Origin of the sequence: Olleya sp. 1-3 (assembly GCF_002836085.1) — a bacterium.
Lineage (GTDB): Bacteria > Bacteroidota > Bacteroidia > Flavobacteriales > Flavobacteriaceae > Olleya > Olleya namhaensis.
Window position 1 is genome coordinate 57672 of sequence record NZ_PJBW01000058.1, and the last position, 115343, is coordinate 173014.

At 32.8% G+C, this 115343-nt stretch carries 108 protein-coding genes, 1 tRNA gene and 1 pseudogene (2 of these 110 cut by a window edge); 60 read left to right on the top strand and 50 right to left on the bottom strand.

Annotated elements, in window-relative coordinates:
- The 3 genes in view from CXF54_RS13295 to CXF54_RS13305 are tightly spaced (at most 57 nt apart) and all read left to right on the top strand, a layout consistent with a single transcriptional unit that may run on beyond the window.
- Nucleotides 1-767: the 3' portion of a TIGR01777 family oxidoreductase gene (locus CXF54_RS13295; RefSeq protein ID WP_101203891.1), read on the top strand. Its footprint begins 133 nt before the window's first position; only the last 767 of its 900 coding nucleotides appear in the window; the start codon falls outside the window, past its left edge; it ends in the stop codon at nt 765-767.
- Nucleotides 768-824: 57 nt separating this feature from the next.
- Nucleotides 825-1379 carry a sigma-70 family RNA polymerase sigma factor gene (locus tag CXF54_RS13300; RefSeq protein WP_090837472.1) on the top strand — a complete coding sequence of 185 codons (555 nt, stop codon included), beginning with the start codon at nt 825-827 and terminating at the stop codon, nt 1377-1379.
- 2 nt (nt 1380-1381) lie between these two features.
- Nucleotides 1382-1639, top strand: a complete 258-nt coding sequence (locus tag CXF54_RS13305) for a glycine dehydrogenase (RefSeq protein ID WP_232782620.1) — start codon at nt 1382-1384, stop codon at nt 1637-1639.
- Here CXF54_RS13305 and CXF54_RS13310 read toward each other — a convergent pair.
- Nucleotides 1619-2446 (bottom strand): hypothetical protein, encoded by an 828-nt coding sequence (locus CXF54_RS13310; protein WP_101203892.1) that lies wholly within the window; start codon nt 2444-2446, stop codon nt 1619-1621. The two genes, CXF54_RS13305 and CXF54_RS13310, sit on opposite strands and share 21 nt — an antisense overlap.
- Before the next feature lie 162 nt (nt 2447-2608).
- Between CXF54_RS13310 and gcvP the strand changes: the two genes are divergently transcribed.
- From gcvP to CXF54_RS13330, 4 genes are all read left to right on the top strand, one after another.
- Nucleotides 2609-5461, top strand: a complete 2853-nt coding sequence (gene gcvP / locus CXF54_RS13315) for an aminomethyl-transferring glycine dehydrogenase (protein WP_101203893.1) — start codon at nt 2609-2611, stop codon at nt 5459-5461.
- Between the two features lie 95 nt (nt 5462-5556).
- Nucleotides 5557-6615, top strand: a complete 1059-nt coding sequence (locus CXF54_RS13320; protein WP_101203894.1) for a 3-oxoacyl-ACP synthase III family protein — start codon at nt 5557-5559, stop codon at nt 6613-6615.
- A 36-nt stretch (nt 6616-6651) separates the two neighbouring features.
- Nucleotides 6652-7173 (top strand): methyltransferase, encoded by a 522-nt coding sequence (locus CXF54_RS13325; RefSeq protein ID WP_101203895.1) that lies wholly within the window; start codon nt 6652-6654, stop codon nt 7171-7173.
- 34 nt (nt 7174-7207) lie between these two features.
- Nucleotides 7208-8056: a glycosyltransferase gene (locus CXF54_RS13330; RefSeq protein WP_101203896.1), complete on the top strand. Its 849-nt coding sequence runs from the start codon at nt 7208-7210 to the stop codon at nt 8054-8056.
- Between the two features lie 114 nt (nt 8057-8170).
- Here the strand turns inward: CXF54_RS13330 and CXF54_RS13335 are convergent, their stop codons facing one another.
- The 3 genes from CXF54_RS13335 to CXF54_RS13345 form a co-directional block, all read right to left on the bottom strand.
- The gene (locus CXF54_RS13335) at nt 8171-8977 is read right to left on the bottom strand and encodes a DNA/RNA non-specific endonuclease (RefSeq protein ID WP_101203897.1); all 807 of its coding nucleotides are present in this window, start codon (nt 8975-8977) and stop codon (nt 8171-8173) included.
- Nucleotides 8978-9098: 121 nt separating this feature from the next.
- A complete protein-coding gene (locus CXF54_RS13340) occupies nt 9099-9905 on the bottom strand; it encodes a tetratricopeptide repeat protein (protein WP_101203898.1) in 807 nt (268 codons plus the stop codon).
- A complete protein-coding gene (locus CXF54_RS13345) occupies nt 9902-10465 on the bottom strand; it encodes an RNA polymerase sigma factor (protein WP_101203899.1) in 564 nt (187 codons plus the stop codon). The genes CXF54_RS13340 and CXF54_RS13345 overlap by 4 nt, the downstream gene beginning before the upstream one ends.
- Before the next feature lie 151 nt (nt 10466-10616).
- Between CXF54_RS13345 and CXF54_RS13350 the strand changes: the two genes are divergently transcribed.
- The 4 genes from CXF54_RS13350 to CXF54_RS13365 all read left to right on the top strand — a co-directional run bounded on the left by CXF54_RS13350 (nt 10617) and on the right by CXF54_RS13365 (nt 15805).
- Nucleotides 10617-11246: a hypothetical protein gene (locus CXF54_RS13350; RefSeq protein ID WP_101203900.1), complete on the top strand. Its 630-nt coding sequence runs from the start codon at nt 10617-10619 to the stop codon at nt 11244-11246.
- Between the two features lie 58 nt (nt 11247-11304).
- Complete coding sequence (locus CXF54_RS13355) at nt 11305-13776, top strand: CHAT domain-containing protein (protein ID WP_101203901.1); 2472 nt, start codon at nt 11305-11307, stop codon at nt 13774-13776.
- Nucleotides 13777-14063: 287 nt separating this feature from the next.
- A complete protein-coding gene (locus CXF54_RS13360) occupies nt 14064-15050 on the top strand; it encodes a hypothetical protein (RefSeq protein ID WP_101203902.1) in 987 nt (328 codons plus the stop codon).
- A 569-nt stretch (nt 15051-15619) separates the two neighbouring features.
- Nucleotides 15620-15805, top strand: a complete 186-nt coding sequence (locus CXF54_RS13365; RefSeq protein WP_090837495.1) for a hypothetical protein — start codon at nt 15620-15622, stop codon at nt 15803-15805.
- A gap of 266 nt (nt 15806-16071) precedes the next feature.
- Here CXF54_RS13365 and CXF54_RS13370 read toward each other — a convergent pair whose 3' ends face one another.
- Nucleotides 16072-18708: a valine--tRNA ligase gene (locus CXF54_RS13370; protein WP_101203903.1), complete on the bottom strand. Its 2637-nt coding sequence runs from the start codon at nt 18706-18708 to the stop codon at nt 16072-16074.
- Between the two features lie 185 nt (nt 18709-18893).
- Between CXF54_RS13370 and CXF54_RS13375 the strand changes: the two genes are divergently transcribed.
- The 5 genes from CXF54_RS13375 to CXF54_RS13395 all read left to right on the top strand — a co-directional run bounded on the left by CXF54_RS13375 (nt 18894) and on the right by CXF54_RS13395 (nt 23103).
- Nucleotides 18894-19319: a DUF1573 domain-containing protein gene (locus CXF54_RS13375; RefSeq protein WP_090837498.1), complete on the top strand. Its 426-nt coding sequence runs from the start codon at nt 18894-18896 to the stop codon at nt 19317-19319.
- A 187-nt stretch (nt 19320-19506) separates the two neighbouring features.
- Nucleotides 19507-20697 carry a pyridoxal phosphate-dependent aminotransferase gene (locus tag CXF54_RS13380; protein WP_101203904.1) on the top strand — a complete coding sequence of 397 codons (1191 nt, stop codon included), beginning with the start codon at nt 19507-19509 and terminating at the stop codon, nt 20695-20697.
- The gene (gene murB / locus CXF54_RS13385) at nt 20697-21710 is read left to right on the top strand and encodes a UDP-N-acetylmuramate dehydrogenase (protein WP_101203905.1); all 1014 of its coding nucleotides are present in this window, start codon (nt 20697-20699) and stop codon (nt 21708-21710) included. The genes CXF54_RS13380 and murB overlap by 1 nt, the downstream gene beginning before the upstream one ends.
- A 57-nt stretch (nt 21711-21767) precedes the next feature.
- Nucleotides 21768-22298, top strand: coding sequence for an RNA polymerase sigma factor (locus CXF54_RS13390; protein ID WP_090837505.1), 531 nt, complete (start codon nt 21768-21770; stop codon nt 22296-22298).
- Between the two features lie 10 nt (nt 22299-22308).
- Nucleotides 22309-23103 carry an anti-sigma factor domain-containing protein gene (locus tag CXF54_RS13395; RefSeq protein ID WP_101203906.1) on the top strand — a complete coding sequence of 265 codons (795 nt, stop codon included), beginning with the start codon at nt 22309-22311 and terminating at the stop codon, nt 23101-23103.
- A gap of 69 nt (nt 23104-23172) precedes the next feature.
- Here the strand turns inward: CXF54_RS13395 and aqpZ are convergent, their stop codons facing one another.
- Nucleotides 23173-23862, bottom strand: coding sequence for an aquaporin Z (gene aqpZ, locus CXF54_RS13400; RefSeq protein WP_101203907.1), 690 nt, complete (start codon nt 23860-23862; stop codon nt 23173-23175).
- Nucleotides 23863-24061: 199 nt separating this feature from the next.
- On the opposite strand from aqpZ, the gene CXF54_RS13405 reads away from it, so the two are divergent.
- The 6 genes from CXF54_RS13405 (at nt 24062) to CXF54_RS13430 (ending at nt 30152) form a co-directional block, all read left to right on the top strand.
- Nucleotides 24062-24265 carry a membrane or secreted protein gene (locus CXF54_RS13405; protein WP_090837510.1) on the top strand — a complete coding sequence of 68 codons (204 nt, stop codon included), beginning with the start codon at nt 24062-24064 and terminating at the stop codon, nt 24263-24265.
- Nucleotides 24266-24268: 3 nt separating this feature from the next.
- A complete protein-coding gene (locus CXF54_RS13410; protein WP_198551079.1) occupies nt 24269-25381 on the top strand; it encodes a glycosyltransferase in 1113 nt (370 codons plus the stop codon).
- Nucleotides 25372-25920: an RNA polymerase sigma factor gene (locus CXF54_RS13415; RefSeq protein WP_090837512.1), complete on the top strand. Its 549-nt coding sequence runs from the start codon at nt 25372-25374 to the stop codon at nt 25918-25920. Before CXF54_RS13410 ends, CXF54_RS13415 begins: the two co-directional genes overlap by 10 nt.
- An 82-nt stretch (nt 25921-26002) precedes the next feature.
- A complete protein-coding gene (lipA, locus tag CXF54_RS13420; protein ID WP_090837513.1) occupies nt 26003-26881 on the top strand; it encodes a lipoyl synthase in 879 nt (292 codons plus the stop codon).
- Nucleotide 26882: 1 nt separating this feature from the next.
- On the top strand, nt 26883-27881 hold the full coding sequence (gap, locus tag CXF54_RS13425) for a type I glyceraldehyde-3-phosphate dehydrogenase (protein ID WP_101203908.1): 999 nt from the start codon (nt 26883-26885) through the stop codon (nt 27879-27881).
- Nucleotides 27882-27926: 45 nt separating this feature from the next.
- Nucleotides 27927-30152, top strand: coding sequence for an ATP-binding protein (locus CXF54_RS13430; protein WP_101203909.1), 2226 nt, complete (start codon nt 27927-27929; stop codon nt 30150-30152).
- A 12-nt stretch (nt 30153-30164) separates the two neighbouring features.
- Here the strand turns inward: CXF54_RS13430 and lpxK are convergent, their stop codons facing one another.
- Nucleotides 30165-31175, bottom strand: a complete 1011-nt coding sequence (gene lpxK / locus CXF54_RS13435) for a tetraacyldisaccharide 4'-kinase (protein WP_101203910.1) — start codon at nt 31173-31175, stop codon at nt 30165-30167.
- Between the two features lie 124 nt (nt 31176-31299).
- Here lpxK and CXF54_RS13440 point away from each other — a divergent pair, with 124 nt between their 5' ends.
- The 4 genes from CXF54_RS13440 to CXF54_RS13455 all read left to right on the top strand — a co-directional run bounded on the left by CXF54_RS13440 (nt 31300) and on the right by CXF54_RS13455 (nt 35688).
- Entirely contained in the window at nt 31300-32394 is a 1095-nt protein-coding gene (locus CXF54_RS13440) for a Nif3-like dinuclear metal center hexameric protein (RefSeq protein WP_101203911.1), read from the top strand.
- A gap of 3 nt (nt 32395-32397) precedes the next feature.
- On the top strand, nt 32398-33180 hold the full coding sequence (locus CXF54_RS13445) for a zinc ribbon domain-containing protein (protein ID WP_090837522.1): 783 nt from the start codon (nt 32398-32400) through the stop codon (nt 33178-33180).
- Between the two features lie 142 nt (nt 33181-33322).
- A complete protein-coding gene (gene msrA / locus CXF54_RS13450; protein WP_090837524.1) occupies nt 33323-33979 on the top strand; it encodes a peptide-methionine (S)-S-oxide reductase MsrA in 657 nt (218 codons plus the stop codon).
- Between the two features lie 125 nt (nt 33980-34104).
- Nucleotides 34105-35688: a T9SS type A sorting domain-containing protein gene (locus tag CXF54_RS13455; RefSeq protein WP_101203912.1), complete on the top strand. Its 1584-nt coding sequence runs from the start codon at nt 34105-34107 to the stop codon at nt 35686-35688.
- Here CXF54_RS13455 and CXF54_RS13460 read toward each other — a convergent pair.
- Nucleotides 35685-36479 carry a class I SAM-dependent methyltransferase gene (locus tag CXF54_RS13460; protein ID WP_101203913.1) on the bottom strand — a complete coding sequence of 265 codons (795 nt, stop codon included), beginning with the start codon at nt 36477-36479 and terminating at the stop codon, nt 35685-35687. The two genes, CXF54_RS13455 and CXF54_RS13460, sit on opposite strands and share 4 nt — an antisense overlap.
- Nucleotides 36480-36557: 78 nt before the next feature.
- On the opposite strand from CXF54_RS13460, the gene CXF54_RS13465 reads away from it, so the two are divergent.
- The 13 genes from CXF54_RS13465 to CXF54_RS13525 all read left to right on the top strand — a co-directional run bounded on the left by CXF54_RS13465 (nt 36558) and on the right by CXF54_RS13525 (nt 49052).
- The gene (locus CXF54_RS13465) at nt 36558-37226 is read left to right on the top strand and encodes a hypothetical protein (protein ID WP_090837529.1); all 669 of its coding nucleotides are present in this window, start codon (nt 36558-36560) and stop codon (nt 37224-37226) included.
- A gap of 174 nt (nt 37227-37400) precedes the next feature.
- A complete protein-coding gene (gene kynU / locus CXF54_RS13470) occupies nt 37401-38669 on the top strand; it encodes a kynureninase (RefSeq protein WP_101203914.1) in 1269 nt (422 codons plus the stop codon).
- 385 nt (nt 38670-39054) lie between these two features.
- Nucleotides 39055-40452 (top strand): FAD-dependent oxidoreductase, encoded by a 1398-nt coding sequence (locus CXF54_RS13475; RefSeq protein ID WP_101203915.1) that lies wholly within the window; start codon nt 39055-39057, stop codon nt 40450-40452.
- 444 nt (nt 40453-40896) lie between these two features.
- Nucleotides 40897-41304, top strand: coding sequence for a RidA family protein (locus tag CXF54_RS13480; protein ID WP_090837535.1), 408 nt, complete (start codon nt 40897-40899; stop codon nt 41302-41304).
- Entirely contained in the window at nt 41305-42741 is a 1437-nt protein-coding gene (locus CXF54_RS13485) for an aldehyde dehydrogenase (RefSeq protein WP_101203916.1), read from the top strand.
- Between the two features lie 90 nt (nt 42742-42831).
- Nucleotides 42832-43755 (top strand): hypothetical protein, encoded by a 924-nt coding sequence (locus tag CXF54_RS13490; RefSeq protein ID WP_101203917.1) that lies wholly within the window; start codon nt 42832-42834, stop codon nt 43753-43755.
- Nucleotides 43756-43759: 4 nt separating this feature from the next.
- Nucleotides 43760-44542, top strand: a complete 783-nt coding sequence (locus CXF54_RS13495; RefSeq protein WP_101203918.1) for an SDR family oxidoreductase — start codon at nt 43760-43762, stop codon at nt 44540-44542.
- A 281-nt stretch (nt 44543-44823) separates the two neighbouring features.
- Nucleotides 44824-45360, top strand: a complete 537-nt coding sequence (locus tag CXF54_RS13500; protein ID WP_101203919.1) for a 3-hydroxyanthranilate 3,4-dioxygenase — start codon at nt 44824-44826, stop codon at nt 45358-45360.
- A 330-nt stretch (nt 45361-45690) separates the two neighbouring features.
- Nucleotides 45691-46776, top strand: a complete 1086-nt coding sequence (locus CXF54_RS13505; RefSeq protein WP_099570469.1) for an amidohydrolase family protein — start codon at nt 45691-45693, stop codon at nt 46774-46776.
- Nucleotides 46776-47417: an O-methyltransferase gene (locus CXF54_RS13510; protein ID WP_101203920.1), complete on the top strand. Its 642-nt coding sequence runs from the start codon at nt 46776-46778 to the stop codon at nt 47415-47417. Before CXF54_RS13505 ends, CXF54_RS13510 begins: the two co-directional genes overlap by 1 nt.
- An 8-nt stretch (nt 47418-47425) precedes the next feature.
- Nucleotides 47426-48205 (top strand): HipA family kinase, encoded by a 780-nt coding sequence (locus CXF54_RS13515; protein WP_101203921.1) that lies wholly within the window; start codon nt 47426-47428, stop codon nt 48203-48205.
- Nucleotides 48195-48602 carry a DUF3037 domain-containing protein gene (locus tag CXF54_RS13520; protein ID WP_090837549.1) on the top strand — a complete coding sequence of 136 codons (408 nt, stop codon included), beginning with the start codon at nt 48195-48197 and terminating at the stop codon, nt 48600-48602. The genes CXF54_RS13515 and CXF54_RS13520 overlap by 11 nt, the downstream gene beginning before the upstream one ends.
- A 15-nt stretch (nt 48603-48617) precedes the next feature.
- Nucleotides 48618-49052: a hypothetical protein gene (locus CXF54_RS13525; RefSeq protein WP_101203922.1), complete on the top strand. Its 435-nt coding sequence runs from the start codon at nt 48618-48620 to the stop codon at nt 49050-49052.
- A 30-nt stretch (nt 49053-49082) separates the two neighbouring features.
- Here the strand turns inward: CXF54_RS13525 and CXF54_RS13530 are convergent, their stop codons facing one another.
- Nucleotides 49083-50123, bottom strand: a complete 1041-nt coding sequence (locus CXF54_RS13530) for a flavin-containing monooxygenase (RefSeq protein ID WP_101203923.1) — start codon at nt 50121-50123, stop codon at nt 49083-49085.
- A gap of 216 nt (nt 50124-50339) precedes the next feature.
- Between CXF54_RS13530 and CXF54_RS13535 the strand changes: the two genes are divergently transcribed.
- Complete coding sequence (locus tag CXF54_RS13535; RefSeq protein ID WP_101203924.1) at nt 50340-50870, top strand: DUF421 domain-containing protein; 531 nt, start codon at nt 50340-50342, stop codon at nt 50868-50870.
- Nucleotides 50871-50934: 64 nt separating this feature from the next.
- Here CXF54_RS13535 and CXF54_RS13540 read toward each other — a convergent pair whose 3' ends face one another.
- Both CXF54_RS13540 and CXF54_RS13545 read right to left on the bottom strand, forming a co-directional pair.
- On the bottom strand, nt 50935-52449 hold the full coding sequence (locus CXF54_RS13540) for a S8 family peptidase (RefSeq protein WP_101203925.1): 1515 nt from the start codon (nt 52447-52449) through the stop codon (nt 50935-50937).
- Between the two features lie 297 nt (nt 52450-52746).
- Complete coding sequence (locus CXF54_RS13545; protein ID WP_090837559.1) at nt 52747-53034, bottom strand: twin-arginine translocase TatA/TatE family subunit; 288 nt, start codon at nt 53032-53034, stop codon at nt 52747-52749.
- A 106-nt stretch (nt 53035-53140) separates the two neighbouring features.
- Here CXF54_RS13545 and CXF54_RS13550 point away from each other — a divergent pair, with 106 nt between their 5' ends.
- Complete coding sequence (locus CXF54_RS13550) at nt 53141-54901, top strand: aromatic amino acid hydroxylase (RefSeq protein WP_101203926.1); 1761 nt, start codon at nt 53141-53143, stop codon at nt 54899-54901.
- 1 nt (nt 54902) lies between these two features.
- On the opposite strand, the gene CXF54_RS13555 is transcribed toward CXF54_RS13550, so the two are convergent.
- Nucleotides 54903-55655, bottom strand: a complete 753-nt coding sequence (locus CXF54_RS13555) for an enoyl-CoA hydratase/isomerase family protein (protein WP_101203927.1) — start codon at nt 55653-55655, stop codon at nt 54903-54905.
- 88 nt (nt 55656-55743) lie between these two features.
- Between CXF54_RS13555 and CXF54_RS13560 the strand changes: the two genes are divergently transcribed.
- Nucleotides 55744-56049 carry a rhodanese-like domain-containing protein gene (locus tag CXF54_RS13560; RefSeq protein WP_090837565.1) on the top strand — a complete coding sequence of 102 codons (306 nt, stop codon included), beginning with the start codon at nt 55744-55746 and terminating at the stop codon, nt 56047-56049.
- Here CXF54_RS13560 and CXF54_RS13565 read toward each other — a convergent pair.
- The 4 genes from CXF54_RS13565 to alaS form a co-directional block, all read right to left on the bottom strand.
- Nucleotides 56044-56655, bottom strand: coding sequence for a DUF4230 domain-containing protein (locus CXF54_RS13565; protein WP_101203928.1), 612 nt, complete (start codon nt 56653-56655; stop codon nt 56044-56046). The genes CXF54_RS13560 and CXF54_RS13565 overlap by 6 nt on opposite strands.
- Before the next feature lie 249 nt (nt 56656-56904).
- A complete protein-coding gene (locus CXF54_RS13570) occupies nt 56905-57852 on the bottom strand; it encodes a GSCFA domain-containing protein (protein ID WP_101203929.1) in 948 nt (315 codons plus the stop codon).
- Between the two features lie 4 nt (nt 57853-57856).
- Complete coding sequence (locus CXF54_RS13575) at nt 57857-58210, bottom strand: peptidoglycan-binding domain-containing protein (protein ID WP_157823470.1); 354 nt, start codon at nt 58208-58210, stop codon at nt 57857-57859.
- A 12-nt stretch (nt 58211-58222) separates the two neighbouring features.
- Nucleotides 58223-60838: an alanine--tRNA ligase gene (gene alaS / locus CXF54_RS13580; RefSeq protein WP_101203931.1), complete on the bottom strand. Its 2616-nt coding sequence runs from the start codon at nt 60836-60838 to the stop codon at nt 58223-58225.
- A gap of 133 nt (nt 60839-60971) precedes the next feature.
- Between alaS and CXF54_RS13585 the strand changes: the two genes are divergently transcribed.
- The 5 genes from CXF54_RS13585 to CXF54_RS13605 are packed head-to-tail and all read left to right on the top strand — an operon-like array spanning nt 60972 to nt 64219.
- A complete protein-coding gene (locus CXF54_RS13585; protein ID WP_090837575.1) occupies nt 60972-61943 on the top strand; it encodes a M23 family metallopeptidase in 972 nt (323 codons plus the stop codon).
- Nucleotides 61943-62272 (top strand): MerR family transcriptional regulator, encoded by a 330-nt coding sequence (locus CXF54_RS13590; protein ID WP_101203932.1) that lies wholly within the window; start codon nt 61943-61945, stop codon nt 62270-62272. Before CXF54_RS13585 ends, CXF54_RS13590 begins: the two co-directional genes overlap by 1 nt.
- Nucleotides 62262-62906, top strand: a complete 645-nt coding sequence (locus tag CXF54_RS13595; RefSeq protein ID WP_410503943.1) for a LemA family protein — start codon at nt 62262-62264, stop codon at nt 62904-62906. The genes CXF54_RS13590 and CXF54_RS13595 overlap by 11 nt, the downstream gene beginning before the upstream one ends.
- A gap of 3 nt (nt 62907-62909) precedes the next feature.
- Entirely contained in the window at nt 62910-63350 is a 441-nt protein-coding gene (locus CXF54_RS13600) for a TPM domain-containing protein (RefSeq protein WP_101203933.1), read from the top strand.
- Nucleotides 63347-64219 carry a TPM domain-containing protein gene (locus tag CXF54_RS13605; RefSeq protein ID WP_101203934.1) on the top strand — a complete coding sequence of 291 codons (873 nt, stop codon included), beginning with the start codon at nt 63347-63349 and terminating at the stop codon, nt 64217-64219. The genes CXF54_RS13600 and CXF54_RS13605 overlap by 4 nt, the downstream gene beginning before the upstream one ends.
- Before the next feature lie 251 nt (nt 64220-64470).
- Here the strand turns inward: CXF54_RS13605 and CXF54_RS13610 are convergent, their stop codons facing one another.
- The 5 genes from CXF54_RS13610 to der all read right to left on the bottom strand — a co-directional run bounded on the left by CXF54_RS13610 (nt 64471) and on the right by der (nt 78703).
- Nucleotides 64471-65046 (bottom strand): OmpA family protein, encoded by a 576-nt coding sequence (locus CXF54_RS13610; protein WP_101203935.1) that lies wholly within the window; start codon nt 65044-65046, stop codon nt 64471-64473.
- Between the two features lie 42 nt (nt 65047-65088).
- The gene (locus CXF54_RS13615; RefSeq protein ID WP_101203936.1) at nt 65089-66012 is read right to left on the bottom strand and encodes a type IX secretion system membrane protein PorP/SprF; all 924 of its coding nucleotides are present in this window, start codon (nt 66010-66012) and stop codon (nt 65089-65091) included.
- Between the two features lie 4 nt (nt 66013-66016).
- Nucleotides 66017-74239 (bottom strand): gliding motility-associated C-terminal domain-containing protein, encoded by an 8223-nt coding sequence (locus tag CXF54_RS13620; protein ID WP_157823471.1) that lies wholly within the window; start codon nt 74237-74239, stop codon nt 66017-66019.
- Between the two features lie 258 nt (nt 74240-74497).
- Nucleotides 74498-77248 carry an outer membrane beta-barrel protein gene (locus tag CXF54_RS13625; protein WP_317044448.1) on the bottom strand — a complete coding sequence of 917 codons (2751 nt, stop codon included), beginning with the start codon at nt 77246-77248 and terminating at the stop codon, nt 74498-74500.
- 144 nt (nt 77249-77392) lie between these two features.
- Complete coding sequence (gene der, locus CXF54_RS13630; protein ID WP_101203939.1) at nt 77393-78703, bottom strand: ribosome biogenesis GTPase Der; 1311 nt, start codon at nt 78701-78703, stop codon at nt 77393-77395.
- Between the two features lie 97 nt (nt 78704-78800).
- Between der and CXF54_RS13635 the strand changes: the two genes are divergently transcribed.
- On the top strand, nt 78801-79298 hold the full coding sequence (locus CXF54_RS13635; RefSeq protein WP_101203940.1) for a GTP-binding protein: 498 nt from the start codon (nt 78801-78803) through the stop codon (nt 79296-79298).
- Between the two features lie 51 nt (nt 79299-79349).
- On the opposite strand, the gene era is transcribed toward CXF54_RS13635, so the two are convergent.
- Together era and CXF54_RS13645 are read right to left on the bottom strand one after the other, a co-directional pair.
- The gene (gene era, locus CXF54_RS13640; protein WP_101017179.1) at nt 79350-80231 is read right to left on the bottom strand and encodes a GTPase Era; all 882 of its coding nucleotides are present in this window, start codon (nt 80229-80231) and stop codon (nt 79350-79352) included.
- A 27-nt stretch (nt 80232-80258) separates the two neighbouring features.
- On the bottom strand, nt 80259-80717 hold the full coding sequence (locus tag CXF54_RS13645; protein ID WP_090837593.1) for an RNA methyltransferase: 459 nt from the start codon (nt 80715-80717) through the stop codon (nt 80259-80261).
- 145 nt (nt 80718-80862) lie between these two features.
- Here CXF54_RS13645 and CXF54_RS13650 point away from each other — a divergent pair, with 145 nt between their 5' ends.
- Nucleotides 80863-81666, top strand: a complete 804-nt coding sequence (locus CXF54_RS13650; RefSeq protein WP_101203941.1) for a DUF6503 family protein — start codon at nt 80863-80865, stop codon at nt 81664-81666.
- A gap of 2 nt (nt 81667-81668) precedes the next feature.
- On the top strand, nt 81669-82244 hold the full coding sequence (locus CXF54_RS13655; RefSeq protein WP_101203942.1) for a DUF2911 domain-containing protein: 576 nt from the start codon (nt 81669-81671) through the stop codon (nt 82242-82244).
- A 127-nt stretch (nt 82245-82371) separates the two neighbouring features.
- Here the strand turns inward: CXF54_RS13655 and CXF54_RS13660 are convergent, their stop codons facing one another.
- Complete coding sequence (locus tag CXF54_RS13660) at nt 82372-82746, bottom strand: hypothetical protein (RefSeq protein ID WP_090837600.1); 375 nt, start codon at nt 82744-82746, stop codon at nt 82372-82374.
- A gap of 57 nt (nt 82747-82803) precedes the next feature.
- A complete protein-coding gene (locus CXF54_RS13665) occupies nt 82804-83436 on the bottom strand; it encodes a YceI family protein (protein ID WP_101203943.1) in 633 nt (210 codons plus the stop codon).
- 184 nt (nt 83437-83620) lie between these two features.
- On the opposite strand from CXF54_RS13665, the gene CXF54_RS13670 reads away from it, so the two are divergent.
- From CXF54_RS13670 to CXF54_RS13690, 5 genes are all read left to right on the top strand, one after another.
- Nucleotides 83621-84220, top strand: coding sequence for a DUF6134 family protein (locus CXF54_RS13670; RefSeq protein WP_101203944.1), 600 nt, complete (start codon nt 83621-83623; stop codon nt 84218-84220).
- Between the two features lie 3 nt (nt 84221-84223).
- The gene (gene cls, locus CXF54_RS13675) at nt 84224-85660 is read left to right on the top strand and encodes a cardiolipin synthase (protein WP_101203945.1); all 1437 of its coding nucleotides are present in this window, start codon (nt 84224-84226) and stop codon (nt 85658-85660) included.
- Nucleotides 85661-85731: 71 nt separating this feature from the next.
- Nucleotides 85732-86499, top strand: coding sequence for a patatin-like phospholipase family protein (locus CXF54_RS13680; RefSeq protein WP_101203946.1), 768 nt, complete (start codon nt 85732-85734; stop codon nt 86497-86499).
- Nucleotides 86500-86577: 78 nt separating this feature from the next.
- A complete protein-coding gene (locus CXF54_RS13685) occupies nt 86578-89352 on the top strand; it encodes a PAS domain S-box protein (protein ID WP_101203947.1) in 2775 nt (924 codons plus the stop codon).
- Nucleotides 89345-90415 (top strand): response regulator, encoded by a 1071-nt coding sequence (locus CXF54_RS13690; protein ID WP_101203948.1) that lies wholly within the window; start codon nt 89345-89347, stop codon nt 90413-90415. The genes CXF54_RS13685 and CXF54_RS13690 overlap by 8 nt, the downstream gene beginning before the upstream one ends.
- A gap of 54 nt (nt 90416-90469) precedes the next feature.
- On the opposite strand, the gene CXF54_RS15940 is transcribed toward CXF54_RS13690, so the two are convergent.
- Genes CXF54_RS15940 through CXF54_RS13705 form a run of 3 tightly spaced genes read right to left on the bottom strand, consistent with a single transcriptional unit; the run spans nt 90470 to nt 91360 of the window.
- Nucleotides 90470-90685, bottom strand: a complete 216-nt coding sequence (locus tag CXF54_RS15940; protein WP_090837611.1) for a DUF6327 family protein — start codon at nt 90683-90685, stop codon at nt 90470-90472.
- The gene (locus CXF54_RS13700; RefSeq protein ID WP_101203949.1) at nt 90672-91031 is read right to left on the bottom strand and encodes a hypothetical protein; all 360 of its coding nucleotides are present in this window, start codon (nt 91029-91031) and stop codon (nt 90672-90674) included. Before CXF54_RS13700 ends, CXF54_RS15940 begins: the two co-directional genes overlap by 14 nt.
- 5 nt (nt 91032-91036) lie before the next feature.
- Nucleotides 91037-91360, bottom strand: a complete 324-nt coding sequence (locus CXF54_RS13705; protein ID WP_090837615.1) for a YtxH domain-containing protein — start codon at nt 91358-91360, stop codon at nt 91037-91039.
- A gap of 167 nt (nt 91361-91527) precedes the next feature.
- Here CXF54_RS13705 and CXF54_RS13710 point away from each other — a divergent pair, with 167 nt between their 5' ends.
- From CXF54_RS13710 to CXF54_RS13725, 4 genes are all read left to right on the top strand, one after another.
- Complete coding sequence (locus tag CXF54_RS13710) at nt 91528-92013, top strand: hypothetical protein (protein WP_101203950.1); 486 nt, start codon at nt 91528-91530, stop codon at nt 92011-92013.
- Nucleotides 92014-92126: 113 nt separating this feature from the next.
- Nucleotides 92127-92912 carry an RNA polymerase sigma factor gene (locus CXF54_RS13715; RefSeq protein ID WP_101203951.1) on the top strand — a complete coding sequence of 262 codons (786 nt, stop codon included), beginning with the start codon at nt 92127-92129 and terminating at the stop codon, nt 92910-92912.
- A 16-nt stretch (nt 92913-92928) separates the two neighbouring features.
- Complete coding sequence (locus CXF54_RS13720; RefSeq protein ID WP_101203952.1) at nt 92929-93336, top strand: hypothetical protein; 408 nt, start codon at nt 92929-92931, stop codon at nt 93334-93336.
- A gap of 92 nt (nt 93337-93428) precedes the next feature.
- Nucleotides 93429-93788 carry a hypothetical protein gene (locus CXF54_RS13725; RefSeq protein WP_101203953.1) on the top strand — a complete coding sequence of 120 codons (360 nt, stop codon included), beginning with the start codon at nt 93429-93431 and terminating at the stop codon, nt 93786-93788.
- A 329-nt stretch (nt 93789-94117) separates the two neighbouring features.
- Here CXF54_RS13725 and CXF54_RS13730 read toward each other — a convergent pair whose 3' ends face one another.
- The 16 genes from CXF54_RS13730 to CXF54_RS13805 all read right to left on the bottom strand — a co-directional run bounded on the left by CXF54_RS13730 (nt 94118) and on the right by CXF54_RS13805 (nt 106809).
- Nucleotides 94118-95014: a 3-hydroxyacyl-CoA dehydrogenase gene (locus CXF54_RS13730; protein WP_101203954.1), complete on the bottom strand. Its 897-nt coding sequence runs from the start codon at nt 95012-95014 to the stop codon at nt 94118-94120.
- Nucleotides 95015-95035: 21 nt separating this feature from the next.
- Entirely contained in the window at nt 95036-95704 is a 669-nt protein-coding gene (locus tag CXF54_RS13735) for a BON domain-containing protein (protein ID WP_101203955.1), read from the bottom strand.
- A gap of 173 nt (nt 95705-95877) precedes the next feature.
- Entirely contained in the window at nt 95878-96531 is a 654-nt protein-coding gene (locus CXF54_RS13740) for a BON domain-containing protein (protein WP_090837628.1), read from the bottom strand.
- 213 nt (nt 96532-96744) lie between these two features.
- Nucleotides 96745-97221, bottom strand: a complete 477-nt coding sequence (locus CXF54_RS13745; RefSeq protein WP_101017137.1) for a Dps family protein — start codon at nt 97219-97221, stop codon at nt 96745-96747.
- Nucleotides 97222-97288: 67 nt separating this feature from the next.
- A complete protein-coding gene (locus CXF54_RS13750; protein WP_101203956.1) occupies nt 97289-97927 on the bottom strand; it encodes a DUF2238 domain-containing protein in 639 nt (212 codons plus the stop codon).
- 59 nt (nt 97928-97986) lie between these two features.
- Nucleotides 97987-99579 carry an oleate hydratase gene (locus CXF54_RS13755; RefSeq protein ID WP_101203957.1) on the bottom strand — a complete coding sequence of 531 codons (1593 nt, stop codon included), beginning with the start codon at nt 99577-99579 and terminating at the stop codon, nt 97987-97989.
- Between the two features lie 135 nt (nt 99580-99714).
- Nucleotides 99715-100278 carry an HdeD family acid-resistance protein gene (locus tag CXF54_RS13760; protein WP_101203958.1) on the bottom strand — a complete coding sequence of 188 codons (564 nt, stop codon included), beginning with the start codon at nt 100276-100278 and terminating at the stop codon, nt 99715-99717.
- A gap of 20 nt (nt 100279-100298) precedes the next feature.
- On the bottom strand, nt 100299-100799 hold the full coding sequence (locus tag CXF54_RS13765; protein WP_101203959.1) for a hypothetical protein: 501 nt from the start codon (nt 100797-100799) through the stop codon (nt 100299-100301).
- A 41-nt stretch (nt 100800-100840) separates the two neighbouring features.
- A complete protein-coding gene (locus CXF54_RS13770; protein ID WP_101203960.1) occupies nt 100841-101659 on the bottom strand; it encodes a DUF1269 domain-containing protein in 819 nt (272 codons plus the stop codon).
- Nucleotides 101660-101688: 29 nt separating this feature from the next.
- Nucleotides 101689-103290 (bottom strand): oleate hydratase, encoded by a 1602-nt coding sequence (locus tag CXF54_RS13775; protein ID WP_101203961.1) that lies wholly within the window; start codon nt 103288-103290, stop codon nt 101689-101691.
- Nucleotides 103291-103446: 156 nt separating this feature from the next.
- Nucleotides 103447-103713, bottom strand: a complete 267-nt coding sequence (locus CXF54_RS13780) for a DUF5661 family protein (protein ID WP_101203962.1) — start codon at nt 103711-103713, stop codon at nt 103447-103449.
- A 248-nt stretch (nt 103714-103961) separates the two neighbouring features.
- Nucleotides 103962-105236, bottom strand: a complete 1275-nt coding sequence (locus CXF54_RS13785) for an MgtC/SapB family protein (protein WP_101203963.1) — start codon at nt 105234-105236, stop codon at nt 103962-103964.
- Between the two features lie 6 nt (nt 105237-105242).
- Nucleotides 105243-105629, bottom strand: coding sequence for a hypothetical protein (locus CXF54_RS13790; protein WP_101203964.1), 387 nt, complete (start codon nt 105627-105629; stop codon nt 105243-105245).
- A gap of 87 nt (nt 105630-105716) precedes the next feature.
- On the bottom strand, nt 105717-106082 hold the full coding sequence (locus tag CXF54_RS13795) for an arsenate reductase family protein (RefSeq protein ID WP_101203965.1): 366 nt from the start codon (nt 106080-106082) through the stop codon (nt 105717-105719).
- Between the two features lie 17 nt (nt 106083-106099).
- Nucleotides 106100-106318, bottom strand: coding sequence for a hypothetical protein (locus CXF54_RS13800; RefSeq protein WP_090837650.1), 219 nt, complete (start codon nt 106316-106318; stop codon nt 106100-106102).
- A 32-nt stretch (nt 106319-106350) separates the two neighbouring features.
- A complete protein-coding gene (locus tag CXF54_RS13805) occupies nt 106351-106809 on the bottom strand; it encodes a hypothetical protein (RefSeq protein ID WP_101203966.1) in 459 nt (152 codons plus the stop codon).
- Between the two features lie 208 nt (nt 106810-107017).
- Here CXF54_RS13805 and CXF54_RS13810 point away from each other — a divergent pair.
- Nucleotides 107018-108601 (top strand): annotated as a pseudogene (locus tag CXF54_RS13810) (oleate hydratase); the annotation flags it as partial.
- Between the two features lie 214 nt (nt 108602-108815).
- On the opposite strand, the gene CXF54_RS13815 reads toward CXF54_RS13810, so the two are convergent.
- From CXF54_RS13815 to CXF54_RS13840, 6 genes are all read right to left on the bottom strand, one after another.
- A tRNA-Met gene (locus CXF54_RS13815) sits at nt 108816-108888 on the bottom strand.
- A gap of 120 nt (nt 108889-109008) precedes the next feature.
- On the bottom strand, nt 109009-109191 hold the full coding sequence (locus tag CXF54_RS13820; protein ID WP_101203968.1) for a CPXCG motif-containing cysteine-rich protein: 183 nt from the start codon (nt 109189-109191) through the stop codon (nt 109009-109011).
- A 71-nt stretch (nt 109192-109262) separates the two neighbouring features.
- Nucleotides 109263-110090, bottom strand: a complete 828-nt coding sequence (locus CXF54_RS13825; RefSeq protein ID WP_157823472.1) for a Two component regulator three Y domain protein — start codon at nt 110088-110090, stop codon at nt 109263-109265.
- A 186-nt stretch (nt 110091-110276) separates the two neighbouring features.
- Nucleotides 110277-111593 (bottom strand): TolC family protein, encoded by a 1317-nt coding sequence (locus CXF54_RS13830; protein ID WP_101203970.1) that lies wholly within the window; start codon nt 111591-111593, stop codon nt 110277-110279.
- Nucleotides 111583-114780 (bottom strand): efflux RND transporter permease subunit, encoded by a 3198-nt coding sequence (locus tag CXF54_RS13835; protein WP_101203971.1) that lies wholly within the window; start codon nt 114778-114780, stop codon nt 111583-111585. Before CXF54_RS13835 ends, CXF54_RS13830 begins: the two co-directional genes overlap by 11 nt.
- Nucleotides 114780-115343, bottom strand: partial view of an efflux RND transporter periplasmic adaptor subunit gene (locus CXF54_RS13840; protein ID WP_090837661.1) — the 3' portion only. Its footprint extends 573 nt past the window's final position; 564 of the gene's 1137 nt are visible here — the last part of the coding sequence; its start codon lies beyond the right edge, outside the window — the gene reads right to left on this strand; its stop codon occupies nt 114780-114782. Before CXF54_RS13840 ends, CXF54_RS13835 begins: the two co-directional genes overlap by 1 nt.

The following is a 115343-nucleotide window of genomic DNA, read 5'->3' on the forward strand; positions in this document are numbered from 1 at the left end:
GATCAGAACTGGGTGATTGGACTAAACATTTAGAAAATGCAGACGCATTAATAAATCTATCAGGAAAATCTGTGGACTGTAGATATACAGATAAAAACAAAAAAACAATTTACAATTCCAGAATTGACACCACCAATTTACTTGGCTTAGCTGTCAACCTGTGTGACAATCCACCTAAGTATTGGTTTAACTCTTCCACTGCAACAATATATAAAGAATCTTTAGACACTCCAAATACCGAGAAAAACGGAATAATAGGCGATGATTTTTCTATGAACATCGCTAAATCCTGGGAACAAACTTTTAACGCAATAACAACCCCAAAAACAAAAAAAGTAATCTTACGCACCTCTATTGTATTGGGTAAAAATGGTGGTGCAATAATCCCTTTAAAACAATTAACACGTTTTGGACTAGGCGGTAAACAAGCCTCAGGACAACAAAAAGTAAGCTGGATACATGAAGATGATTTTACTAGTGCCATTCAGTTTTTAATGGAACAAAAATTAGAAGGTGTATTTAATCTTTGTGTACCTCAACCCACAGATAATAAAACACTAATGCAAAGTTTAAGACATGTATTAAAAGTTCCGTTTGGAATATCTCATCCTTTATGGCTTTTAAAACTTGGAGCATTCTTTATAGGCACAGAAACAGAATTGGTTACAAAAAGCAGAAATGTCTTACCTGAAAAATTACTACAACATGGGTTTATTTTTAAGTTTGAAAACATAAAAACAGCATTAGAAAACGTATTAAAAAAATAAAACTTAAGGTTTATTCTAATTTTACTATTTTTAGCCTGAAAAAGAAAAATTATTTATATGCCTAATCACAAAATAGATCCCAATAAATGGATTGATTTATACAGCGATTACCTGTTTAATTACACCATTACGCGTGTAAATGATAGAGCTATCGCGCAAGATTTAGTCTCTGAAACATTTTTAGCTGGTCTAAAAAGTATGAAAAATTTTAAAGGAGAAGCTAGCGAACGTACATGGTTAGTTTCAATTTTAAAAAGAAAAGTCATTGACCATTATCGTAAAATCAATTCTAACAAAGGAAAAGCAGAAGTTAGAATGTCCTATAATAGTGACAGCGAAACCGAAGGCGATTGGCTAGAGGAACGCGTTGCTGATCCTTACGATAAAACAGCAGAAGACAACATTGAAAATACCGAACTAGCCGATGCAATTGATAATTGTTTATCAAAATTGCCAAAAAAGCAAGCTCAGATATTTGAAATGAAAACAATTTTAAATTACGAAACGGAAACTATTTGTAATGAATTAGAAATTACTGCGTCTAATCTATGGGTTATAATACACAGAGCCCGAGTATCTATGGCAAGTTGCCTACAAAATAATTGGTTTTAAAAATGATGAATAAATTTATGATTTCTTGCGAGGAATCCGGTCACATCTGTGACAAAGCACAATACGATGAAGCGTCATTCATTGAAAAAATAAAATTTAAATTTCATAGTTTAATGTGTGCTGTATGCAGGCAACACTCAAAAACAAACGATAAACTTACTGCACTAGTTAATAAAGTAAAAGCAAATAATTTATCTTCTAGAGAAAAAGACACCATAAAGTCGTCTTTTGAAAAAGAGTTAAATAAGCATCAACACTAGCCAAAAGACAGGCAAGGCTTCCAACCAAAAGGACGTATAATATTTTGTCCTGTTTTGGTTAGCAAATAGTATAAATATACCTAACACTAAACAGACTATTAATTGTGTTATTAAATAGTCTGTTTGAATGGTATCTTTAAAAAATTCTGATAAATAAAATATAAGTAACAAAACAAGACCTAGTAGTTTTGTGCGCTTCACTCCTATTTTCTGAGGTATTGTCGCCAATTTTAGACTGTCATAACGTAAGTCTATAATTTCAAAAGGCAACATTAAAGCAATTACAAATATAAAAACTTGTAAAACGGACACAATCACGTCCTCACTAAAGCCCACTTCATTATTTACTAGTGGCAAAATAACGGTTACCCCACTCCACACCAAAGCAATAATATATACTTTTAACCCACTAATATCTCTCAGGTTTTGTTGGGCATCTAAATACCATTTTTTTGGTAAAAAAGGAATGGCGTATAAAAAAGTAACACCTCCAAATATAGCAATCAAAACCAACGACTCTTCCACTAATTGTAATGCATAATAGCACATTAAAATAAAGCAACCCAAAGAAAACACTTGTGTGACGCGCAACCAACTAGCCAAGCTTCTATGATGCCACTTGGCGATCCCAAAATATTTTACAAAATTATAACCCGTTATTGTGGCATAAAAATTAAACCACAACACACTGCTATCATAATTTATATCAAACTTTTTTAGAGTTACCCAACTTAGTGCATACACTGCTAAGGCAACATGCACGCTGCTATTAATGTAAAAATCTAAAAGTTGTTTTAACACCTTCATTAGGCAAAAATAATTAATCTGTTAATAAAGCAGCCTAATAGTTGAAAACTTTCAATTTTTAACAAAACTTTCTATTAGTTTTTGTTAATTTTGCAATCATTAAAAAAGCAACTAAAATTTATTGTCAGTCCTCCAAAATAGGACATTAACAACACAACACAAATGAATACAAACGCTTTCGCATTACGTCACATTGGTCCTAGAGAAAATGATCAAAAACTAATGCTTCAAACAGTTAATGCAGATTCTATAGAACAACTAATTTCTGAAACCGTTCCTGCACCAATTCGTCTTAAAAAAGAATTACAATTAGACGAAGCAATGACAGAATATGAATACTCAAATCATATTAACACCCTGTCAAAACTTAACAAAACTTATAAAACCTACATTGGATTAGGGTACCATCCTACAATCCTTCCGGCTGTTATACAACGTAACGTTTTAGAAAACCCGGGTTGGTACACAGCTTACACACCTTATCAAGCAGAAATTGCGCAAGGGCGTTTAGAAGCATTGCTTAACTTCCAAACCATGATTACTGATTTAACAGGAATGGAATTAGCAAACGCCTCTTTATTAGACGAGAGTACTGCTGCTGCAGAAGCTATGAGTTTGTTATTCTCGGTTAGAGCACGTGACCAGAAAAAAGCAGGGATTTGCAAGTTTTTTGTAAGTGATGCTATTTTACCGCAAACACTTTCATTATTGCAAACCAGAGCAACTCCAATTGGAATTGAGCTAGTTATTGGTACAGAAGCAACATTTGATTTTTCGTCAGACTTTTTCGGAGCTATTTTACAATACCCAGGAAAAGATGGTCAAATTACAGATATCAAAACTTTTATAGAAAAGGCAAATGCTAATAACATAAAAGTAGCAGTAGCTGCAGACATTTTAAGTTTAGTAAAATTAGAAGCGCCAGGTAAATTTGGTGCAGATGTGGTAGTTGGTACTACACAACGCTTTGGTATCCCAATGGGTTACGGAGGTCCACACGCCGCTTATTTTGCTACTAAAGAAGCTTACAAACGTGATATACCTGGTCGTATTATTGGTGTTACAAAAGACGCTAATGGCAACAGAGCTTTACGTATGGCTTTACAAACTAGAGAGCAGCACATTAAACGTGACAAAGCAACCTCTAACATCTGTACTGCACAAGTACTATTAGCAGTTATGGCTGGTATGTACGCCGTGTATCATGGACCAAAAGGTTTGACGTTTATAGCTAATAAAGTACATAATGCAGCCTCTACTTTAGCTAATGCATTGACTAAAATGGGAATCGAGCAAGTAAACACTGCCTTTTTTGACACCATCCAGCTTAAAGCTAATGCGTCTGTAGTAAAAACAATTGCAGAACAACGTGAGGTTAATTTTTATTACCCTAATGATACTACAGTAACGGTTTCTCTAAACGAAACGACTTCTGTAAAAGATTTAAACGAGATTATTTCAATTTTCGCTGAAGCGGAAACAAAGCCGGCAGTAACAATAGATGGTTTTACTGACGCAAACAATATTCAAGATTCAATCCAACGCCAAACGTCATTTTTAACTTTAGACGTTTTTAATACGCACCATTCTGAAACAGAATTAATGCGTTACGTAAAAGGATTAGAGCGTAAAGATTTAGCATTAAATCACTCTATGATTGCACTTGGATCTTGTACAATGAAGCTTAATGCAGCCTCAGAAATGCTACCTTTAAGTAATCCAAACTGGGGAAGTATTCACCCATTTGTGCCAATAGATCAAGCCGAAGGTTACCAACAAATGTTAAAAGCATTAGAAGACCAACTAACGGAAATCACAGGTTTTGCGGGGACCTCTTTACAACCAAACTCTGGTGCTCAAGGTGAGTATGCTGGATTAATGGTTATTAGAGCGTATCACGAATCTAGAGAGGATCATCACAGAAACATCTGTTTAATACCAAGTTCTGCTCACGGAACCAATCCTGCAAGTGCAGTAATGGCCGGGATGAAAGTGGTTGTTACTAAAGCAGATGAAAACGGTAATATCGATATTGACGATTTACGTGAAAAAGCAGAATTACATAAAGATAATTTAGCTGCCTTAATGGTAACCTACCCGTCAACACATGGTGTTTACGAGTCAGGAATTAAAAATATAACACAAATAATACACGATAATGGTGGTCAAGTCTACATGGACGGTGCCAACATGAATGCGCAAGTAGGCTTAACTAATCCAGGTAATATTGGTGCAGATGTTTGCCACTTAAACTTACACAAAACGTTTGCTATACCTCACGGTGGTGGTGGACCTGGTGTTGGACCAATATGTGTTGCTAAACAACTAGTGCCATTTTTACCAAGTAACCCAGTAATCAAAACGGGAGGAGATCAAGCCATTACTGCTATTTCTGCTGCACCTTTTGGATCAGCTTTAGTCTGTCTAATATCTTATGGTTACATTAAAATGTTAGCTACAGAAGGTTTAAAAAAATCAACTGAAATTGCCATTTTAAATGCAAATTACATCAAGCACAGGTTACAAGGTGCTTATGAAACGTTGTATTCTGGAGAGCAAGGTCGTGCAGCCCACGAAATGATTATCGACTGTCGTCCGTTTAAAGAAAATGGTATCGAAGTTGTAGATATTGCAAAACGACTAATGGATTATGGTTTTCATGCACCAACAGTGTCTTTTCCGGTTGCAGGAACGATGATGATTGAGCCAACGGAAAGCGAAAGCAAAGCAGAAATGGATCGTTTTTGTGATGCTATGATTTCTATTAGAAAAGAAATTGATGCTGCATCAAAGGATGACGATAATAATCCGTTAAAAAATGCGCCACACACATTAGCGATGTTAACAAGTGACGAATGGTTACTACCTTACTCTAGAGAAAAGGCTGCATACCCATTGGACTACGTGATAGACAACAAGTTCTGGCCTTCTGTACGTCGTGTTGACGATGCTTACGGAGACCGTAACTTATTTTGTACTTGTGCACCTATTGAAGCATATGTAGAGGCAAATTAAGCGTTGAACATCGTAAAAAAATAATCATTTAAAATTGCCTTTAATATTTACTGCTTATCTTTGTAGTTAAATAATTAAAGGCAATTTCTTTTTATATGAATATTAAGATTACAGGCACAGGAAGCTTCATCCCGAGTACGATAGAAAAAAATGAAGATTTTTACAATCACGAATTTTTAAATGCAGATGGTTCTAAAATAAATAGCCCAAATGAAGTTATCGTAGAAAAATTTAAAGCGATAACAGGTATTGAGGAAAGGCGCTATGCTAAACCTGAATTATCAAACTCTGACATTGCTTTTTTTGCAGCCGAAAAGGCTATTGCAAACGCAAAAATCGATAAAGAAACTTTAGATTATATTATCGTAGCACATAATTATGGTGATGTAAAAATAGACTCGGAACAAAGTGATACTGTCCCTAGTTTAGCCTCTCGTGTAAAACACCTTTTAAAAATTAAAAACCCTAAATGCGTTGGATACGATTTGCTTTTTGGTTGTCCAGGCTGGATAGAGGGCGTTATACAAGCTAATGCTTTTATTAAAGCAGGCATCGCTAAACGCTGTTTGGTTATTGGTAGCGAAACCTTATCTAGAGTGATAGATGCACATGACCGTGACTCTATGATTTATAGTGATGGTGCTGGTGCTGTTATAGTTGAAGAGACTACTGAAGAAGGTGGTATTTTAGCTCACGAATCTGCAACTTTTGCTTATGACGAAGCACATTATATTTTCTTCGGAGAAACTAACAAGCCTGAGTCTGATAGTAAACGTCGTTACATTAAAATGTATGGTCGTAAGATTTACGAATTTGCTTTAACAAACGTACCATTAGCTTTAAAATCATGTTTAGAGAAAAGTGGTTACGCTATAACAGATGTTAAAAAGATTTTGATTCATCAAGCTAACGAAAAAATGGATGAAGCTATTGTAAAACGTTTTTACAAATTGCATAACATGAAAATGCCTGAAGGAATTATGCCTATGAGTATTAACACTCTTGGTAATTCTAGTGTTGCGACAGTACCTACTTTGTACGATTTGATTTTGAACGGTCAATTAGAAAACCAAGAAATTAACAAAGGAGATGTTATCCTTTTTGCTAGTGTTGGTGCAGGTATGAATATTAATGCTATAGTTTATAAACAATAAAAAGTCTGAATCTATTTCTGACTAAAATCTATTTTTGTGTACGAACAAACCTTTCCGCATAAACGCTTTAAACTAACCTATCAATTTTTAGAAAAGCATATTTCTAAATCTGAAACAGTGTTAGATTTAGGTGTAGAAAACCCGTTTACCAAAATTTTAAAGGACCACGCATTTGTAGTAGAAAATACGACAGGGGAAGATCTAGATTTTGACACATCAGCAATTAAAAACTCAGACGCAACAGTAGTCACTGCTTTTGAGATATTTGAACATCTATTAAATCCTTTTACTGTTTTACAAAGTATAAAAGCAGACAAATTAGTAATAAGTGTACCTCTTAGATTATGGTTTTCTTCTGCTTACAGAAGTAAAACAGATAAATGGGATAGACATTATCACGAGTTTGAAGATTGGCAATTAGATTGGTTATTAGAAAAAACGGGATGGAAAATTATAGACAGACAAAAATGGACCAATCCAACAAAAAAATTAGGAATTAGACCAATTTTAAGATGGTTTACCCCTAGATATTATATTATTTATGCTGAACGCGCTTAAATACATCTAACTTTAAATTCTAATATTTTCTATTTTGAATTTCAGCATTATCATTCCAGCACACAACGAAGAATCTTCTATTGGATTAACACTACAGTCTTTAGCAGACCAAACGTTACTTCCTAAACAAATTGTGGTGGTTAATGATAACTCTACGGATAACACAAGAAGTATTGTAGAAGACTTTCAGAAACACCATGACTACATCACTTTAGTTAACGTTACGTCATCAAACAAACACTTACCAGGAACTAAAATAATCAACGCCTTTTACAAAGGCTATGAGGTTTTAAACACCAATTACGATGTACTTTGTAAATTTGATGCCGATCTTATTTTTCCTTTAAATTATTTAGAAACATTAGCGCTTCATTTTAATAAAAGCAAAACCATTGGGATGGTTGCTGGTTATTGTTATATTCAAAAAAATAATGATTGGGTTTTAGAGTCTATAACTGGAAAAGACCATATTAGAGGTGCACTTAAAGCCTACCGCAAAGATTGTTTTGAAGCTATCGGACAACTTAAAAGAGCAATGGGTTGGGATACTATTGACGAGTTATTAGCTAAATACAATAACTACGATATTGTATTAGATGAGACATTACACGTTAAACATTTAAAACCTACAGGCGCAAGCTATAATAAAGGTGCAAAATACCTGCAAGGTGAAGCGATGTACAAAATGCGCTACGGTTTTACACTTACACTCATAACAGCCTTAAAAATGGGCTTAAAAAAGAAAAGCTTCCGCTACTTTAAAGATTATATTATTGGTTACTTAAAAGCTGTAAAAAACAAACCAGAACAACTAGTATCTATTGAAGAAGGTCAATTTATTAGAAACTTGCGATGGACCGGAGTAAAGAAAAAATTAAATTAGAAAATACTGATTAGAAATTACAGAAAATCACTTAAACAGTAAAAGAATCATTTTCGCCAAATATTACTTTTCAGCTTCTAACTTTTGCCTTAAAATTTCAACATAAATATCAATCTAAAAGCTCCAGCCTTTATAATCACTAGAGGCTTCTAATCTATTCTCTGTAGCATCATCTAATTCTGAAAAGAAATCAATTCCGGTTAAATTTTCAATAGTATCAACTGAAGTTACAAATTTATATAATGGCTGATCAGACTCTTGATGAGGCATCAAAAATGCGATAACTTTAGTCTTACCAGAATTATTATCTATTAATACTTTATAAAACTGATTAGGCACAGCCACTTTTTCTGTTCCAATAGTTTTCATTTTCCCTTTTAAAACACCTCCAGAAACCACAAAAACACCATCATATTTACTAGCCCAATACCTAGTCTTTTGTTCTAATCGATTCCAAACACCTGCATTAAAATCATGTCGTTGAGGAGAAATATTACTAGTCAAAAAAGTTTCGTCATGCGCAGCTTTACTATATTTCCTATCTCCAGCAGGACACAAATGGCCACGATCATAACCTGATTTTTTATAATTACGCCAATGTGCAGCACCTGTTTTTACAGCATTGTCTACTTCAAAATAAGGTCTTTTAAAGTCACTTTTTGATAAGTGAGACTTTTTAAGCTCATAAGCTACCCACTCTGCTTGCTCATGTGGCTCGCTATAACTCAAACTATAACCATCATGATGCACAATTTGCCCAGTAGTGCTTGTTGGTAAAAAGTATTCGTTAGTGTCTGATTTAACCGCTTTACCTTGTGCTACAACTTCCGTTTGTTCCTGAACATTAATATACTCCTTAGCACCATAAGTTAATATTACAACCAGCGCTGTTAATAAAGAATATTTTGTTTTATTTGACATATCTAACTATTTGTCACAATATACAGTTTTGAAATAAAAAAAGCCTTTCCAATTGAAAAGGCTTTTTAAATCATATATAATATCAGTCGAAATACCAGATTTGACTTCGACTTAAAAAATACTACTCCAACTGCGACAATAATTTCAGAGCTTCGTTATACTTGTAATTACTGTTGTCTTTTGTTATTAATTTTAATTGCGCTATCGCATTAGAATTATCTTTTACTTTTAAATACACCAACGCTTTATACCAATAGCCTTTAGAAAAATCGATACTATCACTGTCTATTACCTTATCAAAAGTTGCTAACGCGTTCTTGTTTTGATTTAATTCTAATTGTGTAATTCCTAAATATAAAAATACGTTAGTATTATTTGATTTAGTTTCCGTCAAATACGTTCTATATAATTTGTTAGCTCCAGCAAAATCTTTAGCGACAAACTTAATTTCAGCATTTTCTAATATTGCACTTTTAACCTCACCTCGCTCTATCATAGAAGGTAACTCAGTCCAAGAATTGTAACTATCATAAATATCAGAAGTTCTATTTAAAAAGAATAAACCAACAAGTAAAATTACAGATGCTGCTATTGCCAAAAACGAGAACAACCTGCCATTATTTGCCTTACTAGATTCACTAATTGTTTTATGTTTTTTTGCTGCATCATTTAGCGCGGACTTTAATGCTATTGCCTCATCACTTTTAAAATACGTCTGTAAGTCTTTGGTATTTTTTGAATCCGAATCCTCTATAAATTGCCAGTCCGTATCACTAAACTGAATACTCATTTCTTTGTTAATTGCTACGTAATCTGCCAATTCCGCATTACTATTCAGTTCAAGTAAAAAAGCACTTAATTCGGGTTCGGTCAACTTATTGACCAAATACTTATCTGCTTGTAATAGTAGGTGTTCAGATAAAATCATAATGTTTTTAATTGATTATAACGATTGTCTTCTTTAATCATTTGGGTTAATTTATTCTTGCACTTAAACACACGTTGTCTAACCACATTGTCGTCACTATAATCTAACTCCTTGGCAATATCTTTATAAGGCATTTTTTTAAAAAAACGTTTTAAAATTTCTTTACAATTTCCGGAGATTAACTCTAACTTTTCTTGAAAAAACTCCCATCGTTCTTGCTCTAAAACAGACTGTGCCATATCATTAGCTTCAACCTTAAGTTCAATAGGTTGATCAAATGTTACCATCCGTTTTGATTTATTTAACTCTCTACGCCACAAATTTTTACAAGCGGTAAACAAAAACCCATCAAAAGTAGATTTAATAACTACGTTTTGAACCTGCACTCTAGCCATAATTTGGATTATTGCTTTTTGAAACACATCTTGTGCATCTTGTTCTTGTCCTGAATTTTGAAGTACAAAACGCCTCACGTTGGGATAAGAATTAGTGTAAATCTCTAGTATTACTTTTTCGTTTTGGGTTTTTAAACCGTTAATAAAGTAATTAGTATTGCTCATTAAAAAGAATAGTTGGTTAAATAAATTTAAAACATCAAAAATGATACCCTAAAAAAATTGATATATATATTTACAAATAAAATTTTTGAACTTGGGTAACAAATATATATATTTCGAAACGTTTTAGTATTAACATATAAAACTAAACATCATGAATACGACCAAAAGCAACTATTACACTATTAAACTAATATTACTAATATTTAGTATTTGTACTTTTAATAGCTGCTCGAAAAATGACATTACTATTGAAGAGGCTATAAGTGAAACAATTGACAAAAAAACAACCGCATCAGACGCACAAAACAACCGAATGATAGTTGCAACTTACAAATATTTAAAAGTAGATTACAGCTCTCCATCTTACAAACAGTTAATGAGAAATAGTTTTCACGCTTCAACAACTACAAGCCACAGTATAGAAAATCTAGATGCAAATACGGATATTTGGATTTTTGATGAAATAGACCAAGCTTCTGTTGATGGATTATTTATAGGTATTGATACTTGTATTGTTTGCCCAGTTACTCATGTGGAATATCTTACTGTCTTTGAAATTGAATTCGAAGCTTTTGTTACGGATGCAACAAAAACATTAATTAGAGGTGATTTTGAATTAGACTTAGGCAATCTTGACACCGAATTAATACAACATCAAAATACATTTATAAACACTGAATTGTGGATATTTAGAGGATGCTGCAAAAATGACCCTATTAGAGATAGAATCGCTGCTCTTTTTGATGTTGAAATAAAAAGAACTAAACTTATAACGGAGTAACTTATAATTGAATTTATTAATCACATTTTTTTTACTGATTATCAGTCTCAGCTCTAATTTGGCATGTTTTAAAACTAAGGCCAAAAGAGCTGAAACTTATACTTATATAAAAATTAATAATAATAATTTAGAAATAGCACAATCTTTATTTGACAACAAAACATATAAAAAATGTATTGATTTTTGTTTATCAAAAATAGAAACCACAAGTAACTCAAAAAACGAGATTGAATATTTAAAATTAATTGCTAATAGCTATAATGCTTTAAACGATTACTACAACAGTATTTATTATTATGAAAAATTAATATATAAAACTCACAAAAAAAACCCAGAATCTAATATTAAAAACTATATTGAAATTGCACATATACACCGGAAATTAGAAGATCAAAACAATTTAGACAAAGCTATTTTCTACTTAAAATTAGCAGAGTCACACTCCAATTCAAAAACACTAGACTTTGACACCCTTTATAGTATAAATAACAATCTTGGAGGCTATTACATGTTATCTAATCGTAAAAAAGAAGCCTTAAAACACTATAACAAAGCATTAGAATACATAAAAAGTAAGGGAGACCTAAGAAGACTTCAGATAAACCTGATAAACCTAGGTATGTTAAGTTCTAACGGTGTAACATCAACACAACAAGAATTAGAACTTTCAAAAAAATATTACCAGAGAGCTCTAGACATTAATATCCCAACACATTTTAGTGTCCTTTACAAACTTCTTGGAATCAATAGTTATCTTCAGGATAACCCAGAAAGCGCACTAATTTATCATAATAAAGCCATAGACGAATTATTAAACACAAATTTAAAAACACCAAAACAACTACCGCATATAGATAAAATTAGCAACGAAAATAAAAAGAAATTACTATCTATTTTATACGAAAAATATTATGCTTGGATAAAATATTTCATTCATACAAAAGACAAAAAACATTTAAATCACGCTTCCGAAACACTTGAGTTATCAGACCTTATTTTAGATGATATTTTTACAGAAATAAAAGATGAAGACTCTCAAATACATTGGAGACAAGAAGCCTCCTATTTTTACTATTTAGGAGCGCACTTATCACACCTAACCAACAATACTACAAAAGCATTTTACTATACTGAAAAAAACAAAGCTTTACTTTTATTAAATAATGCTACAAGAATAAGAATACAAAACAACCTAAGTCTTCCTAAAATAATATTAGATACAGAAAATAATATTAAAAAAGAAAGCTATGCTTTAAAGAGACTAATAAAAAATAAAGCTAATGATAGTATCAGGTTACTACTAGTAAACAAGAAAGAACAGTTAAAAAAACTAAAAGACTCGCTTCAATTTAATTACCCAGAATATGATAATTACCAAAAAATTTCTAAAGTCCTTACGTTAAATGAAATTCAAAACCAAATTACGGACAGTACATTATATATAACTTTTATATGGGATAAAACAGAAAATCAATTTGATGCACTTTATGGGGTAGCTATTACAAAGCATTCTTCTGAAATTTTCAAAATAAACAACCTGACTACTTTTAATCAACTGGTAAAACAATTTCAAAAATCTATTTCTAAACCATTTAGTAACAAAGAAAAGCTCAAACAATTTAAACTAAACGCTTTTAAACTTTACGACAAACTATTCCCAACCCAATCAATTAAAACGTTAATAAACAAACACAAAAAGCTAATAATAATTCCTGACAGTGACTTATCTAAAATACCATTCGAAGCCTTAATCACAGATTTAAATGCTAATAGTTTTTTAATAAAAAGTCACGAAATAAGCTATGCTTATTCACTATCTTTTCTTACCAAAAACAATAGTCTTGAAAGAAGTGCAAAAAAAGATTTTTTGGGTTTTGCTCCAACTATTTTTAATTACGATAATTTACAAAACTTACCAGAAAGCAAAAACGAAATTAAGGCTACAGAAAGAATAATAAATGGGAAAAATTATCTAAGCAATAACGCAACAAAACAAGCCTTTTTATCCGAAATGAATAAATATAAAATTATTCATTTATCAACGCATGCAAATGCTAATGATTCAATTTCACCTTGGATTGCATTTAAAAACCAAAAACTATATTTAAACGAGTTATACACTACAAAAAATCAGGCCGAATTAGTAGTTCTGAATGCTTGTAATAGTTCTATGGGAGAACTAAATAACGGGGAAGGTGTGTTTAGTTTAGCACGTGGGTTTTTCTATTCAGGTGCCAAAAGTGTTATTTCTTCTTTATGGAATGTTAATGACAAATCAAATACTGAAATCACACTCTCTTTTTATCAACACCTAAAAAATGGTAAATCTAAAAGTGCCGCTTTAAGAAACGCAAAACTTGATTACTTAGCTGTACATAGCTTAAGCGAAGCATCTCCTTACTACTGGTCTTCTTTGATTTTAATTGGTGATGATTCTGTAATAAAACTAAACAACGACTCATTGTATTACATTATTCTAAGCGTTCTATTATTAATCCTGTTGTTTTTTATTTTAAAAAAAAGAAAATAGTGGGTAACATATCTTAGACTTAAGGAACAATTAAGAAAACAACTAATTCTTAATTATTTTGAAAGACACTTTATCCTTTTTAGAAAAATACCTTCTTCAAAAATCAAAAATTACTAAAGATCATTTAGATAACCAGAAACATTTTTTTTACTTGAATTATCTTTTATCTATAGGATTTAGAACACCTATCAAAGCTCCCCCTACATAAAAAAATAGAGACAAAATTTAATTATCGTTAAATACAAAACAACAAAACAAATTATAAACTAATAAACTTATAAACCAAAATGACTTATAACATAAAAAAAATAATTAAAGGAACCTTAGCAATTTTTACTATCAAATTAATACTAATAGGGAGTATAATAATATTCCAATCTTGTCAAACAGAAAACATTGATGAAAACGATGAAATTAGTAGTACTGAGAAAAAGAGTTTTTTAGAATCATTACATGAGACTAGAGAAAGAATAATTGATATACCAATCATTAAACAAACGAAAACTAACCAAGCTGAAACTTCCAGACTTTCACCCGACTCCTATTTAAGTTTCTGCATACAAACAATTGACGGACAATTTGTTAGCACCCCAATAAATAATTCCCTAAATAGAATTGACGGACAACCTGTTAGCTCTAAAATAAGTAATTTCATAAATAGATTACCAAGTTTTCAATCCTTATTACAAAATGAAATACAGAAAAACACCCTTTTAGAGGCAGCTCCAACAAATAACACAACCACAAATACATCATTAAATGTAAATACCACAATTACTAATGAAACAACCCCTTTTGACACTTCTAACTGCACATTTATAATTCAAATATCCCTTGAAACTATTAATAGTGCAATCGATCCATCGATACAAACGGCGAAAGACTTTCTATTATCAAGAGACTTAACCGATAATGATATTCTTGAAATATTAGATGGTGAAGATGATTCCGCATTAGTACCTCTAGTGCATGGTATTATAACAGTTGAAGAAGAAGCCGAGAGTTTAACCACTATCATTAACCCTTTATCAATACTAGGTATTCATACTGCAAATGCACAAAGTTGGGGTACAATTAGCGGTTGCGCTGTTTCCGCTCTTGGATTAGATTCATTGACAACTTTAAGAGATGCACTGCAAGGAAAAAAAATAACAGGTAGAGCTCTAAAAAGAGCAGCAAAAAAGGTTGTAAAGAAATTTGCTGCTGGTCTTTCAGGCTGGGGCACTATGATAATGGTAGCCGAATTTGCAATCTGTGCTGCTATGGGCGATTAAACTATAAATATGACTTTTTGGACTAACTTTGTTATAGGGGTAATCACTTTACTAATAATACGCCTAACTTTAGGGAACTATTTAAGAAATAAAAATAAAAACCAATAGCACAATCAATCAAAAACCATAAAAGCCTTTCCAATTGGAAAGGCTTTTTAATTTTATAATACTATTATGCGTGTCCATTACAAACAAATGTAATGCATCATCTCTTAGTAGTTATAATATATTATTTTACAGCTAAAGTTAAGGTCTTAAGATATAGCAATTACAACTTAAATAAAAAACACCAACCCAAGAATAAATTCAGCTTGACATTTTTTTATTTATTTAAAACTAATCAATTATTATTCTCTTATATATTTCTTCTTTATTAGTTTAGATATTTAATACGCAAAAAGAAGATCAGAAAATTAATTCAAATTAAAAAAAAACAAAAACCTGGGTAACATTTTTAAAGATCAAGGAACCTATTTGTAGTTAGTTATTTATTAAGGGGACTAGTCAAAATCAACCAATAACCATAAAAGCCTTTCCTAACGGAAGGGCTTTTTAAATTAACACAAAAAATGGCATTTGTTTTTCTACTATATATTACAATTTCAGGTATAAATACTCAAAATGATACGCTTAAAAAAAGCGTAAACGTTATAAATACTGAATGTGCGACTTCTAAACTAGTAGAAGAATGCCATTTAGATAAAAATGAATTATCAGAATTGATTTGTAATGAGATTATAAATTTATTAGATTAAAACAACAAAATATGTTATAACTAACATGTTATATGCTTAAAAATAAAAATACAAGTCACTAATCTACAACTCTTTATGAAGTTTAATTTAAAAAAATTAAAAAAAAGGGTAACATTTTTAATGATTAGGTAACTAATATGTAGTTAGTTATTTAAGGGAAATAATCAATAGCAATTAACCAATGACCTGAATAACAAAAAAGCCTTTCCAATTGGAAAGGCTTTTTAATTTTATAAAGCATATCGACTACGCTTAGTCTATTTTAACTACTTCAAACTAGCTAAACTAGATTTTAAAGTTTCGATCTTCGCTAAAGCATCTGCTTCTTTCTTCTTCTCAGAAGCGACAACTTGTTCTGGAGCTCCAGCAACAAAGCGCTCGTTAGACAGCTTCTTTTGTACTGATTTAAGGAAACCTTCAGTATAGTTTAACTCTTCTGTTAACTTTACAATTTCAGCCTCTACGTCTATTGCGCCATCCATTGGTATAAAGTACTCGTTAGATTTTACTCTAAAAGTTAAAGCGCCTTCAACAGGTTCTTTTACATAATCGATAGCTTCTAAATTACCTAATTTTGCAATAACGGTGTCAAACGCTGTATTTAAATTTTCATTATTTATTACAGAAAAACCAATAGCATCTTTAAAAGCAATATTCTTTTCTTTTCTTACCGTTCTTATTCCAGAAATAACTTCCGAAGCAAATTCGAACTGAGAAATCAATTCTTTATTTACAGGTTTAGCTACCGGCCATTTTGAAACTATTAATGCTTCCTCTGGAGTCCTTTCAGCAATATATTGCCAAATTTCTTCCGTTAAGAAAGGCATAAATGGATGTAATATTTTTAAGTTTTCCTCAAAAATAGCCATCACTTTATTATACGTTGCAGCATCAATGGGTTGTTGATATGCTGGTTTTACAATCTCTAGCAACCATCCACAGAAATCGTCATAAATCAGTTTGTAAATAGACATTAAAGCATCGCTTAAACGGTATTTACTAAAATGATCTTCAATCTCTAAAAGGGCTTCGCTAAATTTAGCTTCGTACCAATCTAAAGCAATTTTACTTGAGTCAGGTTGCGCTATTGTATCATTAACCTCCCATAGATTAGTTAAGTTAAAGGCGTTCCAAACTTTGTTTCCAAAACCTTTTCCTTGTTGGCATAAAGTTTCATCAAACATTAAATCGTTTCCTGCAGCACTACTTAATAGTAACCCAACTCTAACACCATCTGCACTATACTCTTCAATTAATTTTAAAGCGTCTGGTGAGTTCCCAAGAGACTTACTCATCTTACGACGTTGTTTATCACGTACTAGACCTGTTAAGTATACATTGTTAAATGGCTTTTGATCTTTATACTCATAACCTGCAATTATCATACGTGCTACCCAAAAGAATAAAATATCTGGACCGGTAACTAAATCGTTAGTAGGATAGTAATATTTAATTTCTTCGTTTTCTGGATTACGGATACCATCAAAAACAGACATTGGCCATAACCAAGAGCTAAACCATGTATCTAAAGCATCTGTATCTTGCTTTAAATCTGTTGCCTTTAAATCTGCTCTTCCTGTTACCTTTTGTGCTTTTAAAACAGCGTCTTCTAATGTTTCTGCAACTACAAAATCTTCTTTTCCATCGCCATAGAAATAAGCAGGAATTTGTTGTCCCCAAAGTAATTGACGTGAGATATTCCAATCACGAATATTTTCTAACCAGTGACGGTATGTATTTTCAAATTTCTTCGGAAATAATTTAATCTCAGCATCTTCTCCTAAAACGGCTTCAATTGCTGGCTTTACCAACTCTTCCATTTTTAAGAACCATTGGTCACTTAATCTTGGCTCTATAACTGCTTTTGTACGTTCTGAGGTCCCGACTTTATTCATGTGCGTTTCAGTCTTCACTAAAACACCAATTGTTTCTAATTCTTTTGCTACATTTTTTCTAGCAACAAAACGATCTTGACCTTCAAATTGTAATCCAAAGCTATTTAATGTGGCATCTTCATGAAAGATATCAATAACTTCTAATTTGTGTTTGTCTCCAAGATTCTTATCGTTTTCGTCATGAGCAGGCGTTACTTTTAAACACCCTGTTCCAAATTCGATATCAACATAGTCATCTTCGATTATAGGAATAACACGATTAGAAATTGGCACAATGGCTTTTTTTCCACGTAAGTGTGCAAACCTTTCGTCTTCTGGATTAATACAAATTGCTGTATCTCCAAATATTGTTTCAGGACGTGTTGTAGCGATAGTTAATGTATCATCACTTCCTTCAATTTTATAATTTATGTAGTATAAGTTTCCTTGACGCTCTTCATGGATAACCTCCTCATCAGACAACGTTGTCTTTGCTTCCGGATCCCAGTTTACCATGCGGTAACCTCTATATATTAATCCTTTGTCATGTAGGTCCACAAATACTTTAATTACAGCTTCAGACATGTCGTCGTCCATCGTAAATTTTGTGCGTTCCCAATCACAAGAACATCCTAATTTTTTAAGTTGTTCAAGGATTACGCCTCCATATTCTTCTGTCCATTCCCAAGCATGTGCCAAAAACTCGTCCCTTGTCAGGTCATTTTTGTCAATACCTTGCCCTTTTAATTTGGCAACAACTTTAGCTTCAGTAGCAATTGATGCGTGATCTGTACCAGGTACCCAACATGCATTTTTACCTTGCAAACGTGCACGACGTATCAAAACATCCTGAATAGTATTGTTAAGCATATGTCCCATATGCAAGACTCCTGTTACGTTTGGTGGAGGGATTACAATGGTATATGGTTCTCTGTCATCTGGCGTAGAATGAAAATAATTATTCTTCATCCAGTAGTCATACCATTTGTTTTCTGCTTGAACAGCATTATATTTTGATGGAATTTGCATACTTTGGAATAGTTTTTGAAATATAGATTACAAAAGTACTTATATTTCTGTTTTTGTGAAATTATAACGATGAATAATGTATAGTTAAATATGTTATAAGTATTTGCAAGTATGCATTACATCTAATAACTTTGCAAAAGGAATAAAAAGTAATTAGATTTACAAACCAATAAAATCAAAATACAATGAAAAAATTATTTACAATATTATTTATCGGACTTATTAGTTTATCGATGAATGCTCAAGAAAAAATGGCCAAAATAGAGTTTAAGGACACTACTATTGACTACGGAACAATTAACAAAGGTGATAACGGAATTAGAACTTTTGAATTTACTAATACTGGAGATGCGCCTTTAATAGTATCTAAAGTTAGTTCTAGCTGTGGTTGTACTGTGCCTAAAAAACCAGAAGCACCAGTAATGCCAGGACAAACTGGAGAAATTGAAGTAAAATACGATACACAAAGAGTTATGCCAATTAGAAAAACGATTACTGTTTTATCTAATGCTGAAACGCCAACAGTATCTCTTAAAATAAAAGGGGAAGTTATTGACCCATCCAAAACAAGTGTTTTAGAGAAAAAAGGAAAAAGTGTAATGGAGAAATAATCTTTATTAACATTTATACAAAAAAGCCGAAACATTATGTTTCGGCTTTTTTTTTGTTATTGTTTTACAATTAACTAATTGTTTTTCCAGGTTAAAAAAAGTTTAACAATATCGCTTTTTTAAAAGACCTTTTTTATTAGGAAACTTATCAATTATTTTCGCAAATTTGTAATCTAAATAATTTGTAATGCCAAAAATTTCTAACAAAGGGCTATCCATGCCACAGTCACCAATAAGAAAATTAGTGCCATTTGCAGAAAAAGCTGCAAAAGCCGGTAAAAGTATCTACTACCTAAACATAGGTCAACCAGATATTAAAACACCAACTATAGCAATGCAAGCTGTAAAAGATGCTGATATAGAGGTGTTGTCTTATTCAAGATCTGAAGGATCAGAACAATACCGTACAAAAATAGCCAACTACTACAAAAACAATGACATCCACGTAAAACACGATGACATTATTGTAACTACTGGTGGTAGTGAAGCCTTGCTTTTTGCTTTTGGAAGTATTATGGATGTAGATGACGAGGTTATTATACCAGAACCATTTTATGCTAACTACAATGGATTTTCTACTGCTTCTGGCGTAAAGGTTGTTCCTGTAATTTCTAAAATTGAAGACAATTTTGCTTTACCTCCAATTGAAGAGTTTGAAAAATTAATTACACCTAAGACAAAAGCAATCTTAATTTGTAACCCAGGTAACCCTACAGGTTATTTATACTCTAAAGAGGAAATAGAAAAACTAGCTGCAATTGTTAAAAAACATGATTTGTTTTTAATTGCTGACGAGGTTTACCGTGAGTTTGCTTATGATGGTGCAACGCACTACTCTATCTTGCAAGTTGATGGATTAGACGACAATGCTATTGTCATAGATTCTGTTTCTAAACGTTACAGTATGTGTGGCGCACGTATTGGATGTTTAGTCTCTAAAAACAAAGACGTAATTGCAACTGGTTTAAAATTTGCACAAGCACGTTTAAGTCCTCCTACATTAGCACAAATTGCTAGTGAAGCCGCTTTAGAAACACCACAAAGTTATTTTGATGATGTTATTGAAGAATATGTAGAAAGAAGAAACGTTTTAATTGAAGAATTAAATAAGATTGAAGGTGTGCAAGTTGCTAATCCTAAAGGAGCTTTTTACTGTATAGCACAATTGCCTGTAAAAAATAGTGATGTTTTTGCGCAATGGCTTTTAGAAGATTTTGATGTAGATGGCGAAACTGTTATGGTTGCTCCTGCTGCAGGTTTTTATAGTACGCCAGGCGTAGGTTTAAATCAAATCAGAATTGCTTATGTGTTAAATACTGAAAGCTTAAAAAAAGCAGTAAATATTTTAAAAGAAGCTCTTAAAGTATACAAAGATTAGTGCAAATTTTAAACAACATATCTCTAAAACCATACAATACTTTTGGTATTGATGTTAATGCAAAGCAATTTGTCTCCGTTAAAAACATAGCCGATTTAAAAGCTGTATTTTCTACTAACAAAATTGAAGACACCTTTATCCTTGGTGGTGGTAGCAATATGCTACTAACCAAAGATGTGGATAAGCTTGTAATACATCTAGATCTAAAAGGTAAAACTATTATCTCAAAAACAGAGACTGAAGTTTTTATCGAATCTCAAGCTGGCGAAAACTGGCACGAGTTTGTATTATGGACTTTAAATCAAGATTTTGGAGGATTAGAAAACCTATCCTTAATCCCAGGTAATGTTGGCACAAGTCCTATACAAAATATAGGCGCTTATGGTATTGAGTTAAAAGACAACTTTTACGCTTGCTCCGCACTAAATCTAAAAACTTTAGAGTTAGAAGAATTTAGTAATGCAGACTGTAAATTTGGATACCGTAACTCTATTTTTAAACAAGAAGCAAAAGGACACTATATTATAACAAGTGTGGTTTTTAAACTTAGTGTTAAAAACCACACTTTACATACTAATTATGGCGCTATCACAGCCCAATTAGAACAAAACAATATTACGCAGCCTACAATACAAGAAGTGTCTAATGCTGTTATTGCTATTCGCGAAAGCAAACTACCTAACCCTAAAGAGATTGGTAATTCTGGTAGTTTTTTTAAAAATCCAGTCATTTCAAACACTGCTTTTTCTAAACTTCAAGAAAACTTTCCAAATGCACCGCATTATACAATTTCTGATACAGAAGTTAAAGTTCCTGCCGGTTGGTTAATCGAAACCGCGGGCTTTAAAGGCAAAACATTTGACAATTATGGGGTTCATAAAAAACAAGCGTTAGTCTTAGTTAACTATAGTGATGCTAAAGGAAATGACATATTAAAGCTCTCAAAATTGATACAAAATACTATTTATCGTATCTTTAATATTTCTATTGAAGCCGAAGTCAATATTTTTTAATGACACACAACACCTTCAATTCAAAATAATTAAACTAACAACCCTTAATTACTAAGCTTGAATTTTTCATTAGAAGAACATATTATAGCTCACCTTAAAAATGGTGATAAACAAGCAATAAACTTGTTGTATGAAAACTATGCTGATGCCCTATTTGGTGTTATTAAGAAAGTAATCTCTGATGACGATTTAGCACAAGACGTACTTCAAGAAACACTTATAAAGGTTTGGAAGAAAGGAAAAAGCTACAATCCTGATAAAGCTAAATTATTTACTTGGTTATATCGTATTGCTTACAACTCTGCAATAGATAAAATTAGATCCGTAAATAATAAATCTAAAAAAGAAGTCCAAATAGAAGATTCCAACGTATATAAACTGACAACTAATAGTTTAAACGAGGATGTTTTAGATATTAAAAAGCATTTAAACACTCTAGATTTAAAGTATCAGGTTGTTGTTAACGCGCTCTTTTTTGAAGGAATGACGCAACAAGAAGCGAGCGAAGAATTGGAAATACCTTTAGGTACTATAAAATCTAGATTAAAAATTGCGTTACGTGAATTGAAGAAAATTTACAACCCTTAATTGTAAAGTGATGAATGACAAAATAATTACATTTTTAAACTCTGACTTATTAAACAAGTATTTAATAGGTCAAACTAATGCTTCTGAAACCTTAGAGGTTGAGCATTATATTTCTGAATTTCCAGAAGTAAAAAAAGCATACGATACACTACAGGATAAATTAGAATTTAGCTCGCAATTAAATACCGTTAAAGCACCTAAGTTAGTTTTAAGTAATGTGTTAGATGCATTAGATGACAAGCCCGTAATTGCATTAAAACCTAAACGCACAAGAAAATGGTACAGTTTAGCTATTGCTGCTAGTCTTACAGCTCTAATGCTAGGTGTAAGCTCTGTGTATCTTTATAACCAAAACAAGCAATTATCAAGCGAAAATCAGACAATTGCAGACGAAATATTTGATCTAAGAAGTGACATTGCAAACAACAACAGCACATTAACACAATTATTAGAGCAGTTTAAGCAATTAAACAATCCTGAAACAGAAAAATATGTCCTAAAAGGAAATACAAGAGCTAAAAATTTAAAAACAGTAGCTTACATTAATCCTGAAGAAAAAAAATCAATGATTGATGTAGTATCATTACCTCAATTACCAGACAATAAGGTATATCAAATTTGGGCAGAACTACAGGATAAGATGGTTAACTTAGGTGTTTTAAGCCAAGCTGACAGACGTCTTCAAGAAATCCCTTATACGGAAGATGCTTTAGGTCTAAGTATCTCTATAGAACCTAAAGGCGGTAGTCAGGTAAGGTCAAACGACACGCCCGTTGCCGAAATATCTTTAAAGATTAACGATTAAAGACAACGCATAACAACACAAAAAAGCCTCATTTATTAAGTGAGGCTTTTTTGTTTAAACTAATATAAGTTAGTCTTTACTAAAAAAGGATTTGTGTATCAATCCCGCAACAATTGCTCCTGCAATTGGAGCTAACCAAAACAACCATAGTTGTCCAAGGTAATCTCCACCTTCTGCAAATAATGCTTGACTTGTAGATCTTGCAGGATTAACAGATGTATTTGTAATTGGAATACTAATTAAATGTATTAATGTTAACGCTAATCCAATTGCAATACCTGCAAAACCTTTAGGCGCTTTAGGATATGTACTACCCAATATAATTAATAGAAAAAACATGGTTAATAAAAACTCTGTAACCAAAGCAGACATCATAGAATACCCGTCTGGGGACAAATCTCCATAACCATTAGCTGCAAAACCACCCACATCTGTAAAACCAGCTTTACCAGATACAATATACATTAATGCAACTGCTGCCACTATTGCACCAACTAATTGAGCAATTATATAACCTGGTAATTCTTTAGCAGGAAACTTTCCTCCAGCCCAAAGTCCTATAGATACTGCAGGGTTAAAATGCGCTCCAGAAACATGACCAACAGCATAAGCCATGGTTAAAACTGTTAAACCAAACGCCAAAGCCACACCTACAAACCCAATACCTAATTCAGGGAAGCCAGCAGCAAAAATAGCACTACCACATCCTCCAAAGACCAACCAAAAGGTTCCAAAAAATTCTGCAAATAATTTTTTCATAATTTAAATTGTTAAAAAGTTAGAGCAGTAAATTATAAAAAAAATAAGAATTCCGACACTTTACATCCATCTAAATGAGATTTTCGTTAAAAAACTGATTTTAATGTTCAAAATAATGTGACAAAGATTATTGAAACGTTAAAAGTGATCTTGTTTTTCTAAAAAACCGTATCTTTGTACATCTAAAAAAGCAACTATTTTGAAACTTTTATTACTTACTATAGGCCTATTAGGTTTAGGTTTTGCAGGAATTGCAATTAAAATTTGGGCTAAAAAAGACGGTAAATTTGCAGGTACTTGTGCAAGTCAAAATCCTATGTTAAATACAGAAGGAGAATCTTGTGGATTTTGCGGAAAAACGCCAGATCAATTTGAGAATTGTACCGACACTCAACACTCATAAAGCATGCTAATACTTGAGGTGTTATTCTACAGTTTTGTAACTGTAGTGGTTATTCAAGTATTATATTACGCCGTACTTTTTGGTAGTTTTGCTTTTTCTAAAAGCGATTCTAAGCCTGTCAAAAGCACTCCTGTTTCGGTCATTATTTGCGCTAAAAACGAAGCTGAAAACATTAAAAATTTTCTGCCTACTATTTTAGAGCAAGATTATCCTGTTTTTGAAATTGTATTAATTAACGACTCGTCTCATGATGATACGCTTGATATTTTTGAAGATTTTAAATCTAGACACGATAACATAAAGATTGTCAATGTTAAAAATATAGAAGCTTTCTGGGGAAATAAAAAATACGCCCTGTCTCTGGGTATTAAAGCTGCTAAATACGACCACTTATTATTCACAGATGCAGATTGCAAACCGTTATCCAATCAATGGATAACACAGATGAGTGCAAACTTCTCAGATCAAAGCACAATTGTCTTAGGTTACGGAGCCTATAATAAAATTAAAAACTCTTTATTAAATAAAATCATCCGATTTGAAACCCTAATAACAGCAACACAGTATTTTTCGTTTGCCAAAATTGGAATTCCATACATGGGTGTTGGAAGAAACTTAGCGTATCACCGCGACGAGTTTTTTAAATCTAACGGATTTATTAAACATATGAAAATTAGATCTGGTGATGACGATTTATTTATAAATGAAGTTGCTAACTCTAAAAACACAAGTATAAGTACAACCCGGGAAAGTTTTACAACGTCTATTCCTAAAATGAGTTTAAAAGATTGGTTTAAGCAGAAACGAAGACACGTATCTACTGCCAAACACTATAAAGTTAAGCATCAATTTTTATTAGCACTTTTTTATATAACGCAGGTTTTATTTTGGACATTAGGAATTTCGTTAGCCATTACAACTTACTTATGGCCTTTTGTAGCAGGACTTATTATAATTAGATTTATAACGCAATATTTATCCTTAGGGTTTTCAGCAAAAAAACTAAACGAATTAGACACAATTCTACTATTACCTTTTTTAGAAATAACCCTGATTATACTTCAATTTAGTATCTTTATAACTAACAAAATATCAAAACCAAATTATTGGAAATAGACGAAGCAATAATAAGAGCTAAAAAAAACGACCAAAAAGCGTTTAACTATCTACTACATAATTATTGGGATAAAGTTTACGGGTTTCAGTTAAAACGTATTCAGAATGAAAATGATGCAGAAGACATCACCATTCAAACGTTCTCTAAAGCTTTTGATAAAATTGAATCTTACGACAATACCTACGCTTTTAACACTTGGTTGATTACTATTTCTAAAAACATTCATATTGATATTATAAGAAAGGAAAAAAACAGTATTAAACAAGCCCTGTCTCAAACAGAAGAAAACGAAGTTTATTTAGTGGCAGATGAGTCTCCATCTGTTGAAGACAAACTTATTACAGAACAAAACTTAGCCAAATTATTACGCGATATTAAAAAATTAAAACCGCATTATCAAGCAGTTATAAATCTTAGATACTTCCAAGAATTAAGTTATAAAGAAATTTCGGAAGAATTAAAAGAACCTATAAATAATATTAAAGTTAAATTACTTCGTGCTAAAAAATTGTTAGCAGAAATTATTCAAAAAAAGTAAGTCTAACGCGTATTGACTTTAAGACTTCTACTTAAATTTTAAACAAAATACTTCGTATCTTTGCGTATAGAAAACTGCAATTATGAACACAGAAACTGCATCTAATATTTTACCAAAAAGACAACCTAAACCAAAATGGTTACGCGTAAAATTACCTACGGGTAAAAAATACACGGAATTAAGAGGTCTAGTAGATAAATACAACCTAAATACAATTTGTGCGTCAGGAAGCTGTCCAAACATGGGAGAATGTTGGGGAGAAGGGACTGCTACATTTATGATTTTAGGTAATGTATGTACACGATCTTGTGGCTTTTGCGGTGTTAAAACAGGACGTCCAGAAGATGTGGATTGGGACGAGCCAGAAAAAGTAGCACGATCTATAAAAATCATGGGTATTAAACACGCTGTTTTAACAAGTGTGGATAGAGATGATTTAAAAGATATGGGTAGTATTATGTGGGCAGAAACTGTAAAAGCTGTCCGAAGAATGAACCCTGAAACAACACTTGAAACTTTGATTCCGGATTTTCAAGGTGTAGAGATGCATATTGATAGAATTATTGATGTAGCTCCAGAAGTTGTTTCTCACAATATCGAAACTGTAAAAAGACTAACAAGAGAAGTCCGTATACAAGCTAAATACGAAAAAAGTTTAGGTGTTTTAAAATACTTAAAACAACAAGGACAACGTAGAACAAAATCTGGTATAATGCTAGGTCTTGGAGAAGAACGCGAAGAAGTGATACAAACACTGCATGACTTGCGTGATAACGATGTAGATGTTGTTACTATTGGCCAATACTTACAACCAAGTAAAAAACACTTACCAGTGAAGCGTTTTATCCTACCTGATGAGTTTAAAGAATATGAAGAAATTGGTCTAAAATTAGGATTTAGACATGTCGAAAGTAGTGCTTTAGTACGCTCTTCTTACAAAGCTCAAAAACACATTAATTAATATGATTACTGTTGCCATTAATGGTTTTGGACGCATAGGACGACGTGTTTTTAGATTACTTCATAATAATAAAAACATTAAAATTGTTGCTATTAATGATTTAGCTGATGCTAAAACACTTAGCCATTTACTAAAATACGACAGTATTCATGGTGTATTTCCTGCTGTAATTAAATCAAAAGAAACAGATATAGTTGTTGACGGTGTTAGCGTTCCGCTTTTAAATCAAAAACATCCTGAACATATTAATTGGGCACCTTTTGCTCCTGATTTTGTTATAGAATCTACTGGAAAATTTAAAACCACTGCAGATTTACAACATCATATTACTAATGGTGCAAAACGTGTTATCCTAAGTGTTCCGGCAACGGAAGATGACATAAAAACAATTGTGTTAGGTGTAAATCAAACAGAATTGGACGGTACGGAAACTATAATATCCAATGCGTCATGTACCACAAACAATGCCGCACCAATGATTGATGTCATTAATGAACTTTGCGGCATTAACCAAGCTTACATAACAACAATACACTCTTACACCACAGATCAAAGCTTACATGATCAACCGCACCGCGATTTAAGACGTGCCAGAGCTGCAGGACAAAGTATTGTACCTACAACAACTGGTGCAGCAAAAGCATTAACTAAAATATTCCCAGAACTATCAGATGTTATTGGTGGTTGCGGAATTAGAGTACCTGTTGCTAACGGATCACTTACAGACATTACTTTTAATGTCAAAAAAGCGGTTACTATACCTATGATAAATGATGCTTTTAAAAAGGCTTCGGAACAAAAATATAAAGGCATATTAGAATATACTGAAGATCCCATTGTATCTATTGACATTGTAGGAAATCCGCACTCATGTATTTTTGATTCGCAAATGACTTCTGTTATTGGCAATATGGTCAAGATAATTGGTTGGTACGATAACGAAACAGGATATTCTAGTCGAATTATAGACTTGATATTCAATTTGTCGGCAAAAAAATAACTTTTGTCGGATAAATATTTATATTTGTTTTCATAAATGAAATAAATGAAGTCCCAAATAATTAAAACTTTCGCTTTCATTATCTTCTTTTTTGCAGGACTAAATCTGCAAGCACAAGATATTACCCAAAAAGAAGAAGAGGTTATACAAAGCACTATTAATTACAACATTAGTATTGCTCAAAAAAACATAGACAATAACGAATTCTACAAAGCTCAAAGCGACTTAGATCAAGCGCTTGACCTAGCCTATCAAATAAAAGACCACAGGAGTATTGGATTAATCTATTCTAAAATAGGTAAAATTCAATTTATATCAGAAGAGCCTGTTGAAGCTTTAAAAACACTATTTAAAGCTGTAGAAAAACAACGCTTTGCTGAAGACAACCTTAATATAGCTGAAACTTATAAAACAATAGGTAATGTTTTTATGAGTCGTAATGAATATAGTAGAGCTTTAGATTATTACAATTCTGCACAAGGTGCTTTTGAACAAGAAAATCTATATGATTATATAGCAGAAACCAAAATGTACAAAGGTGACGCTTACTACAATCTAAAGCAATTTGATAATGCTATAGAGCAATATGAAGAAGCTATAAGCTTAGCAAAACGTTACCAAAACAATAAAATACTAAGTAGCATTTATCTTAATCTTGGTAAAACAAAAGCTGAGTTAGGAGACTTAACGGACGCTGAAAACACAATAAATCAAGGACTAACATTAGCCATAAAAGAAAAACACAGAGGTATTGTTAATAATGCATATAAAGCTTTAAGTGATTTATACACTAAAAAAGAAGACTACAAACAAGCTAATTCTTATTTACAAAAACACTTAGTCCTTAACGACTCTATCTTAGCAGTAAAACGCAGCTATCTTTCGCCAGAAAAAAGATTAGACAAGCTTTACAATAACCCAATAGAATACCAATTAGAAAAAGAAGCCGATTTAGAAAAAGAAGCGAGTTCGACATGGTTAGAAAAACTGACTACAATTTTAAGTATTGCATTAATTACTATTTTATCATTGCTGACATTATCACTATATAAAAACAATAATATTAGATTAAAATCTAATAACATTTTGCACAAGAAAAATGCAGAATTAACAATAGCAATGGAAAAAGCTGAATTAGCAACAAAAACCAAAGCTAACTTCTTATCTACAGTAACGCACGAGCTTAGAACGCCTTTATATGCCGTAACAGGATTAACCAATATGCTATTGGAAGAAGACCCGAAACCTGCTCAAATACAACACTTAAAATCGTTAAAATTCTCCGGAGATTATTTATTGACATTTATTAATGACATCCTTCAGATTAACAAAATTGAGGCTAATAAAGTTGATATAGAACCAGAAGTGTTCAACTTAAAAAAGAAAGCAGAAAATGTTATTTCAGCATTAAACAATTCGGCTTTAGACAACAACATAAAATTACACTTAGAATACGATAGAGAGCTTCCAACTAATTTTAATGCAGACCAATTAAAAATCTCACAAATACTAATTAACTTAATCGGAAACTCTATTAAATTCACCAAAGATGGAGACATTTGGATTAGAATTATCAAGCAGAGTCAAAACGACAATAACTATGAAGTTAGATATGAAGTCGAAGATAATGGTATTGGAATAAGTGAAGAAAAACAACAAAATATGTTTGAAAGTTTTTCTCAAGGATCTATCCAAATTAACAGAAAATATGGTGGTACAGGTCTTGGTCTTTCTATTGTAAAAGGATTAATAGATATTTTAAAAGGAAAGATTTATATGAAGAGTGAGTTAGGAAAAGGAACAACCTTCTTCTTTGAAATACCTATGAAAAAGAGTAATGAGGTTATTGTTGAAAAGAAAGCCAATTACTTTAATGAAGTCGATGAAATTGAACTAAGTAATATTAAAATATTAGTTGTTGAGGATAATAAGATTAATCAAATGATTACAAAAAAGATCCTTAATAAAATGAAACTATATTGTGATGTTGTGGATAATGGTGAAGATGCTGTAGAACAAGTTAAAACAACAAAATATGATGTTGTCTTAATGGATATTCATATGCCAGGAATTAGTGGTATGGAAGCCACTAAAATTATTAGATCGTTTGATAAAGAGCTTACTATTTTTGCACTTACCGCTGTAACTATAGAAGATAAAATGCAAGAATTTGACGAAGCCGGTTTCACGGATATCATTCCAAAACCATTTAAGCAAGAAGAGTTTGAGAAGAAGCTATTTAACGCATTAATGCTAACTGAAAAAGAGTAAGCTTAAGATTTCCTAGTTATTAATTGCAAAGTCTTTAATTAGCGTATTAAACTGCTCCGGTCTATCAATTTGAACTTCTATTGGTAGATAATATAACTTACCTTGTAAAGATGGCTCGCTTTTTAAGCGCATATAATCTTTTTCCGTTGTAACAATACAGGCATATTTAGACATCTCATCAATTTCACCACGACTAAAACTATGATGGTCTTTAAAAGCTATATGTTCAAATTCTGAACCAATTGTATTTAAATAATCTACTAAAGGTGCTGCATTAGCAATACCAGTAATTAATTTAAATGCAGGTAATTGTTTTAGACTAATAGGTTTCTTATCCCCTAAAATTACATCGGCACTATATCTAATTACACTAAAAAACACCTCTTGGTGTGCTAAAGGTTTAATTTTAGATATAATATCTTGTTTAATCTGATCACTTAAATCGCTAGGACATTTAGTAACAACAACTATATTAGCGCGTTTAGCCCCACTTTTAGGCTCTCTTAAATTACCCGTTGGTAAAACAAAATCATCGGTATATAAATTGTCATAAGTAGATAATAACACATTAAATCCTGCTTGTACTTTTCTATGCTGAAAAGCATCATCCAAAATAATAACATCAGGCATGGGATTTTGCTCTAATAATTTAGCAATCCCTTCTTGCCTATTACCATCAACAGCTACCAAAATATCTTTATTAAATTTGTTGTAAAACTGAAACGGTTCGTCCCCTAAACTTAAAGCATCAGACGTCACGTTACCTAATACAAAGCCTTTACTTGATCTACCATATCCTCTGCTAAGCGTTGCTAACTTAGTATTACCCTTTAACAAGCGGATTAAATACTCCACCATAGGTGTTTTTCCTGTACCTCCAGTACTTAAATTACCAACACAAATAATAGGGAAATCGTAGCTTTTAGACGCCTTATATCCTTTGTCAAACATTAGGTTTCTAAACCAAGTTATAACATAGTAAATAGGTACAATGGGTAATAAGATAACACGTAAAAATTTCATTAAAACAATGTATAGTCTATTAAACAAAACAGCTACATTTAATTTAAAAATGAAATGCAAGCAACATTAATAGTAACGAAAGTAAATATTTTATATTTGTTTTAAATAATAAAGACAAAAAAGTATGTTAGTTAAAGACCTGATAAATCATCTAGAAGAAATAGCACCACTTAACTATGCCGAAGATTTTGACAATGTAGGGCTTCTTGTTGGCGATAAAAACACGACAGTAACCAATGTACTTGTCACTTTGGATACCTTAGAAGAGGTTGTAGATGAAGCTATTGCTAAAAAATGCAACTTTATTTTAAGCTTTCATCCAATAATATTTAAAGGACTAAAAAGCTTAACAGGAAAAAACTATGTGGAACGCACCGTTCTAAAGGCTATAAAAAATAACATAGCTATTTATGCCATACATACTGCTTTGGATAATGATAACAATGGTGTAAACGCCATGATGTGTAATCAATTAAACTTGATAAATCAGCGTATTTTAATTCCGCAAAAGCAAACTATAAAAAAATTAACAACTTATGTTCCCGTTGCTGAAGCTGAAACATTAAGAACAGCATTATTTAACGCTGGCGCAGGACAAATTGGTAACTATAAAAATTGCAGTTTTAATGTCAATGGTATTGGGACTTACAATGCCACAGAAAAAGCGAATCCTGTAATTGGAGTTATTGGTGAAAATCATAGCGAAGCCGAAACGCAACTAAACATTACTTACGCTAAACACGTCGAGAAATCTGTATTAAAAGTACTATTTGAAACACATAGCTACGACGAAGTGGCGTACGAGGTTACAACTATAGAAAACACCAACCAAAATATCGGTATGGGCATGATTGCAGAGCTAAAAACAACACACACAGAAACTGAGTTTTTACATTATTTGAAAGAAAAAATGGACATTTCTCTAATAAGACACTCAAAATTATCCGATAGACCAGTAAAAAAAGTTGCAGTTCTTGGAGGATCAGGAAGTTTCGCAATAAATGCAGCCAAAGCAGCAGGAGCGGATGCTTTTGTAACATCAGATTTAAAATATCACGACTTTTTTCAAGCCGAAAACGCTATTTTATTAGCAGATATAGGTCATTATGAAAGCGAACAATACACAAAATCTGGTTTAGTAGCAATACTTACGAAAAAAATTCCTAATTTTGCATTTATTTTATCAAACACAAATACCAATCCTGTTAAGTATTTTTAATATATGGCAAAGACAAAAGAAGCAACAGTAGAAGAACGTTTAAGAGCGTTATACGATCTACAATTAATAGACTCTAGAATTGACGAAATAAGAAACGTTCGTGGAGAATTACCTCTAGAGGTTAGCGATTTAGAAGACGAAGTTGCAGGATTAAAAACTAGATTAGAAAAATTAGAAGATAGTTTAAGTTCTGTTGATGCAGATATTACTTCTAAGAAAAACTTAATTGAAGAAGCTAAAGCTTTAATTAAAAAATACTCTGAGCAACAAAAAAATGTTAGAAATAACAGAGAATTTAACTCTTTAACTAAAGAAGTTGAATTTCAAGAGTTAGAAATTGAATTAGCTGAAAAACATATCAGAGAATTTAAAGCTCAAATAGATCAGAAAAAAGATGTTATTGCTAAAACAAAAGAGCATAACAAGCAACGTGAAACTCACTTAAAACATAAGAAGAGTGAATTAGATGCTATCTTAAAAGAAACTGAAAAAGAAGAAAAAGCACTTATTGAAAAAGCTGACGATTACAAGAAAAAAATCGAAGCGCGTTTAGTAAAAGCTTATAACCGCATTAGAGTAAACGTAAAAAATGGTTTAGCTGTTGTACCAATCGAGAGAGGAGCTTCAGGAGGATCATACTTTACAATTCCACCACAAGTACAAATGGAAATTGCTGCACGTAAAAAAATTATTACGGATGAGCACAGTGGACGTATACTTGTTGATGCAGCTTTAGCTGATGAACAAAAAATTAAAATGGAAAAATTGTTTTCAAAATTATCGTAAACATTTCCTAACGTATAAAAAAAGCCTTTACAATGTAAAGGCTTTTTTTATACCCTAAATTTAAAACAATTAAGAAATATTTATCACATTTAAAATTTAGGTTTGAGTATTTTAAACGTCTAATTGAAAAAAGAAAAATAAAATGAAAAAATTAATCCCATTACTAATATTAACAATACTGTTTAGCTGCAACAATCAAGCACAGACTAATCCAAAGCAAGAAGCTCTAAAAACAGCAACACCTGTTAGCGTACCTTTAGAAGACGGTATGGCAAAAGCATACTTTGCAAGTGGCTGTTTTTGGTGCGTAGAAGCTATTTACGAAAGTGTAAAAGGAGTAGATGAAGTTATAAACGGTTACGCTGGAGGTTTTACAAAAAACCCAACATACGAGCAAAGCAATACAGGACGAACAGGTCATGCAGAAGCTGTAGAAGTAATTTACAATCCTGAAATAGTTAGTTTTGAAACATTAGTAGATGTTTATTTTGCATCTCAAAACCCAACTCAAGCCAATGGACAAGGTCCAGACAGAGGAAGTCAATACCGTTCTATACTATTCTTTCAAAATGACGACCAAAAGAAAATAATAACACAGAAGAAAAAGGCTTTAGCCGAAAAACTGAATGCTACAGTTGCTGCAGAAGTATACCCGTTTCAAAAGTTTTGGATAGGTGAAGATTATCATCAAAATTACGAAAAACTGCACCCAGAAAATCCTTATATTCAAAATGTATCTATCCCAAGATTGAATAAATTTAAAGCTAAAATGCCTGAACTATTAAAAGATAAACATTAAAAAACAACACTTCATCGGTCAAATTTTGTATTTTAGCGATTAAACTAATATGTAGTTAGTCAGTAATTTAGATTGCTTACAAGCCAATTATATTTACTGACTAACTCTATTTAACTATTATACCTATGAAGAAATCTTTACTTTTTAGTATTGTTGTATTACTTAATCTTTCGGCTTTAGCCCAAACTGTACCAGACGCTGTCCCTGAAACGCCACAATATTTAGATAACAGCAAACAATACATCGAATACATCCCTGGTAATTTACCAATAGTAATATCTGCACCACATGGCGGAAAACTAGTTGCCAGCGATTTACCTACTAGATCAGGTTGCGGTACTAACGAGGAAGACAACAACACGGACATCTTAATTCGTGAAATACAAAAACAATGTTATGCACTAATGGGAGGATATCCTCACATTATAATCAATAATTTAAGTCGTTCTAAATTAGACCCAAATAGAATTGAGTCTGTTGCGACGTGTAACAACGCTGCAACTGTGCCTTATTTTAATGCATATCATGATTTTATAGACACTGCTGCAATGCAAGTCATGACCGATTATGGAAAAGGCTTTTATATTGATTTACATGGGCAAAGTCATACTCCAAAAAGAATTGATGTTGGATACAACATATCAACTTCTACCTTAGATAATGGAACATTAAGCAATAGTATTGCATATTCTACAATTGAAAACTTAAAAAACGATAACCTGCAAAACTTAACATTAGACCAATTAGTTAGAGGTAGCCAAAGTTTAGGCCAACTTTTTCAAATAACGGGTGGTGATTTTTACAATACAACAAGTAGTGGTACTTACCAACAGTGCGGAAGAACAGTAGGCTATAGAGCTGTACCAAGTAATTACAATTCTGGAGGTTGTGATGACACAACCCCAAATGGATCTGCATACTTTTCAGGAGATTATTACAGTAATGTACGTCATGGATCTGGAGACTCAAGCACATCTACTGCACTTTCTGGTGGAGGAACAATAAACGGTGGTGGCGGAACTGTTGACGGAATGATGACCGAAGTCAACAGAGATGTACGCCATTTAGGATCTGTTTACGCTGGTAGCGGTAGTTATAACAGAACTGATACAAAAAGTCCAACATTATTTTATTTTGCTCAAGACTACGCCTCTGTATTGGTAGATTATGTTACTGCACATTATGATGATTTTACAGGGTTTAACTACGACAACACCTTGTATGATAGCACAACGGATAGCGACCCTACTCCTACGTTAACAACAGGTGTAGCAAATGGAATTTATACTAGTACCGCAGGATTAGTTATAGATCAAACAACAGGAGAAATTGACTTAGCAGCTTCAGATAACGGAAACTACGTTGTGACCTACTCTTTTGGACCAACATCTTTAACGGATGCCCCTGTAAAGTATTTTTCTACAACACAAAATATAGAAATCACAACAAGTACTTTAGGTACTTCAGAATTTGATAAATTAGCGTTTAGCGTTTACCCTAACCCCGCTAACAATACTATCAATTTTAAGTCTAACACTACTATCTCCAATATTAAATTATACAATTTAATTGGTCAAGAGATATTAGCAAAAGACATAAACGATAGACAGTCATCAATAGATTTATCAACCTATTCTAGTGGTTCGTATTTACTTTCATTTTATGTAGAAGGTAAAAAAGTAGACACAAAATATATTATAAAAAACTAAAGTTTAGTTGCTTTTATTTCAAAAACTAAAGGAAACAATTTATCTTTTGTAACATATTTGCCAGATTCAGTTTCGACTAAATCTGGCAAAATATTATACGGACTTTCGTTATGTTCGTTTAAAAATTCTATGTGTAATCCTGCAGTAGTCAAAGCATTTATTACTTCGCTTAAACCATGATTCCAACCATACTCTTTACTAATCATTTTTGAAGTTGTATCTGCATATGTCCCTTCGTATTCTTCATAAATAGCATCGTCTTGCATATAACCATAAGTTATTACAGGCTTACTTTTTAGATAATCAAACATCCAAATTATTGGATGAAACTCGACCATATAAAAACTCCCACCAACATTTAAACGATCTGCAATCATTTGACCCCAGGGTTTCAAATCAGGCAACCAGCCAATAACACCATAACTTGCATAAACAATATCAAAAGTTGCTTTTACATACTTAGAGGTATCTAACACATTACAACATATAAAGTTTGCATCTAAATCCAGCTCTTGGTTTAGCTGTTTTGCTAACGCGATACCAACATCACTCAAATCCACACCTACACACTTTGCTCCTAGCCTACTCCAACTTAATGTGTCCTGTCCAAAATGACATTGTAAATGTAAAAGTGATTTCCCATTTACATCACATAAAGCATTTAATTCGTATGACTTCAAAGAGGTTTCTCCTTTTTTAAAAGCATCCATGTTATAAAATTCACTTGTAGCGTGCACCTTAACTTTTGTATTCCAAGTAGCTTTATTTATTTCGAAGTAATTTGTTTTCATTGCTAATTAATTATACCACTAATGTAATATTTCTATTTTAAACAGAAACGCTTCCTTATATTTGCAAAAAATTAAAAGATGAAAAAATTACTACTTATACTTATTACAATGGTTTGTTTTTCGTGTAAAACAGATACAAAAACAGCAAAAGAAACTACAACCTTAACTACCGCTGATAAAATAGCAAACGCACATGGGCTTAGCAACTGGGATAAAGTAACTCAAATTGACTTTACATTTAATGTAGATAAAGACAGTAGTCATTTTCAACGCTCTTGGTCTTGGAAACCTAAAAAAAATGAAGTTTCTTTAATTGTTGGACAAGACACCATTAATTATAATAGAGGTAAAATAGACAGCTTATCTATACAAACAGATCAAGGATTTATTAATGACAAATATTGGCTTTTAGCACCTTACCAATTGGTTTGGGATACAGATACCAAAATAACCGATTCTGTTAACAAAATTGCACCTATTAGTAAAGTTGCATTAAATAAATTAACCTTAGCTTATGGTAATGCTGGTGGCTATACTCCTGGTGATGCTTACGATTTTTATTATGATGACAACTACATGATCAAAGAATGGATTTTTAGAAAAGGGAATGCTGCAGCACCATCAATGATAACGTCTTTTGAGAATTACGAAGATTTTAATGGTATTAAAATAGCTAAAGATCATAAAAAATCAGAAGGCAACTGGAACCTTTATTTTACTGATATTTCTATAAAAACAGAAAAATAAACATCTAAATAACAGGTTACAAACGTATATAAAATAATTCCGCTTTACGCGACACTATAACTTTGTTGGGTTTCATAAACTAGTTTTATGAAACCCTTTTTTATGCAGTAATATTGGGCTTCATTTCTAAATTAATAATTCTTATTTTTGTGTAAACCCGAAAAACCACACATCGTGTCCAACTACAAACAAGGTCTAGATTACGCTAAGCAAGAAGATAAAAACGATCCGTTGTCGCAGTACAGAACTCAATTTCATATTCCTAAAGACAAACAAGGAAACGATTGGTTATACTTTACAGGAAACTCGCTTGGTTTGCAACCAAAAGCTACTAAAGATTATATTAATCAAGAGCTTGAAGATTGGGCAAATCTAGGTGTAGAAGGTCATTTTGAAGCAAAAAATCCTTGGATGCCTTATCATGAATTCTTAACAGAATCTATGGCGAAAATTGTTGGAGCAAAACCAATTGAAGTTGTTATAATGAATACCTTAACGACCAACTTGCACCTATTAATGGTAAGTTTTTACCAACCAACAAAAACAAAATACAAGATTGTTATAGAAAGTGATGCCTTCCCAAGTGATAGATATGCGGTACAAACCCAATTAGAGTTTCATGGTTTTGATGCTAGTGAAGGCGTAATAGAATGGAAACCAAGACCTGGAGAAGAGCTTTTAAATATTGAAGATTTAGAAACTATTCTTGAAGAGCACGGGGATGACATTGCGTTATTACTAATTGGAGGCGTAAACTATTACACCGGACAATACTTAGATTTAAAAAAAATAGCAGCACTTGGTCATGCAAAAAACTGCAAGGTAGGTATCGATTTAGCACATGGAGTAGGAAACATAAAACCCGAGTTACATGATTCTGGTGTAGACTTCGCTGCTTGGTGTACCTATAAATATTTAAATTCTGGACCAGGAAGTTTAGGTGGCGTTTTTGTCCATGAAAAACATGCACATAATAAAGATTTAAAACGTTTTGCTGGTTGGTGGAGCCATAATAAATCAACCCGATTTAATATGCGTCAACCGTTAGATGTTATTCCGGGAGCAGAAGGCTGGCAACTAAGTAATCCGCCAATTTTATCCATGGCTGCTATAAAAGCATCTTTAGATATGTTTAACGACGTTGGTATGGATGCCATCCGCAGAAAAGCAGAAAAACTTACTGGTTATTTCGAGTTTTTAATTAACGAACTGAATAACAATAAAATCAAAATCATCACACCTTCTAATCCCAAAGAACGTGGTTGCCAGCTATCCATTCAAGTAAAAGATGCTGACAAAAATTTACATACAAAATTAACCGAAGCACATATTATTACCGACTGGAGAGAACCAGATGTAATACGCTGCGCTCCGGTGCCATTATACAACACATTTGAAGATGTGTATAGAATGGTGGAGAAGTTGAAAGAGATATTGAATTAAATAAAAAAACACTAAGATTTCAGATATACTAAACATAGTTAATATTCAAATCCTAAATCAATTCACAGATTTGAACATTGAAATGCAGAAATAATGAGCAAAGGTATGGTGCTGCAAAGCGAAACTTTAAGCACATAATACCGAAAGAAAATGTTCCGCAGGAATTCCCTATTTTCGCTATGCTTTTTGGCTTTGTATTTAGAATAAAATGTCTACCAGATATTGCATCCTAAATAGTGTATCAAGACAAATTAATTGTAAAATAAACACTTCGACTGCGCTCAGTGTGACATTTTGCAATAGAAAAAGAACAACAAATAATAAAATCCTGAATCAAGATTAGGATAACGAAGACTAATACCAAGTCAAAGACAACACTACTGATATGAGCAAAAAAGACAACATACTAATTATTGGAGCAGGGCTTTGCGGCTCTCTCCTAGCCTTACGTTTAGCGCAAAGAGGTTACACAGTAAACGTCTACGAAAGCAGACCTGATTTACGTACCACAGATATTTCTGCAGGACGATCTATAAACCTAGCGCTTTCTGACCGCGGACTAAAAGCTATGCGATTAGCGGGTGTTGAAGACAAAGTAAAACCGTTATGCATACCTATGTTTGGTCGTTTAATACACGATATAGAAGGCAATACATTTCCTTCTAATTATTCAGGAAGAGATAACGAATACATAAACTCTATTTCTCGTGGAGAACTTAATGGTTTGCTATTAACTGAAGCCGACTCGTACGATAATCTGACTATTCATTTCAACAAAAAATGTAACGGTATTGATATCGAAAATAATACTGCCAGGTTATACGATTATGAAACAAAAATAGAAACAGAAGTTAAAGGCGATGTGCTTTTTGGTACAGATGGTGCAGGGTCTTCATTAAGAAAAAGCTATTATCTAGAACGTAAATTTTTATTTAGTTACTCGCAAAACTACTTAACGCATGGTTATAAAGAGTTAGAGATTCCCGCTTCCGCTGAAAAAAAGCATCAAATAAGTAAAGACTATCTTCATATCTGGCCAAGAGGTGACTACATGTTAATTGCACTTCCTAATTTAGACGGAAGCTTTACGGTTACACTATTTTTGAGTTATGAAGAAGGCAAATACAATTTCAACAATCTTACTACAGAAGACACCATAAAAGAATTCTTTGCAACACAATTTCCAGATGCATTAGCATTAATACCAAATATAGCAGACGAGTTTTTTAACAACCCAACAGGTGCTTTAGGAACCATAAAATGTTCCCCTTGGCACTACCAAAACAAGAATGTGTTATTAGGAGATTCAGCACATGCTATTGTTCCATTTTACGGACAAGGTATGAACGCTTCTTTTGAGGATGTCACTGTTTTTGATAGTATTATAGAACAATACGAAGGTGATTGGGAAACCATTTTTAAGGTTTACGAAAAAACAAGAAAAGCAGATACAGACGCTATTGCTGATTTAGCAATAGACAATTATTACGAAATGCGTGATCATGTTGCGAACCCTATTTTTAAAGAAAAACGCGCGATTGAAATGGCTTTAGAAAAAGAATTTCCAAATGATTATTTCTCAAAATACTCAATGGTAACTTTCAAAGAAGACATCCCATATCATACAGCAATGACAAAAGGAAGAGCGCAAGACAAAGCTATTTTAAACTTACTAGCAGATAAAAAAATTAACACAACCGATAATTTAAGTAGTATATTTAAACAAGTAAAGGAAGAAACCGAAGCTATTTTACAAGACGATAGAGTTGCAGGATTGAAATAGTGAGAAGTGAGAAGTGAGAAGTGAGAAAAAAAATAAAATAGTTTGGCCTTAAGAGCAAAATTAATTGAAATAAAAGTCCCAAAATCAATTCGAAAGAATTGAAACATCAAGGCGAAGAATAGATGAAGAAAAGCTCCGAAAACAGGAGAACGCAGTTCGACGCGGAGTTTTCAAATCGGTTTCAGTTTAAAAAAAAAAACTGAAAATTCCTTGGCTTGATTGTGATTTTTCGGCTTGGTTTATCCTGAGCGTAGTCGAAGGGTTTTGCATCAAGGCAAAATGAACAGAAAGAAAGAATAATGAGATCCTGAAACAAGTTCAGAATGACGAGATACTGGATAAAAAAAAGCACTTCGACTGCGCTCAGTGTGACATTTTAAATTAGAAGAAGAAAAATAATGTGATCGTGAAACAAGTTCAGGATGACGTAAAAATATAAAATCAATGAACGAAGGAACTAAAGTAACACCAAGAGGAGCCTATCCACACGTAAAACAAGTTGGCGATTTCATTTTTGTTTCAGGAACAAGTTCACGTAGAGCAGACAATACCATTGCAGGAGTAGATATTATTGACGAAATGGGAACTAAAAAATTAAACGCCTACACACAAACGCAAGAAGTTTTAAAAAACATAGATACCAATCTTAAAAAAGTTGGCGCCAGTTTAAAAGACGTTGTAGATGTGACTTCCTTTTTAGTAAACATGAATGACTTTGCAGATTATAATAAAGCTTACGCTGAATTTTTTGATAAAGAAACAGGACCAACCAGAACTACAGTTGCCGTACATCAATTACCGCATCCCGATTTGGTTGTTGAGATTAAAGTTATGGCCTATAAGAAACAATAAATGAATATTCAAAACTACATAAACGGAGCATTCCACAATCCAATTCAAAACCATTGGATAGATAACTACAATCCTAGTAATGGAGAAGTTTACGGACAAATACCAAACTCGTCAAAAGAGGATGTAGAAAACGCATATATCGCTGCGAAATCAGCTTTTCCTAGTTGGTCACAAACTAGTATAGAAGTGCGTAGTAGAATATTAATAAAGATTTCAGAGTTACTAGAAGCTAACTTACAACGCTTTGCTGAAGCAGAAAGTAAAGACAACGGAAAACCGATTAGTTTAGCAAAAACAGTAGATATACCAAGAGCAGCAAGTAACTTTCGTTTTTTCGGAAATGCCATAACACAGTTTGCTAGCGAAAGCCACGAAAGCATCGGACAAGCCATAAATTACACCTTACGTCAACCTATTGGAGTCGTCGGTTGTATTTCACCTTGGAACCTTCCTCTCTATTTATTTACATGGAAAATCGCTCCAGCAATTGCAGCAGGAAACTGCGTTGTTGCCAAACCAAGTGAAATAACTCCAATGACCGCTTATTTATTGGGCGAAATTTGTAACGAAGCCGGTCTTCCAAAAGGCGTTTTAAATATTGTACATGGCTTAGGGGGTTCAACTGGACAAGCCATTATAGAACATGAAGACATAAAAGCCATTAGTTTTACAGGAGGAACAGCAACAGGAGCACATATTGCAAAAGTAGCAGCTCCAATGTTTAAAAAACTATCGTTAGAATTAGGCGGAAAAAATCCAAATATCATTTTTGCAGATTGCGATTATGAGGATATGCTAGACACAACAGTACGTTCGTCTTTTGCCAATCAAGGTCAGATTTGTTTATGTGGAAGTAGAATATTTGTAGAAGCATCTATCTATGAGAAATTCAAGAAAGATTTTGTTGCTAAAGTAAAAGCTTTAAAAGTTGGTCATCCATCGGAAGCATCCACCAATATTGGAGCATTAGTCTCCAAACCACATTTAGAAAAAGTAAAAGAATATATAAATATCGCCAAAACAGAAAACGGAATAATCCTTTGTGGCGGAAATGAAGTGACTTTAAAAGGTTATGAAAACGGTTACTATTTAGAACCAACAGTTATTGAAGTACCAAATGATGACTGCAGAGTAAATCAAGAAGAAATTTTTGGACCTGTAGTTACCATTATGCCTTTTAATACAGAAGACGAAGTATTGCAAATGGCAAACAAAGTAAAGTATGGTTTGTCTGCAACATTATGGACCAACAACTTAAAACGCACCATGCAAATGAGCAACCAACTACAAGCTGGAATAGTTTGGGTTAACACTTGGATGATGCGTGATTTACGAACACCATTTGGTGGTATAAAAGCTTCTGGAGTTGGTCGTGAAGGTGGTTTTGAAGCGTTACGCTTTTTTACTGAAGCTAAAAATGTTTGTATAAAATATTAACTGCTATTAAAAAAAGTCTATAATAGATTAAAAAAAGAATTTTATTCGCACGTCATTCTGAACTCGTTTCAGAATCACATCATACAAGTTTTGTCTAGATTATTTAAAAAACAAGCATTTAACACCTTAGCAAACCCAACAAATCACTTCTTTACAAAAAAAATATTGAAATCCAATAAAGACATAAGTGTAAAACAAGCCATTACCAAAGGGCAAATCATGGTCAACGTCCCCGTGTTTTTATGCTTAATTGACATACCTCTACTTACTTTACTCCTAACAACGCAAGGCTTACTACCTGAATGGACTACTTTAACTGGCATATTTTTAGGCTTTGTATCAGGATGGATAACGTGGAGTGTTTTAATAACAAAATGGCGCATTTGGGCATTTACTAATGTTAGAAATGTGCACGCATTAAAAAAAGAAGCCATACGCAGCATGCTTATTTGGGAAGACGGAACCTCTTTTGAAAAAACAGAATACCGATCCAAAAAAGACAAAATAATCTTAGATACACTTGATAAAAAATTTCTTCAGGAAGACTTGGTCTATGAAGATCCAAAAGTACCTCAAGAAACAAAAATTTACTTTTCAATTACTACAGCTTTTTTTATTGTTTTATTTTTATCAATAGGGGTAACCTCTGGAGCTTATTTAATGTTTGAAGAAAAAAACAAAGATTTCCTGATAGGCTTATTTTTGTTTATAATCTGCTTATTTATTTTAACACAAGCTTTTAAAAAATTAATAAATAGAAAACCTCAATTAATTTTAAACCATAAAGGAATTACATTATCCGACAACACTTTTGTAAGTTGGTCTGAGATATACGAATTAGAAATATTAAGAGAAGGTTTTGGGAACTCTGCTCAACATTATTTAAAATTCTGTGACAGCAATTACAACTATTCTAAAATAGAGATTGATAGTTTTAATCTATCTATCAGAAAATTAGAAAACAGTTTACAGACTTACCAAATACGCTATAACAACAACAACAATAAAGTTTAAAAACATGAATCTAGACTTAAACAACAAATACGCATTAGTTTGCGGAAGTACAGCAGGAATAGGAAAAGCAACAGCTTTAGCATTAGCTGAAGAAGGTGTACAAGTAACACTTATTGCTAGAAATGAAGACAAGTTAAAAGCTACGTTGACCGAGTTACCTCAACATAGAAATCACGATTATATAGTTGCCGATTTTTCTAACCCGAAGGAATTAAAAGAAAAAGTGGAAGCTTACATAAAAGAGAATCATGGGTTTCATGTATTAGTAAATAATACAGGAGGACCAAAAGGAGGGCCAGTATTTTCGGCAGATGTAGACGAATTTGAAGCTGCTTTTACTCAGCATTTAAAATGTAATCACGTGTTAGCACAAGCAGTAGTTCCGTTTATGAAAAATGAAGGCTTTGGTCGCATTATAAATGTAATTTCTACATCAGTAAAACAACCTTTAGATGGACTTGGCGTGAGTAATACCATTCGTGGTGCTGTTGCCAATTGGAGTAAAACCTTAGCTAACGAACTTGGTCAATTTGGTATCACGGTAAACAATGTTTTACCTGGTGCAACAGGAACCGATCGTTTGGCTGAAATTATTAAAAACAAATCTGCTAAAACAGGAAATACCGAAGAAGAATCTGCAAATGCTATGAAAAGTGCGGTTCCTGCAAAACGTTTTGCCAAGCCTGAAGAACTAGCTGATGCAATTACATTTTTAGCAAGCGAACGTGCGAGTTATATTAACGGAATTAATCTTCCGGTTGATGGCGGAAGAACAAAGTCATTATAATTCTATCTATCATTGCGAGATTTTTTCTTTTCAAAAAATCGTGGCAATCTGTTCAATTATCATTAATTTTATTGAATTGATGAATCCGCGTTAAGGATTACTCACTGGTTAATATTTAAATATATTGATTTCGTGAACCTGAAAGCTTGAAGCGACATCCTTTTTTAAACGTCAGTTCGAGTGTTTTGTGAAGTATGAACAAAATGTATCGAGAACAAGTTTAAAAAAAGATATAGTGTAAAGCCTGACCCTATTTAGGGAAACGCCCAAAATATTATAATATGAGTAAATTATTTCCCCCTATAAATTTTAAAGCTTGGATCGAAGAAAACAGACATCTTTTAAAGCCACCAGTTGGTAACAAAGTGGTTTGGAAGGATGGTGATTTTATTGTTATGGTTGTTGGTGGACCAAATAATAGAAAGGATTACCATTACAACGAAACGCCTGAATTTTTCCATCAAATTGAAGGTGATATTATTTTAAAAGTAATTGAAGACGGTACGCCAAAAGACATTCATATTAAAGAAGGTGAAATATTTTTATTACCTCCAAAAGTACCGCACTCGCCACAACGCGGTGCAAATACGGTTGGTTTAGTCATTGAATACCCAAGAGAAAAAGGTGTGCAAGATGCTTTACTTTGGTTCTGCGAAAATTGTACTACTAAATTGTATGAAGAAGATTTTACAGTAAAAAATATTGAAACCGATATGCCAAAAATATTCGATAAATATTATGGCGATTTAGACAAACGTACATGTCCAAACTGCTCGGCTATAATGCAACCACCACAAAAAGTAAAGTTAGAAAACTAGTTAGCAGTTAGCAGTTAGCAGTTAGCAGTTAGCAGTTAGCAGTTAGCAAAAAAAACAAAGATGGGATTAAAAATAACATTAGCTTAATTGAAAGTCCCCAATCAATTTGTAAAATTGAACGCCAAGGCGAAGAATAGATAAAGAAAAGCTTCGAGATCAGGAGAACGATGTTCGACGCGAAGTTTTCGTATCGATTTTCAGTTTAAAACTGAAAAATTCCTTGGCTTGGATGTCTTTTTTTGGTTCGTTTTTTGGACAAGCAAAAAATGAATAGAATAAATAATTTAAGACAAAGATTGCCACGTCTTAAGACTCGCAATGACAAAACATATGGAAAAACGCAAACTTAGAATTAACGGTCACTCACACTTATTGCCATATCCAGAGGAAATCCCTCAGTTTATGCAAGACAAAGAAATTTTTTGGGTCGATAAAGACCGAAAATTTATGCTTCAAAAAGATTGGAACAGACCAATTACAGATTCTAGTTTCTTTTTAGATGAAAAACTAGCTTGGATGGAACGTTTTAAAATTGACCATGCAGTTGTTTTAAATTTATCGCAATTATACGGTAACGGTTTGCGTGTGGAAGAAATGAAGCAAGCGCTTAAATTTCAGAACGATTTTAATGCCAAAGTACAACGTGAAAACCCAAGTAAATTTACTTGCGGTTTTGTAGTACATCCTGGTTTTGTTAGAGGAGCCTGTTGGGAAATTGAACGTTGTGTAGAAGAATTAGGCATGCAATTATTATGCTTACCAACCCACTACATGGATACTATTGGAACTTGGCGTTGTATTTTTGATGAAGAAAACGAGCCTATTTTTGAAATGGCTAACAAGTATAATCTAGCTGTAGAAATACACCCGTATGATGGTGAAAAGTTTATAAAACTAGAAAACACGTCTTGGCGTTTTCACTTAATATGGATGCTAGCACAATGTGCCGATGCTTACCACTTTTTAACTTTAAATGGTTATCAAGATAAGTACCCAAATATGAGAACTTGTTTTGCGCATGGTGGACAACTAGCACAAATAAACTTAGGACGACGTATTCAAGGTTTTGATGGTAGACCCGATTTATTTGAAGGTAAAAGTCACCCAAGAAAAGCGGTTGGACATAAAAATATCTTTTTTGACACTTTAGTACACGATACTGGTGGATTAGATTTATTATTAAAAAACCAAGGTTCTAAACAGGTTTTAATGGGACTAGATGACCCTTACCCTTTAGGGGAAATGGAAAGCGAAAAACAAAGTTCTTACCCCGGAAAAATTTTAGATTTAGCTATCGAACGTAAAATTATTACAGAAACAGAACGTGATGCTATTTGGGAGGATAACGTGATCCAATGGTTATGTGGAGATGACCAAGCAGCTAAAGATAAACTTGTTAAACGTATTTTAGGATAATGTATTTTTTACCAGAAAAATTAGACGACTACGTTGTTGCTCACAGTCAAGATGAGCCCAAGCTATTACAACAATTAACTAGAGAAACGTATCAAAAAATATTACAGCCAATTATGTTGTCTGGACCTTACCAAGGTCGCGTACTAAGCATGATTTCTAAACTAATTAAACCTAAATCTGTTTTAGAATTAGGTACTTTTACCGGCTATGCAACCCTGTGTTTAGCTGAAGGCTTACATCCTGAAGGAGAAATACACACCATTGATGTTAATGAGGAGTTGGAAGATTTTCAGCGTAAATATTTTGATAAATCAGAATTTGGGCAGCAAATACATCAGCATTTAGGAAGCGCAATTGATATACTTCCAAAGCTAGACAAATCTTTTGATTTGGTATTTATTGATGCTGACAAACCTAACTACGTCAATTACTTTCATTTAATTATTGACAAATTAAGACCTGGCGGAATCATATTATCTGACAATGTTTTATGGCACGGGAAAGTAGTTGAACCAGTGGATCCAAAAGACGTTTCTACAAATGTTGTTTTAGAGTTTAATACACTTTTAAAAGAAGATCCAAGAATCGAAACCGTTTTATTACCTATTAGAGATGGTTTAACTATTAGCCGAAAAATATAATATTACTAATGAGTAAATTAGATATAAGAACCGTTGATGTTACACAATACATAACACCTCTAAGAGAAGGTGGTTCTTTACCTGCTATTGTAAAAGCAGATGACGACTTTTTATACGTGCTAAAATTTAGAGGTGCTGGTCAAGGAAAAAAAGCATTGATTGCCGAATTTATTGGTGGCGAATTAGCACGCGCTATTGGCTTAAAAGTACCCGAATTGGTCTTTATGAATTTAGATGATTCGTTTAGTAAAATGGAACCCGATGAAGAAATACAAGACCTACTTAAGTTTAGCGTCGGTTTAAACCTAGGACTACATTATTTAAGCGGTAGTATAACCTTTGATCCATTGGCGTCGATTGCAGATGCTAAAACAGCTTCTAAAGTCGTTTTATTAGACAGTATCATTAGTAATATAGATCGCACTTCTAAAAACCCGAACATTCTAAATTGGAATAAGGAATTATGGGTAATAGATAATGGTGCTAGTTTTTATTTTCATCATAATTGGGATACTTGGAAAAGCCATTTAACAAGAACATTTCCGTTAATAAAAGACCACGTCCTTTTAAGTCGTGCTACAGATTTGGAAAATGCTTCAAAAGAAATAATTAAAGCTTTAGACAAAACCACTATTAAAAACATTATCAATACTATTCCAGAGGATTGGTTGATTAATGAAGGTGACAGCTTAACACCATCAGAAATACGAGACGCGTATACAGATTATCTAGACACCAAACTGGCTATGATAGACTCACTAGTTAAAGAAGCTCAAGATGCAAGATAAAGTTACTTTTGAATACGCGATTATTAGGCTTGTCCCTAAAGTAGAACGTGAAGAGTTTTTTAATATCGGTGTTATTTTATACTCTAAACGCAGAAAATTTGTTGGTGTAAAATATAAAATTAGCGATGCTAAGTTAAAAGCCTTTGCCTGCAACTTAGACTTAGAAGCTTTAAATAGTTATCTAAAATCATGGGAACTAATTTGTAAAGGAGATCCTTCTGCTGGGGTTATTGGTCAATTTGAAGTATCTGATAGATTCAGATGGCTAGCAGCCGCAAGAAGTACTATTATACAAAGTTCTAAAACACATGCTGGATTAACAGAAGATCCAGAAAAAGAACTAGAATCTATTTTTAAATCTTATGTTTTGTGTGAAGAGACAGATGCTTTAATCTAATTAAACAACATTGTAATGACAGAAGACAAGCCAAAAAAGAAAAGTAATATTATTGGAATAACAGTAGGCGTTATCGCCTTTCTTATTTCATTTTATGCTGTTAAACAACTTTTTAAAAAAGATATAGCTACTGAATTAAAAAATGTAGCTATAGAAATGAATAAATCAACCCCCATAGCAATTGATCAGTATACAAGATTAGACAGTGCATCATCTAAAGGAAAAACTAATTTTATATATCATTACACGCTTTTAGATATGGCAAAATCTGAAGTCAACATAGATACAGCTAATAAGTACATTAGACCCAACATCATCGAAAGCGTAAAAAATAGCCCTGAATTACAAACATACAGAGATAATAACATCACTTTAGATTACAAGTATTACGATAAGAATGGTGCTTTTACTATGGAGATTTCTGTAACACCAGAGCTTTATAATAAATAAGACTCCCCTTTTTAAAAGCTATTTTTACTCTTATTTATTACTCATAACACCAGCCAAATAACTAGCATCTTTAGACACACCTCCTAACGTTGCTGATCCACGAGTAAACATCCATGGTAAACCTATAAAGTATAAGCCATCAATATTACTAACGCCTCTATAGTTTTTAGGATAACTATTAGCGTCCAGTTCTAATCCTTGAATCCATTTAAAATTAGGACGGTATCCTGTTGCCCAAATCACATTTTTAATTGTCGATTTTTTTTCTTTTTCAAAAAAGATATCGTCATTTAATGCATCTTTTGTGCGTCCTACAGGTATGACATTTTCTCGAGACAAAATTTCTTTTACATCCGTACCAATAACAGGTTGTGTTGAAGAGTTAATTTTTTTACCAACCCAACTATATTTACTATAACTTAAAAAACCAACGACGGTAAACCACCACCATAGTGTTTTACCTAAAAAGTTTTGAGGTAATGATTTTACACTAGTATCTCCGGAGAAATAAACAGTCCGAGAGCTGTCTTTAGAAATCTCGTTTAATATTTGATAACCAGAGTCTCCACCACCTACAACTAAAGCATCACCTTGTTGTAATTGCTTAACACCTTTATAGTAGTTGCTATGCATTTGTAATGTACTATCCGATATTTTTGTATGACATGGCGGTGTATAAGGAATATGAAATGGGCCTGTAGCAACCACTACATTTTTAGCCTCAATTTCGCCATCTTTATGCTGTACATGGAACCCTTTTGCTGTTTTAGTAACAGCAGTCACCAATGTATTTAATTGCACAGGAATCTCAAATGCAGCAACGTAAGTCTCAAAATAATTAGCAACCTCAACCTTTGTTGGATAATGCCCTTTAGGCGCCTCAAATTTTAAACCTGGTAAATGATTGTATTCTGTTGGTGTGAATAATTTTAAAGAATCCCAACGGTTTAACCAGGACGCACCAACTTCTGCCTCACCGTCTAAAACTATAAAATTGACGTTCATTTGTTTTAAATGATAAGCCATAGCTAATCCTGCTTGTGCACCTCCAATGACTACATAATCCAACATCTTATCCTGTATTTTAATTCTTTGCGAAAGTAAAAACAATATATTGGTTAAAGCATTAAACAGCACACCAACCTTAATAAAATTATAAATAATCTCACTAAAATCAAGCTGTCATTTGTACAGATGACTTTTAACAACATTTAACTAAAATTTCTTTTTCCAATATATTTTTCCGAATTTTAAGCTAGTAAAATAACACTAATTAAAAAGTAAATAATGGATTGGATATACTCTTTAAATGACCCTTTATGGGAAACAGTTGCAGGTAGCCTTATACTATTTGTAGTAATTATTATATTAACTAGAATTATAGGCTTAAGATCGTTTGCTAAATTTACAGCTTATGACTTTGCGTTTACTATTGCTATTGGTAGTATAATTTCTTCAACTTTAACATCAAGCACATCCGTTATTCATGGGAGTGTCGCAATTTCTGGCCTACTGTTTTTAACCTACATTTTTTCTACATTACAAAAAAAATTTCCTAGTTTCAGTTCTATAATTTCTAACAAACCTTTATTATTAATGAAAGGTGAAACAATTTTACATGACAATTTAAAACATGCTAGAATTGAAAAATCGCAATTAATAGCCAAACTTAGAGAAGCTAATGTTTTAAATTTTAATCAAATTGAAGCAGTTGTTTTAGAATCTACAGGGGATATATCTGTATTACACTGGTCATCTGACGCAAGTGACACAAAATTAAGCGATGTCATATTAGAAGATGTCAGAGAAAGACCTTAAAAAATCAACATAAAAAAAAGCCTCTCATAAAACGAGAGGCTTTTTACATTAACACTTATAATTTTTATTGTACTGCTTGTAAAGCATCAATATTACCATATCCAAAACTTGAATTTTTATTAGGATAAAACTCTGAAGACTGCTTTAATTTAGTTAACACTTGAGCTCTAGACCATGTTGGGTGCTTAGACCAAACTAATGCAGCAATACCAGCTGTTGTTGCTGTTGCTACAGATGATCCACCTGTGTAACTTCTATCTCCGTTGTAAAACCCTAATACCGGAGGTGCTTTACTAGTGTTGTTATTACCTTCCATTATGATAGTAAAATCTATTTTACTTCCGCTATGACACACCTCACATCTATCGTAATTTGGTCCATCATCTACACCTGTTACCGCAACAGTCTCACTCATAGTTGCAGGAAAAATAACCCCGTAACCGTTTGTAAAACTAGTAGACGTCCCACCTGCTGCAAAAATTAATTTACCTTTACTGTAAGCATATCTAACAGCATCTTTAATGTTACCAATTGACCAAACATAACCAATTGACATTGATATAATTTTTACATCACTTCTATTTCCTAACTGGGTTAATGCGCTAGATACTCCTTTACGCTCATGATAGTCATTAAGTAATACATCTTCTGTTGCTCTGTACGCTACTAAATTTGCATTATAAGCAACACCAACAGGCATTCCGTTATCGTTACGTGGCGCTGCTATTGTTGATGCCATAGCTGTACCATGTCCACATTTATCATGTATACCGTCATAGTTATTTGACCACCACCAATTAGAGTCGATAAATGTTCCATATTTTTGAACAAAACGCCCATTTGAATACCCATCATTAATTCCTGACGAATTTAATAAAGGCTGAGAAGCAGACACTCCTGTATCTATAAGACCAATAGTTATCCCTGCTCCTGTACTTTGACTCCAAGCTTGTGGGATATTGTGTTTGTAAAAATGCCAAGACACTTGCGCATTATTTGGCGCTATAGTCGTGTAATGTGCAGCATTAATTGTGTCTGCATTTTTATCGCATCCAGAGCTTGAACGCCCATTATTTACGGTTTCGTATTGGTTATATCCGTTTGGCTCCAAATATCTAACACCGTCAGTTTGTAATAATTGTTTAATAGTCTCAAAGTTTGCAACCTGTACATCTACAACATTTATAATATCGTGTTCAAACATTGTTTTTTCGTCTTTTTTATAATCTTCATTATCCTCTACCAATTGTATAATATTAGATAATGTTGCTTTTAAGCGTTCTGATTTAACCTCAGCAAAACTTTCGTTTTCTTCTCCGTAACCAATGGTTAAAATATTATTACCTCTAACTACTGCACTCCATAATGTATGTGGTGTGACATCTTTCCAATCAAAAGCACCTGTTTCGGTAAAACTTTGATTAATTAAGGCATTTATTTCAGGTACGGTTAACGCGGGTTTTTGACTGTAGTCTATTGTTACGTCTTCCGGAGCATCTAATGCGTCTTCTTTTTGACACGCGTTAAATACTGTCAAAGCTATCAGAAGGACTGATAGTTTTAGTAATGGTCTTTTCATTTTGTATATGGTTTAAGGTTGATGCTTAAATATATACATTTTTCTTAAAAAAAAGTTAATTTGGTTATCAATTCACCTATTAATCATCTTTTAAAGTAGTAAAATCTTAGTGGCAAGTTGTTTTTATTTTGCGTTAGCGGTAGAAATGGCATCCTTTTTTTTAAACTAAATAGCACTAGCTGTGGTAAATTATATTTAAATGGACACTTAAAATACTATTGAGAATATCCTAAAAAAAGATATAATGGATGACGCGACCCTTGTGGTAACGCCCCTATAATTGATTAAGAAATTGGATTATAGTTTGCGACGCACAGACCCGGTAAACTCCTCTAGATCGTCTTTAACTTTTTTAAGTTCTTCGTTTACACCATCTGTTATGCTTGTATCCAAACCGTTACGTTCTGCAGATTTAGTGATTTCGGTTTTGATATCATTAGTGGCATCTTTAAGTTGACGCATACCTTTACCTAATCCCTTGGCAATATCCGGCACATTTTTAGCGCCAAACACCATAACAACGATAAGCAGGATGAAAAATATTTCTCCTCCGCTTATAAATAAAAATGTTGTTAATTTAACCATGGTACAAATATACTAAGTTGTTTTGATTGTTTGAATAAACTACTGTTTTTTTTAAGAGTCTTTTAGTACGATTTTTGTATTTTTACGTCAAGTGAAACACAAAGCTATGGAGTTTAAAAATATTGAGTCTAATCCAATTTTAGATCGTTTACCGAAGCATTTAAGACAGTTTATTAAACCTCAGGATTATGAGGATTATTCTGCTATTGACCAAGCGGTTTGGCGTTATGCTATGCGTAAAAATGTAGATTATCTTAGTCAAGTGGCCCATAGCACTTATATAGAAGGTTTACAGCAAACAGGAATTAGCGTAGATGCTATCCCAAATATGTATGGGATGAATCGTATTTTAAAGGCTATTGGCTGGGCTGCTGTTGCTGTGGATGGTTTTATACCTCCTAATGCTTTTATGGAGTTTCAGGCTTATAATGTATTGGTAATTGCTAGTGATATTAGACAATTGGAACATATTGAATACACACCTGCTCCGGATATTATACATGAAGGTGCTGGTCATGCTCCAATTATTGCAAATCCAGAGTATGCTGAGTACTTAAGACGTTTTGGTGAAATTGGTTGTAAAGCCATCAGTTCTGCCAAAGATTACGAATTATACGAAGCTGTGCGACACTTATCTATTATTAAGGAAGCGCCTAATACACCACAAGATCAAATTGATTTAGCTGAAAAAGCGGTTGAAGATTTACAAAATAATATGGGTGAACCAAGTGAGATGGCTTTAATAAGAAACTTACATTGGTGGACGGTTGAATATGGTTTGATTGGAACTATTGAAGATCCTAAAATTTATGGTGCTGGTTTATTATCGTCTATTGGAGAGAGCGCTTGGTGTATGACGGATAAGGTTAAAAAATTGCCTTACACAATAGACTCTACTTTTCAGAATTTTGACATTACAAAACCACAGCCACAATTATATGTCACTCCGGATTTTGCACACCTTAGTTTGGTGTTAGAGTCTTTTGCTAATACTATGGCGTTGCGTACCGGTGGACCAAGTGCTATTAAAAAATTAATACACAGTCAAGCATTAGGAACAATAGAGCTTAGTACCGGTTTACAAATATCTGGTGTGTTTACTAATATGATTGAACATAATGGTAAGGTCAGTTACATCCAAACCACTGGAAAAACAGCCTTAGCCAACCGTGATAAAGAATTGGTTGGACATAGCACTTTAGAACATGCGGATGGTTTTGGATCTCCTATCGGGAAATTAAAAGGTATTAATTTAGCTATTGAAGACATGTCGCCACGCGATTTACGTGCTTATGATATTTATGAAGGTGAAACCGTTACTTTAGAGTTTGAAAACGACATTATTGTTACCGGAGAGATTATTACTGGTACAAGAAACCTACAAGGTAAAATTATCTTGATTAGCTTTAAAAACTGTACGGTAACACATAAAGACACGATCTTATTTGACCCTACTTGGGGACTTTACGATATGGCTGTTGGTAAAGAAGTACTTTCTGGTTATTCTGGTCCTGCAGACTTACATAGTTTTGATTTAATTACACATAAAGTAAGCAGCACGACAATACATGTTAAGCATTCTGCTGAAAAGTTAGAATTAATTGACCTTTACAAACAAGTCCGTGATTATCGCGAAGGGACAAACCCAACTATTTCTAGAACTAAGGTGTTAGAACAATTGGTAAATCGTTTTCCTATGGATTGGTTATTACCAATCGAGTTATTTGAACTGGCTAAAAAAGGTAATGAAAACGAGCTTTGCAATAGTGTTTTAGGGCATCTTGAAACTATCAAGCAAAACAGACCAGAGGTTGGACATTTGATTGATGATGGTGTTAAGATTGCTAGTCAAGAAATTGCGGTATAGATTAACTATAACTCTTTAATTTTTGTTTAGTAAAGTCGCTTAGGACCAATTTACCACTAATTTCGGCACGCTCAATAAGCAAGACGCTCCACTCGTTAGTGTCTTGCCAAAGCACTCTTTTAAGTTCTAATAGCGCCTCAGGATTATACGATGCTAATTTGGTAGCTAAAGCTAAGACTGCATCATCTAAAGCCTCTACAGTGTCAAACACATCTGCGAACAAGCCTTTTTGTTTTGCATAATCGGCTGTGTAAAATGTTTCCGCGTCAATTGTCATTTGAGAAAAAGCAGTTTGCCCAATTTTTCTGGTTACTGCAGGCTCTATTACAAATGGGCCGATGCCTATACTAATTTCTGATAATTTTATAGCTGCAAATTTTGTTGCCAAACAATAGTCCGTTGCACTTGCCAATCCAACACCACCCCCAACAGCTTTACCTTGTACACGACCAATAATTAGTTTTGGGCATTTACGCATAGCATTAATCACATTAGCAAATCCAGAGAAAAAGCGTTTACCTTCTTCCAAATTATTAATAGCAACCAACTCTGTAAAACTTGCTCCAGCACAAAACGTACGTGCTCCTCCACTTTTTAAAACAATAACCCTAATATCATCATTTTTACCAGCGTCCTTAATAGCTAATTCCAATTGTTTTAAAATTGGGCTTGGCATTGCGTTATGTTCTGGTGTAAAAAACGTAATATATCCTACGTTATTCTCTATGGTTTGTTTGACGTATGCTTGAGACATGTAATCCTTATTTTTTATAGTTGAATATAGACAAATTTAAGACTTTTAAATCTTCTAAATTTATTAACTTTGAAGGAAACATTATACTATGGGATTTTTCAGTTTTCTTTTTGGGAATAAAACCAACAAAATAAAAGAATTTACAGATAGAGGCGCTATTATTTTAGATGTGCGCTCTAAAGCAGAATATGATTCTGGCGCTATTCCAGGCTCAAAACATATTCCGTTACAACAAGTCCAAGCCAAAATTAATCAGATAAAACAATGGGACAAACCTGTTATTACTTGTTGTGCAAGTGGTATGCGCTCTGGTAGTGCTGCAGCTATTTTACGCAGTAATGGTGTCGAGGTTATGAATGGTGGTGGATGGCAAAGCCTATCGGGGAAATTATAGTTTTAATATTTCCAATCGGTCTTCGTTATCAATCTTACTGTCATTATACTGTAACGTCCACCCTAAACTATTGGTTAAAATATAAAATTTAGACAGCTCACTTACTAACCTATTTTTAGCATTTATGCGCAAGTTAGACGCCTCTACTTTTTTACGGATTCGTGCGGTTACCGTTTCCTGTATTTTATTATAGTCGTCATGATTAAAAGCATTAAGGTAACCACTTTCCACATCGTAATATTCTAATTTAGGATAGATTTTTAATTCCTCCTTAGGGATTTTAGTAATCTTCAACACCTTATTTATACTATCTATTTGGTATTCGATCTTACTTAAATCGTAACCAACGGTTACCTCAGCATTTACTATAACTAACGCTTGCTTATCTGATGTTAAGTTAGCAAATAATGCTTTGGAGTTTTTATAACTGTATGCATCACTAAAATAGCCTTCAGTCACTATTAGCTTACCAACATTATTAATTTGTTTTTGTATTAAAGCAGAATGCTCTCTAATAACAGTTCTGTCTGCACTACCTTCTGTACATTTTTTTAAAACAAACGACAGAACAAATGCTATTACTATACCAATAATTATTTTTCGCATACAATAAAAGTACTATTAGATTTTGAATTTATCTACAACGTGAAGTAAAAAATTTTAGAAAAGAAAAAACACCAAAACAAAAACTACAGAAGCAGATTATTGATTTGGTGTTTAATTGAAATATATGATTAATAGCTCGATAAAAGTAGCGCTACTTTACGTTAAAATATTTTTTATTCGTTAAACCGGATATTAATCTGCTGTAAACATCATTTGTACTAAATCGCTTACATATCAATAGGTTGCGAATCATTCGAATTTAATATAAGGTAATCGACGAACTAAACTTTCTTGTTTATTTTGTAGTTGTTCTCTAAATTTTAGATGTGCTTCAGAGTTAGGATTAAATGGTTTATGCTGTATTCCTTTTTGTACAACATCGACTTCTGTCATAATTTTTTCTGCGGAATCGGCAATCCAAACTTCATTAAAGCGCTGCCAAATATAATCGACTGCTAATGGACTTGGATGAATAAAATCTTGATTATAAAAACGGTAATCCCTCAGCTCGTCCATCATAATTTCATAAGACGGAAAATAATGCGATTGACTGCCCAGAACTTTATGAATAGCTGTTATTAAATGTGATTTACTTTGTGTGTTCTCCACAAAACCATCCTTAATGTGTCTTACTGGAGATACTGTAAAAATAAAATTAACCGTAGGATTAACTTTTTTAACCTCCGTTATAATAGCTTGTAGTGCAGCCACGATAACATCCACACCTAATATTTGTTTTTGAAATTGCTGCTGCGGAATTTTATGACAATTGGCAACTATTTTATTAGTCTTTATATAACGATAAATCCATGCTGTACCTAAAGTAATAACCACATGAGAACTTTGCTTTAAATAATGACCCGTTTTTTGAGACGCCGCATTAAGCTGATGTAATAGTAAACTTTTTGTATGTTGACTTAATTTTGAATGTGCATCAAAACTATGAAACTGCTCGTTGTTAAGAAATACATCCGTATCCGCATATTTCTTCCCACTTAATGCATTTATAACCAAATTATGAATAGCCACAGGATGAAATAAAATACCAAACGGATTAACATAATGCTGAAACTTGAAATACTCAAATTTTTCACCAATGTTTTCCGCAAAACAAGACCCTAATAAAAACACTTTCGAGTTATAGCTTATTAGATTACTTTCTTGCTTTTGTAATAGTATTTTGGTTTGAAGATTCAATAAATTATTTGTTTTTCATAATACTTCTACACTGCCTTCTTAAAAGTTTTAAGGTGATTTTTCTTAGACCGTAGTAGCATTTTAAATTGTTTTTTCTATTAAACAACTCTATCTGTTTCCCTGTATGCTCATCATACATACCATCTTCTCTAACTTGATAGCCCAGAATATTTAATTGACGTTGTACCTTAATAATTTTTCTTTTAGATGGATTCCATACTTTGTCTATACTTGAAGTTTCACCTAATGTCCCATCGGCTTTGACACATTTAACAAATGTCATATCAGAAGATGAGCTCTGAGCATTTGCGAAAAAAACAAAACATAAAACAAATAACAGTGTAAAATAATTTTTCATAGTTTTTATTTATTAAGAGATATACCCTTTAGCAGCCTCTAAAGCATTAACAATACCTTCTGGATACTTACCTCCTGCTGTAGCAAAAAATGGCTGTCCACCACCTCCACCATGGATGTGTTTCCCTAATTCTCTTACAATAGTCCCTGCGTTAAGCGACTTAGTTTCTACCAAACTTTTAGAAACATAACATGACAATATTGCTTTACCATCGTTTTCTGCACCAAATAACAAGTATAAGTTATCAAACTGGCTACCTAACTCAAAACATAAATCTTTAATTCCTGAAGGATCTAAATCTAATTGCTTAGCTAAAAAGTTAACCCCATTTATTTCTGTGATTTCGTTTTTAAGTTCGCCTTTTATATTCTTAGCTTTATCTTTAAGTAATTGTTCTATTTGCTTTTTTAAGCCTGTATTTTCATCTTGCAAATTTTGTAATGCTTTAACAGGCTCTTGCGCATTGTTAAGCATATCTTTCATTTCAAAGAATGATCTATTATTTTCGTGATAATAAGACTTAACTGCATCGTTTGTAATTGCTTCAATACGGCGTATTCCAGAAGCAACTGCGCCTTCAGACACTATTTTAAAATGCCAGATATCTGCAGTGTTATCCACGTGCGTCCCACCACATAACTCTATAGACTGACCAAATCTAACGGTACGAACAGCATCGCCATACTTTTCGCCAAATAACGCCATAGCCCCTTCCTCAATAGCTTTTTCCATTGGCACATTACGTCCTTCTTGTAATGGCAACTTACTTTCTATTCTAGAGTTTACAAAGTTTTCTACATCACGTAATTCTTCTACAGTTAACTTAGAAAAGTGAGAAAAATCAAAACGTAAATATTTAGAGTGTACCGCACTTCCTTTTTGCTCCACATGCTCTCCTAAAACTTCTCTTAATGCTTGGTGCAATAAGTGTGTTGCTGTATGATTACATTCTGTTCTGTAACGTTGTTTAGCATCTACTTTAGCAATAAACACTTGATTTACATCACGAGGCAACTCTTTAGTTAAGTGAATAATAATGTTATTCTCCTTTTTAGTATCAACGATATAAAACACATCACCATTACCTGCTTGAATATAACCTTTATCTCCAACTTGCCCTCCACCTTCTGCATAAAACGGTGTTAAATTAAAGACTAGTTGATACATTTCGCCATCTTTTTTAGAAACGACTTTACGGTATTTTGTGATTTTTACTTTAGCTTCTAATTGATCGTATCCGATAAATTCTTGATCTTCATCTTCAATTAAATCAGTCCAATCATCAGACTTTAATTCTGATGCCTCACGACCTCTTCCTTGCTGTTCTTTTAATCGCTTATTAAATTCACCTTTATTATAAGAGAATCCTTTTTCTCTTAAAATTAAATCAGTTAAATCTTCAGGAAAACCATAGGTATCTTTAAGCTCAAAAACCTTAGAACCAGACACTTGCTTATCCGTTGCATTATCTACAATACGATCTAAAATAGCTAAACCTTGATCCAATGTTCTTAAAAAAGAGGCTTCTTCTTCTTTAATTACATTTTCTATTAATTGTTTTTGTGCTTTTAATTCAGGGAATGCAGCACCCATTTTTTCCGTTAAAACATTAACTAAACGGTAAATAAATGGTTCTTTCTTATCTAAAAATGTAAATCCATAACGTACTGCACGACGCAAAATACGACGGATTACATACCCCGCTCCTGTATTACTTGGCAATTGCCCGTCTGCAATAGAAAATGCGACTGCACGTACATGATCAGATATTACACGAATAGCAATATCCACTTTCTCGTCTACATCATAATCTTTACCTGTTATAGCTTCTATTTCTCTAATAATAGGTGTAAAAACATCAGTATCGTAGTTAGATTGTACGTTTTGTAAAACCATACATAAACGTTCAAACCCCATACCTGTATCAATATGTTTGTTTGGTAACCCTTCTAACGTTCCATTTGCTTTACGGTTGTATTGCATGAAAACTAAGTTCCAAATCTCCACAACATGCGGATGGTCCTCGTTAACTAAAGTTTTACCATCTACTTTTGCTTTTTCTTCCGCAGACCTAATGTCTACGTGGATTTCGCTACAAGGTCCGCAAGGTCCTTGTTCTCCCATTTCCCAAAAGTTATCTTTTTTATTTCCTTTTAAAATACGGTCTTCACTAATATATTGTTTCCAAATGTCATAAGCTTCCGTATCCATTTTAAGGTTATCATCATCATCACTACCTTCAAAAACGGTAACATATAAAATATCCTTATCAATTTTATAGACTTCCGTTAATAACTCCCATGCCCAAGCAATAGCTTCTTTTTTAAAGTAATCACCAAAAGACCAGTTACCTAACATTTCAAATAATGTATGGTGGTAAGTATCATAACCAACTTCTTCTAAATCGTTATGCTTACCAGAAACACGTAAGCATTTTTGACTATCTGTTATACGATTATTTTTAGGCTCACTATTTCCTAAAAAATACTCTTTAAAAGGTGCCATTCCGGCATTTACAAACATTAAAGTTGGATCATCCTTTAACACCATTGGTGCAGATGGCACTATACTGTGCTTTTTATCTTCGAAAAACTTAAGGAAAGTTGCGCGTATGTCTTGAGAATTCATATTGTAATGTTGATAATCTTGTTAGCATAAGCTTAACGCTTATTAAAACAATTTATATATTTGTTATTCGTTACTATTTTAATCAACTGAAAAATTCAGTTTTAATAACTACAAAAATAGTATAAATTAGATAATGAGTAAGGTAAAATATTATTATGATTCTGAAACGCTCTCTTATAAAAAAATAGAGCGTAGAAAAAGACGCACATTTAAGTTTATATCTTTATTCTTAATTGCTGCTGCCTTATTCGGTTTTTTGTTTGTTTTTATTGGTGGTCACTACTTTGAATCGCCCAAAGAAAAAGCGTTAAAACGAGAATTATCAAACTTAGAATTACAGTTTGATTTACTTAATAAAAAAATGGAAGAGGCAGAAACAGTCTTAGCCAATATTGAAGATCGCGACAATGCTATTTACCGTTTATATTTTGAAGCTAACCCAATACCTGAAGAGCAACGTAAAGCTGGGTTTGGTGGTGTAAATCGTTATAAAAAATTAGATGGTTACGATAATTCGGAATTAATTATAAGTAGCAGCCAACGTATTGATAAATTACTAAAACGTATTGTTGTGCAATCTAAATCTTTAGATGAAATAGCGGTTTTGGCTGAAGAAAAAGAAAAATTACTACTAGCTATTCCAGCAATACAACCCGTAAGTAACGAGGACTTGACACGTATGGCTTCTGGATACGGTATGCGATCTGATCCTTTTACTAAATTAAGAAAAATGCACTGGGGGATGGATTTTACATCTCCAAGAGGAACACCTGTTTACGCTTCTGGAGACGGTAAAATAGAACGTGCAGACAGTAACTCTGCAGGGTACGGTAATCATATTAGAATTGACCATGGTTATGGTTATGTCTCTTTATACGCGCATTTATTTAAATATAATGTTCAAAAAAACCAGCGTGTTAAACGTGGCGATTTAATTGGGTTTGTTGGTAGTACAGGTCGCTCTGAAGCACCGCACTTACATTACGAAATATTTAAAGACGGAGAACGTATCAACCCTATTAACTTTTACTACGGAAGTTTATCTCCTGAAGAATTTAATAAACTATTGGAGCGTGCTTCTTTAGAAAATCAATCTCTAGATTAATGATTATTGATCTTCCAGAAAAACGGTATTATACCATAGGTGAGGTTGCCAAAGCATTTGATGTCAACACATCGCTACTTAGATTCTGGGAAAAAGAATTTGATGCTTTAAAACCAAAGAAAACAGAAAAAGGAAACCGTAAATTTACACCCGAAGATGTCAAAAACTTGCAACTAATTTATCATTTAGTAAAAGAACGTGGCTTTACGTTAGACGGTGCAAAAACACATTTAAAAGAAGAAAAAAAGAAAACACTAGATAATTTTGAAATTATAACTAAATTGGAAGGTGTTAAAGCACAATTAATAAAATTAAAAAATGAACTATAAACAACTGCCAGAAAACGGAACTAAAAAATCTTCGACTATGAAAAAATTACTTATCCCTATTATTATCATCGGAATCCTTGCTTTTGCATTATTTAGATGGGGAATTGGAGTTAACAACGAAATTATAGAAAAAGAAGGTGTTGCTGTTGCACAATGGGCAAACGTAGAAAGTTCTTACCAAAGAAGAGCGGATTTAATACCTAATCTTGTTGCTACTGTAAAAGGATATGCCGATCACGAAAAAAGCACTTTGGAAGCTGTAATAAAAGCAAGAGCAGAAGCTACTAAACCTACAATTAATGTAGATGCAAGTGCTATTTCTCCAGAAAATATTGCACAATTTCAAAAAGCACAACAAGGCTTAAGCGGTGCTTTATCTAGACTATTAGTATCTGTAGAGCGTTACCCTGATTTAAAGGCTGACAAAAGCTTTTTAGAATTACAAAGCCAATTAGAAGGTACAGAAAACAGAATTAATGTAGAGCGTAACAGATTTAACAATTTAGCAGGAGCTTACAATATCTTTATTGCAAAATTCCCAACTAGCTATGTTGCAAACTACATTAACAAAGGCGCACTTGGTTTATTTAAATCTTCTCCAGGAAGTGAAAATGCACCTAAAGTACAATTTTAATTTATGCAAGATCAAGTTGAATCATTTTTAACGACTATTGAAGAACAGGAAATTGTTGAAGCTATTAGATTAGCCGAAGATGAGACCTCGGGCGAAATAAGAGTACATATCGAGCGTACTTGTAATGATAACGTTGAGGCGTGCGCATTACAAGTATTCTCGGTTTTAAAAATGAATAACACAAAACATCGCAATGGTGTTTTAATATATGTTGCTGTAGATGACCATAAGTTTAGTATTTATGGCGACGAAGGCATCAATAAAGTGGTTCCTAAAACATTTTGGGACGACACTAAAACTGTCATAGAAACTCAATTTAAAAACGCCAATTTTAAACAAGGGTTAGTTGACGGAATCTTGCACGCTGGTCAACAATTAAAAAAACACTTTCCGGTTGAGGATAACAATACAAATGAGTTATCAAACACTATTTCTAAAGGATGATATTAAGTAATCAGTGGTTAACAGTTAGTCCAAAAACTTTAAAACACATAGCCAGACATCTTGTTACATTATGTTTATTGCTTTGGGTTAGTAATGGTTTTGCGCAATATAAAATTCCGCCAAAACCAGATAAAGCTAATGGTGGACAAACTAGTGTTTATGACTACGTTAATTTATTATCACCTGCACAAAAAAGCACTTTAGAAAACAAACTAATACGTTATTCTGACACCACATCTACGCAAATAGTGGTGGCCATTATACCGTCTACACAAGGCGAATACATTAACTATTTAGCGACTAATTGGGCTCACGAATGGGGTATTGGTCAAGAAAAAGAAGACAACGGTATATTTATACTTTTAGCACGTAACGATAGAAAAATAAATATCAGTACAGGTTATGGTGTAGAACACTTATTAACCGACGCCTTAGCTAGTCGTATTATCGAGCAAGACATTATACCATTTTTTAAGCAAAACGACTATTACGGTGGCTTAAATCGTGGTTCCGATGCTATTTTTGAGGTTATGACTGGTGAGTATAAAGGTTCTCGTCAAAATGATACATCAGAAGAGTTTCCAATAGGTGTCATTTTCTTTTTAGTCATTATTTTTATCATCATTTTAATTTCGATATCTAAAAACAGACGTGGCGGGAATGGTACTGATAATTTTGGTGGCGGTAGCAATTCAACACGAAGTATCCTTGAAGCCATTATATTAAGTAACTCCGGTCGTGGTGGTTACAGAAGTGGTTCTGGAGGCTTTGGAGGAGGCGGTTTTGGCGGTTCTTCTGGAGGTGGTGGATTTGGTGGAGGCTTCGGAGGCGGAGGCTTTGGAGGTGGTGGTGCTTCAGGTGGGTGGTAACCCGTTATGAAGTCAATTACTTTAAACAAGCAATTTATAACGTATTACAAATATCTTCAGACAGATAAACTCTAAAACTACATACAACAAAAACACAATCTCAAGTATCAGTTTAAAACTCATTAATAATTATATCAATAGTTGTAAAACACAAAAGCCATAACAGATTATTTCTGCTATGGCTTATTTGATTATTGATAATGGTGTTTCTTTTAAAAAAAATGGATTAATTAATCACACTAACTAGTTTACTAAATCTCAATTTGAACCCAAGTTTTTGTTTTTTCTTCAAAAAACCACTCAAAGCCCTCTTTAGGATCAGGTAATCGATTAATGACTCTAAATTCAAATCTAGTATTTTTATTATAGACCAAAGAACAATTATCAGTCTCAGCACACTCTTGTAAAGGCATAGTATTCCCAACAGCTAAAACTCTAATTTGTTTTGGATCTATAGTCTCTTTATTTGAAAACAAATAATTTAAAAGCAATTTTGCTGTCTTTTTAGATTGTTCAATATTATAATCTTCCGTCCCGTTAGAATCAAAATGACTTCTGATTTCAACGTTTAAATTTCTATCCAATAATTTTAAAACACTTTTAATATTTTTTTTGTCATTTTCGTTAAAAGCACCAGATTTAATATTTTCTAATTTCAATTCCTGAAAGCTCATCAAGTCACAATTAAGCTCTTCCCAATCACTTATTTTATTATCTTCATTTAAACATCTTACATAACACTTCCCCGCTTTTGGATTAGAAGGCATGTCTTGAGCTTTAACTGCAAAGGATAACAATGATACTCCTAGTATAAAATATTTTCTCATAAAATAAAATTACAATAATTAAACTTTAGCTAATATATTAAATTAGTTATATAAATCCTTACACTTACATTTTGGCTTAGGAAACTCAAACTCATAATTTAGCATAATCTCATGAGATCCCGAAGAAAAGTCACCAAGATTTGAGGTTATATAATCATACGCATATCCAATAGACAACCCTTTTGCCATTTTAAAATTAACTAAAGCACCAAAAGCATCGTGCACGCGGTATGAACCTCCAATCCATATCTTTTCATTTATATAAAACATTGTGGATAAATCAAATGAAATTGGAGCTCCATCCGTATACTTAATAATGAAACTTGGCTTAAATTTTAAATGCTTGTTTACATCCAATAAGTACCCTCCGTTAAAAAAATAACTTCCCCTATTGGTATAAGCATAATCCGTTTTTGAAACTTGTGACAATAATTTAGGGGCTGAAAATCCTAAATAAAAATTTGGACCTCTAAAATAAACTCCTACTCCAATATTTGGATGAAACTTATAGTCAACTGTATCCAAAAAGATATCTCCATTATACTCCGGATCATTTAGTAAATCATCATCCAAACTATATTTACTTCCTCCTACTTTAACACCTAAAGCCAATTTATACTCATCAAAAGAGTCAAAATCGATTGTATAAGACAAATCAGCGAAAGCATACGTGATTTTCTCGTAACCCAATTTATCATTTATAAGAGATAAACCTACACCCAATTTAGTATTAGGTAATGATGTGTGGGCTGACAATGTTTGGGTGTTAGGAGCTCCTTTTACACCTACCCATTGACTTCTATTTAATAAATTAATTACCATAATCTCCCTAGAACCTGCATAAGCAGGATTAATAGAAATGGTATTATACATGTATTGCGAAAACTGAGGTGCTTGTTGGGCAACAAGAACGACATGCATCAATGCAATTAAAAAGGTTATATGTAAATATTTATATTGTTTCATTTTATTAATCAGTACCTAATAGTATATATCCTTGGATTGGTTTTAACCCACTATTTTTAAGCTTTATAATATAATAGTAAGTTCCTGTAGGTAACGTTTTAGAAGCACCAAGAGCAGAAGAAGGAGAAGCTCCATTCCATTCATTATTATAATTTTCGTTTTTATAAACTTTTGCTCCCCATCTGTTAAAGATTTCTAAATCAATTTCAATCTCGCAAACCTCATTACTTTGTTCATTAAGCACGTAATTAATTTCTAAGAAATCATGATCATTATCTCCGTTGGGGGTAACCATTTTTGTTACGCTGACATCATTTTCAGATTTTACACAAGGGTAGTAAACACAATCATCATTTATCTCAATTAAAATAGTCGTACTCCAAGAACAGCCATTTACTGTGTATAAGTAATTAATCACATAACTTCCGCCAATCTCCATGTCAGAAGGCGTAAAAGTGTAACCTTCCCAATTGGCTATATCTTCGGAAGTCCACAATCCATCTTGAAAAGTAGTATTTGTTATATAATTCCTTAAGTCTACAGACTCATCTTCTATACATAAGTTAACCACTCTCCTTTCAACATCCTCAATAGTATTAACATGTATTACTTGTGTTAATCCAGAATTATTACCACAATCATCGATTGCTTCCCAGTCTCTAATAATATCATAATTAAAGGCATCAATGTTATTTATTGATTCTGTGAAATTTATTTCTAAATCTTGTGTGCAATTATCTTCAAATATAATATTTGGGATTTCTGGAATTTCGCCGCAAGCAATAAATTGTTCAGTTATTATATTTGAAATCAAAACTGGGGCAACAGTGTCGTTTATAATAATATCTTGAGTAACCATAATACTATTATTACATGCATCAGTTACACTAAACGTTCTTGTAATAGTTTCTGGGCAAGTTCTTCCATCTGATACATCGCTTATAAACTGAACGGTTGGTACAGAACAATTATCCGCTTCATCAGTTATTACATTAATATCTGGCATTGGCACATCTCCTATACAAGTAACAGTTATAGCTAATGGACTACTTGCTGTTGGCGCAGTCGTATCATTAACAATAATATCTTGAGTTACTAAAATACTATTATTACAAGCATCTGTAACACTATAAGTTCTAGTTATAGTTTCAGGACACGTTCTTCCATCTGAACTATCACTTACAAATTGAACGATTGGCGTAGAACAGTTATCAGCTTCATCTGTGATAGCATTAATATTTGGTGTTGGCACATCTCCTATACACGACACAGTTACAGCAAGGGGACTACTAGCTGTTGGCGCAATAGTATCATTTATAATAATGTCTTGAGTAACCGTTATGCTATTATTACAAGCATCAGTAACGCTATACGTCCTAGTTATGGTTTCTGGACAAGTTAATCCATCAGACACATCACTTACAAATTGTATAGTTGGTGTTGAACAGTTATCTGATGCGTCCGTAACTACTTGTGTATTTGATGTTGGAACATCATCAACACAAGTAACCATTATTGTATCTGGATTGCTTGCTGTTGGTGCAATAGTATCATTTATAATAATGTCTTGAGTAACTGTGATACTATTGTTACAAGCATCAATAACGCTATACGTTCTAGTTATGGTTTCTGGACAAGTTAATCCATCGGACACATCACTTACAAATTGTACTGTTGGTGTTGAACAATTATCAGCTTCGTCTGTAACGACATTGATATCTGATACTGGCACATCATCTATACAAGTAACACTTATTGCTAATGGATTACTTGCTGTTGGCGCAACAATATCGTTAATAACAATATCTTGAGTAACTGTGATGCTATTGTTACAAGTATCAGTAACACTATACGTTCTAGTAATAGTTTCAGGACAAGTTAATCCATCAGAAACATCGCTTACAAACTGTACAGTTGGTGCTGAACAATTATCAGCTTCGTCTGTAATAACATTGATATCTGCTGCTGGCACATCATCTAGGCAAGTAACACTTATTGCTATTGGATTACTTGCTGTGGGCGCAACAGTATCGTTTATAATAATATCTTGAGTAACCGTGACGCTATTGTTACACGCATCAGTAACACTATACGTTCTAGTTATGGTTTCCGGACAAGTTAACCCATCAGAAACATCGCTTACAAACTGTACAATTGGTGTTGAACAATTATCTGCTTCGTCTGTAACTACGTTTATATTTGCTGTTGGAACATCATCTACACAAGTAATACTTATTGTTATTGGATTACTCGCTGTTGGCGCAACGGTATCGTTAATAATAATATCTTGAGTAACTGTGATACTATTATTACACGCATCAGTAACACTATACGTTCTAGTTATGGTTTCCGGACAAGTTAACCCATCAGACACATCGCTTACAAACTGTACTATTGGCGTTGAGCAATTATCGGCTTCGTCCGTAACTACGTTTACATTTGCTGTTGGCACATCATCTACACAAGTAACACTTATTGCTATTGGATTACTTGCTGTTGGCGTAATGGTATCGTTAATAATAATATTTTGAGTAACTGTGATACTATTGTTACAGGCATCAGTAACACTATAGGTTCTAGTAATGGTTTCTGGACAAGTTAACCCATCGGACACATCGCTTACAAACTGTACCATTGGCGTTGAACAATTATCATCTTCGTCTGTAACTACGTTTACATTTGCTGCTGGCACATCATCTACACAAGTAACACTTATTGCTATTGGATTACTTGCTGTGGGCGCAATGGTATCATTAATAATAATATCTTGAGTAACTGTTATGCTATTATTACAGGCATCAGTAACACTATAGGTTCTAGTAATAGTTTCTGGACAAGTTAATCCATCTGAAACATCACTTACAAATTGTACTGTTGGCGTTGAACAATTATCGGCTTCGTCTGTAACTACATTGCTATCTGCTACTGGTACATCATCTATACAAGTAACACTTATTGTTATTGGATTACTTGCTGTTGGAGCAACGGTATCGTTAATAATAATATCTTGAGTAACTGTGATGCTATTATTACAAGCATCAGTAATACTATAGGTTCTAGTAATAATAACTGGACAAGTTAACCCATTAGAAACATCACTAACAAACTGCACAGTTGGTAATGAACAATTATCTGCTTCGTCTGTAACAACATTTGTATCTGGTTGAGGTATATCACTCTCGCAAGTAACATTTATTGCTACTGGATTACTTGCTGTTGGTGCGATGGTATCATTTATAATAATGTCTTGGGTAACTGTTATACTATTATTACAAGCATCCGTTACACTATAAGTCCTAGTAATAGTCATAGGACAGCTCACCCCATCAGAAACATCACTTACAAATTGAACAATTGGAGTAGAACAATTATCCGCTGCATTTGTAACAACGTTAGGGTTTGGGTCTGGAACATCATCTACACATGTAACAGTTATAGAAGAAGGATTACTTGCTGTAGGCGCAATAATATCGTTTATGATAATATCTTGAGTGACCATAATACTATTATTACATGCATCTGTAACCTGATAAGTTCTAGTAATGGTTTCAGGACAAATTAACCCATCAGACACATCACTTACAAACTGGACTGTTGGCAGGGAGCAATTATCAGCTTCATCTATTACAACATTTACATTTGGTGTTGGCACATCATCTACACAATTTATACTTATTGCTAGAGGATTACTTGCTGTTGGCGGTTGATTATCAATAATATTAATAATTTGAACAACATCTATAAAATTACCACAACCGTCTGTAACTCTATATGTTCTTGTTATAAGACCTTCACAGGTAAAGTTAGAAATATCTGAAATAAAAGTCACAATAGGAGTTGAACAATTGTCCGAAGCATCCGTCACAACCGAACCATTTGGAGCGGGTATTGGATCCGAACAATTAAGTACCAAATCTGCAGGGTTAGAAGCTGTTGGCAAAACATTGTCTACGACATTTATTCTATGAGTTACATCTATAAAATTACCGCACTCATCAGTAATTCTATATGTTCTAATAATTTTTTCTAAACAGTCAAAGCTTACAACCTCTGAAATAAAACTTACGACAGGCGGTGCGCAATTATCCGCTTCATCTATTACAACTTCAGGATTAGGCTCTGGAATATCCGATCCACAGTTAACGTTTAAATCTGCAGGATTAGAACCTGTCGGTAAAATTGTATCCGCTTCTGTACCACAAGAATTACAAGATATTACTATACAATCAGCGATTAAAACATTTATAGTTTGAGTAAAAACACTTTCATTTAAACACTGATCACTTACTGTCCACTCTCTAACGATAACATAATCTTGAGTATTATCGGTATTTGTTGATGTTTCATTAAAGCTTACTAAAACATTTTGCGAACAATTATCTTCAAACTGTAAACTTGGCACTGCTGGTATATCAGTACAGCTCACTGTTAAAACCTCATCCAAAGGACTTAACAAAATAGGCGCAATATTATCTTCAACAATAAAGTTTTGAGTAACTAAGGTAAAATTATCACAATCGTCAACAACTTTATATGTTCTAACTATTGTTTCAGGGCATGAACCATTAGAAATATCTGAAACAAAAAACACCTCTGGTAACGAACAATTATCTGACGCATCTGACACATCCTGTACATTAAAACTAGGAATATTATCATCACATAGTAAAAAAACATCAACCAAATCACTTGCTGTCGGTGCAATGGTATCATTTATAATAATGTTTTGGATGACTGTAATGCTGTTATTACAAGCATCAGTAACACTATACGTTCTAGTAATGGTTTCAGGACAAGTTAATCCATCAGACACATCACTTACAAATTGTACTGTTGGTGCCGAACAATTATCAGTTGCATCTATTACTACATTGATATTTGGTGTTGGAACATCATCTACGCAAATAACAGATAAGCCTACTGGATTACTTGCTGTTGGCGCAACGGTATCGTTAATAATAATATCTTGAGTAACTGTGATACTATTATTACACGCATCAGTAACACTATACGTTCTAGTTATGGTTTCCGGACATGTTAACCCATCGGACACATCGCTTACAAACTGTACTATTGGCGTTGAGCAATTATCGGCTTCGTCTGATACAACAGTTGTATCTGGTGTTGGCACATCATCTACGCAAGTAACACTTATTGCTATTGGATTACTTGCTGTTGGCGTAATGGTATCGTTAATAATAATATTTTGAGTAACTGTGATACTATTGTTACACGCATCAGTAACACTATACGTTCTAGTAATAGTTTCTGGACAAGTTAATCCATCGGAAACATCACTAACAAACTGTACTATTGGCGTTGAACAATTATCGGCTTCGTCTGATACAACAGTTGTATCTGGTGTTGGAACATCACCTACGCAAATAACAGATAAGTCTACTGGATTACTTGCTGTTGGCGCAATGGTATCATTAATAATAATATCTTGAGTAACTGTGATACTATTGTTACAGGCGTCAGTAACACTATACGTTCTAGTTATGGTTTCCGGACAAGTTAACCCATCAAAAACATCACTAACAAACTGTACTATTGGCGTTGAACAATTATCAGCTTCGTCTGTAACTACGTTTATATTTGCTGTTGGCACATCATCTACACAAGTAACACTTATTGCTATTGGATTACTTGCTGTTGGCGCAATGGTATCATTAATAATAATATCTTGAGTAACTGTGATGCTATTATTACACGCATCAGTAATACTATAGGTTCTTGTAATAGTTTCTGGACAAGTTAATCCATCAGAAACATCGCGTACAAACTGTACTATTGGCGTTGAACAATTATCAGCTTCGTCTGTAACTACGTTTATATTTGCTGTTGGCACATCACCTACACAAGTAACATTTATTGCTATTGGATTACTTGCTGTTGGCGCAACGGTATCGTTAATAATAATGTCTTGAGTAACTGTGATGCTATTGTTACACGCATCAGTAACACTATAGGTTCTAGTTATGGTTTCCGGACAAGTTAACCCATCAGAAACATCACTAACAAACTGTACAGTTGGCGTTGAACAATTATCGGCTTCGTCTGATACAACAGTTGTATCTGGTGTTGGCACATCATCTACACAAGTAACACTTATTGTTATTGGATTACTTGCTGTTGGCGCAATGGTATCATTAATAATAATATCTTGAGTAACTGTGATGCTATTATTACAGGCATCAGTAACACTATAGGTTCTTGTAATAGTTTCTGGACAAGTTAATCCATCAGAAACATCACTTACAAATTGTACTATTGGCGTTGAACAATTATCGGCTTCGTCTGTGACTACATTGCTATCTGCTACTGGTACATCATCTATACAAGTAACACTTATTGTTATTGGATTACTTGCTGTTGGCGCAACGGTATCGTTAATAATAATATCTTGAGTAACTGTGATGCTATTATTACAAGCATCAGTAATACTATAGGTTCTAGTAATAGTTTCTGGACAAGTTAATCCATCAGAAACATCACTTACAAATTGTACTGTTGGCGTTGAACAATTATCAGCTTCGTCTGTAACTACATTGATATCGGCTACTGGCACATCATCTATACAAATAACACTTATTGCTATTGGATTACTTGCTGTTGGAGCAACGGTATCGTTAATAATAATATCTTGAGTAACTGTGATGCTATTGTTACAAGCATCAGTAACACTATAAGTCCTAGTGATGGTTTCTGGACAAGTTAACCCATCAGAAACATCGCTTACAAACTGTACTATTGGCGTTGAACAATTATCAGCTTCGTCTGTTACTACGTTTTCATTTGCTGTTGGCACATCACCTACGCAAGTAACACTTATTGTTATTGGATTACTTGCTGTTGGCGCAATGGTATCGTTAATAATAATATCTTGAGTAACTGTAATACTATTATTACAAGCATCCGTAACACTGTAGGTTCTAGTTATAGTTTCCGGGCAAGATAGCCCATCAGATACATCACTTACAAATTGCACTATTGGTGCTGAACAATTATCGGCTTCATCTGTTACAACATTGACATTTGGTGTTGGCACATCACCTATACACGTTACGTTAATTGCTACAGGGTTACTTGCAGTTGGTACGATAGTATCATGAACAACTATATCTTGAGTAACAGTAATACTATTATTGCAAGCATCAGTAACACTATAAGTTCTAGTTATAGTTTCTGGGCAAGTTAATCCATCAGAAACATCACTTACAAACTGTACCGTTGGAATAGAACAATTATCAGCCTCGCTAATAACAACATTAATATCCGATGCAGGAACATCTCCTATACAAGCAACTGTTATTGCTGCTGGATTACTTGCTGTTGGATTAATAGTATCATTTATTATAATTAACTGAGAAGCAGTAACCGTATGGTTACACGAGTCTGTTAATGTAAAAACTCTTGTTACAGTTACGGGACATGTACCTGAAACGGTATCTATATAAGATAAAGAGACAATATCATTCCCGATAATTAGACTTCCCCCCATAGTAATTAACTCGCTCTCCAAAATTTGAACACTAGAAGTGCTAAAAACAAATGGTGTAATTTCGGCAGTAGTACATCCAATTAAATCTTCATTTAAAGGTGCTGTAATTTCTGGAAAAACATTAGAATCAAATTCTAATATTTCTACAGTATAAGAGTCTGTATTTTCTTGATCATTTACTGTTAAAGAGATGTCATATGGTCCATCCGAAGCAAACGTATGAGTTGGATTTGCAAGCGTACTGGTTGTACCGTCTCCAAAACTCCACAAATACGTATATGGTGGCAACCCTCCTGACGTCGTAGATTGAAAATTTATAGTGTATGCTGTATCACAACTTGGCTGAAAGCTAAAATTAGCAATAAGTGGTGCTAACACCACAAGTGATGGGTCTGAAAAACAGTGCGATCGACTACACTCACATGTACCATTATTATTTGTTTGCCAACCCATGTACAAATTCTGAAGCTCAATTTCTGCACCGCATTCCCAATTAAAATTGTATGTATTTAAAGATACATTGGTCGGTATAGGTTGATCATCATAATAGCACTCATCAATAGTTTCTATAAAAACGCCATCAACGTAAAGGTTAAAATGCAAAAACAGATCATATCTATTTGCAGCCGTATTTGCTGTAAAATCAACCCACAAATAAGCATTAACAACAGTTCCTGGCTCACAATAGCCTGGCCCAAATGGATTACCATTGATATCTCCCAAATAAAATGTTTCGATAGTAAAATCATTTGACGTACATGGAGCCCCTTCACACACAATAGTCTGTGAAAACAAAGAAAAAGAACAACTTAAGAAAGCAAAAAATATTAGTAATTTTAATTTCAAAATGATTTGGGATCAAAAGATTATTAAATCCAAATCTATTTGAAATTATTGTTTAACATATTCTAAATGTTAAAAAAAACCAAATAATTCGTTAAAATACAGTTTATACATGTTCAAACTCCTAAATCAATCTAATTAATTCATAAAATACATTCCGCTATCTTTAGTTTCTCCTTTAGATCCTAAACTATTAAACTTCCAACTAAAATTAAGCATGAAGTATTGACGCAATACTGTACTTTGTGTGTCCTGGATATAATCATTAGTAGCCGTACGTCTTGCATTAGTATTTTGATTTAATAAATCATAAACCTTTAAAGTTACCAAGCCTTTATCATTTAATACAGAATAAGCGACACTAGCATTCCAGAACCAAGCGTCTTTTTGGAAGCCATCCGCAATATTAGCATTGTAATTATAGGTTATATCATTTCGCCATTCAAATCCTTTTGGTAAGAAAAAAGCGGAATTTAAATCTAAATTATGAGACGTAAAGTTTCTATCTTCAAAAGCATCAATATCATACATATTATTTGTTAATGTAATACGGTAACGTGGCTTAAACTCAAACACATCACTGTAAACATAATCAATCCCTACATTAGGATTAAACACTAACACGTTACTAGCATATTGCACATCATTATTATAATTAATGTTTTTAGAAAAATTAGACCAATTACCTATTTTCAGCCTCACAGCTTGCAAAGAATCTATTTTAAATTTCTTACTAAAATCAACTCCAAAATACCCATTGTAATTACCATCTACATTGTCATAAGTTGTTGTACGCTTTAACGTCTCTGCATCAACTGTTGTTCTTGATACTACTGCATTTTGACTTTTTTCCATATTGGCGTAAACATAAAACCCAGTGCGTTCTTTCCAGTTATAAGCATTAAAACCCATATATAAACTATGTTGATTTGTAGGCTCTAAATTTGGATTACCTACAATGGTGTTTAAAGGATTAGAAACATCTTCAAAAGCTTGTAACTGCCTTACAGAAGGTGGTCTATTTCTTAACCTGTACCCTAAATAAAACGATGCCTTTTTACTAAATCTGTAATTAAAATTAGAGTTTAATTCGACTGTATTAAAATCACGTTCTACATTAAATTCAGGTCTCAAACCATCCTGATTTTTTAAGGTGCGCATCACATAATCTGCACCAAATCGTGCTGACCATTTTTCCTTACGGTAGCTTAAACTTACTCCAGGAGAACTTCTAGTGTCTGTGTATTCAAAATCCGTACTTAACGCAGTATTAAATGTGTCAAAACCATTTGAGACCTCGTTAAAATCGAATGTGCTTTGCTTATTCTTATCTTTATTATATTGATATTCATAATTAAAATTCACAAAAAACACTTTGGTTTTAATTGGCAACCTATAGCTTACATCTGTTTTAAGCGTATTACTATCATTATCACCATCTGTAAATTGATTACGGTCTATTGCTTCTGGATCAGTTCCAAAAATCTCAGTATTTGAATTTATAAAATCATCACTTTCACTATTACTAAAACCTTTATCTATTCCAAATTTTAGAAAGGCACCTTTGGTTCCAAACTTTTTAGTAGCAGAAATTTGATTTGAAAAATTGTTAGACTTATTCTCTACAAAAGAGCGCAAAGCAGATTGGTTAGTTAATATTAAATCCTGATCTAAGGTTTCGTCTTGACTTGTATAATCTGTTGTACTTGTAGATCTAGAAAATGATGGTTTTATATTAATAAAAAATGTAGAATCTAATTTTATCTCAAAATCAGAATTTACAGAATGACTTTGGGTATCGTTACTAGATTGAGAACTTGAATTAGAAAAATATCTAGAGTCCGATAAAATAGTTTCTCGTTGAGAAGCTGATTTGTTTTCAGAATTACTATTAGAATAAAAGTAATCTGCAGCTACTTCTGTTTTTTCACCTATGGCATCTGCATAATTCACACCTCCTAATTTAGAAGTTGTAATCCCTTCTCCACCTCCAAATTGACGACCATTAATACTAAAAGATCCGTTGCTACTAAAACTACGCGAACCTCCACTACCAAACATTTTTTTGATTTCGCCAAAGCTAAAACCTGGAGAGTTTATATTATTACCTCCAACCAATACACTTACACGTTGATCATTATCAAAGCGGTTAAACATTCCTGCAAACTCATATCTATCATCAGTCCCTACTCCCGCTGCAACACGTCCAAAAACACCTTTATTGTTTTCTTCCTTAATCGTTAAGTTTATAGTTTTGTTTTCTTTATCGCCTTCTTCTCCTGTAAATGCTTCACTTTTGGTTTTGGTATCTACCACTTGGATTTTATCAATAATCTCTTTAGTAAGATTTTTTATAGTAATAGACGGGTCGTTTCCAAAAAAAGGCTTTCCGTTAACTAAGATTTTATTAACCTCTTTACCGTTAACTTTAATTTTACCTTCTTCATCAATTTCCACACCAGGTAGTTGTTTAAGTAAATCCTCAATTGTTGCGTCCTTTTTTGTTTTAAAGGAATTAACATTAAACTCTAGAGTATCTTTTTTGATTGTAACAGGTGCAGAAGATTTAATAACAACCTCATCTAAGGCATTACTAATTTGTAAATTAATAGCTCCTAAATTAATAGGTCCTGAAGTGATTGCTATTTTTTTCTTGTAAGATTTATAACCAACATAAGACACTAGAAGGTTTAAACTATCTAAAGATGTCTCGTCCTCCATACTAAAGACGCCATCTTTTTCAGTAATGGTATAAGTTACCAAGCTATTATCCTTAATACGCTCTAGATAGACTGTTGCTGCTTCAAGGGGTGCTTGATCTAAGTCGTCAAATACTTGACCGCTTATAATAAATTGTTTGGATTGACTAAATGAGGATACTGTGCACAAAAAAGTGCAAATTAAGATTAGATAACGCATTTTGGTTTTGGTTGATATTAAAGGGCTTAATAAAAAGCCCTTAGATTTTCAACGAAAATAAACTTGTAATCTTATTCTTAGTCTTAAGAAAAACTTAAAAGTAATTTAGAACGATTATTTTTTACGCATGTAAACACTAATCGGAACACCTTTAAAATCATAAAGTTCACGTAATTTATTTTCTAAATAACGCTTATAACCTTCACGTACATATTGTGGTAAGTTACAGAAAAAAGCAAATTGAGGTTGCGGTGTTGGCAATTGCATAATATACTTAATCTTAACAAATTTACCTTTATAAGCTGGTGGTGGGTAATTATCTATTATTGGTAATAGAGTTTCGTTAAGCTCACTAGTCTTAATACGTTTTGTTCTGTTGTTGTAAACTTCAACAGCAGTTTCAATAGCTTTAAAAATACGTTGTTTTGTTAATGCAGAAATAAAGATAATTGGCACATCTGTAAAAGGCTCTAATTGCTTTTTGATATGCTTCTCATATTCGTTAGTAGACTTATGATCTTTTTCTACTAAATCCCATTTGTTAATTAAAACTACAATACCTTTTCTGTTACGTTGTGCTAACCAAAATATATTTTGGATTTGCCCATCAAACGTTCTGGTAGCATCTACAACTAATAAACATACATCTGCATGCTCTATAGCACGTACACTACGCATTACAGAATAAAATTCTAAATCTTCTTTAACTTTTGATTTTTTTCTAATTCCAGCTGTATCAACTAAATTAAATTCGAAACCAAAACGGTTGTATTTAGTATCAATTGCATCTCTTGTAGTACCTGCAATATCTGTTACTATATATCTTTCTTCACCAATTAAAGCATTAATAAAAGAAGATTTTCCTGCATTTGGACGTCCTACTACTGCAAAACGCGGTATTGCATCTTCAACAACTTCTACTTCTTCCTCTTCTGGTAAAGCTTTTACTAGATCGTCTAATAAATCTCCTGTACCACTACCATTTATACTTGCAATAGTATGATACTCTCCTAATCCTAAATTATAAAACTCGACAGCATCTTCTTCACGCTTACCGTTATCTACTTTATTTACAACTAAAAAGACAGGCTTAGTTACTTTACGTAATAATCTAGCAACATCTTCATCCATTCCAGTAACACCGTCTTCCACATTAACCATAAAAATAATAGCATCAGCTTCTTCAATTGCTAAAACTACTTGTTTATCGATTTCTGCTTCAAAAACATCATCACTTCCCTTTACATAACCACCTGTATCAATTAGAGAAAACTCTCTACCATTCCAATCACTTTTTCCGTAATGCCTATCTCTTGTTACACCACTAACAGCGTCAACAATCGCCTCACGACGTTGGATTAAACGATTAAAAAATGTTGATTTACCTACATTTGGTCTTCCTACTATAGCTACTATACTACTCATAATTTATATTTTTATGCATTACATATCCTGTAAGCGCGTGCAAAGGTAGTGTTTAGTTCGAGAAAAAATAGTATTTTACTTTCATTATGAGATAATTATGAACGAAAATTTAAATGAAGTCGTGCTTCGTCCACGATTTAAAATAGAGCTAAACAAACAACATACCAGTGTTTTAGATGCTTTTGAAGCTAAAAGACATAACCAGAGTCAGTTTATTGTTTCTAGAATAGACGATCATGTTTTTATTAAATTACCCAAAGCACAGCAACATTTTTGGTCGCCACAGCTACATTTAGAGATAAATGATCTAGAAAACAATAAAAGTCAACTCTACGGATTGTTTGGTCCCAACCCAACCGTTTGGACTTTATTTATGTTTTTACATTTTATAGTTGCAGGTTTTTTTATCGCCTTTTGTATTTGGGCTTATTCTAACTACGCCTTAAAAGTAGATTACCAACTTCAGGTTTGGGGTATTGTTGGGACGACACTATTATGGTTTATACTTTATTTTGCCGGACGCATGAGCAAAACATCAAACCAAACCGAAATGACAGCACTCTATACTTTTATGAGTGGTGTTTTAGACGCATAAAAAAAGGCTTTAGTAATTAACTAAAGCCTTTTAAATATCTGTTTTATTTTTTTATTGGTTGTAACCAAAACGTTTTAATTGACGTTGATTGCTTCTCCAATTTTTATTTACTTTAACGTAAAGTTCTAAGTGAATTTGTTTTCCAAAGAATTTCTCTAAATCTTTTCTAGCCTCTACACCTACGCGTTTTAATGCGCTTCCTTTGTGCCCAATAATAATTCCTTTTTGAGTCTCACGCTCTACCATAATTACAGAACGCACACGGATAATTTCATCCTCTTCAAAAAACTCTTCAGTATCAATCTCAACCGCATAAGGGATTTCCTTTTTGTAATGCATTAAGATTTTTTCGCGAATAGTTTCGTTTATAAAAAAACGTTCTGGCTTATCTGTTAATTGATCCTTTGGATAAAAAGCTGGAGATTCTGGCAATAATTCAATAATTCTGTCAAAAACTTCTTTCACATTAAACCCTTCTAAAGCAGAAATTGCAATAATCTCTGCATTTGGAACTTTAGTAGCCCAAGATTGCACTTGTTCTTCTAACTGCTCTTGATTAGATTTATCAATTTTATTAAGTAATAATAATACTGGAATTTTAGCGTTAGTGATTTTATTAAAAAACGCTTCGTCTTTTAATTCTCTTTCACCAATCTCTACCATATAAATTAAGATATCAGCATCGTCAAAAGCGGACTTTACAAAATCCATCATAGAGGCTTGCAGCTCGTAAGCCGGTTTGATAATCCCTGGCGTATCACTTAATATAACCTGAAAATCCTCACCATTTACAATACCAAGAATTCTGTGTCTTGTTGTTTGTGCTTTAGACGTTATTATAGACAGTTTTTCGCCTACAAACGCATTCATAAGTGTTGACTTACCAACATTTGGATTACCAATAATATTTACAAAACCTGCTTTATGTGCCATCTTAATCTTATTTAATAGACCGCAAAGTTACGACCTTGGTTTGTTTATTCCTCTATCGTACATCACAATACTTCCGGCAACGGATACATTTAAACTTAAAGGGGACTTAAATTTAACTAAAAAGTGACTTTTCTCTATGGCTTGCTTAGATAATCCATGATCCTCAGCACCTAATAAATAAACACAACGTCTAGGATGATGGAAGGTTTCTAGATCTACAGCAGTATCATCTAGCTCCACACCAACCAATCTAGCACCTTTTGGGATGTTGTTATAAAACTCCTCAAACGTGGCATAGTGAAAATAGGGCATTGCCTTTACCGCATTATGTGTGTCACACGCCTGTTTAGCATATCTATTACCAATAGTAAAAATATAACTTGCGCCTAGATTTTGTGCTGTACGCCACAGTACACCTAAATTCTCAGGTGTTTTACCATTTTGGATGCCGATTCCAAAATATTCGTTTTCAAAATTATCTACCATGCTACAAAAGTAAAATTTTTATATAATATATAAACAATCACAAAGGTTATATCAATTAATGACAATGTCTTAAAGTTTTATTAATTAACTGAAAGGTCTTGACATAAAAACGACAAAAATTGTAGTTTCATGCAAAATTTAATAAATGACAACACTTAAATCAGTTATACTATTTTTATCTCTAGTCTTGATCACCTCTTGCAATACAAAAGATAAAAACAAAACTGAAACTATTACCACTAAACCTATTACTACAACTCCAGTTGTAACGTTAAGCAAGGCACAAAAACTTTTAAACCAAACTATTTTAGCGCATGGTGGTGACCTTTATAATACAGCACATTATGCTTTTAGTTTTAGAGGTATTGAGTATCAGTTTAAAAACAACGGAACGGATTATACATACATTAAAAGTTACAAAAAAAAATCAGACAGTATCAAAGATGTATTAAAAAACAACGTCTTTACACGCACCATAAACAATAAGCCAGTAGTACTATCTGATAAGGACATTGCAATTGGAACTGGTGCAATTAATTCTGTAATTTATTTTGCAACATTGCCTTACAAGTTAAATGACAAAGCTGTTAATAGCACTTACGTGGAAAGTCTTACCATCAAAGACCAAAATTACGATGCTATAAAAGTTACATTTAATGAAGCTGGTGGCGGGCAAGACCATGACGACCAATTTTACTATTGGATAAATATAGACACTAAAAAAATTGACTATTTGGCGTATAGCTATAATGTAAATGATGGTGGCGTAAGATTTAGAAGCGCTTACAGCCCAAGAGTTATTGACGGTATAACGTTTCAAGATTACATAAACTACGAAGCAATAGTGGGCACACCATTAAAAGACTTACCAGTCCTTTTTGAAGCTGAGCAACTAAAAGAACTTTCAAAAATAAAAACTGAGAACATAATTAATTTAAACAAAAACTAGACATGAAAAAATTACTATTTATTATCGCAATTGTATTAACAGGGTCAACTGTAAACGCACAAGAGTTTGCTAAAATGGACAAAAGCCCAATGGACCGTGCTTACTACCCAAGTGATGCACCACACAGAACCTTTAAAAAAGACGATGCAGAGAAAAAAGCAGCAGAACCACAAATACGTGTAACATACTCGCGTCCTGCTAAAAAAGGAAGAGTTGTTTTTGGTGAATTACTAAAATTTGGTGAAGCTTGGAGAGTTGGAGCTAATGAGTCTACTGAAATCTTATTTAACAACGACGTTACTTTTGGTGGTAAAGAGATTAAAGCTGGACGTTACACAGTAATTATTATTCCTACTGCTACAGAATGGACTTTAAAATTAAATACTGAATTAGATGGTTGGGGTAACTACGGATACGATTCTAGCAAAGATATTGCTAGTGTAACTGTTCCTGTTACAAAAAGTGAGAAAGAGATCGAAAATTTATCTGTTTCACTTTATAAAGCTTCAGAAAACACAGTACATTTAAAAATTGGATGGGATACTACAGTTGCTGAATTTCCTATTACTTTAAAATAAGTTAAATAAAATCAGTCACCCAAAATAAGAGGACACTATTTTATATAAAAAAACCGATGAAGTTAGCTTCATCGGTTTTTTTATTTTATCGAAAATTAAAGTTATAGATCGTTTAAAATAGAACGTTCTATTCAAAATGTTTTTTCACAAAAGCACTTTTCTCGTGGTCTGTCATCTTATCAGCTGGTTCAACATCAATTTTAACATCCTTAAAATGCAAATCTTTTTTCAAGACATTATACAATTCTGTTTTTGCATTTGTTGGTCCAAATAACACCACATTATTATAGTTTAAAATAGCATTTGCAATTTGTTTATAATAAGCGTCATTCATTTGCTGTCGCTTATTATGCATCAAGTTTTCGCTTCTACTCAATGCTTCTTCTTTAGTGTTAAAATTAAATTTTGAATCTATAGTTTTATTTGCATTTTGGACTTCTAAATCAATCAGATTTGCGGTGGAATGATCCATCCATATTCCTAAGTTTTTTTCTGTTTTCATGTTTTTTCTATTAAAATTAGAGTTAACTATACCATTTACTTAAGATCAATTAAAACCTTATTTTGTATTAACAGGTAATTTGATTTGTACATCTACATCAGGCCACAATTTTGAAATCCCGTCTGTTCCGGTATGTAAATCATAACACACTTTATTTAAAGACTGCATAGCCTTTTCTCCTTGCCATATATTTAAATCAATTTTTGCAGACAATGTTATGGTGTCATTTTTAAATAAATAGGTACATTCTAACGGGTGTGTCCTATTATTCATCTTCAAATTAAAAATGCCTTTACCTTGATCTGCCACAACTACAGCTCCTACAATAGTATCTGTATTAAATACTTTAAAAAAAGAGTCGACTAATTTGGTGTCTCTTATTTCTAAATTAGAATTAACAGAAGCCGTTTGTATTTCTATTTTAGCCTGTTTTAATAACGACTCAATAGTTGCTGCATTATTAGTTCCAGAAAACTTAAAATCATCAAACTGACCACTTACCCCTAGCTTATCGGTAAACTTATATGCAGTCCATGCTACCAAAACACCTTCAGTATCTATTGTATATAATTTATCTTCTTTAACCGCCTCACTCTGATCAATAATCTTCTGTTCTTTTTTTGAAGTATTACAAGAAGATATTAATAGTATTAAAACCAAATAAGTTGTTTTTTTTAATAGTCGTTTCATAAAACAGATATAATATTATGTTTAAGAATTGTATTTAACACGTTTACCCTATTATTAAGTGTTAACAATGACAAAGGTAGACATAGTAAAAGCCTCCTGAAATGACGCAAGTCAGTTTTACTTGTTTTTAAAATTGTTAATTTGCCACTTAAACCTTTAGTAATAAATTTAGAATCAACATTTTATGATCAATAACTTAGTGCTTATTGTCTGTTTTATAACCTTAGGAAGCGATTTGTACACTTCTCAAGAAAAAATATTGTTTGATGTTATTCGTAACGAAAAAGTAATTGGCAGCCTAAAAGCAACTAAAATAATCAAGGACTCTAAAACTTATTATAAAAGTTCGACTAGTATTAATGCAAAAATCATAAAAGAAATTAGAGTTAATTATAAATACGACGTCATTTTTGAGTCTGAATCGTTAGAGCAATCCAATGTAAACATTACAGTAAATGAAAAATCACATGCTAAGACTATTACAGAATGGGATGACACTAACTACCAAGTCATTAAAAATGGGAAGAATGAAGCTACAATTACTAACGCCATCTCCTATGCTACTGTCCAGTTGTATTTTGAAGAACCCAAAAACATCACGACTTGCTATTCTGAACAAAATGGGGATTTTAATACCATAATAGCCATGGGAAACCATATATATAAGAAAGTAAATGCAAGCAATAATGAAAATTTATACTATTACAAAAACGGACTTTTAACCAAAGCCACTATAGATGGAGGACTTATTCAGTTTGAAATAATAAGAAAAAGCAATCATTAGACTATGACAATAGCCATTATTCTATATTTTCTTTTAGCTTTTTTCTTAATGGGGAAACTATTAATTTATGGCATCAGACCCACTAAAACACTAGCTTGGTTACTCGCTATTTTCACAGTCCCTATTGGTGGTATGCTGTTTTACTTTGTGTTAGGAAGAAACAGAAGGAAAAACAAATTTTATACACTTAAAAAAACTAAGGCGATAGCTGAATATTACGAAAAAGTTGAAGCTTATTATAGCACATTGGATAACGATAAAAACACGACCATTCCAAAAGCTATTAAAACACACATTAAGTTAGCTAAACTAATAACTAAAGGCTCTAAATTTACACCTACATTAGGCAACGCATTACTTCCATTAAAAAATGGGGCAGCGACTTTTAAAGCTATTTTCCAAGCTTTAGAGCATGCTGAAAAATTTATTCATCTTCAATATTACATTTTTGAAGATGGTGATTTAGCCGAAAAATTTAAATCCATTTTAATTCAAAAAGCGAGGACTGGTGTCGAGATTCGTTTTCTATATGATGCGCTAGGCAGCAGATCACTAAGCAAAACTTACATTAATAGTCTTAAGAAAGAAGGTATAGAAGTCTATGCTTTTTTACCCATGACATTTGGGCATCTACTCTCTTCTGTTAATTATAGAAACCATCGTAAAATTGTAATTGTAGACGGTCGTATAGGTTTTACTGGAGGCATTAATGTCTCTGACAAATATGTCATTGGAGATCCTGTTTTAGGAAACTGGTACGATATGCACTTGCAATTAAAAGGGACAATAGTTAATAGTTTACAAGCGGTATTTGCAATGGACTGGAGTTTTGCTAGTGGCACAGATAATTTACTAAGCACTAAATACATATTAAAACACACTGCACCAGGACAATCTATAGCACAAATTGTTGCTAGTGGCCCTGATTCTGATTTTTCTTCGGTACAACAACTCTATTTTTCTATAATAAATAATGCTAAAGATTATGTGTATATAACCAATCCGTATATAATTCCCGGAGAAGCTATATTGGAGGCCATGCAAGTCGCTGCCATGAGCGGTGTAGATATTAGGCTTTTGCTATCCACTAATTCCGATAGCTTCTTAGTCAAATGGAATGTTCGTGCCTATTTTGAAGACCTATTAGAAGCGGGTGTTAAAATTTATTTATATCCTGATGGTTTTTTACACAGCAAAGTTATTATATCAGACGATGCCTTAACCTCCATAGGAACTGCTAATTTAGACATTAGAAGCTTTGAGCAAAACTACGAAGTAAATACACTTATATACGATAGTAAAATAACGATAGACCTTAAACAGGATTTTTTAAAAGACTGTAATAAAAGTAGTCAAATGAACTATAAACAACATCTTAAAAGACCCAAAACAGATCGCTTGAAGGAAGGGTTAGCAAAAGTATTTAGTCCTGTATTATAAGCAACTGATAATAATCATTATTTATATGTAACCAACGCACTACCTTTACTTTAACTAACACAACTTATAAAATGAATACAGGTTTAGTTCTTTCTGGAGGAGGCGCTCGTGGAGCTGCACATATAGGTGCAATAAAAGCATTAGAGGAGTATGGGATTACACCAACACATATTTCTGGAACAAGTGCAGGCGCAATTATTGGCGCTTTATATGCTGCAGAGGTCAGTTGGTCAGAAATGTTAGCCTTTTTTAAAAACATATCCATATTTCAAACGACAAGATATGCCCGAAATAAACCTGGTTTTATAAACTCTGAAAAATTTTATGACGACCTTAAAACCTATTTTCCAATTGATAATTTTGAAGCTTTAAAAAAAACCCTATACATTACAGCTGCCAATGTAATCGATGGTACATTAAAAATTTTTAACAAAGGACAACTTATAAAACCTATTATTGCGTCAGCGTCTTTCCCAGGTGTTTTTACCCCAACTGAGATTAATGGTAAATTTTATATTGATGGAGGTACTTTAAACAATTTTCCGGTAGAACCTTTACAAAAAGACTGCGAGAAAATTATAGGCATCTATGTTAATCCCTTAAAAAAAATAAGCATTAACGATTTAAAACATTCTTATAGTGTTGTAGAAAGAGCTTATAAAATTAAAGTTGCATCAGAGTCTATGCTAAAATTTCCTAGTTGTGCTTTAATTATCTCCCCGCAAGAGTTAAATAATTACGGCACTTTTGACATGAATAGTATAGATGCTATTTTTAATTTAGGTTATACAGCAACAAAAAAAGCTCTAGAAGAAAATAAAAACATATTAGCACCGTAATTACACCTATAATTTTTCAGATAAAGCATTAAAATATCATATAACAATTAACTCAACATCTAATTTAGAGCCCTAAAAATGAGTAGTCAAGTAAAAGACAACATTCTTTTTAAAAGCATTTTCCAATCTTCAGTCGAAGGTATTTTGGTTATTGATGATGCCGGAGTAATTATTAAAGCAAATCCTGCTAGTCAACTCATGTTTGGTTATAACAAAGACGAGTTAATTCAAAAAAGGTTAGAAATTCTTATTCCCAATAAATTTAAAAGCAATCATAAATCGCATCGCATTCAATTTTCTAAACCCCCTACATCACGGCGTATGGGACAAAACTTAGATTTATGGGGCCTAAAAAAAGATGGCTCGGAGTTTCCTTTAGAAATTAGTTTAAGCCCCGCCAATATTGAAAACCAACAAATTGTCATTGCTTTTATAATAGATATAACAGAGCGAATCGCTGCAAAAAAAGCCCTACTAACTAGTGAAAGTCGAATGACGGAAGCGCAACATCTTGCGCACGTTGGCAATTGGAGTTGGAATATCCAAACTAATGAGAGAAGTTGGTCAGACGAGTTTTATAGAATCCTTGGTCTTATTCCTGGTGACAAAAAACTAAATTCAGAATCCGTAAGACATTTTATTCATCCAGAAGATAGATCATCGACAATTCAAGCAATAAATAATGCTATAAAAAATAAAACCCCATATAAACACAAACACAGAATTATAAGACCAAATGGCACAATAAGACATCTTTTAACAAAAGGAAAAGTATTATATGATACCATTGGAAAACCAAAAGAATTATATGGTACTATTCAAGATATTACTAGACATAAAGAAAATGAATTAAAACTAAAAAATAGTAAAGACAAAACGCAAGCCATACTTGAAGCATTACCTGATGTCATGATTCTTTATGACAAGCATGGCAATCACCTAGAAGTTCATTCACCAGAAAATTATCAACTTGTAGCGCCTTATCACGATCACATAGGTCATAATATAGATAAGATTCTACCAAAAAAAGTCTGTAAAAAAATAAGACAAGGGTTTGCTGATTGCGAAAAAACTAAAAAAAATCAAATCGTAGAATACTCACTTAACATCATGGGGAAGTTGATACATTTTGAATCACGAATAGTTAAAACAGAAACCAATAATTTTTTATGCATTATCCGCGATATTACCGAAAGTGAAAATGCAGAAAAAAAAATTCTAGAAAACGAACAAAGACTACGATTAACATTAGAAGCCGGCGAGTTTGGCTCTTGGCATTGGGATTTATTATCTGACAAGATCGTAAGAGACACTTACCAAAATGCTTTATTTGGCATGAACACTGAAGAGTACACGACTACTTATCAAGATTTTTTAAGTAATATACATCCAGAAGACAGGGATAAAGTGCAAGCAACAATAACTAAAGCTATAAAAAACACCACTAATTACACTATACAATACAGAATAACGCATCCGGATTTATCTGTCCATTGGCTTCACGAAAAAGGAAAGGTTTTTAAAAACTCTAGTGGCACACCAGAACGCATAATAGGTGTAACCAATAGTATTACAAAACAGAAATTAGCAGAAGAAAAATTAAAAGAAAGCGAAGAAAAGCTAAGAAACTATACCATAGCGTTAGAAGCTAAGGTAACAGAACGCACTAAAGAACTAACTTCTGTTGTGCAAAAACTAGTGGCAGCAAACCTTAGTCTTGAAGACCAAATATTAATCACCGAGGAAGCTGAAAACATAGCTCTTAATAGTAAACAGGTCCTTGCAAACATTACTAAAAACTTCCCAAAAGGATTTGTAGTGGTCGTTGACATTGATTTAAAAATTATTTTTATTGACGGTGAAGAAATAGAAGCATTAGGTTTTACCTTCCTAGCACATACAAATGCTACAATATATGATGGCATCGGAATTACGGAAGTTACTAGAGACATCTTAATAAAAGAAATAAAAAAAACTTTTAAAGGAGAGCATTGTTCTTTTGAAATAAATATTCAGGATAGATCTTACCTAGTTAACACGACTCCTTTACTAAATAACGAGAATCAAATTGAACAGATATTATTAGTAAATAATAACATCACACAGCAAAAGCAAATAGAACTAGATATTTTAAAGACGTTAACTAAGGAACGAGAATTAAGTGAATTAAAATCGCGTTTTATATCTATGGCTTCACATGAATTTAGGACGCCTTTAAGTGCCATTTTGTCTTCAGCTATATTAATTGAAAAACAAAACGAGCCAGGAAAAGAGGACAAGAGAATTAAATATGTCTCTAAAATTAGATCTAATGTAAAAAACCTGGTCGTGATACTAAACGATTTCCTTTCTCTAGGCAAATTACAAGAAGGAAAAGTAATTGCACATCCAGAATCGTTCAATTTAATTGCTTTTACAGAAACGTTAATTGAAGAATTTGAAGACCTAAAAAAAGTAGGCCAAACTATTAATTTACAATGTAAATTCACCTCTATTAAGGTGTTTTTAGATGTTAAATTATTAAAGCACATCATTTACAATTTAGTCTCTAATGCTATAAAATATTCTGAAGAACATCAAGACATAAATATAAACATAACGATTAAAAACCAGTTGGTCTGCATAGAAATCAAGGATAAAGGTATCGGTATTCCAACCGAAGATCAAAACAATATGTTTCAACGTTTTTATCGTGCTAATAATGCTTCAAACATACAAGGTACAGGGTTAGGCTTAAATATTGTAAAACAATATACCGAATTAATGGATGGTACTATTAACTTTAAAAGTAAAATAAATGAAGGCTCTATCTTTTACATTGAATTTCCTTTAAACCAAAAACAAAATGAATAAAATACTATTAATTGAAGACAATCAAGACGTAAGAGAAAATACAGCAGATATTCTTGAATTAGAAAACTACACGGTCATTACAGCAGAAAACGGTAAAATAGGTGTTGATATGGCCATAGAGCATAACCCTGACATCATTATTTGCGATATTATGATGCCTGTTTTAGACGGTTACGGTGTTTTTGAAAGCTTAAGAAAAAACCATAAAACAGCAAGTATTCCTTTTATTTTTCTGTCTGCTAAATCTGAAAAAACAGACGTAAGAAAAGGGATGAATATTGGTGTAGATGATTATTTAACCAAACCTTTTGAAGAAGACGAACTTTTAGATGCTATAACTTGTCGCATAAAAAAAAGCGCCTTTTTAAAGAAAGAATTCGCCAAAAACATGGAAGGTCTTAGCGCTTTTATTAACGATGCCTCAGAGTATTTAAAATTAGAAGAACTCTCTCAAGATCGCAAACTTAAAAAGTACAAGACTAAAGATTGCATCTTTACAGAAGGTAACGCTGCGCATCAATTATATTTTATACAAACAGGAAACGTTAAAACCTACAGAACAACAGAGTCTGGAAAAGAATTTGTAACGGGGTTTTATGGGCCAGGAGATTTTATAGGTCAATTATCATTATTAGGAGATAAAGGCTTATACATAGAAACCGCAAGTGTATTGGAAGATGCTGATATTTGTGGCATTCCAAAAGCAGACTTTACTAAACTACTTTACAGTAATAAGGAGGTCTCTAATAAATTTATAGATCTTATCTCGAATAATTTAATAGACATGCAAGAGCATTTAGTAGACATGGCTTACTCCACCGTTAGACAAAGAACAGCTAAAGCATTGTTAGAATTGGATCAAAAAGGATTAATTAAAGACAACAGTCATGAAGGTATTAGCATCCCTAGAGAAGATTTTGCAGGTTTAATTGGCACTGCTACAGAAACTGCTATACGCATGTTAACCGAATTTAAACACGAAGGGTTAATTGAGGTAGAGTCTAATAGAAAACTTATTTTATTAAACAAAGTCAGTCTAAAACAAATTGCAGAATTTGGATAACAGTTATTAAAGACAAAGGAGTTTTACTATAATTATTTAGTAAAACTCCTTTTTTTATCTAAATTTTTTAATCAAATTAGTAGTAATATATTCTAGCAACTTGACTTGCAACGTGTTTTTAACCTCACTTTTAATACTGGTAGCACTAAAACTAGATTTGGTGCTTTTTAAATTAAGTTTTATCTGCTGTTTATAAATCTGTTTTTGAAGACTTATAATTTTTAACTGATTATCTATGTCCTCAAAGGAATTGTAGCTATTTGGCATCATCTTTTGTAAAATAATAGTTAGAAAATCTTCTTAATAATGGCCCATTAAATTTATCTCTTAAAAAATAAACAACCATTATAACTAGTAAATAAAACAAGCCTACAATTAAAAAACCATAAAACGTATCATCCAAAATTTGTGCTAACCTAAATGCTACAGCAAAAGATAAGATTAGTAACATTATACACGCTAAAGCTCCAATAACAATTACTTTAGTTATATAAGTAACCCCTAACATTAATACTTTAAAAATTTTAAGCTTAAAATAATCTTCATTACTTTTTATATAAGCATGAATATTAACTTCTGTATCTAAAACGTTTTCTTTAAATTTTTCAAAAGCCATAATTATTATTTTTGCGGCTCCATTTTTTTTAGCTCCTCTAACTTACGTTCTAAGCTAGAAATAATATCTTCTGCCTTACCATTCATATGAGAAATAGTTTCATCTAACTTCTCTTTCATTTCTTCTTTTTTCTCATTTACAGATCTTGTCAAATCCGCTTTAGCGTGAGATACACGTTCAGAAATATCGTGTCTTGTATCTTCTGCTTTTTGCTTAATTTTTTTTCTAGTTTTCGTCCCTTTATCTGGAGCATATAAAACCCCTATTCCTGCACCTAAAGCAGCTCCAGCCAGTAAAGCTAATAATGTATTTTCCTTAGTACTTGACATAATTTTGTGTTTAAAAGATTAATAAATTAATTTCTATACCACTAAATTAAAGCAACTATCACTTATTTAAAATGACCTAAGTCACTACGCTAAAAATATCAGAATGACATAGGTCATTACTCTATTGTATAAAGCACATTACATTAGAACTATAATATGAAATTACTATGAAATCGAAAATTAACAAAACAAAGCAAAAGCACGTTTTATTAAAATCATACTCAAAATTTCAGCAAATAGAACAAGCAATAAAAGCCATTAAAACAACGGATAATAGCAACCTACAAATTTCTATTATTGGTAAGTTTGACGAAGACCATTTGGATGATGCAAACCCCCTAATTGCTTTAGAAGAGAACATGGAAAAAAAATGTAAAGCTTTATTTAAAAACGCCATAGATTTTGGCATTCTTTCTAACCCTGACATTGGAACAATTTTTATTACAGGGTTTCTTGTATCTCTTTTTTTACAAGAAATAGAACTTAAAAAAATTGGTACTATGCTAACAGGGCCTTATGGTATTTTAAGAGGTTTAGGTATTGATAAAAAGCCAGCGTTTACTTATTTAAAAGCATTACATCAAGGAGAATATTTAGTGATTTTTAGAGGATTTGAAAACGATTTAAAGCAATTAGAAGAAACAATTAATTAATAATAAAAAATGACACAAAAAAATTACTTTTTTTCCCTAACCAACTGACCCAAGTCATTTTATACCAAACGTTAAGCATCCATCTTTACAAATAAATTATTAAGACCTATATCATGCAAACAAATGTTTCTTATTACCAAAATAAAAAAGCGTTCCGTGTATTAGTTACTAAATCCTTTACTGATTTAATTAAACTAAAAAAAGAAGGTAATCAAACCTCTTTTAATGCCTTAGTATTACAAATGATGCCACAAATTAGACAGTATGCCAATACACAATTAAACATCGCTATTAAAAAAGGCCATTTTTCAAAAAACAAGTACAAAGCAGACGATATTATAGATCAACTATTTATTGAAATTTATGACCATATAGAAGAAGTAAAAAAAGAAGAACACTTCTATCAATGGTTATATAAAAAAACAAATGCTTTGTTAGAAGACCTTAGTATAACAGAAGAATTTGATGATTTTTTCTTTAAAAATATTGATGATTATTCTAAACCAGAATGGGATGCTATGCAAGAAAAATATAGTTCTGATGCAGATGGAGATGGTCATTTAAAGTTAATTGAAGAATTTGAAGACCGCTCTTACAACCATAATGACTATACTTTAAACCACGTATTTATTGAGAATAAAGAAAAAAAATGGATTGAAAAAATTGATAAAGATTTAAGTGAAGAAGATATAAAAAAACACATTTCCATGGTGTTACACAACCTACCTTCTGCAATGCGCAATGTTTTTGAATTATTTACTACTCAAGAACTAAGTCTAGAAGAAATTGCACAAATTAGAAACAACACTATTAAAGATGTAGAACACCTTTTAAAAGATGCAAAAAAAGCGTTACAACTTAGTTTATTAAACAGATATACTACTAAAATAGAATACTAATTTAAAATATATAATTATGAATACAGCAACTTCAAACCCAAAAACAGACTATTTACTTGGTGCAGGACTAGATGTTTTACACTTTGAAAGTAGAGAATGGCTAAATACTATTGCCTTTTGGAAAGACGAAATTAGATTTTTTAATGACTTATTAAAGCGTAAAGAAGCTTCTGACAAAAGCAACTCAGACTATGAAAACATGTTAAAAAACTTAAATAAAGTACATGATGATTTGTTTGATGATTTAGAAGAAAGCGTAAAAGCACATGAACAATTATTATCTAAAATAGAGCTAGCAGAAAAAGGAATATCTGATAATGATTACAGAGAAAAGCACGCCCATCTTTTATCAAGAATAGCCACTTTTAATAAAGATTTCAAAACCTTTAAAAAAGTAGTTTTTGACTACTCAAAAAGCTTATAATTTTCACAACTACTGAGGACATTAGTGTCGTCTTTTAAACACATTATCTTCAGTAGTTATTTTTAAACATAAAACACTTAAACACCATAACTATGGAATTATCACTATATACTACAACATACAATAACGCTGATGTAATTAATAATTTTCTGGATTTATACCATAGTTTACATATGACGCATTTAGCCAGTGATCTTTTAAAAAAAGGATTATATCCAGACCAAATCTCAGAAGCAGTAGCAGCAGCCATAAGAATTGCAAAAACGTCTAATATTGAGACAAACAAGCATTTTATGCCTGTATATAGTGGGTTAAATGAACAAATTGTTCAAGATTGTAAATTATCACATTTGGGGTATGGATTGGTAATAATGAATGCCGATAAAAGTTTACCGCTTGTTGGTAGCTTTCAAGTAGATATATTAAAAGAATTTCTTAATGATGTACAGTAATTAATTAAAAAGCTTTACAAAGTGATTTATAGATTAATTAGTCATTAATCAGAACCATCATAAATTGATAACATTTGTGTTATTTTTATTTTACCGACAATAGATTATCCTGTTATATAATTAATCGCACACCGCCCACACCTCCCATTTTATATGGACAAAGCCCTTTCAAGAACCAAGAAATATAACGTTAATTAAAATATTAACTTGCATAAAGGATCGCTCATGCAGACACCTATAACATTGATAAACTGGTATCGTTATTATTAATAGCGGTTACTTTTAATTCGTTTTGCACTGCACGTATTTTTTCTTAGCTAAATAAACTCCTATTTTAAAAAATCAGGTTCCATAAACGCTGGGTTTGGATACTTATAAAATCCTTCTCCTGTGGCAACTCCTAATTTATTTTTATCTATAAAATGCTCTTTTAAGTATTTTACGGTTTTGATTTTTAAAGGATCATTTGTTTTTTCTACTGCTATTTTATTAATATTATAAGCCGTAGTAATCCCTACAACATCTAAGATACCAAAAGGTCCAACAGGTGCTCCCGTTGCTTTAATCCATGTTTTATCTATAGTCTGTACATCCGCCACCTCATTTACTAATAAGTTAGTGGCTGCTGTTAATAATGGTACAAGTAAAGAATTAAGGATATATCCTGGTTGTTCCTTATGCAATGGTAAAGCCAACATCCCAATAGCTTTAGCAAACGCTACGACATCTTTAAAATTTTCAGGATCTGTAGTGGCATGACCCATAATTTCTGCAGTGTTATGAACCCAAATATTATTCGCGAAATGCAACGCTAAAAATTGTGTTGGACGTCCTGTTGCCTCAGCAAATTGACTGGGTAACAGTGTGGAAGAGTTTGTTACAAACACCGTTTTTTTTGGTGCAACATTAGCTAACTTATGGTAAAACTCTATTTTAATTTTTGGGTTTTCTGGTACGGCTTCAATTAGTAAATCTGCATCTTTCACCGCTTCTGCCAAATCGGACGTGTAACTTAAGTTTTGACGTGTTACATCTAGTTGCTCTTGTGTTGCATTTAAATCCCTTTTAAACACGTCGCACATGGTATCAAATTTTGATTTTGCTTTTTCCAAAACAGCATCATTAATATCATAAACAGTGACATTAAACCCATGAAATGCGGTTTGAAAAGCTATTTGATACCCCAAAATACCACTTCCTGCTATAGTTACATTTTTATAATTCATTTTAATAATTTTTATTTGTTTTTATAAATACATTGGGTAATAGTCTACTTTTAATTGATTGATCACATTATTTATACCTGGTGCATTATATGCTGCAATTTCTGCATCATCTTTTTCCTTAATAGAATGCACTGTCCCGCTTAATGTTAACTCATGATCATTGACCGCTACTTTAATATTTTTAGCATCAATATTTGCAGATCGTGTAAATGCTTTTTGAATTAGATGACCGACATTGTGGGGCGTTGGTTTAGGTTTTAGATGGATATTATTAACAACTTCTTTTACACCATATAAATGTTCGATAGTTCTTTTTGCAAAACTTTTTTGATAAGGCCATTCTAATTCTCCCGTTAAATAAATCCTCCCGTCTTCCACCTCAACAATAATATTTTCTGAAGGGACAGACGCATTCCACTCTAACGTATTTATGGCGGCTTTTGCTATCTCTATATCAGATTGCTTATCTGTACTGCCATACTTTACTGTAATTGCCTCTGCTAAAGCTTTGACACCACAGAGAGACTTAACTGCATCTTCTATTGCTGTTTTTTTCGGCAACTCATTAACCTCTCCAGTAAGTGTAACAACGCCATCATCTACAGTAACCCCTATTTGAGTATTATCTATATTTGGTAGCCATGCTAATTCCTCTAAAACGTCTTTTTTAATTTCAAAATCTGTTTTCATATTTATCCCTATTAAATATTATAATGCCTAAGTCTATATAAATTTACGGCACTAAGTTATATTACATAATGACCTAAGTCAGTCTTAAAAAAAATCACCCTAGCACAGTACTATGTGATAGGGTGATTCTCTATAAGGCAGTAAATTTATTCTGTCTTATAAACTTAAAAAAATCAATACTCTACTACTAACTCATTATCGACACTCCAAACTCCTGGTGCGTAAAAAGCGGTTCGTCTAGCATCATCTTTTTCTTTTAATGAATGTACTGTACCTGTCAATTTAATGTTGTGACCTTCCGCTTTTACTGTAATATCTTTAGCATCAATATCTGCAGAGCGCTCGAATGCTTTTTTAATTTTGTCTTTTATGTCTTCTGCTCTTACTGCGTTTTTTAATGCAATATTATTTACTACATATTTTACACTTTGCAAGTTTTCAACCGCTTTTTTAGCTGCGTTTTTTTCAAAATCCCACATGACATCACCTCCTAAATACACCCAGCCATCTTCAACTTTAACCTCAATTTTGTTAGAAGGGACAGAAATATTCCATTTTAATGCATTTACTGCAGCAGCAGCAATTTCTGAATCTGATTTCTGAAACGTAGTATTATACTTTACTTCAATCTCTTCGGCTACAGCCTTAACACCTACAACGCTTTTAGCTGCCTTTTCTGCTTCACGCTTTTTAACATAGCTATCCACCGTTCCTGTTAGTGTCACAATACCATCTTTTACAACAACTCCAATTTGAGTTTCGTCAATACTTGGTTGCCATTCTAATTCGTCTAAGATGTCTTCTTTAATACTTAAATCTGTTCTCATAATTTCTATGATTTAAATTAAACAATTAATATACTTTAAAGATACCAAGACCATAACCCTTTGACACTGACCTATATCAGTCTTGATTTTATTTTTAAAAATTTAACAATACAAATCATTTTATGCCTTAAAAACGTTTGCCCATAAAAAAACCCAAACAGCCGTGTAGCTATTTGGGTTTAAATTGGTCACTTTAACTAATAATTGACTAACTTATTTTAAATGCGATCTTAACATCCAAGCTGTTTTTTCGTGCTGCTCCATAAGCCCTGTAATGTAATCACTAATCCCATCGGCTTGCCATTTGTCTGCAATAGGTTTTATTTCTTCTCTAATAAAAACAATAATACTTTCATGATCTTCTAACAATTCTGCGAAGATACTTTGGCTATCATTTTTACCTTTTACTTTTTCAGTAAGATGCGTTAATTGTGAGTACTTTTCTAATGTTGCAGGTACATAATGACCAAGCATTCTTATTTTTTCTGCTACCGTATCGACAACCTCCTGTTGTGCCTCATATAATGTTTCAAGGTACAAGTGTACAGAATGAAAATCTGGTCCTTCAACATTCCAATGAAAATTTAAAGTTTTAGAATATAATACAAATTCATCTGCTAATATTTTAGATAGTTGATCTGCTATAGCTTGTCTGTTTTCTGCTGAAATGCCTATGTTTGGTGTTTTCATCTTTGTAGAATTTAATTAATTATTAAGTAAAGGTATTGGATGTCTTAAACACTGGTAATGACTTAGGTCAGTTTTGTCTTTTTTTTCTATTTTTCAATATTGAATATAAATAAAAACAGACCGCCACCAATACAACCCCAAAAAAGGCAAGTCCCATATCTTTTTGAGAATCCCAGATATCGCCTTGCGTTCCCAGATACGATAATCCTTGTTCCACAAAAAAAACATCTGCAACTAGCCATTCTAAAATTTCATACAATGCACTTGCCGATAAAATGATTAAAACGGGTAATCTTAAGGCTAAGTTTTTTGATATTTTAAGTCCATTAGAAAGACATTCCTGCAAAGGATAATAGAGTAATGCTCCAAAACTAAAATGTACTATTCTGTCATAATTATTTCTTGGAGTATGAAATAGTTCTTGTAACCAATAACCAAACAAGTTTTGGGCATAAGTATATTTAGAACCATAGACGTGCAGGCATAGAAAAACACAAATTAAAACATAACTAGTATTACTAAAACGATACTTAGTGTATGTAAAGACTAAAAAAAGCAGCGCGAAAACTGTTAACGTATTTTCTATAAGCCAATTTTTAAGATCTGTAGTACCTATGAGCGCATTTGCCCAAACGATACCAAAGAATAAACTAATCCAAAAAAGCTTATGTCCGATGACAGTTACAACACTGCTTTGTAATTTCATTTAAAAAAAATATTTTAATAATCGCCAATAAAATTATCACCTCTTAGTGTTACTATCCGTTAACCGCTAATAGATTTTACAGCAGTTAATAATGCTTTTGGACTGTGTATAGAGTCATAAACTGGCAATACTTTTTTATCGGTTTCAAACAAACCAAAAACAGCAGTTTGCGCTGTTCTTACAGAATATTCTACTGTAAACACAACATCTTTTGGCACCTCAGCAAATTGTCCTAAAAAAGCAAAGTTAGTAGCTCCTTTGGGTAAGACTTTTGGTCTATCTCCAATTTTTCTTGGCATAAATAAACTATCAATATAAGGCATTGCTGTTGGGATACAGTTTACCTTTCCTGCTTTTACAATTGGACTCATTATATCTTGAACTTTTAAATGATACCACAATTCTTCTAATATTTCTCTACCAGTACATTCTGCCATCGTCTTATTAACGTAGTTTCCTTTTCTGTCTGGATATAAGCCATACCCCCAAAAGATTTTAACATCTTCCGGTTGGTTTGGAAAATGAGGTTGACGCGCAATGACAATAGACATTAACCAATTAGAATCTGTCATAGTTACCAAACCACCCGTACCATCAACATTTCCTGAAAAATTCTCCATATAATCATGGAACGTACTATCCTTTAATGTTGCTGTAAAAGAGTACCATTTTTGTAAATCGATGTTATCACAAAAGGGATCAGGATTACCAAAAGCCTTATCTTTTTTTGCTAGTGTTTTCCATAATTGCCAAGCCCCAGACGCTTCAATTCCTTTTAGTTTTGCAGGTCTTTCCCAGGCACCATTATCGGTACTTTCTGTTATAGAACCGTTGGTGATAAAGACGTAATCGTTTGCTTCCAAAACAATTTCGTTTTTATCTTTTAAGTGAATAACGGTTGCTGTTTTTTTATCTGAAGACAAATTGAAATCAATATCAACAACTTCGTGACCCACATCAAAATTTACACCATAATCTTTTAAATAATTTTTTAAAGGAATAACTACAGAATGGTATTGATTGTACTTGGTGCGCATAACTCCTCCTAACTTTTTTAAACCATCAATTAAATGAATAAAGCGTTTCATGTAACGTCTCATCTCAACAACACTACTCCATTTTTGAAAAGCAAACATCGTAGACCAGATATACCAAAAATTAGTTTCAAAAAAGGCTTGTTCAAACCAATCTTCGATTCTTTTATTTCCTAACGATTTCTCTGAAGCGAATATCAACTTTAAAAATTCCGCTTGTTGTTTTATAGATAATCCATAAGAAGATACATCCATAATTTTACCTTCTTTTAAAAGTCTTGCTTGCCCATTAGATACAAACCGTTTATTAAATTCAAACGATTCGTCTTTAACAGAAACATTGGGATCTTCATAAGACGGAATATTAGATAACAAATCCCAATAACATGTATAATGCGCTTCGTGCATTCTACCACCTCTTACAACAAAACCTTCTTCTTTATCTCCTGCACCATCTAGAGCACCTCCTAAGATATTATCTTTTTCTAAAATATGAATATTCTTACCTTGTACACCCGCATCTTTTACTAGATATACTGCACTTGCCAAAGATGCTATCCCACTTCCAATAAGATAAACTTTAGCATCTTCTAGATTTTTATTTTTTGTTTTACTCATAACTTTATTTATAATAATTGAAAAGCAAAGCAGTAACTGTTAGTCGTCTTCTTCAAATTAGTTATACTATTCGGACCTATTAACAAATACTAAAACTACCACGCATTTACAGTTACAGCAATGCTTTACAATGTTTTAATTGTGATTTTGATTTTTTAAATTGAATGCTAAAGCGATTCTAAAAATACCTGCAGAAATAAATGCCAGAGCGGTCATGTATACAATACTTAACCCTGCAATTATTGGATTAGCTAATAGCAGAAACGAAAAGAGTATTATTAGACATCCCAAAAACAATAACCAACCCCATGATAGGATTCCAAATGTTTTAATCTGAAATGATAATCCAATAGCCATAAACCCCTGAAACAATAACCAGAAACCAATATAAAAAGGCAAAATTGCCATAGTCATTAATGGATGCGTTATTAATAGTAGCCCTATAATAAGATCCAGAATACCACCTGTCAAATACCAACCCCAACTACTTATCTCGTGTCTATTAGAAATAGAGAACACAATTTGTGAACCTCCTGATATAAAAATGAATACACTAAAAATTATACTTAAAGAGACATAACTCGCTACTGGTGTTTGAAAAACCCAAACCCCGGCGATAATGTATAGAACACCTATTAAAAGCGTTATCCACCAATTTTTTACTGTGGATTGTGTAGAACTTAAAATTGTAGTTGCCATAATGTTATAATTTAAATTTATTAATCAACATTATCTTTAAAAAGGTCTTTTAAAGCAGCCCCAATCTCGTCCATATCATGCGTAAATTCGCGTTCAAATTCCTGTTCATTAGCCATGGTCGTTTCATTAAAAGAAATGACACCATCTTTAAATTCTTTACCCCTTTCGGCTAATTTATTTTTAAGTGCTTCGTTTTTTTGTTCTAACTGATTTAAAGCTATCGTTAGCTTTTCTTTTTCTGCTTTACCTGCCGACTCCATTTTAGTTCTCAATGTTTTAATTTGAGTATCTGTTGCTGTAATAGCAGACTGAGATGCGTTTTCAAACTTTTTCCAATTCTCATTTACAGTCATTTTAATGTCTTTACTGGTATCTACTGCTCCCTTTTTAAGATCGTTACCAAGTACTTTTGCATCCTCTTTAACAGATTTAGCATCTTGTTTAGTGGCTTGCCCGCAACCAATTAATGTACTTCCTGCCATAAAAACGATTACAGCTAAGGCTAAAATTTTTGTTTTCATATCTAAATTATTTAAGTTAATTACTAAGTTTTTATTGGTTATTAATCCACAATATCCTCACCTAAGGCACTATGTAATTGGTATAACTTTTCTTCTTCCTTTTTATTTTTTTTACTGAGTCTATTTTTTCTAGCCTGAGCGTATGCATCGCTCACAGATTGTTCAAAACCATCCAAGCGTGTTTCTAGTTTGTGAATTCTAGATTTAGTATCACTTTTAATCTTATTCAGTGTTGCTTTTCTTTTAGCTTCCAACGCTACGATATGCGCTTTTCGTTTTGCCTTTAAATCGGCAATCTTAGCTTTAATCGTGTCCTTTTCATGTGCTGTTGCTTTTCTAAGTTTTTGACGTTCGTCTTCAATACTATCTTCAAAATTTTCAACTTGCTCATCTACATAATCATCGAACTCTATACCAGCTTCACTTCTAATAATTTCTGAGGATAGTCCATTAAGTGCTTGGTCTACAAATACGGAACTATCTTCTGCTACTTCTGCAACAATTGCAATAGTACCGACAGCCATTTTTTTACTTACCTTTTTAAGAAACTCTGCCTCAAAGTCATACCGACTAGCATCCCAAACCGCACCTACTGCAGTTCCTGTATATAATCCAATAACAAATCCTAAAGGCCCTACTAAAGCACCTGCAAGCCCACCTAGAGCCATACCGGTAAACAACCTCCAACCTTCTCCATCGGTTTGACTTTTTAAGATCTCGAATTGCTTGTTATCTTTTTTACGAATCATCATATGCTCATACAGCGTGATATCTCCATAGGCATCCAATTCTTTAATTCTATGTAAAGCTTCAATAGCTTTACTTTCTTCCTTAAACGGAACAACAATAATATTTGCCATTTTTATAGATTTTAAAAATTAATATTTGTTTAGTGGAATGCTTTAGCAACTGTTTGAAGTTCCACTTTAAGTGTTTTATCAAATTTTGTGATTGGCGGAATTTCAAGATCGATATCTAGTAATTGATATACTGCCATTTGTGCTGCTCTAACCGAATACTCTACCGTAAAAACAACATCATCAGGAATCTCTACAAACTGGCTGATAAAAGCTAAATTTTTAGAGTTTTTAGGTACAGGAAGTGGTCTGTCTGTTTTTAAGCGTGGCATAAACATACTAGTGATGTATGGCATCCTGCATGGAATACAGATTGCATTTACAAATACAATATCATAATCAAATTTTAAGTGTCCACAAAGCTCTCTCAGAATTTCTTCTCCAGAACATTCTGTCATGGGCTTACCTACAAAGTTACCCACGCGGTCTGGATGTAATCCATAGGTAAAAAAGACTTGCACATGATCTGGTTGGTCTTTATAATGGGGCTGTTCATTTAATGAAAAACTCATAAACCAATTAGAATCCTTAAGAGTTACTTGACTTCCTGTTCCAGCTTTGTTACCAGAAAATTGTTCCATTTGATCAAAAAACGCCGTGTCTTTTAAAGTGACAGTAAACGATTCCCAAAATGATTCTGCGATATTGGTGTTAAACACTTCTGGTCTACCAAATCCAGGATATCTACTTGCCAATTTCTCCCATAACACCCAACCTTGACTGTCTTTTTTTGTGAAATGTTTTGGAGCACTTGTCATCGATCCATAACTAGAAGCATCTGTCATTGATCCATTTTGATAGAAAACTAAATCGTCCTCATTAATTGTTACAGTTTCAGAATGACCTGCCGTATCATACATTAGTTTTTTTACAACTACTTTTTCGGTTTCTGTTTTTGGATCCAAAGCATACGTTGTGTCTATATCTGTAACTGTACTTCCTGTTTTGAAATTAACACCATGAGATTTTAACCAAACTTTTAATGGTAAAATCATAGAGTCGTACTGATTATAAACGGTACGTTTAACACCTGTCATTGTTTCTACATTAGGAAACTCTTGCATAAAACGGTGTAAATATCGCTTAAACTCTACCGCACTATGCCAAGGTGAAAACGCAAAACTTGTGCGCCACATAAACCAGAAATTAGTTTCGAAAAATGAAGGCGAAAACCAATCGTAAATCGCACTATTACCTAATTTTTCTTCGCTTGCTTCACTTAATTTAAGAAGCTCTGTGCGGTCCGACATTGAAAACCCCAATTTAGATGAGTCTACAATTGCGCGATTTTTATCTATTAGACGCGCTTTAGAATGTGATTTTACTTTGTTATTAAAGGCTATGGTCTCTTCGGTTACAGATGTGTTAGGATCTGAAAGTGATGGAATGGATTTAAACAACTCCCACGTGCACTCGTAAATATTTAATGTAAACATACGAGAGCCACGCAAGGTGTAGCCGTCTTCGGGATTACCCCCCGCATCTAAACTACCTCCTAATACGGGTAAACTTTCGTAGACCGTGATATTGTTACCTGCGAAGCCACCATCACGAATTAAAAATGCGGCTCCTGATAAAGATCCAATTCCGCCCCCTATAAAATATGCTTTTTTGTCTTTGTTATTTGTGTTCATAATAAGTCTATTTGTCTTGTTACATTAAGAAGCTTCTTTCTTTAAGTATCAAAAAGAACCTCTTACTCATCCTATTTATTAATACTTCAAAATTAGAATGTTATGTTGATTAACGCACTGACCTGAGTCAGTCTGAGTAAACTGACTTAAATCAGTTTATTCCTTTTTACTCCAATATGCTTCTGCTTCATTTTCCATTTTTTCTAAACGGGTATAGTAATCAGGAAACTCTTTTAAATGCGCCCAAGCTATTTTTCCTGTTAAGGCTTTATCGTTATTAGTAACATTGGTTTCTGGATATCTTGTTCCATGTTCAAACTCGACATTTATTCCTTTTGTAAATTCATCTAATTGAATATCCACCCATTGGATACCTAGACTATCTCCAATCTCTTTTGCTTGTTGTGTGTTTACTTTTTTCATTGTATTGTGCTTTATTTGACAGAATCCCAATAAAATGGCTATCAAAACTTATAGCATAAAATTACTTTTCTAAAAGACCACTTGCACTGACCTAGGTCAACTTGATGCAAAAAAAAGCTATTAAAAAGGGTGAATTTGCGTGAAGGATTGCAGTGAAAATCCCACAGCCCGACGCAGGAGGTGCGAGGAATTGCAGCGAAAAGCCTGACCTTTATGGTCACGCCCAACTTTTAATTATTAAAATACAATTAACTTCTAATAATAAGAATGTAAATAATACCAACTAAAATGACGGTTCCAAACGCATAACCAACAAGTTTACCTGTAGTTTTGGAGCCTTTAAATAGGGTTATACCTAATTTGACTAACATATTACTGATGGTTGCAGCAATGATTACGGAAGATGCTAGTGTTAGTTTGTCTTGATCTAAAGCAAATTTGGACATACTTATTGTAATGGCATCTGTATCTGCTAGTCCCGCAATTAAGGCCGAATAATATAGACCACTTTCTCCAAAAAATTGATTGCTATAATAAACAGCAAAAAGGATAATGACATACACGGCACCAAATCCAATTGCATTTAACATGTTTAATGGATTACCTAATTTTATATTGGTACCTGGTTTAGGGTCGTCCTTGCGCATTAATAATAAGGTTGCTACAATACAAACCAGTGTTAATAGTCCAAATGGGAGTATTAAATTAACCAGTATGGCGCTATTAAAAATATAGGCCAAAAAGGCTAATCTGGGAAACATAATCGCTGAAGCTACAATGATTCCTGCACTATATTTTTTGGAGAGTTCTGGAGAGGCCTTACTACTAGATGCGTAATTCCAAGCTACCGCTGTGCTAGAAATAAGCCCACCAAGTATGGCTGTTAGTATGATTCCTCTTTTTGAGCCAATAAACTTAACCAGAAAATAACCGATAAAATTTAAGAAAGACACAATGACTATTATCGAACCAATCTCGTAAGGGTTTAATAAATTATCTGGTCCGTACGTTTTGTTTGGTAGAAAAGGAAGGATTAACAAAGCTATTATTGCGAATTTTATAAATGCAAAAAGCTCTATTGAAGTAATGTTTTGAATGACTGTGCGAAACCTTGTTTTTAATGATAGTAATGTAACTATGATAACTGCTGTCGCGACTGCATCTCTATAATATTCCGCCGAAACCATTATCCCTAATACAAAGGTTGTTATTAAGGCTAAATTAGTTGTTAAATCTTGACTACGGAGTTCTTTATTTTGAGCATATTGATTGAATGCTAAAAACAAAATAAAGGCTCCTAAACTTATAATTAAGAGCCATACGGTATAAATTGTAGTAAGATTACCTAGTGTAAATCCAAGAATAGTCACTATAGGAAATGTTCTTATACCTGCTATACCATTGTCTTCTTTGAGTTTATCATACTCCCGTTCTAGACCAAGTATAAGACCAATCCCTAAGCTTATCAATACTCCTAGAATATAAGACCCCACGAGCTGATTTATCTCTTCCTGTAATTGCATTTAATATTACATGTACTTTTCTAGAAACCTGAAAAATTCTTTTTTAAGATCTGCATAAATCTCACGTTGTGTTTCCATTTTATCTCTAAACGCAACATGCTGTTCTGCTAGACGAACATCTATTGCATCTTCGCCTTCTATGCATTGTGCTGCGATACGTGTTTCGTGTTTTTCTATAGTTTCTTGTAGGTCTTCAATAACACCACCATGAAGTATAAATTGGTTTTGATAATGCTCTAATTGTGCCAACACATCTTTATTAGTCCATCGCGTTACTAGTTCGCTTAATTTATTATTAAAAAACAATAACTCTTGTTTCCAAAATACTAATTCACCTTTCCATTGCTCGTGCTCAAAGTGCATGTTTGAGTTGTATATAATTTCTTTTTCCATGATAATTAATTATTTAAATTATATCACAAAGATTGTATTTTACTTACATGCTTGAAATGACCTAGGTCAGTAAGACTAATACACAACTTATATTTTAAGAATATCTGTTGGTGTATCTACCAGAATGGTTTTATCCCCGTGTAATGCAATTGGCTGTTTCATGATTTGCGGATTGTGTAGTATCATTTTTATCCAATCATCGGTTGACAGGTTATGGGGCTCAAAACTAGCTTGATATGCTGGACTATCTTGATTAATAAGATCTGCTACTGTAATATGTAACCGCTTGGCTAGTTCTACAATTTGTGTGCCCGTCAATTTTGTTTTTAAGATATCAATTTCTTCAACTTTAAACCCATCCGCTAAAGCATAAGCTAACGTTTGTTTTGCTCTTGCTGATTTAGAATTATAGTATAGTGTTATTTGTCTATTTGATGTCGCAATCTCTCCCATAATTTGATTATTAAAACCTATTGTTTATTAATTTTTTCTTCTTGCACATAACGGTCTAAAAGTTGTTTTAAACTTGCTAAATAGTCCGTCAATACTTTTTTATCCATATGTGGATGTTTGCTTATTGGCAATGTCAAAGGGTTTTCATCTAAGGAACGATAAAGCTCAGGGTAATTGGTTTCAATATCAATAGTAAGCTGTGTTATGTCTGTTAATACTTTTTGTAGGTCTTTCATAAAATTTTATTTATGGTTAAAAATTAAATACTTTATTTATGTAAAACATTAAGCTGTTTTATTAATTCTTCTCCTCCCATCATATGTTCTGTTATTGAAAAAACTTCTTTTCGGTTTTTTCTAAAATCTTTTAAAAACTGAGATAAATCGTCTTCTAATTGCTCGTGCTCTTCTCTAAATTTATCTGAAACGTATGTAAAAGGATCTTCTACCAAAGCTCTTAAATGATGTAAGTGTTTATCTATTCTTTGCAATAATATGCTGCATTGCTTTTCCACCTCTAATAAGCTTACTTCAACTTCAAGTATCACATCAATATTTTCCTTTTTTGTGAGGTATAAGAAATATTTATCGATCAAATGATGTAAAAATTTTAAATCTTGTTTATAAAATTCAATATCAGATTTCCAATGCTCTGTAAGCACATACAACTGCTCCCACGTTGCTTCGTGAATAAAGTTATCTTTTGGTCTGTTTCTAAAATCGCTCATGTCAATAAAGTTTTAAAAGTAAATGTAACCAAGAATAGGTGCTTATAAAATGACCTTGGTCAGCTTAACCCCTTTTAATATCTGAAAAACAACTATTTACAAATAAAGCTTGTTAAATTTTTAAATTAAAATGCGGACTGACCTACATCATTTACAAACCCCAGAGCGCTCCCTAATTTTGTAAGACACAACAAGATTTAATTTAAAAACTAAAAATATGAAATCTAATAATTTTAAAGCGTACTGTTTAGGTGGTGGACTTGGCTCATTATCTGCAGCTGTATTCATGATTCGTGATGGCGGTATTCCTGGACATCAAATTACTGTTTTTGAAAAACTACCAACATTAGGAGGCTGCCTAGATGGTGCACGACTTGATGACGGGAGTTATTCCCTTCGTGGAGGTAGAATGTTAACCACAGATGCTTATGAATGCTTTTGGGGCTTATTTAAAGACATCCCGTCCATTAATAATAAAGGCATGTCTGTAAAAGACGAAACGATTGCTTTTAATAAAAAACATATCGCACACTCACAAGGTCGTTTAGTAGACAAAAACTGTCATATTGTAGATACCTCTACTATGGGTTTTGATATGCATGATAGATTAGAATTTTTAAAACTTCTTGAAGCATCAGAAGAAAAATTAGGCACCTCAAAAATCACCGATTGGTTATCTCCCGGCTTTTTTAATACTAACTTTTGGTACATGTGGCAGACCACCTTTGCTTTTGAACCTTGGCATAGTGCAGTAGAATTTAAACGTTATCTACATCGTTTTATGAATGAGTTTCCGAGAATTAATACACTTGGTGGGGTTAAAAGAACCATTTATAATCAGTATGACTCTTTAGTGCTTCCGTTAATAGCTTGGCTTAAAGACAAAGGTGTTAATTTTGAACTAGCAACTACCGTAGATGATATAATTGTGGAAGACATAAATGGAAAAGTTACCGTTACTTCACTTACAGTTATTAACAAAGAAGGCCCCAAACAAGTTAGTGTTAACCCTGATGACATTGTTATTTTTCAAAATGGATCTATGGTTGATGCTTCAAGTATAGGCTCTATGACACAAGCCCCTGTTAAAAAAACAAAACTAGAAAGTAAAGGATGGACACTTTGGGAAAAATTAGCAAAAGGAAGACCTGATTTTGGAAATCCAGCACCTTTTAATAGTAGTATTCCTGAATCTTTTTGGGAATCGTTTACGGTAACATTCAAATCTTCTGAGTTTTTTGATAAAATAGAAAAAATGACAGGAAACGAAGCAGGAACCGGAGGCTTAGTAACCTTTAAAGATTCAAATTGGCTAATGTCTGTTGTGCTTTACAACCAACCGCATTTTATAGATCAACCGGACGATATCTATATTCTTTGGGGGTATGCGTTACACGGTAACCGTGTTGGTGATTTTATACCAAAAACAATGGTAGAAAGTAACGGACAAGACATCCTTAAAGAGTTGGCTGGTCATTTTAATTTTGATGACAGTGTTTTTGAAGACGCTATTTGCGTACCCTGCAGAATGCCTTATATAACCTCTATGTTTATGCCACGTGCTTACAACGACAGACCAAAACCTGTACCTGAAAGCTCTAAAAACTTAGCCTTCGTGAGCCAGTTTGTAGAACTTGCTGATGATGTTGTATTTACTGTAGAATATTCTGTAAGAGCTGCTCAAACAGCGGTCTATCAATTATTAAATATTGATCTGGAAATACCTAAAATTACAAAACATGATAAATCACCCAAAGTCCTTATAGATTCCTTTTTTAAAGCCATTAAATAAAGAGTTAAGAACTAATCATCCTAGACTATTGAGGATTCAAGAACCGAAGCTATTTGCTTCGGTTTTTTATTTTTAAGCTATTGTGTGTTATATAGAGACAGATAATCAATCCTGATGCGCCTGAGATTATTTAATTACACTGTCGTGATAATCTAAGTTAACACAAAACTATATAAAACAAAAAAGCTTCACATTTCTGTGAAGCTTTGCTTAGTAGCGGGAACTGGACTCGAACCAGTGACCTTCGGGTTATGAGCCCGACGAGCTACCTACTGCTCTATCCCGCGATTTTAAATTCGGAACAACTAACTTAGCTTTAAACTTTCGCTTCATAATGGCGACCTAGTTGTTTCGGACTGCAAATATACAATCTATTTTAGATATAACAAGTCTTTTTTTTTCTTTTTTTACTGTTCTATATTAACAGCCTCAAAACCAACAAGTTCTAACTCTAAAAAATTTGGAGTGACCTGTATTGGATTGCAACAAACCTCGCAATCTTCCACATAAGTCTGTTTTGTAACGCTTGGATCAAGTAGCATAGAAACCTCTTCCCAGCAATAAGGGCATTGAAAATAATGTTCGTACATAATTTACTTTTAACCAAAAATAAAAATAGTCAACCAAAGGCTGACTATTTTAAATATATCTTTAACATATATTATTCCTCGATACGCTGACTGCTAGCTAATACTTCTGTATCATCTAAGTATAAGGACATTTTATTTGGAGCGTCACCTACAACGGTAACGTAATCATTATTTAATTCGTTATCACTAACCATAACTAATTTAAGGTTTGCTAATTGAGATAATTCAAATGGCAATGTCCCAGATAAGTTATTACTCGATAAAACTAACTCTTCAAGATTTACTAGATCTGCGATACTTTCTGGAATCTGACCTTCTAATTGGTTATCTAAAAGACTTAATTTTTTAAGGGATTTTAAACTGTTAATATTAAAAGGGATATTTCCTGTTAAATAATTACTACCTAATTCTAGGCTTTGTAATTTAATTAAGTTAGTTATTGACTCAGGAATTGTTCCTGTAAACTTGTTACTATATAATGCTAAAAACTCTAAGTTAGATAAATTTCCTATCCAAGCTGGAATTTCACCTTCAAATTGGTTTAAAAACAATTGTAAAGACAATAAGTTTTGCATTGTAGAAATAGATTCTGGTAAATCTCCTTTAAGCTTATTAAAGCTAAGGTTTAAAACTTCAAGGTTAGTTAATTGACCAATCTCTGTTGGCACTACCCCTTGTAAGTTATTAAAAGATAAATTTAGTCCTATTACTTTAGAATCTAAAACCGTTACACCATGCCAAGTATCTATTGACGCGTCAAGATCCCAAGTAGTATTCCACTCTGCTCCATTTGTGTTATTATATAAAGCGATCAAAGCTTCTTTTTCTGAATTAGATACACCTGCGAAAGATACACAAGCGAAAAGAAACATCAGTAAAGTTAGTTTTATCGTTTTCATAGTTACGTTTTTAAGATTAACTGCAACAAATATAGGACGAAAGGAGACTAAAAACAAAATAATTCGATTAAGTGCAATAAAAATTAACATTTAACTTAATTAATGATGTATTTAAACGAAAAACACTAAAACAATATAAAATCATTCTAGTGTTATCGACAAAATACTATGCTAATATACAGCAATTTAGAACTTTACATTAAGTAATTCTCCACTTAATTGTAATAAACTAAGCTCTGCTAACTTGGCTTGATACTTGGCTTGATTTCTACTTAATTCTGCATTTAGTAAATTAAGTTGTGCCTGTCTAAATTCGATTGAATTGACTTGACCAATTTTAAATTTTTCTTGTGTACGTTCAAAATTACTTTGAGACGTTATTATATTCTGTTCTTGAATATTAAAGATATTTAACTTGTTTTCAAAGTCTTCCCATGCATTCTCAAAATCACGAGTAATGCCAATTAAAATATTTTCTTTCTCAAGTTTTTGAGTCTCTAAATTAACCTTAGCATTTTTAACGCTAGTTATTGTACTACCACCATCAAAAAGATTCCAACTTAAACTCAAACCTCCAGACAATCCTGTGTTTGTACTTACTGCAACAAAAGACGCTGCATTGTTATTGTTTTTATTCCAACCATAAGTACCATTTAATCCTACTGTTGGCAAATAACCAGACTTACTAGATTTGATACTTAATTGACTTATAGCAATATTTTTCTCTGATTGTAGCAATGCCACATTTCGTGTTTTAGCTTTATCAAACAAGCTATCCTTTTTAAATTGAAGTGTAAAATCAACAGTTGTGCTTACTGAAAAGTCAGAACTTAACGCATTACCTAAGACCACATTTAAATCACGTTTAGCATTTTTTAAACTCTGATAAGATGAAATAATATTAATACTATCATTATTAATATCTACTTCTGCATTCAACACTCCAAGTTTTGTGTTTTGACCGTAATCAAATTGATACTGTGCGCGTACCAATCTATCTTTAGACACTTCTAAAGTTTCTCTTAACGCCTCTAAATTCTCCGATAACTGTTCTACTGAATAATATACAGAAAACAGCTGAATTACTGTGTTTTCGATAGTTTCTCTAGCCTGCAATTCTGACAATTGGTATTGTTCTTTAAGACTTTTATAATTATAACGTCTACCCAATCCATCAAAAAGTGTATAATTTAAACTCAAAGATGCATTATAACGATCACTTTCTGCACCATTTAAAACAGTTGATGTTCCGTTAGAAAACTCAGCTTCCGTATTATCTAAATTATAAGTTGCACCCGCACTTCCTGTAAGTGTTGGTAAATATCCCGAATTTAAAATACTAGTATTATTATCGGCAACTTCTACTGCATTTGCAGCAATCTTAATACCGTAGTTATTCTCTAAAGCTAATTTAACAGCTTCTGCCTGTGTTAAAACAGTTTGTGCCTTAACAATTGAAGCACAACAAAATATTGCTATAACTACACTATATTTAATGTTCATTTTCTTCATTTTGTTCTTTAATAGCACGTTCAACTTCTTCTTTAGTTACTTCCTTACCTGTAAATAACCACTTTACTTTCTGCTTTATAGTATTACTAAAAGACAAAAATAAAGGCAACACTAATAGCGTCAAAATAGTGGCATAAGCAATACCAAAAGAAATAGATATAGCCATTGGTTTTAAAAATTGTGCTTGTCTACTCTTTTCTAATAATAAAGGTGCTAAACCGGCAATAGTAGTTAAAGAAGTTAAAAATATAGCTCTAAATCTAGATTTACCAGCTTCAGACAAAGCCAAATCAAAGGTCATACCTTCCTTTAAATTAGTATTAAACTTACCTATTAATACCAACCCGTCATTAACCATAATACCAATTAATGCTATTATACCTAATAATGATAAAATGTTTACAGGAAATCCTAATAACCAATGTCCCCATGCTACTGCGGTTAAACTAAAAGGCACTAACAATAATAATAAGATGGGTTGACTATAACTTCTAAAAGTAAATGCTATCGTGATGTATATTAGTAATAATATTGGTATTCCTGCTTTGCTTAAAGAATTTACTAACTTCTCTTTTTCACGGTTTTGACCTTCAAATGATGCCGTAATAGTCGGGTATTTTGCTTGTAAATTAGGCAGAAATGTTGTTTTAATATCATCTAAAATATCTGTATTACTTGTACTAGGATCTTTTAAATCTGCAGACACTCTAATTTCTCTTAGTCCTTCTAAGTGATTAATAGCAACATCTCCTCTCACAATAGAGTAATTAGCAATATCCTTTAAATTAACACGCTCTCCGATAGGTGTTAAAATTCTCATATCATCTAAATCGTTGATTGAGTTACGGTTTGGTCTATCATATCGTACCCAAACTCTAATCTCATCTTGTCCACGTTGAAAACGTTGTGCTTGCGAACCAAAAAACCCAGAACGCACCTGAGCCATAACAGTACGTAAGTCTAGCCCTAAAAGGTAAGCGCTTTCTTTAAGCTGTAATCGGATTTCTTTTATACCTGCAGGATCATTATCCTCGATATCTTTTAGCAACGGATTAGATTCTAAGTATTGCTTTAATTCTAATTTGGACGCTTTAAGTTCGTCAATATTATTTCCTAATAATGACACCGACACAGGACTACCACCAAAGTTTCCTCCTGAACCAAAAATTAAACGCTCCGTTCCAATCACAGGACCAACCAACTCTCTTAATCTATTGGCAACCATAGAAGACTTTATCGCATCAGGACGCTCCTCTCCTGGCAACATATTTAATCTAAGTGAAGCACTAGAACTACTATTAATTGTTAGGATTGTATTTTCGAATAATTTTTTTCCAGTTCCTTTTAAATATTTATCACTCAATTCTTGATTCACGATAAATGATTTTTCTTCAATTAAAGAAATAATAGAATCCGTTACTTTTACATTAGTTCCATTAGGCATTTCTAATGTAATAGACACACGGTCACTAGCTACACTTGGGAACAAAGTAACACCAATAACACCACCACCCATTGCTCCAAAGGTTAAAACCAAAAGCGCAACAAAAATCCCAACAGACAATATCTTAAATTGTAGAACAAAATCTAATGTTGGAGAATAGATACGGTCTCTTAAAAAAGACATTAACCTATCTCCCGCTCTATTTATAAATCTCATCTTAGCAAAAAACTGCTTTATTTTAGAAGGATTTTCTTCTTCTACAGGAGGTCTTAATGCTTTAGAATGTGCTAAGTGAGCAGGTAATATAATTAATGCTTCTACAAGAGACACTACCAATGTTAATATAACAATGACGGAGACCTCACTAAAAAACTCTCCAATACGACTATCTAAAAATAAAAATAAAGAAAAGGCTAATAAGGTTGTTATAATAGCCGAAACCACAGGAGGAATAACTTCCATTGTTCCATCAATTGCTGCTTGCTTTGGCGACTTTCCTTTTTCGTAATGTTGGTAAATATTCTCGGCAATTACAATACCATCATCCACCAAAATACCAATAACAATAATCATCCCGAATAAAGACAACACATTAATAGTAACATCAAATTGTCCTGCAAAAATAAACATCCCTAAAAATGATATTGGCAATCCAAAAGCTACCCAAAATGCTAAACGCATGTTAAGGAAAAGGGATAAAAACACCAACACTAAAATCATCCCAACAATAGCATTCTCCGTTAATAAATCGGTACGTTGGTTTAAGGTTATTGATAAATCACGTACAACATTTAACTGCGCATTATTATGTTTTTGATTATACGTTTCTATGTAGGCTTTTACTTTTTCTGCTGAAGAAATTAAATCTTCATTATTTGTACTAGTAACAGAAATGTTAACTGCCAATTGCTGATTAAAATAGGTCGCATTTGGTGTTTCAGAAAAACGGTCTCTAATAATAGCAACATCTTTCAAACGAATCACTTTTCCGTCTGCCGAAGCTTTTACAATAATATTAGACATCTCGTCTCCGTAGTACTCCTTATTATTGGCTCTAATTAAATACTCTTCAGCATCTGTTTTAATAGTTCCTCCAGTCACTAATATATTTGAAGCACTAACCGCATTTGCAACATCTGCAAAAGTCAAATTATAAGCTAGTAAATTACCTTCGTTAACTGCAATTTCAATTTCTTCTTGAGGATAACCAGAAACGTCTATCTGAGAGACGCCATCAATAGCACGTAAATCGTTTTCAACTTGACGCCCTAATTGTTTTAATGTTGCTAACGGGATGTCTTTTCCGCTTAAAGCGAAAGAAATAGTTTCCCTAACCGCTTCCTGCTTGGACACAACCAGAGGTTCCATTCCTGACGGAAACGTTGGTACTCTGTCCACTGCATTCTTTACTTCCAATAGCATGAAATCTAGATTTTCATCTTTCTCAATCTCTACTGTAATGGTTCCACTATTTTCTCGTGATACTGAAGTCACACGGTCTACACCTTTTAATCCTTTTAAATTTTCTTCTATTTGAAGTACAATACCTTCTTCAATTTCTTGAGGAGAAGCTCCAGGATAAGCAATACTAACATTGATTATCTTAGATTCTGTTAATGGAAAATACGAAGATTTTAAAGACAAATATCCAAGAATACCAAACACAGCAAATGCAAAAATAAATACATTAACTGCTACATGGTACTTGATAAAATAAGTTATTACTTTTCTCATTATTCCGCGCTATTGTTAGATTTAGATTGCTCTACAAATGGCTGAACTAACATACCTGAATAGGCACCTGGCACTGGTCTTTTTAAAATAACAGTTCCGTTTGGAATATCTTTTAAAACTACTTTAGTATCTGAGAAATGAATCGCCTTTGCAGGAATCATATCTAACAAGCTGTCTCTAACTACAAATATTTCTTGATTATCCGTTAACAGGTTTCTGTCAATCTCAATTGCATTTTCAATACTTTTAGCATTTAAACTAGCTTCTAAATACATACCTTCTTTTAGGTTAGCGTCCTTTACTTCAATAAAAGCAGTAATGGTTTGTGTAGTTGCATCAATACTTCCGTTTACACGTGAGACTTTACCCGTATAAGTTTCTGTTTTATCTAAATTAGTTAAGCTAACACTTTCGCCTGCTTTTAAAATATTAGCAAAACTTTTACTAATAGCAACCTCCATCTCATAAACCGAAGGATTAATAAACTCTCCTAATTTTTGTCCACTTCTAATTAAAGAGCCTTCCGTTACCAAAGCTTCTGTTAAGATCCCTGAAAAAGGAGC

What these genes read in the sequence shown, in the direction of transcription:
- CXF54_RS13360 (WP_101203902.1), top strand. Translation starts at nt 14,064, where the DNA reads ATGACTTATAACATAAAAAAAATAATTAAAGGAACCTTAGCAATTTTT.
- CXF54_RS13760 (WP_101203958.1), bottom strand. Translation starts at nt 100,278, where the DNA reads ATGGCAACTACAATTTTAAGTTCTACACAATCCACAGTAAAAAATTGG.
- CXF54_RS13550 (WP_101203926.1), top strand. Translation starts at nt 53,141, where the DNA reads ATGGAGTTTAAAAATATTGAGTCTAATCCAATTTTAGATCGTTTACCG.
- CXF54_RS13725 (WP_101203953.1), top strand. Translation starts at nt 93,429, where the DNA reads ATGGAATTATCACTATATACTACAACATACAATAACGCTGATGTAATT.
- CXF54_RS13600 (WP_101203933.1), top strand. Translation starts at nt 62,910, where the DNA reads ATGCAAGATCAAGTTGAATCATTTTTAACGACTATTGAAGAACAGGAA.
- CXF54_RS13770 (WP_101203960.1), bottom strand. Translation starts at nt 101,659, where the DNA reads ATGGCAAATATTATTGTTGTTCCGTTTAAGGAAGAAAGTAAAGCTATT.
- CXF54_RS13820 (WP_101203968.1), bottom strand. Translation starts at nt 109,191, where the DNA reads ATGTACGAACATTATTTTCAATGCCCTTATTGCTGGGAAGAGGTTTCT.
- CXF54_RS13375 (WP_090837498.1), top strand. Translation starts at nt 18,894, where the DNA reads ATGAAAAAATTATTTACAATATTATTTATCGGACTTATTAGTTTATCG.
- CXF54_RS15940 (WP_090837611.1), bottom strand. Translation starts at nt 90,685, where the DNA reads ATGATGCCAAATAGCTACAATTCCTTTGAGGACATAGATAATCAGTTA.
- CXF54_RS13455 (WP_101203912.1), top strand. Translation starts at nt 34,105, where the DNA reads ATGAAGAAATCTTTACTTTTTAGTATTGTTGTATTACTTAATCTTTCG.
- alaS (WP_101203931.1), bottom strand. Translation starts at nt 60,838, where the DNA reads ATGAATTCTCAAGACATACGCGCAACTTTCCTTAAGTTTTTCGAAGAT.
- CXF54_RS13430 (WP_101203909.1), top strand. Translation starts at nt 27,927, where the DNA reads ATGAAGTCCCAAATAATTAAAACTTTCGCTTTCATTATCTTCTTTTTT.
- CXF54_RS13530 (WP_101203923.1), bottom strand. Translation starts at nt 50,123, where the DNA reads ATGTTGGATTATGTAGTCATTGGAGGTGCACAAGCAGGATTAGCTATG.
- CXF54_RS13835 (WP_101203971.1), bottom strand. Translation starts at nt 114,780, where the DNA reads ATGAGAAAAGTAATAACTTATTTTATCAAGTACCATGTAGCAGTTAAT.
- CXF54_RS13635 (WP_101203940.1), top strand. Translation starts at nt 78,801, where the DNA reads ATGAACGAAAATTTAAATGAAGTCGTGCTTCGTCCACGATTTAAAATA.
- CXF54_RS13585 (WP_090837575.1), top strand. Translation starts at nt 60,972, where the DNA reads ATGAGTAAGGTAAAATATTATTATGATTCTGAAACGCTCTCTTATAAA.
- CXF54_RS13335 (WP_101203897.1), bottom strand. Translation starts at nt 8,977, where the DNA reads ATGTCAAATAAAACAAAATATTCTTTATTAACAGCGCTGGTTGTAATA.
- der (WP_101203939.1), bottom strand. Translation starts at nt 78,703, where the DNA reads ATGAGTAGTATAGTAGCTATAGTAGGAAGACCAAATGTAGGTAAATCA.
- CXF54_RS13595 (WP_410503943.1), top strand. Translation starts at nt 62,262, where the DNA reads ATGAACTATAAACAACTGCCAGAAAACGGAACTAAAAAATCTTCGACT.
- CXF54_RS13445 (WP_090837522.1), top strand. Translation starts at nt 32,398, where the DNA reads ATGGCAAAGACAAAAGAAGCAACAGTAGAAGAACGTTTAAGAGCGTTA.
- CXF54_RS13465 (WP_090837529.1), top strand. Translation starts at nt 36,558, where the DNA reads ATGAAAAAATTACTACTTATACTTATTACAATGGTTTGTTTTTCGTGT.
- gcvP (WP_101203893.1), top strand. Translation starts at nt 2,609, where the DNA reads ATGAATACAAACGCTTTCGCATTACGTCACATTGGTCCTAGAGAAAAT.
- CXF54_RS13800 (WP_090837650.1), bottom strand. Translation starts at nt 106,318, where the DNA reads ATGAAAGACCTACAAAAAGTATTAACAGACATAACACAGCTTACTATT.
- CXF54_RS13830 (WP_101203970.1), bottom strand. Translation starts at nt 111,593, where the DNA reads ATGAACATTAAATATAGTGTAGTTATAGCAATATTTTGTTGTGCTTCA.
- CXF54_RS13785 (WP_101203963.1), bottom strand. Translation starts at nt 105,236, where the DNA reads ATGCAATTACAGGAAGAGATAAATCAGCTCGTGGGGTCTTATATTCTA.
- CXF54_RS13365 (WP_090837495.1), top strand. Translation starts at nt 15,620, where the DNA reads ATGGCATTTGTTTTTCTACTATATATTACAATTTCAGGTATAAATACT.
- CXF54_RS13645 (WP_090837593.1), bottom strand. Translation starts at nt 80,717, where the DNA reads ATGGTAGATAATTTTGAAAACGAATATTTTGGAATCGGCATCCAAAAT.
- CXF54_RS13730 (WP_101203954.1), bottom strand. Translation starts at nt 95,014, where the DNA reads ATGAATTATAAAAATGTAACTATAGCAGGAAGTGGTATTTTGGGGTAT.
- CXF54_RS13525 (WP_101203922.1), top strand. Translation starts at nt 48,618, where the DNA reads ATGACAGAAGACAAGCCAAAAAAGAAAAGTAATATTATTGGAATAACA.
- CXF54_RS13410 (WP_198551079.1), top strand. Translation starts at nt 24,269, where the DNA reads ATGCTAATACTTGAGGTGTTATTCTACAGTTTTGTAACTGTAGTGGTT.
- CXF54_RS13665 (WP_101203943.1), bottom strand. Translation starts at nt 83,436, where the DNA reads ATGAAACGACTATTAAAAAAAACAACTTATTTGGTTTTAATACTATTA.
- CXF54_RS13300 (WP_090837472.1), top strand. Translation starts at nt 825, where the DNA reads ATGCCTAATCACAAAATAGATCCCAATAAATGGATTGATTTATACAGC.
- CXF54_RS13305 (WP_232782620.1), top strand. Translation starts at nt 1,382, where the DNA reads ATGATGAATAAATTTATGATTTCTTGCGAGGAATCCGGTCACATCTGT.
- CXF54_RS13565 (WP_101203928.1), bottom strand. Translation starts at nt 56,655, where the DNA reads ATGCGAAAAATAATTATTGGTATAGTAATAGCATTTGTTCTGTCGTTT.
- CXF54_RS13380 (WP_101203904.1), top strand. Translation starts at nt 19,507, where the DNA reads ATGCCAAAAATTTCTAACAAAGGGCTATCCATGCCACAGTCACCAATA.
- CXF54_RS13395 (WP_101203906.1), top strand. Translation starts at nt 22,309, where the DNA reads ATGAATGACAAAATAATTACATTTTTAAACTCTGACTTATTAAACAAG.
- CXF54_RS13535 (WP_101203924.1), top strand. Translation starts at nt 50,340, where the DNA reads ATGGATTGGATATACTCTTTAAATGACCCTTTATGGGAAACAGTTGCA.
- CXF54_RS13520 (WP_090837549.1), top strand. Translation starts at nt 48,195, where the DNA reads ATGCAAGATAAAGTTACTTTTGAATACGCGATTATTAGGCTTGTCCCT.
- CXF54_RS13735 (WP_101203955.1), bottom strand. Translation starts at nt 95,704, where the DNA reads ATGAAAACAGATTTTGAAATTAAAAAAGACGTTTTAGAGGAATTAGCA.
- CXF54_RS13740 (WP_090837628.1), bottom strand. Translation starts at nt 96,531, where the DNA reads ATGAGAACAGATTTAAGTATTAAAGAAGACATCTTAGACGAATTAGAA.
- CXF54_RS13500 (WP_101203919.1), top strand. Translation starts at nt 44,824, where the DNA reads ATGAGTAAATTATTTCCCCCTATAAATTTTAAAGCTTGGATCGAAGAA.
- CXF54_RS13715 (WP_101203951.1), top strand. Translation starts at nt 92,127, where the DNA reads ATGCAAACAAATGTTTCTTATTACCAAAATAAAAAAGCGTTCCGTGTA.
- CXF54_RS13780 (WP_101203962.1), bottom strand. Translation starts at nt 103,713, where the DNA reads ATGAAAAAAGTAAACACACAACAAGCAAAAGAGATTGGAGATAGTCTA.
- CXF54_RS13475 (WP_101203915.1), top strand. Translation starts at nt 39,055, where the DNA reads ATGAGCAAAAAAGACAACATACTAATTATTGGAGCAGGGCTTTGCGGC.
- CXF54_RS13505 (WP_099570469.1), top strand. Translation starts at nt 45,691, where the DNA reads ATGGAAAAACGCAAACTTAGAATTAACGGTCACTCACACTTATTGCCA.
- CXF54_RS13555 (WP_101203927.1), bottom strand. Translation starts at nt 55,655, where the DNA reads ATGTCTCAAGCATACGTCAAACAAACCATAGAGAATAACGTAGGATAT.
- aqpZ (WP_101203907.1), bottom strand. Translation starts at nt 23,862, where the DNA reads ATGAAAAAATTATTTGCAGAATTTTTTGGAACCTTTTGGTTGGTCTTT.
- CXF54_RS13685 (WP_101203947.1), top strand. Translation starts at nt 86,578, where the DNA reads ATGAGTAGTCAAGTAAAAGACAACATTCTTTTTAAAAGCATTTTCCAA.
- CXF54_RS13825 (WP_157823472.1), bottom strand. Translation starts at nt 110,090, where the DNA reads ATGAAAACGATAAAACTAACTTTACTGATGTTTCTTTTCGCTTGTGTA.
- CXF54_RS13700 (WP_101203949.1), bottom strand. Translation starts at nt 91,031, where the DNA reads ATGGCTTTTGAAAAATTTAAAGAAAACGTTTTAGATACAGAAGTTAAT.
- CXF54_RS13615 (WP_101203936.1), bottom strand. Translation starts at nt 66,012, where the DNA reads ATGAAACAATATAAATATTTACATATAACCTTTTTAATTGCATTGATG.
- CXF54_RS13650 (WP_101203941.1), top strand. Translation starts at nt 80,863, where the DNA reads ATGACAACACTTAAATCAGTTATACTATTTTTATCTCTAGTCTTGATC.
- CXF54_RS13345 (WP_101203899.1), bottom strand. Translation starts at nt 10,465, where the DNA reads ATGAGCAATACTAATTACTTTATTAACGGTTTAAAAACCCAAAACGAA.
- CXF54_RS13460 (WP_101203913.1), bottom strand. Translation starts at nt 36,479, where the DNA reads ATGAAAACAAATTACTTCGAAATAAATAAAGCTACTTGGAATACAAAA.
- CXF54_RS13605 (WP_101203934.1), top strand. Translation starts at nt 63,347, where the DNA reads ATGATATTAAGTAATCAGTGGTTAACAGTTAGTCCAAAAACTTTAAAA.
- gap (WP_101203908.1), top strand. Translation starts at nt 26,883, where the DNA reads ATGATTACTGTTGCCATTAATGGTTTTGGACGCATAGGACGACGTGTT.
- CXF54_RS13370 (WP_101203903.1), bottom strand. Translation starts at nt 18,708, where the DNA reads ATGCAAATTCCATCAAAATATAATGCTGTTCAAGCAGAAAACAAATGG.
- lipA (WP_090837513.1), top strand. Translation starts at nt 26,003, where the DNA reads ATGAACACAGAAACTGCATCTAATATTTTACCAAAAAGACAACCTAAA.
- cls (WP_101203945.1), top strand. Translation starts at nt 84,224, where the DNA reads ATGACAATAGCCATTATTCTATATTTTCTTTTAGCTTTTTTCTTAATG.
- CXF54_RS13750 (WP_101203956.1), bottom strand. Translation starts at nt 97,927, where the DNA reads ATGAAATTACAAAGCAGTGTTGTAACTGTCATCGGACATAAGCTTTTT.
- CXF54_RS13690 (WP_101203948.1), top strand. Translation starts at nt 89,345, where the DNA reads ATGAATAAAATACTATTAATTGAAGACAATCAAGACGTAAGAGAAAAT.
- CXF54_RS13350 (WP_101203900.1), top strand. Translation starts at nt 10,617, where the DNA reads ATGAATACGACCAAAAGCAACTATTACACTATTAAACTAATATTACTA.
- CXF54_RS13340 (WP_101203898.1), bottom strand. Translation starts at nt 9,905, where the DNA reads ATGATTTTATCTGAACACCTACTATTACAAGCAGATAAGTATTTGGTC.
- CXF54_RS13805 (WP_101203966.1), bottom strand. Translation starts at nt 106,809, where the DNA reads ATGAGCGATTTTAGAAACAGACCAAAAGATAACTTTATTCACGAAGCA.
- CXF54_RS13560 (WP_090837565.1), top strand. Translation starts at nt 55,744, where the DNA reads ATGGGATTTTTCAGTTTTCTTTTTGGGAATAAAACCAACAAAATAAAA.
- CXF54_RS13310 (WP_101203892.1), bottom strand. Translation starts at nt 2,446, where the DNA reads ATGAAGGTGTTAAAACAACTTTTAGATTTTTACATTAATAGCAGCGTG.
- CXF54_RS13790 (WP_101203964.1), bottom strand. Translation starts at nt 105,629, where the DNA reads ATGGAAAAAGAAATTATATACAACTCAAACATGCACTTTGAGCACGAG.
- CXF54_RS13485 (WP_101203916.1), top strand. Translation starts at nt 41,305, where the DNA reads ATGAATATTCAAAACTACATAAACGGAGCATTCCACAATCCAATTCAA.
- CXF54_RS13755 (WP_101203957.1), bottom strand. Translation starts at nt 99,579, where the DNA reads ATGAGTAAAACAAAAAATAAAAATCTAGAAGATGCTAAAGTTTATCTT.
- CXF54_RS13575 (WP_157823470.1), bottom strand. Translation starts at nt 58,210, where the DNA reads ATGAAAAATTATTTTACACTGTTATTTGTTTTATGTTTTGTTTTTTTC.
- CXF54_RS13495 (WP_101203918.1), top strand. Translation starts at nt 43,760, where the DNA reads ATGAATCTAGACTTAAACAACAAATACGCATTAGTTTGCGGAAGTACA.
- CXF54_RS13720 (WP_101203952.1), top strand. Translation starts at nt 92,929, where the DNA reads ATGAATACAGCAACTTCAAACCCAAAAACAGACTATTTACTTGGTGCA.
- CXF54_RS13680 (WP_101203946.1), top strand. Translation starts at nt 85,732, where the DNA reads ATGAATACAGGTTTAGTTCTTTCTGGAGGAGGCGCTCGTGGAGCTGCA.
- CXF54_RS13510 (WP_101203920.1), top strand. Translation starts at nt 46,776, where the DNA reads ATGTATTTTTTACCAGAAAAATTAGACGACTACGTTGTTGCTCACAGT.
- CXF54_RS13480 (WP_090837535.1), top strand. Translation starts at nt 40,897, where the DNA reads ATGAACGAAGGAACTAAAGTAACACCAAGAGGAGCCTATCCACACGTA.
- msrA (WP_090837524.1), top strand. Translation starts at nt 33,323, where the DNA reads ATGAAAAAATTAATCCCATTACTAATATTAACAATACTGTTTAGCTGC.
- CXF54_RS13320 (WP_101203894.1), top strand. Translation starts at nt 5,557, where the DNA reads ATGAATATTAAGATTACAGGCACAGGAAGCTTCATCCCGAGTACGATA.
- CXF54_RS13705 (WP_090837615.1), bottom strand. Translation starts at nt 91,360, where the DNA reads ATGTCAAGTACTAAGGAAAATACATTATTAGCTTTACTGGCTGGAGCT.
- CXF54_RS13670 (WP_101203944.1), top strand. Translation starts at nt 83,621, where the DNA reads ATGATCAATAACTTAGTGCTTATTGTCTGTTTTATAACCTTAGGAAGC.
- era (WP_101017179.1), bottom strand. Translation starts at nt 80,231, where the DNA reads ATGGCACATAAAGCAGGTTTTGTAAATATTATTGGTAATCCAAATGTT.
- CXF54_RS13440 (WP_101203911.1), top strand. Translation starts at nt 31,300, where the DNA reads ATGTTAGTTAAAGACCTGATAAATCATCTAGAAGAAATAGCACCACTT.
- CXF54_RS13540 (WP_101203925.1), bottom strand. Translation starts at nt 52,449, where the DNA reads ATGAAAAGACCATTACTAAAACTATCAGTCCTTCTGATAGCTTTGACA.
- CXF54_RS13745 (WP_101017137.1), bottom strand. Translation starts at nt 97,221, where the DNA reads ATGAAAACACCAAACATAGGCATTTCAGCAGAAAACAGACAAGCTATA.
- CXF54_RS13610 (WP_101203935.1), bottom strand. Translation starts at nt 65,046, where the DNA reads ATGAGAAAATATTTTATACTAGGAGTATCATTGTTATCCTTTGCAGTT.
- CXF54_RS13655 (WP_101203942.1), top strand. Translation starts at nt 81,669, where the DNA reads ATGAAAAAATTACTATTTATTATCGCAATTGTATTAACAGGGTCAACT.
- CXF54_RS13545 (WP_090837559.1), bottom strand. Translation starts at nt 53,034, where the DNA reads ATGGTTAAATTAACAACATTTTTATTTATAAGCGGAGGAGAAATATTT.
- CXF54_RS13795 (WP_101203965.1), bottom strand. Translation starts at nt 106,082, where the DNA reads ATGGGAGAGATTGCGACATCAAATAGACAAATAACACTATACTATAAT.
- CXF54_RS13590 (WP_101203932.1), top strand. Translation starts at nt 61,943, where the DNA reads ATGATTATTGATCTTCCAGAAAAACGGTATTATACCATAGGTGAGGTT.
- CXF54_RS13775 (WP_101203961.1), bottom strand. Translation starts at nt 103,290, where the DNA reads ATGAACACAAATAACAAAGACAAAAAAGCATATTTTATAGGGGGCGGA.
- CXF54_RS13710 (WP_101203950.1), top strand. Translation starts at nt 91,528, where the DNA reads ATGAAATCGAAAATTAACAAAACAAAGCAAAAGCACGTTTTATTAAAA.
- CXF54_RS13765 (WP_101203959.1), bottom strand. Translation starts at nt 100,799, where the DNA reads ATGAAAACAAAAATTTTAGCCTTAGCTGTAATCGTTTTTATGGCAGGA.
- CXF54_RS13660 (WP_090837600.1), bottom strand. Translation starts at nt 82,746, where the DNA reads ATGAAAACAGAAAAAAACTTAGGAATATGGATGGATCATTCCACCGCA.
- lpxK (WP_101203910.1), bottom strand. Translation starts at nt 31,175, where the DNA reads ATGAAATTTTTACGTGTTATCTTATTACCCATTGTACCTATTTACTAT.
- CXF54_RS13515 (WP_101203921.1), top strand. Translation starts at nt 47,426, where the DNA reads ATGAGTAAATTAGATATAAGAACCGTTGATGTTACACAATACATAACA.